Below are 113,723 nucleotides of genomic sequence, written 5' to 3'. Positions count from 1 at the left end.
TTAGCGGCGGTCAGTCCGGCATCGTCAACGGCCAAGAAACCGTGGTGGAAATCACCCACCAGACGACGGTTGGCCCTGATTTCGGCCAGATCACAACCTCCACGATTTTGACGCCCCTGGCTCCTCTTGCCAGCACCATCGATATGCTGGCCAACAGCGGCACCATCCAAGGCGTCGCCGGCATTGGTATCGCCAATGCCGCGTCGACGGCATTCATCGGCGCGCTCAACAATGAGGGCATGATCCGGGGCGGGCGCACTGGCGTGGCCAATCTCGGCACCATCGGTGCGTTGAGCAACGGCGGTACCATTGCCGGCACTTCGGCCGACTTTGGTTTCTATCCCACGGCCGTCGCCAATCGCGGAACCATCGGGAGCATCCTTAACCAGACGAGCGCGGTCATTGTCGGTACCATCGGGGCGGCTGGCACCTTCGCCCGTGGTACGGCCATCACCAACGGCGGAACAATCGGGGCAATCGTCAACCAAGCAGGCGCCACCATAGCCGGTGTCCTTGGTGGCCTTCCCGACTTCCACAGTGGCGACGCCATCTCAAATTCCGGTGCCATTGGCACCATCGCCAATGGCGGCGTCATCATCGGCGACATCTTTGTTGATGGCTATTTCTCTGACGACGGCTCCTATATCAGCGGTACAATTGGCCTTATCGACAACCACGCGGGCGGGACCATCCGCAGCGCAGGGACCCTCCTATGGATCGGTGGCAGGGTCGGGACCATCATCAATGCCGGCCTCATTATCTCTGACAACAATGCTGGTATTGGAATCGCCACCCTGGGCTCCCTCGGCTCCCTGGTTAACAGGGGTACCGGAACGATCAGCAGCGTATCCAACAACGGCACTCTCGGCACTTTGGTCAACGACGGCCAGATCTCCGGCGGCATCGGCAACGGCGGCTTCAGTACCACCACGATCCAAAGCACCATCGGTGGGCTGACCAACAACGGCCATATTTCCGGCATCGCCAGTTGGCGGCCGGCCCCTGCGGCGGGCGTACAGAACGTCAACGCCTTCATCGGCACCCTGGTGAATAACGGCACCATCGACGGCTCCGGCAGCTATGTCTTCAGTGCCGGCTTCACCGTCGGGAACCGGGGCATCGACAATATCGGCGGCACCATCGGCACCCTGGTGAACAATGGCCGGGTGTCCGGTTCCATTGGCATCAACAACGACATCATGGTGATGGACACGGCGGATGGCACGGTGACGGTGGTATCCACTATCGGCACCCTGACCAACGCCGGCACCATCGAAACCGATAACATCGGCTTGGCCACCAGCGGCGTCATTGGAACACTGTCCAACAGCGGTGGCATCTCCGGCGGCAATACGGGCCTGGCGGTGGACAGCACGATGGTGACGCGGAACTTCACGGCGGCGGGAACCTCCACCACCGCTGTGATTGTGGGCGGCCGCATCGGCGTGCTGACCAACAGTGGCTTGATCAGCGGCACCGGCTTCGGCATCGATGTCGGCATCGGCACCATCAACACCCTCATGAACCTGCCCGGCGGTTCCATCGGCGGCACCCTGGGGGCGTTGACCATCGCCAGCACCGGCGTCCTGGGCACCCTGGTGAACCAGGGCGTCATCGCCGGCAACATCATCAACAACTCCTCCCGCGACCTGCTGATCGTGGGCGGCAGCGGCGACAATTTCGGCCTGTTCACCGACTTGGCCGGCGTGGGCCAGTCCATCGTCGGCGCCACCATCGTCAACACGCTCAGCAACGTGGTGCTAGCCAGCGGTAACGTCGCGCTGGCCGCGGACGTGGCTTTAGGGAGCCACACGCTGACCAACAGCGGCAGCGCCACGCTGCGACTCGATACCATAGTCAACGTGGCGGGCAACTATGCCCAGTCCGGTTCGGGGGTGCTGCTCATCAATGTGGCGTCGACCAGTATCTATGGCGGCTTGAATGTCACTGGCAATGCGGCCATCAGCGGCGGCGCCATCATCCTGAATCCAACTTCCGGCTTCACGCTGGTGGATGGCCAGACCTACACCATCGTGATGGCCGGCGACACGACGTCGACCTATGCCGGCTATAATCTGGTGGCCCCAGGTCACATCTTGACCACCAGCACCACCGTTGTCGGCAACCAGACGGACCTTATCGTCAACATCGGCGACGCCAGCACGGGGACTGTCGGCAGCATCGGATCGGGGAGCACCACCACGATTGGTGGCGGGTCCAGCACCACGGTGGATCAAGTGACGGGCGGCACGGTGAACGTGACAGCCGGCACGCCTACGCTGAACACCATCAGCAGCGGCACGGTGAGTATCAGTGGCGGTCAATCGACACTGAACACCATCGCTGGCGGATCGGTGAACATCAGCGGCGGTAGCGCCTCGGTTGGCCAAGTGTCTTCGGGTACGGTCAGCCTTGGCGCCGGCGCCACCATCGCCGGCACCCAGACAGTGAATGTGAGCGGTGGCTCAGTGGCGGTGTTGGGCACCGTGACGGCGCCAGTGTCGGTCAGCGGCGGCGATGTGTCGGTGGGCAGTGGCGGCGTGGTGAACACGTCCGCACCCATCCAGGTCTCATCGGGCAATCTCTCCGTCACCAGCGGTGGGGTGATCGCCAGCGACAAGCCGATGCAGCTTTCCGGCGGCGCGGTCAATGTCGCTGGCGTGATCGCCGCCCCGATCGAGGTCGGCAACAGCACAGCCACGCTCTCCATCAGCAGCGGCGGCATCGTGACCCAGTCCCTCACCGCCAGCGCCGGCACCGTCAACGTCGGCGGCACCATAGCCGCCCCCGTGACCGTCTCAGGCGCCGGCGCCACGCTGTCCATCAGCAGCGGTGGCCTCGTGACCCAATCCCTCACCGCCAGCGCCGGCACCGTCAACGTCGGCGGCACCATAGCCGCCCCCGTGACCGTCTCAGGTTCCGGCGCCACGCTGTCCATCAGCAGCGGTGGCCTCGTGACCCAGGCCCTCACCGCCAGCGCCGGCACCGTCAACGTCGGCGGCACCATAGCCGCCCCCGTGACCGTCTCAGGCGCCGGCGCCACGCTCTCCATCAGCAGCGGCGGCCTCGTGACCCAGGCCCTCACCGCCAGCGCCGGCACCGTCAACGTCGGCGGCACCATAGCCGCCCCCGTGACCGTCTCAGGTTCCGGCGCCAGCGTGTCGATCAGCAGCGGCGGCCTCGTGACCCAGTCCCTCACCGCCAGCGCCGGCACCGTCAACGTCGGCGGCACCATAGCCGCACCCGTGACCGTCTCAGGCGCCGGCGCCACGCTGTCCATCAGCAGCGGCGGCCTCGTGACCCAGTCCCTCACCGCCAGCGCCGGCAACGTCAGTGTGGCGGGAACCGTGGCCGCACCCGTGACCGTCTCAGGTTCCGGCGCCACACTGTCCATCAGAAGCGGCGGCCTCGTGACCCAGTCCCTCACCGCCAGCGCCGGCACCGTCAACGTCGGCGGCACCATAGCCGCCCCCGTGACCGTCTCAGGTTCCGGCGCCAGCGTGTCGATCGACAGCGGCGGACTGGTGACCCAGTCCCTCACCGCCAGTGCTGGTAGCGTCAACGTCGGCGGCACCATAGCCGCCCCCGTGACCGTCTCAGGTTCCGGCGCCACGCTGTCCATCAGCAGCGGCGGCCTCGTGACCCAGTCCCTCACCGCCAGCGCCGGCACCGTCAACGTCGGCGGCACCATAGCCGCACCCGTGACCGTCTCAGGTTCCGGCGCCACGCTGTCCATCGGCAGCGGCGGCCTCGTGACCCAGTCCCTCACCGCCAGTGCCGGCAACGTCAGTGTGGCGGGAACCGTGGCCGCACCCGTGACCGTCTCAGGTTCCGGCGCCACACTGTCCATCACAAGCGGCGGCCTCGTGACCCAGTCCCTCACCGCCAGTGCCGGCACCGTCAACGTCGGCGGCACCATAGCCGCCCCCGTGACCGTCTCAGGTTCCGGCGCCAGCGTGTCGATCGACAGCGGCGGACTGGTGACCCAGTCCCTCACCGCCAGTGCTGGTAGCGTCAACGTCGGCGGCACCATAGCCGCCCCCGTGACCGTCTCAGGTTCCGGCGCCACGCTGTCCATCAGCAGCGGCGGCCTCGTGACCCAGGCCCTCACCGCCAGCGCCGGCACCGTCAACGTCGGCGGCACCATAGCCGCACCCGTGACCGTCTCAGGTTCCGGCGCCACGCTGTCCATCAGCAGCGGCGGCCTCGTGACCCAGTCCCTCACCGCCAGTGCTGGTAGCGTCAACGTCGGCGGCACCGTCACCGCGCCGGTGACGATCAGCGGCGGCAATGTATCGGTGGCCAGCGGCGGCACCATCGTCAGCAGCCAGGCGGTGCAGGTCACTGGTGGCAGCCTGTCGATTTCCGGCGGTGTGAATGCTCCGGTGCAGGTGTCCGGCACGACCGTGTCGGCCTCGCAGATCGCGTCGGCCACGGCGGTGATGACAGTGGACGCCAGCGGCACCATCAGCCAATCGGTGACGGTGGATGGCGGCAAGGTCGCGATGAACGGTACCATCAGCGGCGCCGTCTCCATCGGCGATGGCGGCGCGCTGCGAGGCAGCGGCGTGGTCACCGGGTCGGCCTCGGTCTCCGGCATCCTGGCGCCGGGTAACTCGCCGGGCACACTGACCTTCACCAAGGGCCTGACCCAGGGCGCCAAGTCGGTGCTGTCCATCGACATCGATGGCACGGGCACCGGGTCCGGCGCGGGCAACTATTCCCGCGTGCTTGTCACCGGCGGCAGCTACGTCATCGGCTCGGGCGCCGTGCTGACCCCCAAGCTGCGCGGCATCACCGGCAACGCCAGCAACACCTACACCCCCGGCCTGGGCACGGATTTCACCGTCGTCCAGGCGGCGGGCGGCGTCAGCGGCACCTTCGCGAGCGTCGTCCAGCCGGCCAGCGGCCTGGCCGAAGGCACGCAGTTCACGGCGCTGTACGCCACCAACGCCGTCGACCTGTTCGTCACCCCCACCTATGGCAGCCTGGCGTCCCTGGGCGCCAGCGCTAACCAGCAGGCGCTGGGCCGGGTGGTGGCGGGCCTGAATGCCTCGGCCGGCAGCGACCTGGCCACCGTGCTGAAAGCCCTCTACAGCCTGCCCAGCACGGCGGCGTCCCTGGACGCCCTGGCGCAGATCGGCGGCAGCGCCCACGCCAACATCGCCGCCTACAGCCTGACCCGGGGCCTGGCGGCCACCCAGGTGCTGGGCCAGCGCCTGGCGGCGGTGCGCGACGGCGTGTCGGGCGGCATGCAGGGCACCATGCAGGCCCAACTGGTAGGCCGCACCCTCTACACCAGCATGGCCAGCGGGGGTGAGGCGGCGCCAGCCGATGAACGCGGCATGGCCGCCGGTTCGGCGGCCGAGGACGGCTGGCACTTCTGGGCCCAAGGCCTGGGGGCGTTCTCGCGCGTCGACAGCGACGGCAACGCCCAGGGCGGGCACAGCAACACCGGCGGCGGCCTGTTCGGTGGTGACCGCACGGTGGCGCCGGGCGTGACCCTGGGCCTGGCCGGCACGCTGCTGCAAAGCACCTCCGGCGGGTCGAACGAGACCAGCAGCTATGGCCTGTCGGCCTATGGCAATGCCGACCTGGGGGACGGCCTGTTCGTCGCCGGCAACGCCGGTTACACCTACGACCGGTACGACACGGCGCGAACCATGGGCTTCGGCGGCCTCAGCCGCACCGCCTTCGGCCACACCACCGGCGACGAACTGGGCGCGGGCGTCACCGCCGGCTACCGGGTGCGGGTCTCCAACCTGACCCTGGAGCCACAGGCCGGCATCCAGTGGCTGCGGGTCGGCCGCAATGGCTTCACGGAAACAGGGGCCGGCGCCCTGAACCTGGTGCTGCAGGATCTGGACGCCACCGCCCTGCAGAGCAGCGTCGGCGCCCGGGCCAGCGGCAGCTGGAAGACGGACGGCGGCACGGTGATCACCCCCACCGTCCGGGCATCCTGGCTGCACGACTTCCGCGACCGGGCCCTGACCAGCCAGGCTGCCTTCGCCGGCACAACCTTCGCCGTGACCGGCCCCGACACCGGCGCCAACGCGCTGGGCATCGGCGGGGGCCTCACCCTGCAGGAAAGCGACAACCTCAACCTCTACGCCAACTACGACGGCACGCTCCGCCGGCACGAAACCGACCACGTCTTCACCGCCGGCCTCCGCCTCAGCTGGTAAGACCCCCCCTCGGCACAAACGACAGCGGCCCGGGAGATGATCCCGGGCCGTTCGTCTATCGGCGGCAAAGGAGGGGGCGACAAGGACGCCACCGGAGCCACGCCGGATCAGGAAAAAAGCAGCCAGGAACGGCCGTCATCATGGAATTCCGCAGGCACGGGGCGCGCCTTAGCTGGAGCCAGGGGCCGCCGCCTTGGCGGGCTTGGCCGGCTGGGTCGCCAGCGCGATGCGGCTTTGGAACTTCTCCGGCTCCCCCTCGGTCATCAGGGGGAAGTCGCTGACGATGGCGTCCAGGAAGGGCACCAGCCAGGTCTGGTCGGCCTTGGCGAAGTTGGACAGCACCCAGCCGTGCACCAGGGTCTTGTCCCCCGGGTGGCCGATGCCCAGGCGCACGCGCCAGTAGTCCTTGCCGATATGGTCGTCGATGGAGCGGATGCCGTTGTGGCCGCCGGCGCCGCCGGCCTTCTTGACGCGCAGCTTGCCGGGCGGCAGGTCCAGTTCGTCATACAGGACGATGACCTGCTCGGGCGTCATCTTGTAAAAACGCATCGCCTCCCCGACCGATTGGCCGGACAGGTTCATGAAGGTCTGCGGTTTTAACAGGTGGATTTTCTCGGGGCCGATCTGCCCCTCGGTGATCAGCCCCTGGAAGCGCTTCTTCCAGGGGCCGAACCGATGGCGACGGGCGAGTTCGTCCGCCGCCATGAAGCCGACGTTGTGGCGATGGCCTGCGTATTCCGGGCCAGGGTTGCCCAGACCGACGACCAACCGCATCGTCTGTTATCAGGCTTCGGCAGCCGCCGCGTTCTCTTCGGACTTCAGGCCCGAGGGAGCGGCGACGGTGGCGATGGTGAAGTCGCGGTCGATGACCGGACGGGCGCCTTCCGGCAGCGCCACGCCGCTGATGTGGATGGACGCGCCGACGTCAACGCCGTCCAGGTTCACCGTCAGGTGTTCCGGGATGTTGTTGGCGCGGACGTGCAGTTCCACCTCGTGGCGGACGATGTTCAGCACGGCGCCACGCTTCAGGCCGGGGCTGGCTTCGTGGCCCACGAACTCCACCGGGATCTTCACGACGATCTCGGTGGTCTCGCTGACGCGCAGGAAGTCGACGTGCAGGGGACGGTCCGTCACCGGATCGAACTGGACGTCGCGCGGCAGGGTGCGGGTGGTCACGCCATCGACGGTGACGTCGTACAGATGGGTGAAGAAGCCCGGCTTGTGCAGGACGCGGGTGAAGTGGACGGCCTCCAAGGAGATCGTCACAGGCTTTTCCTTGTTGCCGTAGATCACGGCAGGGATGCGGCCATCGCGGCGGGTCTGACGGGCGGTCCCCTTGCCTGCCCCGTTCCGCGCCTCGGCGGCGAGCGCGATAATCTGGGTCATTGGTACTCTCCTTAAGAAAATGCGCCAGCCTCCAGGGGTGCTGAGCGCGGTCGGAATGCGCGGGTGTATGCGCGCGAGGGCCCGGAGTCAAGACACAGATCCAAGAAGGCGGCCATGAGGCCGCCTTCAAGGGTACCGGGTCCTATCGGATGGAGCGTCAGTCGAAGAGACGGGCGCGACTGACCGAAGGTTCAGTCGAAGAGAGACGACACCGACTTCTCGTGGCTGATGCGCTCAATGGCTTCGGCGATCAGCGGGGCGACCGTCAGGTGGCGGACATTGCGCGAGACGCGCACGGCCTCGGTCGCCTGGATGCTGTCGGTGGTGATCAGCGCCTCCAGCGGCGACTGCGCCACGCGGGCGACGGCGCCACCGGACAGCACGCCGTGGGTGACGTAGGCGCGCACCGACAGGGCCCCCCGTTCCTTCAGGGCCACGGCGGCGTTGCACAGGGTGCCGGCGCTATCCACGATGTCGTCGACCAGGATGCAGTGGCGGCCGGTCACGTCGCCGATGACGTTCATGACCTCCGACACGCCGGCGCGCTCACGCCGCTTGTCGATGATGGCCAGATCGGCGTCCAGGCGGTTGGCGATGGCGCGGGCGCGGACTACGCCGCCCACGTCGGGCGACACGATCATTAGGTTTTCGCGGCCCATGGTGGCCTCGATGTCCTGCACGAACACCGGGGCGGCCACCAGATTGTCGGTGGGGATGTCGAAGAAGCCCTGAATCTGGCCGGCGTGCAGGTCCATGGTCAGCACGCGGTTGGCGCCGGCGGTGGTGATCAGGTTGGCGACCAGCTTGGCCGAGATCGGGGTGCGGGGGCCGGTCTTGCGGTCCTGGCGGGCATAGCCGTAATAGGGCAGCACCGCGGTGATGCGCCGGGCCGAGCCACGACGCAGCGCGTCGATGGTGACCAGCAGTTCCATCAGGTTGTCGTTGGCCGGGTAGGAGGTGGACTGGATGACGAACACGTCCTCGCCACGGACGTTCTCCAGGATCTCCACGAAGACTTCCATGTCGCTGAAGCGCCGGATGCTGGCCTTCGTCAGCGGAACCTTCAGGCAGACCGAGATGGCCTCGGCAAGCGGACGATTGCTGTTGCCGGCGATGAGCTTCATGGGTCGCTCTTTTGAGTAGGAAGTGGGCGACGCCGGGGCGTCTTCATACCTTCATAAAGGCGCGCGGACCATATCAGCCGGACCCCACCCTGTAAACCGCAGCCCCCCGCGATCACGGCACAGGGGGCATGCGCCCGTACAGGGGTAGGACGGTGCGGAGCGGCCCGCCTCAGGGCCCAGGCGACAGGGCTATCACACTGATATGACGCCCATAATCGGCTTCGCGCCGCAGCGTGGCGCGGCGATAGCTGAAAAACAGATCTTCTTGCGCAACCGTGTCGTGACCGGTGTCGGCTATTGTATCCAATCCGCATCCGGCCAGCCGGTGGCCGACATAGGCCCCGATGTCGAACAGGGGATGGCCGGCCCGCGTACCGGCCTGGAAAAAGCGGCGGTTGTCGCCATCGGCGTCCAGGAAGCGCGCCTCGAACTCCGGCCCCACTTCGTAGGAGCGGGCACCGATATGGGGGCCGACACCGGCGACAATGCGGGCGGGGTCGGCGCCCAGGGCCACCATGGCCGCCACCGTGGCCTCCAGCACACCGGTGAAGGCGCCCTTCCAACCGGCGTGCGCCGCCCCCACCACGCCGGCCTCGGCATCGGCGAACAACACGGGCACGCAATCGGCGGTCAGGATACCCAGGGCGATGCCGCGCTGGCGGGTGACCAGGGCATCGGCCTGCGGCGCCTCCTCCCTGGGCCAGGGCCGGTCGACCGTCACCACGGTGGGGCTGTGCACCTGATAGACGGTGACCAGGCTGTCAGCCCCAAGCCCCAGGTCGGCGGCGCAGCGCGCCCGATTCTCCGCCACCAGGCCGGCATCGTCGTTGGAGCCGAAACCGACATTGCGCCCGGCGTACAGTCCGCCGGACACGCCGTCGCGCCGGGTGAAGTAACCGTGGCGGACGCCCGGCAGGTCCAGGGCATCCAGGGTGATGAAGGCGCGGTCCGGGGGAATGGGGGCGGCGGTCATGGTCTTCAGCCTTCTGCTGCGTCGAAGCCTGCGGGCGGGGGGCAGCCGGGGCTGGTCAGCGCCAGGGCCTTGAACAGGCGGCCCATGTGATCGGGATGGGTCAAACGGTCCAGCGCCAGATCGATGGCGTGGGCTTGGGGGGACGTCGCGGCCCGCTTCAGAGCGTCGGCGCGCTGCCTGATGCCCAGGCGCCCCAGCAACGTGCCCTGGTCCACGACCCCATGGGCTTGGGCCCCGGCCGACACGGCGGTGGCCGCCAGGGTGCGGAAATCGACATGGGCGGTCAGGTCCGCCAGGCCGGGGGCATCCAACACCGGGGCATAAGCGTGGTTGCGCACCGCCTGCAAGGTGTCGCCGAGCGGCGGGGCGTCATAGCCGTAGTCCACGGCCAGCGCCGCCCCGGGGGCGGCCGCCAGTCGCCGGCCGATCTCTCCCGCCACGGTCAGGGCGGCGGGGCACAGCTCCACCACGCCCCCCTCCTCCGCCCCCCGCAACGCCGGCGGCACCAACAGCTCGGCCCCGCCCGTGGCGTCCAGCGCCCAGGCGAAGCGGCGCTCGGCCGGCAGCCAGGTGACGCAGCGTTCGGCCCAGCCACGCGCGGTCTTCTGCATCTGGCGGATGGGCAGCGCGTCAAAGAACTCATTGGCCAGCAACAACAGCGGTCCCTCGGGCACCGCCTCGAGACTGTCGGCCCAGGCGATGGAATGGGGCGGCAGCACGGCGGTGGGCAGGGCCGCCAGCGTCGCCCGCTGCCGGGCGCGCAGGGCGGGACTGGTCTCCACCATATGGACGCGCAGCGCGGCGGTCAGACCGGGCACCCGGCCCATGGCGCGCAGCGCGTCGGCCATCAGGGTGCCGCGCCCGGGGCCCAGTTCCACCAGATGCACCGGCGTGGGCGAGCCCAGGGTCAGCCAGGACTGGGCGCACCACAGGCCCAGCAGCTCGCCGAACATCTGGCTGATCTCGGGCGCGGTGGTGAAGTCGCCAGCCACCCCCAGGGGATCGCGGGTGGTGTAATAGCCAAGCGTGGGATGACCCAGCGCCTCCGCCATGAAAATGGACAGGCGCAACGGGCCCTCGCGGCCAATGCGGCGGATGAGGTGATCCGCCAGGGTGCCACTGGCCTCGGCGATCATCAGGCGGTCGCCGGCGCGCGGCGCCGGGCCAGCGCCACCAGCGCCACGCCGATCAGGGCCATGGGAATGGACAGGATCTGGCCCATGGTGACGCCGCCGCCCAGCAGGAAGCCCAACTGCGCGTCGGGCTCACGGAAAAACTCCGCGGTGATGCGGCAGAGGGCGTAGCCGATGAGGAAGGCGCCGGTCAGGGTGCCGGTGCGGTCACGCACCGCGGGCAGCCGCGACAGCAGGAACAGGACGCTGAACAACACGACGCCCTCCAGCCCGGCCTCGTACAGCTGGCTGGGGTGGCGGGGCAGACCGTCAGGCGCGTGGGGGAACACCATGCCCCAGGGCACATCGGTGGGCCGGCCCCACAGCTCCCCGTTCACGAAGTTGGCCAGGCGGCCCAGGAACAGGCCGATGGGGGCGGCCACGGCGGCGAGGTCGCCCAACACCAGCGGATTGAAGCCGCGCCGCCGGGCGAACAGCAGGATGGCCAACGCCACGCCGGCCATGCCGCCGTGGAAGGACATGCCGCCGTGCCAGACCTTGAGCATGTCCAGCGGGTTCTGGAGGTAGAAGTCCAGATTGTAGAACAGGATGAAGCCGATGCGGCCGCCGGCCAGCACCCCCACCACCGCCCAGACCAGGAAGTCGTCCAGCTCAGTCGGTGTCGGGCGGCCCTTCATGCGCCGCGCCATGCCCAGGGCCAGGCGGTAGCCCAGGGTCACGCCGACGATGTAGGCCAGCGCGTACCAGCGCAGGGCGAAGGGGCCGATTTCCACGATGGTGGGGCTGATGTCAGGAAAGGCGAGGGCCATGATGCTGCGGAAATCCCCATGGACGTCTTCTGGAACAGGCATGCGGCGGGCGCTGGGCTCACCGGCAGGCCTTGTCCCGGTATGGTTCCACCCCCACATGGCCGCTAACCCACGGGGCAGAGATCCCGAGGGGCGGGCCAGGCGCATGGATAAGACCGGCTGCTGGGCTTTATAGGGTTCCGGGGCCGGGGTCGCAACCGCCACCCATGGGACTGATGGCCTCAGTCGGCTCCCCCAAGGCGCTGTTGCACCTGCGAATAGGGGGGACGATAATGGCCGCTTCATTGACCGCGCGTCCATCGACCCCGTTTCGCGGGGTGCGGCGGGGCGCCGGGGGCACTTCGAGGGTTGAGGCGATGCAGGTGGATAATAAGGTGCTGGACGATTTGGCCCGCGTGGCCGGGGGCGCCATGGGCGCCGTGGCCGGGCTGAAGAATGAGGTGGAGACCCATGTGCGCCAGCGTCTGGAACGCGTGCTGAGCGGCCTTGACATGGTCAGCCGGGATGAATTCGAGGCGGTGAAGGAAATGGCCGCCCGCGCCCGCGCGCAGGAGGATGAGATCAACCGCCTGATGGCCTTGCAGCAGGCGTTGCTGGACCGGGTGACCCATCTTGAGTCGGTGGTGGCCAAGGCGGCGGCCGCCTCGGCCGATGACAAGGCGGTCTGACCGGCCACGCGTGGCCTGAAAGGGTCCCGGGGCGCCAAACCCAGGGCGCCCCGGCCTTGGGCCTTCACGCCCCCGCCGGCCGGGCGGGGCGGTGTAGCCCCTCGGGGCAGAAGACGGGGCAGAAGACGGTTGCGGGGCCGGTTATCCTCTGGCACCGTACCCCTGGTAGCTTCCACGCCCGGCAGCACCAGATTTTGAGTTTTTAGGCCGGAACGGTTTTCGGCCATGACGCCGGGGTGGAATAGGTCGTCCCTTGCCATCGCGCGCGACAGGAGGGCGTATCATGTCGGCACTTGCCGTCGAGACAAGCAGCAACACCCATAATCCCCTCGACATCGTTGAGGAGATCGTCACGGCCAACGAATGGCCGTTCGAGCGCGCCAGCGAAGACGAGATGATCGTCGAGATCAACGGCCGGTGGTGCGACTACCGGCTGTTTTTCGTTTGGCAGAATGAAGTCAGCGCCATGCAGTTCTCCTGCCAGTTCGACATGAAGGTGCCGCCGGCCCGCAAGGTGGCGGTCAACGAACTGCTGGCCGAGGTGAACGGCAAGATGTGGCTGGGCCATTTCGACGTGTGCAGCGAAGAGCACACGCCGATGTTCCGCCAGACTCTGCTGTTGCGCGGGACCCGGGCCGCCAGCGTAGAGCAGATCGAGGATCTGGTGGAAATCGCGGTGGCGGAATGCGAGCGCTATTATCCCGCGTTCCAGTTCGTCATCTGGGGGGGCAAAAGTGCCGCGGACGCTGTTTCCGCCGCCATCCTGGACACGCTCGGCGAAGCTTGATACAGCCCCCACCCCGGGACCTCTGTTTGACTGAAATGAATAAGGTGCGGGGATGACGGCAGTGGATTTGTTGCTGGTGGGCTTCGGCAAGATGGGCGGCGCCATGCTGTCCGGCTGGCGCGCGGCGGGCACCGTCCGCCGCGTGGTCATTGTCGATCCGGGTGTGTCCGCCGCTGGCTCCGGCGCCGGTGACGCGCTGGTCGTGGCCGACGCTGGCGCCATCCCGGCGGATTTCGTCCCCGCCGCCGTGGTGCTGGCGGTGAAGCCCCAGGTGATGGACCAGGCGCTGCCGGCCTACGCGCCCTATGCCGGGCGCGCCGTGTTCCTGTCCATCGCCGCCGGCAAGACGGTGGCCACCTTCCAGAAGGTGTTGGGGGACGCCGCCGCCCTGGTGCGCGCCATGCCCAACACGCCGGCGGCCGTCGGGCGGGGCATTTCCGGCGCCTTCGCCACCCCCGCCGTGTCGGATGGTCAGCGCGACCTTTGCCACCGTCTGCTGAGCGCCGTGGGCGAGGTGGTGTGGGTGGATGACGAGGGGTTGATCGACGCTGTCACCGCGGTATCGGGCAGCGGCCCCGCCTATGTCTTCCATCTGGTGGAGGCGCTGGCCGCCGCCGCCGCCGCCGCCGGCCTGCCGGCGGACCTGGCGTTACGCTTGGCACGCGCCACCGTGACCGGGGCCGGTGAACTGCTCCACCGTGAACCCGGCACCACCGCCACCCAGCTGCGCATCAATGTCACCAGTCCCAAGGGCACCACCCAGGCGGCACTGGACGTGCTGATGGACGAGGCGGCTGGGCTGACACCGCTTATGACCCGCGCCGTGGATGCCGCCGCCCGGCGGTCCCGCGAATTGGCGGGCTGACACCATGGCCGGTCCCCTCAGCCCCAGCGCGCAGAAGATCCAGAACCTGCTGAACGACCTGGGCCAGCCCATCCATGTCGTGGAATTCGCCGCGGCCACCCGCACGGCGGGGGAGGCCGCGGCCGTGATCGGGTGCGACGCAGCACAGATTGCCAAGTCAATCGTTTTTCGCACACGCGAAACGAACAACCCCGTCCTGGTGGTCGCGTCCGGCGCCACCCGTATCAACGAGGCGCTGGTGGCCCGCGCCCTGGCGGACCGTCTGAATGGCGACCGGCTGGTGCGGGCGGATCCGGAATTCGTGCGATTGACCACCGGTTACCCTATCGGCGGTGTTCCACCATTGGGTCACGCGGTGACGCCCGTCACATTGTTCGACCGGCGTTTGCTGTCTTTTCCTACGGTTTGGGCGGCAGCGGGCACCCCTAACGCCGTGTTTCCCATTGCCCCGGACGTCCTGGCCCGCCTGGCGGGCGCGCGGGTCGTGGACGTCGCCTAGGCGGACCGGCGGCGCCCAATGCACCTCCGTGACCAGTTCGACCTGTGGCGGTACCCGGCGGGGCGCACTAGCCTAAAGAGTTCATTGTGCGGTGCACAAAAACGGTTGACCGGCCGGGCCTCCCCGAGCATTATCCCCTCGGAATTGCCGCACCGCAGCGGCGCAAGCCGTATAGGGAACTGACACTATGGCGACCAACCCGTTTCTCGATTTCGACATGACGAAGTTCTTCGATCCGTCCAAGTTCGCGGAATTCACCAAGATCGATTTCAGCAAGACGCTGGCTGACTACAAGGTGCCCGGCATCGATGTCGACGCCTTCGTCTCCGCCCAGCGGAAGAACATCGAGGCCGTGACGGCCGCCAACCAGCTGGCCGTGGAAGGCATCCAGGCCGTCCTGCGCCGCCAGGCCGAAATCCTGCGCCAGAGCCTGGAGGAGACCTCCTCCGTGGTTTCCGACTTCCTGTCCGTCGGTTCGCCGGAAGACAAGGTCGCGAAGCAGGCTGAGCTGGTCAAGACCGCCTTCGAAAAGGCGCTGGCCAACATCAAGGAACTGGCCGAGCTGGTCGCCAAGTCCAACAGCGAAGCCGCCGACGTGCTGTCCAACCGCGTGAAGGAAAGCATCGAGGAAGTGAAGGCGGCGATCGCCAAGGCCCAGCTGAAGCACTGAGCCTTTCGATAGCGCGAAAGTTCAAGGCGGCGTCCCTCACGGGGCGCCGCTTTTGTTTGTCGATGAGCCGCGCCACAGTCGACCGCCACGGTCGGCCATCGGGTCACCGGCGTTAAAGCCGCCGTGGCCGACTACAAACCGTCAACCGCGCCAATCATCGCGCAGGATGGCGTACAGCACATGATCGGCCCAACGGCCATCGATGCGCAGATAGCCGCGCGCATACCCCTCTCGCACAAAGCCCACCTTCTCCAGCAGGCCCTGGCTGGGCTGGTTGGTGGGCAGGCAGGCGGCCTCCACCCGGTGCAGGCCCAGCTGGCCGAAAGCGAAGCCCAACGCCACGATGGCCGCCTCGCTGGTATAGCCGCGCCGCGCGTGGGGCTTGCCCACCCAATAGCCCATGGTGCCCATCTGGGCCACGCCGCGGCGGATGTTGGACAGGCCGATGCCGCCCACCAGCCGGTCGGATGAGCGTTCAAAGATGAGGAAGCTGTAGGCCTCATCATTGCGCCATTCCGCCGCCTGACGGCGGACCCGGCGCAGGAAGGAGGGACGGAGCAGGGCATCGGCCGGCCAGGTGGGTTCCCACGGCGCCAGGAAATCCCGGCTGCGTTCCCGCAGATCGGCCCAGTCCCGCCAATCCTTCACCTGGGCCGGGCGCAGATAGACCTGCTGCCCATCCAGGCGGATGGCCGGTGTGCTGAGGATATCGGCGTTCAACAGCCGTATCACCGCCTTGAGCCCCTCCCTGCCCCGGTTCGTCGCCGTTTCTCAGTGACCCAGGCGGGTCCGGATGCGGTCATACGATTCCAACCCGTCCAGCGGCCCCAGGGCCGTCACCACCGGCGCGCTGTCCAGCAGACGCCGAGCGCACCGCTCCACCGCCGCCACATCCACAGCGTCCACCCGCGCCAGCATCTCCGCCACCGGGATCGGGCGGCCGTGGATCAGCATCTGCTGCCCCACCTGCTCACACCGCGCCATGCTGCTTTCCAGCGCCATGACCAGGCTGGACTTCAACTGCGCGCGCGCGCGGGCCACCTCCTCCTCCCGGATGGTGCCCACCACGCCGACAACTTCGCCGCAGACGACGGGCACCAATTCCGCCACCTGCTCCGGCCCGGTGCCGGCATAGATGCCGAACAGGCCGGTCTCGGCGAAATGGCTGGCGAAGCTGTAGATGCTGTAGACCAGACCGCGCTTCTCCCGCACTTCCTGGAACAGTCGGGACGACATGCCCCCGCCCAGCAGGGTGGATAGCACCTGGGTGGCGTAGTTGTCCTCATGATGGACGCCCACGGCCTCGAACCCCAACACCAGATGGGTCTGCTCCAGGTCACGTTCGTCGCGGAAATCGCCGCCGTGATAAGTGGCCGTCTCCTGCACCCAGGACTGCGGCTTGGGCAGGTCGCCGAACATCTCGCCCGCCATCTCCACCATACGGGCGTGTTCAATGCGGCCGGAGGCGGCGACCACCATGGCGGGGCCGGAATAGTGGCCTTGGACGTAAGCCGTCAGGTCGTCCCGGCTGAGCTTTTCCACGATCTCCGGCAGGCCCAGCACCGGGCGACCCAGCGCCTGACCTGGGAAGGCTGTCGCCTGGAAATGATCGAAGATGATGTCGTCGGGCGTATCCTCGGCCTGGCCAATCTCCTGCAGGACGACCGTGCGTTCCTTCACCAGCTCCTCGGCGTCCAGGCTGGCGTGCTGCACCATGTCCGACACGATGTCCAGCGCCAGGGCCGCGTCCTCCTTGAGCACCTTGCCGTAATAGGCCGTGTGCTCGCGCGTGGTGTAGGCGTTCAGATGCCCGCCCACATCCTCGATCTGGCTGCTGATCTGGTAGGCGTCGCGCTTGGGCGTGCCCTTGAACAGCATATGCTCCACCAGATGGGCGACGCCATTGACCTCCGGCGTCTCATCCCGGGTGCCGACACCGACCCATACGCCCAGTGACACCGTCTCCACGCCCACCATGCTGTCGGTGACGACGCGCAGGCCATTGTCCAGGGTGGTGACCTGGATACCCGTCCCGGCGCTCATGCCGCCACCACGCGGGACTTGGCGCGCACGAAGGCCTTGACCGCCTCCACATCGTTGGGCAGCACGGTCACGCGCTCCTCCCGCTCATAAAGGTCGGCCAAATGGCGGGGTAGCGGCGGGTGCACGCCGGTGGCGGCCTTGACCGCGTCGGGGAACTTGGCCGGGTGGGCGCACGCCAGGGAAATCAGCGGGACATCGGCCGGGACGGCGCCGGATGCCCGCGCCTGGGCGGCGGCATGCACGCCCACCGCCGTGTGCGGGTCGAGCAGATAGCCTGTCGTCGCGAACACCCGGCGCATGGTCTCGGCCGTCGCGGCCTCATCGGCGCGGAAGCCGTCGAACAAGCCGCGCGCCTGGGCCAGCTGCCGCTCATCCACCGTGAAGCGGCCGGACGCGGCGAAGCCGTCCATCACCGCCGTCACGGCGGCGCCGTCGCGGCCCAGCAGGTCGAACAGCAGGCGTTCGAAGTTGCTGGACACCTGGATGTCCATGCTGGGGCTGATGGTGGGCACGACGCCGTTGGTGGCCATGGTGCCGGACTGGAAGAAGCGGGTCAGGATGTCGTTGCTGTTGGTGCCCACCACCAGCCTCCGGATGGGCAGGCCCAGATTTCGCGCGCCGTAGGCGGCATAGACATTGCCGAAGTTGCCGGTGGGCACGGCGAAGGCGACCTCCCGGTCCGGCGCGCCCAGAGCCACGCCCGCCGCCACGTAATAGACCACCTGGGCCAGGATGCGGGCCCAGTTGATGGAATTGACGGCGGAGATGTTCAGCTCATCCCGATAGGCCTGGTCATTGAACAGGGCCTTCACGATGGCCTGGCAGTCATCGAACGTGCCTTCCAGCGCCACGTTGTGCACGTTGGGCGACAGCACGGTGGTCATCTGCCGGCGCTGCACCTCAGACGTGCGGCCTTTGGGGTGCAGGATGACGATGTCCACCAGCTCACGGTCGCGGCAGGCTTCGATGGCGGCGGAACCGGTATCGCCGGAGGTGGCGCCCACCACGGTGATGCGGCGTCCGCGCTTGGCCAGCACGTGGTCGAACAGGCGGCCCAGCAGCTGCAACGCCACATCCTTGAAGGCCAGCGTGGGGCCGTGGAACAGCTCCAGCACCCAATCCTCCTGCCCCAGCTGGGTCAGGGGGGTGATGGCGGCATGCGCGAAACTGCCATACGCGTCATGGACCAGGGCTCGCAACTCATCGTCGGCAATGGCACCGGCCATGAAGGGGGACATTACCCGTGTCGCAAGCTCACCATAGCTGAGGCCACGCAAGGCGCGCAAAGCGGCGGCGTCGAAGGACGGCCACGCCGCCGGCACATACAGGCCACCGTCCCGGGCCAGCCCCGCCAGAAGCGCGTCCTCAAAGCCTAAGACCGGCGCCCGGCCCCGCGTGCTGATGTAATCCACCCTAGGCATCCCTCGACTGTACCCGAACCCCTACAGTAGCCAGTGCCCGCAAGGTCCCGCAAGTGGCCCAACCCCCGGGGGGCATGGGTGATTCGCATGGGGGATGCGCGGCCCGGCGGATGGGCGCCGGTCAAGGGGCCTCCCCACTCCCAAACGACATCTAAAATGCATGGAAATGACACTTGGAAAGTCGCGCCGGTTGCGGTGCAATAGGAACGACGGTTGGGCGGGGCCCCGCCGTTCAATAGCAGCATCCCCCGTTGAGGCAGCCTGGACCGACACATCGGTTCCGGGGCGCGTGGGGATCATCAGATGGGGCGTTCCGCGGAAACATGGGGCTTCTGCACGCGATCATGCTGGCCGGCATCCTGGCGGTGGTGGCGGGCCTGATCACCCTTATTGTCGGTAGGCTGGGCGAGGCGGCGGTGGAACGCCAGCCGGAGGTGCGCCATGCCGCCAGCCGCCTGCCCCTGGGCGCCCAGATCGAAAACAGGCTGGAGTCGCGCGAATCCGATCTGCGCCAGGAACTGGCCGGTCTGCAGACCGCCCTGGGCGAGGCGCGCCGCCGTCGCTACGCGCTGGACAAGGAATTGGAGGACGCGCGCCGCAGCGCGCTGGCCCCGGTGCGGGTGGTCGGGCGCGAGGATGCCGGCCTGAACCGCTTCGTCGCCTGGATGGTCAACCGATTGGTCCAGCAGGCCCAAACCGACACCAGGAACCCCGTGGCCCTGGACCCGGAGTGGGCGAGCCCGCAGATGATCGAGGTGTGGTCGGAGAACCTGGCCGACGCCCGGCGCGACCTGCAACGCTATTTCCCCGCCCCGCTCGGCTATGTGCTGTTGAGCATCCAGCTGGCCAACAGCGGGGCGGCGAAGGCCGGCGACGAAACCAAGGGCGGATAGGGGGACGTGTCATGATGGCCTTGTTGCTGAGCCTGTTGGCCGTGGCGGTGACCGTGGGCATCATGGGCGAACGCGCCTGGAGCCGCGTCCGGCAGGCCAAGGTCCGCCGTCGTCAGGCCGTGACCCGCCGACGGGACCAGAACGAGCGCATCCGGCGCCTGGCCCGCGCCACCTACGCCATGAAGCAGCAGCGCCGCCACATCCTGCTGACGCTGGAAACACTTCAGGACGAAAGCGCGCGGCTGGAACAGGAGGCCAAGCGCTTGTCCCGGCCGGAAAACCGCATTTTCGTGCTGGAGGAACGGCGCAATCCGACCGACTCCGCCTGGATCGCCACGGTGGAGGTGGGCGGCACCGTCGCCGACAACGCCCTGCCCGCCGCCGTGCCGTGGCAGCGCCGGCGTTTCCTGCTGTGGGCGGCGGACGATACGGGCGCCCGCGGTCGGCTGGAACGGCGCTTCCCCCACGGCAGCGGCTTCCGCATCACCCATCTGGCCCTGCGGCCCGTCACCATGCCCGCCGCCAGCCGGGCCACCTTGGAAACCCGGGCGGCCAAGGCGGCACGGGTGGGGGCTCCTTGAGTTTTCCCACAAACGCCGGGCGGGCACATCCACACCCTCGCGCTTGTCCTCCTTTTTCAGGCCGCAGACACCCCCAGGCCCTCGTTCACGCTTCCTCCATCTCCACGCGGCTGAAGCGCAGATAGGCGATGACGGCCAGGGCGACGGCCAGGCAGTACCAGGTGAGGGCGTATTGCAGATGGTCGTTGGGGACGGTGACCCGGGTCTGGCCACCCACGGGGAAGCCGCCGGGGTTGGGGGTGCCACCGGCCTCCACCACCACCGGCGCCGGCACATCCGTTCCCGCCTTGGCCGCCATGGCCGGCAGGTCGTACCACAGCCAGAAATTATCATTCACCAGGTTGTCAGGCTGCATCCAGCCCCGGGCCGGGGGCACCCGGGCCACGCCTTCCACAGTCACCTCCCCCTCCAGCTGGCCTTCCGGCCGGCGGGCGGGGTCCTTGCCCTGGGTGGGGACCCAGCCGCGATCCACCAGCACCACACCCGCGCCATCGGCCCGTACGAAGGGGGTGACGACGTCATAGCCCGGCGCGCCCTTCAGCGAGCGGGCGCCCAGATACAGCTCACGATCATTCAGGAAGTGGCCGGTGATCCGCACCCGGCGATAGTCCCAGGCCTTAGGCTCGTCGATATGCGCCGGTAGATCGGTGGGGCTTGCGGCCATCTGTTGCTGGATGTGGTCCAGGATGCCCTGCTTCCAGAACAGCCGCTGCACCTGCCAAGTGCCCAGGCCCGCCATGAAAAGGATGGCGCCGCCGGCCACCAGGCCGCCCCAGAAGGTGGGACGGAACCGCCGGCGCCCCTTCGCGGGACGGCCCGGGGTACCGGTGCCCGACGGGGTCGCGGCGCCCGAAGCGGTGGAAGAGGAGGTCATGCGCCAGGGTTCCTATCGCTATCGGAATCGGTGTGGTCGGGATCGTCGAATTCGGCGCGGCGGTACCGGTACTGCAGGGCGAACACCACGCCCTTGGCCGGACGCAACAGCCCCAGCGTGCCCCCCAGTATGACCACGCCCCAGACCAGGCCGGTCAGCCACAGGGGCCAGTCCACGCGCATGGACACCATCAGCGCCACCGGCACGATGACGAAGCCCAGGATGAAGATGAGAAAGACGGCCGGGCCGTCACCGCTGTCGCCCCGGGCAAGCTCCAGGCCGCAGACGGCGCAGCGCTCGGCCACCGTGAGGTAGCCCACGAACAGATCGCCCCGACCGCAGCGGGGGCACTTGCAGCGCAAGCCCGCCAGGATCGGGGCGACAGGGGAGGCATCAGCGTCCAAGGCGATTTTCCGTTTTGAAACGGGGGGCCGTCAGCAACGGAATGGCCGGCCGGGCATCAGTGCGGGATCACGCCGCGCGGCGTGGAACCCCACCAGTAGATGCTGATGAACAGGAACAGCCAGACCACGTCGACGAAATGCCAGTACCAGGCCGCCGCCTCGAAGCCGAAGTGGCTCTTGGGCGTGAAGTGGCCGGCGCGGGTGCGGAAGAAGCACACGATCAGGAAGATGGTGCCGACGATGACGTGGAAGCCGTGGAAACCGGTCGCCATGAAGAAGGCCGAGGTGTAGGCGTTCTGGGCGAAACCGAACTCGGCATGGATGTATTCGTAGGCCTGGAAGCAGCTGAACAGCAGGCCCAGCAGGATGGTGAAGCCCAGGGCCTTGGCCGCTTCCTTGTTGCGGCCCTCCACCAGGGCATGGTGCGCCCAGGTGACGGTGGTGCCCGACAGCAGCAGGATGACGGTCATCAGGATGGGCATGTCGAAGGGGTTGACCGGCTCGATCCCCTTGGGCGGCCACATGCCGCCGTTGGCGGCCGTGCGGGCGACCTGCCCCGCCTCGTTGAAATAGATGCTGGTATCGAAGAAGGCCCAGAAGAAGGCCACGAAGAACATGACCTCGGACGCGATGAACAGCGACATGCCGTAGCGCAGGCCAATCTTCACCACCGGGGTGTGCAGCTTGCGCACCACCGATTCGCCGATGACATCGCGCCACCAGGCGAACATGACGCCCAGCACGCCCAGACCGCCGATGATGGCCAGGATCCAGCCATGGCCATGCATGCCCAGCACGGTGCCGCTGGTCAACAGGCCAGCCGCGATGGCGGCGACCAAGGGCCATGGGCTGGGGTCCACCAGATGGTAGGGCTGCTTTATGCCCTCAGAGTTTCCGGGAGCGGAGTGAGCCTGGACTTCAGCCATGTTTTTGTTTCCCTCGGATCAAAACAACGCGTGGTCGTCAGATGATGGCGGACATTGCCGCCCCGGTCCTTATGGTGCCCTCCCTGATCCCCGCCACGCCGGGCGGGGACTGGACACTCCCTTGGTAAACTTTCCTGCCGTCCCCGTCCAGAGGTTGTGCGGCCCAGAGATCGTGTGACGACGAAGCCATTGCCTGGGGACGCTTTAGCCCCCAGGACGGCCCTCGGGAGCGCGGGGAGCCTGCGGGCCGTCCTGCGCGGCCGCCGCCGTCTGGTCGGCCGCCAGGAAGAAGGTATAGGACAGGGTGATGGTGGCGACGTCCTTCATGTGCGGATCGTCCGCCAGCGACGGGTCGACGAAAAAGGTGACGGGCATGTCGAGTTCCTGCCCCGGTTCCAGCCGCTGGCGGGTGAAGCAGAAGCATTGGATCTTGTTGAAATAGATGCCGGCCTTGTCGGGTGTGACGTTGAAGGTGGCGGTGCCCACCAGCGCTTTGTCCGACAGGTTTTTGGCGTGGTACCGGATTTCCCGCACCTCACCCAGCTTGACCTGGACGGCGTTCTGCACGGGGCGGAATTGCCAGGGCAACTCACGATTGACCTCGGCATCGAAACGGACGGTGACGGCGCGGTCCACAATCCGGTCCGCCCCCTTGGTCGCCACCTGGGTGGTGCCGCCGAAGCCCGTGGCCTTGCAGAAAACCTGATAGAGCGGCACGGCGGCGAAGCTGAGGCCCACCATGCCGGCGACGACGGCCAGGGCCCCCACCAGCATGCGGCGGTTGCGCCGGGCGAGCGCCGCGCCCGCCTGCGGACCGTGCGGGGACTCGGGACCTGGGGTGTCAGCCAACCTGTCGCCTCCCTGGGCATTGTCGACGGCGGCTTCGCCCGCCTGGGGTTCTTCTTTAAAAAGGCGGCCTAGTGGCCCGGCGCGTTCAGCCCCATGCGCACGATGGCCACGACATAGATCAATGCGACGAAGCCCAGCAGCGAGAAGAATAGGGCCAAGTTCTTGCCGCGCTGGCGCCGGGCCCGCTCCGCCGCGTCGAGGACGGGATCCGGGGCCGGGGAAGGTGCGCTGGAGGGAACGGTGGTATTGGCCATGCGGACGGGGTTCCTATGCGGAGGAGCCCTCTTTCGAGGGGTCGGATCATGCCACCAGCTTCTCACCGATCAGGATGGCGAGCAGCAGGAAAAGGTAGAGGATGGAGTAAGCGAACATCTGCTTGGCGGCGCGGTGGGTCTTGTCCAGCATGACCCGCACGGCGCAAACAATGAACAGCAGGCTCAGGCCCGTGGCGCCCACCAGGTAGGCGATGCCGCCCACACCGAACCAGTGCGGGGCGATGGCGATGGGCAGCAGCAGCAAGGTATAGGCTAGCATCTGGCGCTTGGTGGCGGCCTCGCCCGCCACCACCGGCAGCATGGGCACGCCGGCGCGGCTGTAGTCGCCGCTGCGGAACAGGGCCAGGGCCCAGAAGTGCGGCGGCGTCCAGAAGAAGATCAGACAGAACAGCAGCAGCGGACCGATGGTGACGTCGCCCGTCACCGCCGCCCAGCCGATCATGGGGGGGAAGGCGCCAGCGGCACCGCCGATGACGATGTTCTGCGGCGTGCGGCGCTTCAGCCACATGGTGTAGACGAAGACGTAGAAGGCGTTGGCGAAGCCCAGGATGGCGGCCGCCACCCAGTTGACCGCCAGCCCCATCAGCAGGACGGAGGCCACGGACAGGACCACGCCGAAGGCCAGCGCCTCATCCGGGTTGACCCGCCCCTGCGGAATCGGCCGGCCACGGGTGCGTTCCATGATCGCGTCGATGTCGCGGTCGTACCACATGTTGATGGCGCCGGCGGCACCGGCCCCCACGGCGATGCACAGCAGCGCCACCACCGCCAGCACCGGGTGCAGGGCGCCGGGCGCCACCACCAGGCCGGCCAGGCCGCTGAACACCACCAGCGACATGACGCGGGGCTTCAGCAGGGCGATATAGTCGGCGACGCCCCCCGGCAGGCTGTCGGCTTGGACGGAAACGGGCTGGCCCTCGAAGGCGGTATCGGTCATCGGTCTTCGCATCTCATCTGACGCTGCATCCCACAGGGGGCCGGTCCATGCGGGGACCGGCAGCGCCTTTAATCAGGCAAAACCGCGCGGGAAGCCACCCCTCCCGCGCGGTCGTCGCCCATGCAGATGGTGCCACCCTCGGAACATCAACTCACTTGATGCGGGGCAGAACCTCGAACTGGTGGAACGGCGGCGGGCTGGACAGCGTCCATTCCAGCGTCGTCTCGCCCGTGTTCCAGTAGTCGGCGCCGACGCGCCGGCCGAACATCAGGGTATAAAGGGCCATCACCACGAAGAACAAGGTGGAGCCGAAGGAAATGTAGGCACCGATCGAGGAGATCTGGTTCCACATGTGGAAGGCGTCCGGATAGTCCGGAATGCGGCGCGGCATGCCCTGCAAGCCCAGGAAGTGCTGCGGGAAGAAGATCAGGTTCACGCCGACGAAGGTGGTCCAGAAGTGCAGGTGGGCCGCCCATTCCGGATGCTCGCGACCCGACATCTTGCCGATCCAGTAGTAGTAGCCGGCGAAGATGGCGAACACCGCCCCCAGGCTCAGCACGTAATGGAAGTGGGCGATGACGTAGTAGGTGTCGTGCAGCATCACGTCGAGGCCGCCGTTGGCCAGCACCACGCCGGTGACGCCGCCCACGGTGAACAGGAAGATGAAACCGATGGCCCAGACCATGGGCGGCTTGAACTCGATGGAGCCGCCCCACATGGTGGCGATCCAGGAGAAAATCTTAACGCCCGTGGGCACGGCGATGATCATGGTCGCCGCGGTGAAATAGGCGCGGGTGTCGACGTCCAGGCCGACGGTGAACATGTGGTGGGCCCAGACGATGAAGCCGACCACGCCGATGGCCACCATGGCGTAGGCCATGCCCAGGTAGCCGAACACCGGCTTGTGCGAGAAGGTGGAGATGATCTGGCTGATGATGCCGAAGGCCGGCAGGATCATGATGTACACTTCGGGGTGACCGAAGAACCAGAACAGGTGCTGGAACAGCAGCGGATCGCCACCGCCGGCGGGGTCGAAGAAGTGGGTGCCGAAGTTGCGGTCGGCCAGCAGCATGGTGATGGCGCCGCCCAGCACGGGCACGGCCAGCAGCAGCAGGAAGGCCGTCACCAGCATCGACCACACGAACAGCGGCATCTTGTGCAGGGTCATGCCCGGCGCCCGCATGTTGAAGATGGTGGTGATGAAGTTCGCGGCACCCAGGATGGAGGAAGCACCCGCCAGGTGCAGGGCGAAGATGCCCATGTCGACCGACGGCCCGCTATGCCCCACGGTGGAGGACAAGGGCGGGTAGATGGTCCAGCCGGTGCCAGCACCCGGCCCGATCAGCGAGGATGAGACCAGCAGCAGGAAGGCCGGGACCAGCAGCCAGAAGCTGATGTTGTTCAGGCGGGGGAAGGCCATGTCCGGCGCGCCGATCATCAGCGGCACGAACCAGTTGCCGAAGCCGCCGATGACGGCGGGCATGACCACGAAGAACACCATGATCAGGCCATGGGCGGTGATCAGCACGTTCCACTGCTGGCCGATGTCGGCCGACAGGTGGTTCAGGATCTGGATGCCCGGCTCCTGCAGCTCCATGCGCATGATCACCGAGATGGCGCCGCCGATCAGGCCGGCGATCACGGAGAAGATGAGGTAGAGCGTGCCGATATCCTTGTGGTTGGTCGAGAACAACCACCGCTTCACGAACCCGGGCTTATGGTCGTGATGCGCGTCGTGAGCCGTATCGTGGGCTGCGTGCGCCATAATTCCAGTTCCCCTCGTTAAATCTCAGGCGGGGTTAAATTTCAGGCTTGGGGGGACTCAGCGCGCAGCGCCGGCATCCGCCGCCAGGACCGGCTTGGTGACCTTGGAGGCTTCCAGCGCCGCGAGGAACTCACGGCCCGCGTCGATGCCGGCGGTCTTGGTCTTCTCGGCCCAGGCCTTGTAGTCCTCCTTGCTGACGGCATGGACGACGATGGGCATGAAGCCGTGGTTGGTGCCGCAGATCAGGGTGCACTGGCCGTAGAAGGTGCCTTCCGTGCTGGCCTGCAGCCACGTCTCGTTGATGCGGCCGGGTACGGCGTGCAGCTGCACGCCCAGCGACGGCACGAACCAGGAATGGATGACGTCGGCGCCCGTCAGCAGCAGGCGGACCGGCGTGCCCACCGGCACCACCATCTCATTGTCCACCGTCAGCAGCCGGGGCTGGCCGGGCTTCAGGTCACCATCGGAGACGATGTTGCTGTCGAAGGCGATGTCGTTGTTGTCCGGATATTCGTAGGACCAGTACCACTGGTGCCCGGTGATCTTCACCGTCAGCTCAGGGTTGGGCGTGCGGTCGCCATAGTAGAGGACGCGGAAGGACGGCACGGCCACGATCACCAGGATCAGCACCGGCAGCACCGTCCAGGCAACCTCCAGCAGCGTGTGGTGGCTGGTCTTGGACGGGACTGGGTTGGCGCGCTTGTTGAAGCGCACCATCACGACCAGCAGCAGCAGCGACACGAAGGCCACGATGCCGATGATGATGTACAGCAGGAGGGTGTGGAAGTCCTCCAGTTGCACCGCGACCGGCGAATAGGCGTGCTGCATTCCCAGCTTGCCCGCTTCGGGCTGGCTTACCACCGGATCGGCCAGCGCCACGGAAGCGCGCCCCGCCAGGGCCGTAAAAAGGGCCGCTAAGGCGGCGGCGTTCTTGCGTACGGACATCCCTTACCACTCTCGTCGTTGCCGGGGACGCGTGACGCGTCCCACCCGAAGATTGTCCTAGTGACCCCGCCGTTTGGCCGCCCCCTGTTCAGGCGTCCGTCTTGGGCGCGGGATGCCGCCCCATCCTCCCGTTTATTATGGGGCCCCGCTTATCCGTCACCCTGGCCCCCTCCCCTACCTCCCGTTGCGGCGGGACGAAGCGGCGATGGCTTGGGCTATCGAGGCACCTGCCCGGGAGTTCAGACCCAGCATCACAGGCGACCCCAATGGTTAAGGATCGCCTGTATCATGGCAGACCATAACGTTCCCGATCCTTGACGTAAAGCGGACAACGCGTCCCAGGACATACCGACGGGCGTAATGCCGCGCGGGCGGAACCCGCAACGGTGGCGTCGCGCGCACGCGTCGCTACAGCCTTGGCGTGTTTGGCACAATTGGCGCGGACCGCGCGCGGCACGGCCTTTCCGCCCTATCATGAACAGGTTATGAGCGAGATGCGATCACAGGTGATCGCATCTCGCTCTGGCGGCGGCGGCACCGACGCGCCATGTTATGGAATTGTACGCCCATCCGCGGAGCCGCGGACCGGGGCCCGTCTTTTTGGAGTTTCGCGTCCATGAGCTTGCTCGCCCAGACCGACGATTTGTTTTTCACCCGGGCCGGGTTGGACCGCGCGCGCACCGAATCGATCGTCGCCGACGCGCTTCGGGGCGGCGACGATGGCGAACTGTTCCTGGAATACGCCCAGTCGGAGGGCGTGTTCTGGGATGACGGCAAGCTGAAGAACGCCTCGTTCGACACCACCCAGGGCTTCGGCCTGCGCTCCGTCGCCGGCGAGACCACGGGCTACGCCCACGCCTCCACCCTGTCGGAGGAGGCGCTGAAGCGCGCCGCGGCCACCGTGCGCACGGTGCAGGCCGGCCACGGCGGCACCTATGCCGAGCCACCGGTGGGCACCAACCGCGCCCTCTACGCCTCCGACAACCCGCTGGCGCTGGTGCCGTTCGAGGCCAAGGTGAAGCTGCTGGCCGAGATCGACGCCTACGCCCGGGGCCGCGACCCCCGGGTGCGCCAAGTCAGCGCCAGCCTGACGGGCGAGTGGCAGGCGGTGCAGATCATCCGTGCCGACGGCCACCGCGTGGCCGATATCCGCCCCCTGGTGCGCCTGAACGTCTCCGTCGTCGTCGGCGAAGGCGACCGCATGGAGGCCGGCAGCCATGGCGCCGGCGGCCGCGTCGCCTATGAGCGCTACATGCGGCCGGAAACCTGGCGCCACCATGTGGACGAGGCCCTGCGCCAGGCCCTGGTCAATTTGGCCGCCGTCCCGGCGCCCGCCGGTGAGATGCCGGTGGTGCTGGGGCCTGGCTGGTGCGGCGTGCTGCTGCACGAGGCCATCGGCCATGGGCTGGAGGGGGATTTCAACCGCAAGGCCACCTCCGCCTTCTCCTCCCTCATCGGGCAGCGGGTGGCCGCCCCCGGCGTCACCGTGGTGGATGACGGCACGCTGGAAGGCCGCCGCGGCTCCATCTCCGTGGATGACGAGGGCACGCCCAGCCAGTGCAACACCCTGATCGAGGACGGCATCCTGGTGGGCTACATGCAGGACCGCATGAACGCCCGCCTGATGGGGGTGAAGCCCACCGGCAACGGCCGCCGCCAGGGCTTCAGCAGCGTGCCCATGCCGCGCATGACCAACACCATGATGCGGTCCGGCAACCAGACGCCGGAGGAGATCCTGTCCTCGGTGAAGCGCGGCCTCTACGCCGCGAACTTCGGCGGCGGCCAGGTGGACATCGTCTCGGGCAAGTTCGTCTTCTCCGCCTCCGAGGCCTACCTGATCGAGAACGGCAAGGTCGGCCCGTCGGTGAAGGGCGCCACCCTGATCGGCAACGGCCCGGACGCCCTGACCAAGGTCACCATGATCGGCAACGACAGCTGCCTGGATGAGGGCGTCGGCGTCTGCGGCAAGCAGGGACAGAGTGTGCCGGTGGGCGTGGGCCAGCCGACCCTGCGCATCGACGGCCTGACCGTCGGCGGCACCGCCGCCTGACGGGACGGAGCGCTCCGCCCATGGGCAAGAGCCCCGACGACATGATGGCCGCCATCCTGCGCAACCTGCCGGCCAAGACCGGCCGGCAGGTGGACGCCTGGGTGGCGCTGATCAGGGCGGAGGGGCCGGCCGAGCCCAAGGCCTGCGCCCGCTGGCTGAAGGCGGCGCACGGCCTGGGCGGCGCCACGGCCCAGGTGCTGGCGGCAAAGGCGCTGGGCGGCATCCACGCGCTGACACCGGCGGAGCGGCTGGACAAGCTGTATGCCGGGCGCGAAGGCCTGCGCCCCATCGGTGACCGCCTGACGGAACTGGCCCACGGCTTGGGGCCCGAGGTCACCAGCGCCGTCCTGTCGACCATGATCTCCTTCAGCGCCGGCCTCAAGTTCGCCGAGGCCAAGCCGGTGGGGAAAGGGCGAATCGACTTGGGCTTGGCGCTGGGCCACGGCCCCCTGCCCCTGACCCTGGTCAAGACGGCCGATGCCAGCGACCGCATCACCTACCGCATCCCACTGGCGTCGGTGGAAGACGTCACCGACGAGGTGACCGCCTGGCTGGCCCGCGCCCACGCCCACGCCGCGCGGGGCTGAGCTTTTTTCTGATCTGTGAGCGACAGGCCCGCCGCACAGCCCCGTGTGTGGTGGATCCACTGGCATGCAAGGGGCACCGTCACATGGGCACGCGGGCGATTCGATCGATTCTCTACGCAACGTCGCTGGGGGTGCTGCTGGCGGGTGGCGCCTTCGCCCAGACAACGCCATCGGCGGACGGCCAGGCCAGCGCCCCAGAAACACCGGCGGCCGCGACCGATACGGCGGCACCGGGCCCGGCCACGGAAACAACGGCGCCCGACGCCAATAGCCCAGCCCCGGCCAAGCCAGCGAAGAAAAAGTGCCCCACTACCGGCAGCAGGCTGGGCAGCACCTGCCAAGCGGGCCACCAGGCGGACCCGCGGGAGGTGCTGGAGAATCGCACCAACCCATCCGGCATGCCGCCGCGTTAGGCGTTTCCGCACATTTTTAGGCACTTATGTGCAGTGCAATGCAGGGCGCGCGGAGCTGGACGGAAACCGGTATCAATTGCGCAACCCTGTGGTTCAGAACCCGGTTGCGGCACCAACGATAGTGCGCATTAATCCTACGGTTGCTTTTATGCAAACGCATGGGGTTTGAATGAAAAACTATCTGTTATTGGCGGCAACCACTTGTGCCGTCCTGGCTGCCGCGGGCTGCCAAACCACGCCCGACGCCAGCCAGACAGCCAACGCCGCCGCCAAGCCCGCCGGCCAGGCCGCGCCACGCAACTGCGTGAACACCGGCAGCCGTCTTAGCGGCACCTGCTATGCCGGCGGACAGGCCGATCCGAAGGATCTGCTGAATCGTCCGCTGGGAACCAAGGTTCCCGGGTCATAAACCCACCCGCGCCCGCCGCCACCACGGGGAACTCAGGATCAGGGACGCCGCCAGGCTCCGGGGGGAAGCCGGGCGGCGTCGATGCCTTCACCGCCTTCCGTCACCCGTGGGACCGGAAAGGCTGCGGCGTCCAGGCCATGAAGCTTAATAGGCGTACTCGGCATAGACGCGGTCGATATCGCCATCCCACTCGCCGTTGAACTTGTTCAGCAGTTCGGTGGCCGGGGAGATGCCGCTGTCCACGATCTCCTGCAGCGTGTCCAGGAAGTGACTTTCGTTATCGCCCATGCCCGCCATGCGGGCGCGATTATCGAGGCCGGCGCGGGAGATGGCGACCGTCCGGCGTGCCAGATCCAGCACCGTGCCGCCGCGGAAGGGCGTGTCCAGGCCCAGGCGCGGCACGTTGTTGCGCAAGCTGGCCCGCTCCTCCTCCGACCAGTCCTTGATCAGGTCCCAGGCGGCATCCAGCGCCGTGGTGTCGTAGAGCAGGCCCACCCACAGGGCCGGCAGGGCGCACAGCCGGGCCCACGGGCCGCCGTCGGCGCCCCGCATCTCCAGGAAGCGCTTCAGCCGCACCTCGGGGAACAGGGTGGTCAGGTGGTCCACCCAGTCGGTGATCAGCGGCCGCTCGCCCGGCAGGGCCGGCAGCTTGCCGGCCAGGAAGTCCTTGAAGCTCTGGCCCGAGGCATCGACATAGACGCCGTCGCGATAGGCGAAATACATCGGCACGTTCAGGGCATGATCGGCGTAACGCTCGAAACCGAAGCCATCCTCGAACACGAAGGGCAGGTCGCCGCAGCGGTCGGGATCCGTGTCGGTCCACACATGGCTGCGCAGGCTCTGGAAGCCGTTGGGCTTGCCCTCCTTGAAGGGGCTGTTGGCGAACAGCGCCGTGGCGATGGGCTGCAGCGCCAGGCTAACCCGGAACTTCTTCACCATGTCGGCTTCGGAACTGAAGTCCAGGTTGACCTGCACGGTGGATGTGCGGGTCATCATGTCCAGGCCCATGGTGCCTTTCTTGGGCATGTAGTCGCGCATGATGCGATAGCGGCCCTTGGGCATCCACGGGATGTCCTCGCGCTTCCACTTGGGGTTGAAGCCCAGACCGATCATGCCGATCCCCAGCTCGGCGCCGATGGCGCGCACCTGGGCCAGGTGTTCCGACACCTCGCCACAGGTCTGGTGGATGGTGTTGAGCGGCGCGCCCGACAGTTCGAATTGGCCGCCCGGCTCCAGCGTGATGCTGGCCTGGCCCTTGGTGAGGGCGATGACGTTCTCGCCCTCCGTCACCGGGGTCCAGTCGTAACGGCTGGCCATCTCGTTCAGGATGCGGCCGATGCCCTGCTCGCCCTCATAGGGCAGCGGGCTATTGTCGCCCAGGCGAAAGGCGAACTTCTCGTGTTCCGTGCCGATGCGCCAGGCATCCGCCGGCTTGCTGCCCTGTTCCAGGTACTCCACCAGGTCGCGGCGGTCGGTGATGGGGGCACCCGGGTTCTTCGGCGGCGCAGACATCAGGGGCGGTCCTTCTTCACAAGGCTTGGGGCACGTAAGCGCGGGTGGGGCTGGCGGAAACGGAACGGAACGGCACTCAGCGGAACGGCGGGCGCGCGTCCTCTCCCGGGGCGGCGGTCCAGTCGCCCGTCAGCGCCTGCCACACGGCAAGCACGGCGAAAGCGGCCGTGTCCGCCCGCAAGATGCGGGGACCCAGTCCCACCGGGACAACAAAGGGTGTTTTGGCAAGCCGGTCAAGCTCGTCCGGATGGAAGCCCCCCTCCGGTCCCACAAGGAACGCGGCTTTGCCGCCGGATGCAGTAGCCGCCGTCACAGCGGCCGCCAGGGGCCGGGCCGCCCCCGTTTCCGCCGCCACGAACAGGGGGCGGTCTTGCGTCAACGGATCGGCGGGCCAGCGGGCCAGCACGGCCGCCAGGTCGGCCAGAGGCTCCACCACCGGCACGGACAGCCGCTCGCACTGCTCGGCCGCCTCCACCGCGTTGGCGCGCAGCCGGTCCAGGTTGACGCGGGGCACGTCCCCCCGGCGGGTCAGCACGGGGCACAGGCGGGCGGCACCCAGCTCCGTCGCCTTCTCCACCACATATTCGGTGCGGCCACCCTTCAGCGGCGCGAACAGCAGCCAGATGTCCGGCCCGGCCGCCGCCGGCGCCCGCACCTGTTCCAGCAGGGTCACGGTGCCGGCTGATTTGGCAAGAGTGGCGATGTCCGCCAGCCACTCGCCCCCGGCCTCGTTGAAGGCCAGCAACCGGTCACCCGGCGTCTGGCGCAGCACGCCCCGCAGATAGTGCGCCTGGTCGCCGGACAAGGCGGCGGACTGGCCGGCCGCGAACGGCGCGTCGATGTGCAGGCGGGTGCGGGGGCGGTCGGCCATTGGGTCGTCTGTCGCGGGTGGCGGGGAAACGGGACGGAACAGGAGAGGTCTAGATGCGGAACATTAATCCTTTTGTCCATTCTACCATTTAACACTTCAGCATTTTTAAAGGGTCAGCCCAGCCCGCTGACGCGTGACCGGCCCGCCGCTTCCGGCTAAGGTCCCCGGCAAGAGCAATCGCCCGACCGCCCCCGAAAGGCCCCCCATGCCCAGCGACACCCTAAATGGCACCTCCCGGGGCAACGGCACCTCCCAGGGCAACGGGACCTCAAGGGGCGGCGGCCATACCGACATTCGCCCCGGCGATTGGATCGACCGCCACCTGCCGCCCGCCGCCCGGCCTTATGCCCGCCTGGCGCGATTGGATCGGCCCATCGGCACCTGGCTGCTGCTGCTGCCGGGCTGGTGGTCCATCGCGCTGGCGGCCCAGCCGGGTCATCTGCCCGATCTCTGGCTGATGACGCTGTTCGGCATCGGCGCCGTGGTCATGCGCGGCGCCGGCTGCACCCTGAACGACATCATCGACCGCAAGTTCGACGCCCTGGTGGAACGCACCCGCGTACGCCCCATCCCCAGCGGCGCCGTCAGCGTGCCCCAGGCCATCGCCTTCCTGATCGCCCAGTGCCTGGTGGGGCTGGCCGTGCTGGTGTGGATGAATGGCGCCACCATCGCCCTGGGCGCCGCCTCGCTGGCCCTGGTCGGCGCCTACCCGCTGATGAAGCGCATCACCTGGTGGCCCCAGGCCTTCCTGGGCTTGACCTTCAACTGGGGGGCCTTGCTGGGTTGGGTCGCGGTCAAGGGCTCCCTGGGCTGGACCCCGGTGCTGCTCTACGCCGGCGGCATTCTGTGGACCCTGGGCTATGACACCATCTACGCCCACCAGGATCGAGAGGACGATGTGAAGGTTGGCGTGAAATCCACCGCCCTGCGGCTGGGGGCCGCGTCCAAGCGCTGGATCCTGGGCTTCTACGCCGGCACCACGCTGCTGTGGGCGGCCGCCCTGCCCCCCACCGGCATCCATCCCCTGGCCTATCTGGGCGTGGCGGTCACCGGCCTGATGCTGCTGCGCCAGGCCTGGCAGTGGCGGCCGGAGGACCCGGCGGACAGCCTGGCCGCGTTCCGCGCCGCCCGCGTCGCCGGCTGGGTGCTGCTGGCGACCTTCATCCTGGGCATGGCGGTGGCCCGGTGACCGCCGGGCCGCAGGACCGCGCCGCCTTCATCCGCGCCAACACCGCCCCCGAAGCCCCGGCCCTGGTGCCGGAAGTGACCCTGCTGACCGCCACCGAGATCACGCCCCTGTGGCAGGCGACGGAGGATACGCTGGCGGCCAAGGACCTGCCGCCGCCGTTCTGGGCCTTCCCCTGGGCGGGGGGCCAGGCGGTCGCGCGGCATGTGCTGGACCATCCGGAGCTGGTGCGGGGCCGCCGCGTGCTGGACTTCGCCGCCGGCGGCGGCCTGATCGCCATCGCCGCCGCCAAGGCCGGGGCGGCGGCCGTGACGGCGGTGGAGATCGACGCCTATGCCATCGCCGCCACCGCGCTGAACGCCGATCTCAACAGCGTGGCGGTGACGGCCGTGGAGATCGACGTGGTGGGCCAGCCCCTGCCGGACATCGACGTGGTGCTGGTGGGCGATGTCTGTTACGAGCGGCCCATGGCCTTGCGGGTCATGGCCTGGCTGCGCGGCCTGGCCGGCACGGGCGTCCTGGTGCTGATGGGCGACCCCGGACGCACCTACCTGCCCAAGGACGGGCTGACGGCGCTGGCGACATACCGCGTGCCCACCACGCTGGAACTGGAGGACCGCACCCACCGCGACAGCGTCGTCTGGCGGGTGGAACCTTGACCGGAAGGCGCCACATACGCTCCTTTAACGCCTGATCCTCGTAACGCCCGATCCTTGCGCCTGTTTGGACATCCCCCATGCCCTACGCCTCCCTGCGTGACTTCATCGACCGCCTGGAACAGACCGGCCGCCTGGTGCGGGTCAAGACGCCCGTCTCCACCGTGCTGGAGATGACGGAGATCCAGACCCGGCTGCTGGCCGAGGGCGGCCCCGCCGTGATCTTCGAGAACGTGACCAAGGCGGACGGCACGCCCTCGGAGATGCCGGTGCTGGTCAACCTGTTCGGCACGGTGGAGCGGGTGGCCTGGGGCATGGACCGGGAGCCGCACCAGTTGCGCGAGGTGGGCGAGACGCTGGCCTTCCTGAAGCAGCCGGAGCCGCCGCGGGGCCTGCGCGACGCCTGGGAGATGCTGCCCCTGATCAAGACGGTCATGGCCATGCGGCCGCGCACCGTCGGCACCGCGCCCTGCCAGGAGGTGGTGCTGACCGGCGACCAGATCGACCTGGGCCGCCTGCCCATCCAGAGCTGCTGGCCGGGGGAGCCCGCGCCACTGATCACCTGGCCGCTGGTGGTGACGCAAGGCCCCACCGCCAATGACAAGGGCGGCCAGGCGGAGGACCGTTTCAACCTGGGCATCTACCGCATGCAGGTGCTGGGCCGCGACCGCACCATCATGCGCTGGCTGAAGCACCGGGGCGGGGCGCAGCACCACCACCGCTGGAAGGCGGCCGGCAAGCGGGAGCCCCTGCCCGCCGCCGTGGTGCTGGGCGCCGACCCGGGCACCATCCTGGCTGCGGTAACCCCCGTGCCGGACACGTTGTCGGAATACCAGTTCGCCGGGCTGCTGCGCGGCAAGAAGGTGGATCTGGTCGACTGCAAGACCGTGCCGCTGAAGGTGCCGGCCCAGGCCGAGATCGTCCTGGAAGGCCATGTCTCGCTGGACGAATACGCCGACGAGGGCCCCTATGGCGACCACACCGGCTATTACAATTCGGTCGAGAAATTCCCCGTCTTCCAGGTCACGGCCATCACCATGCGCCGCGACCCCATCTACCTGTCGACCTTCACCGGCCGGCCGCCGGACGAACCCTCGGTCCTGGGCGAGGCCTTGAACGAGGTCTTCATCCCCCTGCTGCGGCAGCAGTTCCCGGAGATCATCGATTTCTGGCTGCCGCCCGAAGGCTGTTCCTACCGCATCGCCGTCGTCTCGATGCGCAAGGCCTATCCCGGCCACGCCAAGCGGGTGATGATGGGCGTGTGGTCCTTCCTGCGGCAGTTCATGTACACCAAGTGGGTGATCGTCGTGGACGACGACATCAACGCGCGCGACTGGAAGGACGTGATGTGGGCCCTGTCCACCCGCATGGACCCGGCGCGCGACATCACCGTCATCGAAGGCACGCCCATCGACTATCTGGACTTCGCCAGTCCCGACTCGGGCTTGGGCGGCAAGGTGGGCCTGGACGCCACCAACAAACTGCCGCCCGAGACCCACCGCGAATGGGGCGAGAAGATCGCCATGGATGAGGGCGTGGTGGACGAGGTCAGCCGCAAATGGGCCAGCTACGGCCTGCCGGGCAGTGGCAAGCCCATTTGGCGGGGGTGAAACGCGGCCGCATCAGCCACCGCCGGGACCGTTGTCCCCTTCCGGCTGGCGACTGATGCGCAACGTGGCGCCATGGGGCCGCGCGATCTCGACAATGGTCTCCAGCCGGGTCAGGCGGCGCTCATGATCGGCCAGCGCCCTGGTCGTCTCGCGGCGCAAGTCGCCCACGGTGCTGTCCAGGCGCCGCACCCGTTCCTCGATCAGCACGACGGTGCGCAAGCCGGCCAGGATCTTTTTCACGCGGACCGGCGCTCCCGCACCTCATCGATCGCCGCCTCGGCTTCGGCGATGGACCGGTCCAGGCTGGCCATGATGCGCTGAGCGGCATCCGCCAAGGTGGCCAACAGGGCCTCGATCTCTTCGCGGCTCTCCACCAGATCGTCTTCGGCAACCCGTCGGCGCACAAATTCAGAGGTGGAGACGCCCAGGCGCTTGGCTTGTGCGGTAAGGCGCCGCTTTTCCGTCGGCGTCATCTGAACCACCAGTCGGGCCGTCGCGGCCGTCGCCGTCTCCCTCATGTCCATGGACATCCCGTGGACATGATCGCATCAAGAACCGCTGGCGCCAAGGCGGCCTCAGTAGATATCCCGGATCGCCGCCGCCAGCCACATGACCGTGGCGGCGTCGGTCTCCCGGGCACCAGGCTGGACGAAGCCGAAGTGCAGCAGGTGGGGGTCCACCACCGCCGGCGCCATGCCGCAGGAGGCGTGGACCTCGCTCACGCCGGTCTGGCGGATGAGGTCTACGGCGTTGTCACCGTTGACGCCGCTGCCAGCCATGATGCTGATCCGGCCCCGGGCATGGTCGACCAGTTCGGCGATGGTCTCCGCCCCCTCCACCGCCGTGCGGGCACCGCCGGAGGTGAGCACCCGCTCGAACCCCAGCTCGATGGCGATGTCCAGGGCCTCGATGGGGTCGGGCGTCAGGTCGATGGCGCGGTGCAGGGTCAGGCCCAGGCCATCGGCGCGATCCACCAGGATGGCGAGCGCCGCCGCGTCCAGTTCGCCGCTGGGCAGGCTGGCGCCCAGCACCACGCCGGGCAGGCCCAGGGCGCGGGCGGTATCGATGTCATCACCCATCACGTCCAGGTCGGCGGGTCCGTAGACGAAGTCGCCCGGCCGGGGGCGGATCATGGCGTAGGCGGGCCGGCCGCTGGCCGCCGCCAGGGCCATCAGGCCGCGCGACGGCGTCAGGCCCCCCACCACCAGGGCGGCGCAGAGTTCCAGCCGGTCGGCCCCGCCCCTGATGGCGGCGGCCACGCCCGCCGGGCTGTCCACGCACACCTCAAGCCGCACGCGTTCAAGAACTTCCGTCCGGGTCATGCCCCCATCCCCCTCGATACCCTATTCCGTTCCAGCCATTCCGCACCCAGGATGGCCGCCCCCACCAGGCCGGCCGCGCCGCCCAGCACCGTGGGCACCAGCAGCGGCCCCGCCGTGCGTCGCAGGATACGGGCCCGGACGGCCCGGTCCAGCGCGGAAACCAACGCGGCGTCGGACGACAGGCCGCCGCCCACCGGCACCAGGCCGGGACCGATGGCGTTAACCACCACCGCCAGCGGGTCCGCCACCAGGTCGACATAGATATCCAGGGTGCGGGTCGCGGCGGGGTCGCCCGCCGCCCAGGCGGCCGTCAGCGCCTGGCTGTCGAGGGTCACGCCATGCACCGCCCGGTGCAGACGTTCCAGTCCCCGGGCGCCGCCCACGGTGTCGACGCAGCCCCTATGACCGCAACCGCAGGCCAGGCGCAGCAGGGTGAGCGGCGGGTCGCCCGCCACCTGCTTGACCACCGGCCCGTGCCCCCACTCGCCGGCGATGCCGCCGGCGCCACGGACCAGGTGGCCGTCCACCACCAGGCCGCCGCCCACGCCCGTGCCCAGGATGATGCCAAAGACGACGCCATGACCACGCGCGGCACCCACCGTCGCCTCCGCCAGCACGAAGCACGCGGCGTCATTGGCCACCACCACCGGCCGTCGCAGGGCCGCCGCCAGGTCGGCCACCAGCGGGCGGCCCGTCAGGCAAGGAATGTTGGCGCACGAGGCCAGGCCCGTGTCAGGATCGATACCACCGGCCAAGGCCAAGGCCGCCGGCGCGTCGGCGGGGCCCGGCGCCTGGGCGATCAGATCGGCCAGCGCCTGGACGAAGGCGGCCGGGTCATGGGTAGGCGTCGGCACACGACCGACACGGGTGACACCGCCCGTCACCATTACATCTGTACTGGCTGTCCCCAGGGAAATGTATGACCCACCGATGTCGAAACAGTATATCAAGATTGAAATCTTCTTTCGTGGAAAGGTCCCATTTTAACGAAAATGGACCGCAAATCATCGACAGAGTGGAATATGGGGGAAGGATCGATGCCAGGGATGGACGGGCATGGGATGGATCGGCACCACGCCCCCCTTCCCGCCAACCCCACCATCAGCGACGTGGCCGAACGGGCCGGCGTCTCGCGGGCGGTGGCGTCCCGGGCGCTTTCGGACGAGCAGCGCCCCGTGTCGGCGGAAAAAAAGGCGCGCGTGCTGCAAGCGGCGCAAGAGCTGGGCTTCCGTCCCAACCTGCTGGCCCGCAGCCTGACCACGAAAAGCGTCAACTTGGTGGCCGTCGTCGTCAACCACATCCATGACCTGAGCGACCTGGACCTGTTCGACCCCCTGCTGGCCGCGGTCCAAGCGACGGGCAAGCAGGTGATCCTCATCCGCGTGGGCTCCAGCGACCGGGTGGAATCCTTCCTGCGCACCGGCGTGGCCTATCACGTCGATGCAGCCATCGTCTTTTCCGACTTCGCCGACGCCGCCACCGCCCGCACCCTGTTCCGCAGCGACCAGGTGCTGATGCTGAACGGCCGGCACGATCACGCGTCGCCGGCCGTCATTCCCGATGAACGGGTGGGCATCGTCGAGGCGGTGGCCCATGCCGCCGCCCAGGGGGTGAAGACGGCGGCCGTGGTGACGGGGCGCCCCACCTCCGTCCTGGAACAGGCGCGCATCCGCTTGTACCAGGCGGCGTTGGCGGCCGAAGGCATCCGCCTGACCGCCACCCTGCAGGGCGACTATTCCTACGCCAGCGGCCACCGGGCCGGCGAGGAACTGGCCAAGGCGGCCCGGCCGGACGCCATCTTCTGCACCTCCGACGCCATGGCCATGGGCGTGCTGGACCGACTGCGGCCGGACTTTCCCGGCGGCCGCCCCACGACCACGCGGCTGTACGGCTACGACAACCTGTCGCTGACGGATTTCGACGCCTATCCCATCTCGTCCATCGGCTATGACCGCCGCGCCTATGTCGACGCCATCATCGGCGTGCTGACCGGCACCGCCACCGGCCCCTGGCCCCTGACCCTGCCCACCCGTTTCCATGCCCGACTGACCGGCTGACGGTTCGATCAGCCTGCGGGGTTGGTCCCGGCGGTCAGGACCGGCACCGCCGCGTCCTTGCCCCACCATTTGCGGTAATTGGCCTCATAGGCGCCGGAGCTTATGTAGTCCGCGACAAAGCCGTTCAGCCAGCGCAGGAAGTCGCCGTCCCCCTGGGCCAGGCCGATGGCGATGGGGGCGTTGGAATACAGGTCCGGCAGGGTCTTCAGCGCCGGGTTGGTGTTGGCCAGGTAGTCCATCATGGACGAATCCTCGATACCGGCATCCACCCGCCGCTGCACCAGCAGCAGCACGCCATCAGGCGCGAAGGTGTCGGTATAGACCAGCTTGGCGCCCGGCACCGCCTGGCGCAGGAAGGCCTCACCGGTCGTGCCCCGGCCGACCACGACCTTCTTGCCCGCCAGGTCCGACAGCTGGTTGACCCCGGCGCTCTTCTGCACGATGACGCGTAAGCCCACCCGGTTGTAGGGGATGGTGAAGGCGATGGTCCGCGCCCGTTCCGGCGTCGCCGTCAGATTGGCCACCGCCACGTCGATCTGTCCCGACACCAGCATGCTGACCCGGGCGTCGCCGGAGACGTCGGTGTATTCCACCCCCACCCCCAGCTTGTCCGCCAGACGCTTGGCGACATCGACATCATAGCCGGCCGGCGCGTTGCGGTCGTCGCGGAAGCCGATGGGTTCCCCGCCCAGGGACACCCCCACCCGCAGCACGCCACGCTGGCGGATGTCCTCCAGCTTGCCGGCCCAGGCGGGCCCGGCCAAACCGGCGACGGCCAGGAAAAGAACGGCGAGCGCCGGCAGCAATTTGCGCATGGGGTACTCCTCAAACGGTGCGGGCGACGCGCTCTTCCGGGGCCGTCAGCGACGGATCCCAATACCAATAGCGGATGGCGGGGCCGCAACGGAAGCTGACGACCTCATGGTTGCCCTGGGCGTCCAAGGCGTGGATGACCACGCCCGCCAGGAAGCCCAGATCCAGCGTGGCCAGATCGGCCACGGCCAGATCGACCGCCTCCCGCAGGGTCCGGCCCAGCTGCAGGGCCAGCACGATGGACCGGGCGGTGCCGCAGCGCACCGTCATCTCCCCGGTATGGGTGCAGGCGGCGGCGCCGAAACGGCTGTCGGCGTAAAAGCCGGCGCCGGCGATGGGCGAATCGCCCAGGCGGCCGGGGTACTTCCACGCCCAGCCGGACGTGCTGGTGGCGGCATGCAGGCCGCCACCCGAATCCTGGCCCAGGAACACGGTGGTGTCGCGCACCCGCTCGGGATCGGTGATGGCCCGGCTCAGGGGGGCGAGGGGAATGTCGGGAAAGGCGGCAAGGTCGGCCGGCGGCAGTTCCTTCTCCAGCCGTTCCCACCATACGCGGCGGGAGTCCTCCAGCAGGGTCGGCTCCGCCGCGAACCCGCATTCCAGGGCGAAGCGCCGGGCGCCGTCGCCCGTCAGCAGGACGTGCGGCAGGCGGCGCATGACCTGGAGCGCCACGGCGCTGGCCGGAACCACGTCGCGCAGGGCGCCCACGGCCCCCACCTGCCGGGTGGTGCCATCCATGACGCCGGCGTCGAACTCCATCTCCCCCAGCATGTTGGGCCAGCCGCCGTAGCCGACGCTGCGCACCGTCACCTCCCGCTCCACGCATGAGATGCCGGCCACCAGGGGATCGGGGCCCCGCTCCCCCGCCCTCAACCGGTCGACGGTGGTCTGGAAGCCGGGCCAGGCCTCGGAATTGGCGATCAGGATCACGGGCGCTCCCCAACAGGCGTCATTTTGGACAGGAACTGGTTGATACGCGGATGGGCCAGGCCCCGCGCCGGGTCGAAGAAATCCGCCGTCGGCAGATCGACGATCAGCCGGCCCTGGTCCAGGAAAACGATGCGGGTGGAGATGCGGCGGGCGAATTCCACCTCATGCGTGACGAACAGCATGGTCGTGCCCTGGCTCGCCAGCCGGCCGAGGATGGCCAGTACCTCCGCCGTCATCTCCGGATCCAGGGCGCTGGTCACCTCATCCAGCAGCAGATAGCGCGGGTTCATGGCCAGCGCCCGGCAAATGCCCACCCGCTGGCGCTGGCCGCCCGACAGCTGGGCCGGGTAGGCGTCGGCCTTGTCCGCCAGGCCCACGCTGGCCAGCAGGGCGCGCGCCTCCGCCGCCACCTCGGGCTCCGGGCGCTTCAGCACCACCTCCGGCGCCAGGGTGACGTTCCTCAGCACGGTCATGTGGGGGTAGAGGTTGAACAGTTGGAACACGGTGGCGGACAAGCGTCGCGCCTGGGCCAGCTGGCGCGGGTTGGCCACGTCCAGCCCGTCCACGGTGATGCGGCCGCCGTCCAGCCGTTCCAGCCCGTTGATGCAGCGGATCAGCGTGCTTTTGCCCGACCCGCTGGACCCCAGGATGGTCACGACCTCACCGGGCGCCACCGTCAGGCTGACGCCGTCCAGGACCGTCTGCGTCCCGAAGCGTTTGACCACGCCCTCCACCGCTATCATCCGCGCATTCCTCGCAAGTCCCGCCCTAAAATCCGAGCGGCGGGGCATGCGCCCGCAGCCGCCGTTCCCAATGATGGCCCAGCAGCGTCAACCCCTTGGCCGCCGCGAAATACAGCGCGCCCACCATGGTCCACACGGCGAAGGGGCGCAGCGTGCGCAGGTTCAGGATGTCACCCGCCTTGGTCAGGTCCATCACGCCGATGACCGAGACCAGGGAGGTCACCTGCAGCTGGTTGACCGCCAGACCCACCAACGGACCCAGGGCGAAGGCCGCCGCCTGCGGCGCCAGGATGTGGCGCACCAGCTGGGCGCGGCTGAACCCATAGACCCGCGCCGCCTCGACCTGGTCCCGCCCCACGGCGTCCAGGCCGGCCACGGCGATGAAATAGACGAAGGCGGCGGTGTTGGCCGACAGCGTCACGCCCGCCGCGACAACCGGGGTCAGCGGCTGGTGGATCAAGGCCGGGATGCCGAAGAACACCAGGAACAGCTGCACCAGCACCGGTGAGTTGCGCAGCAGTTCCAACCCGGCGTGCAGCGCCGCCCCCAGGGCCGGCACGCGGAAGTGGCGAACGACGGCGGCGGCCGAGCCCAGCACCAGGCCCAGGGCGAAGGTGCCGGCGAACAGGCCCAGGCTGACCCCCAGCCCCTGGGCCAGCAGCAGGCCGTCATGGACGGTGAAACCCGTGTGCCGCATCAGGCCCGCCCCCCCGCCACCAGGTGCCGGTTCAGCCGCCGGTGCAAGGCCCCGACGCCCAGGGACACGGCGTAGGTCAGGCCGGCATAGGCCACGAGCAGGAAGGCGTAGACCTCGAACGGGCGGTAGGTTTCGGCGGCGACCCCTCGGGCGGCCCCCGTCACCTCATCCAGCGTGATCATGGAGAGGATGGAGGAGCTGAGCACCAGGTTCACGAAGACGGAGCCCAGGGGCTGCAGCGCGGTGCGCAGGGCGATGGGCAGGACGATGCGGCGGAAGATGGACAGGCGGCTGAGGCCGCTGACCCGTGCGGCCTCGACCACCCCGGGCTCGATCGCGAGGATGCCGCTGCGCACCACGTCACTGGCATAGGCGCCGCCCACCAGGGTGAGGGCCATGACCCCGGTCCAGAAGGCGTCGATATACACCCCCACCTCCGGCAGGCCGTAATACAGGAAGAACACCTGCACCACGAACGGGACGTTGCGGAAAACATCGACATAAAAACGGGCCAGGCGGCCGGGCCAGCCATGGGTTGTCGCCGCCAGGCCCAGCCCCGTGCCCAGGGCGAAGGCGCCGACAATGCCCAGCGCACAAACCTCGGCCGTCAGCAAGACGCCCGCCAGCAGCGCATCCAGATGGGGCAGCAGCACCGTGAGATCGAAGCGCAAGGGGCGTCCCTGTAAGTGAAATCGGTTTCAGTTTGCCGCACAGGCCATGAATGTCAATGCCTTCCGGCGCCTGTTCCTTTCATAACCGATAGGAAAGGGCGCCGCGTCGATGCCGGAAAAAGAAAAAGGGCCGCGAGGTTGGCGCCCGCGGCCCTGGAAGGTAGATGGACATACTTCCGGGAACAAGAAACCCGAAAGGTGACCGAACGAACCGGGGCGGCAGATCCCCGTAGTGGCCCGTCCGGACCGGCCCCGTGCGTCAGGCGGGGCAGCCCGCATGCACTGGCCAGGTGACCCTAGCCGCAGCCGGTAACCAACGGATGTCAGATGTTGATAGGCTAAGAAACATATCGTTGCAATTATGCTTTCAGTTACCGTTCTGAAACAGTCCGGGAAGACGCGCCCCTCGGCCCCGTCTCCTCCCTGGCCCCCTCCCCTGCCCCCGCCCCGCAAGGTGAGGCTTCCCCCCCGGCCCCGCGAACTGGCAAGGTGGTCCAGCCCCATCCCCTCTCGCCCTTTGAGCCGGAGCCCAGCGCCCATGCCTCCCCTGCCCCCCGACGCCACCGCCGCCGGCATCCTGGACGACCTGTTGACCCTGGCGCGCAAGGCCGGCGCGGACGCCGCCGATGCCCTGCTGGTGGACAGCGCCGCCATGTCCATGAGCCAGCGCCTGGGCAAGCCGGAGGAGGTGCAGCGCGCCGAATCGGGCGATTTGGGCTTGCGGGTCTTCGTGGGCAAACGCCAGGCCATCGTATCGTCCTCCGACCGCAGCTCGGCCCTGCTGAAGGAATTGGCGGAACGGGCGGTGGCTATGGCCCGCCTGGTGCCGGAGGACGGCTATTGCGGCCTGGCCGATCCGGAGTCGCTGGCCCGCGACTGGCCCGACCTGGATTTGTGCGACAGCGCCGAACCGGTGGCCGAGGACCTGCTGGCCCAGATCGCGGAGTTGGAGGAAACGGCCCTGGCCGTGCCCGGTGTCAGCAATTCCGAGGGCGCGGACGCCGGCTGGTCGCGATCCACCGTCACGCTCGCCGCCAGCAACGGCTTTTCCGGCGGCTACAGCGTCAGCCGCCGCAGCCTGTCCGTCTCGGTCCTGGCCGGCAGCGGCACGGGTATGGAGCGGGACTACGACTATCATTCCACCGTCTACGCCGCCGACCTGGAGTCGCCCGTCACCATCGGCCGGCGGGCCGGGGAACGGGTGGTCGCCCGCCTGAACCCGCGCAAGGTGGCGACCCAGGCGGTGCCCGTGGTGTTCGATCCCCGCGTGGCCGGCGGCCTGCTGGGTCACCTGACGGGCGCCATCTCCGGCGCCGCCATCGCCCGGGGGACCAGCTTCCTGAAGGACAAGATGGGCCAGGCGATCTTCGCCCCCGGCATCACCATCGTTGACGATCCGCACATCCGCCGCGGCCTGCGTTCCAAGCCCTTCGATGCCGAGGGGCAGCCGGGCCAGCGCCGCAACCTGATCGACGGCGGCGTGCTGACGACCTGGCTGATGGACCTGCGGTCCGCCCGGCAATTGGGCCTGGCCTCCACCGGCCATGCCTCGCGCGGGACCGGCGGCCCGCCCGGCCCGGGCGCCACCAACGTCTATCTGACGCCGGGGACCGAAACGCCGGAGCAGCTGATCGCCGACATCGGCCAGGGCTTCTACGTCACCTCCCTGATGGGCAGCGGCGTCAACGGCATCACCGGTGACTACAGCCGTGGCGCGTCGGGCTTCTGGATCGAGGACGGCAAGATCGCCTTCCCGGTGGCGGAGATCACCATCGCCGGCAATCTGAAGGACATGTTCCTCAGCCTCCGGCCAGCCAACGACCTGGAATTCCGCCATGGCGTGGACAGCCCCACCGTGCGGGTGGAAGGCATGACGGTGGCAGGCACCTGACGGGGGCCAGTCACCGCGATATCAAGCACGAAGCGCCCAGAGGGAGGCAGCCCGATGACCTTCACCCTTGACCGCCGGCGCCTGGCCCTGGCCGCGCTGGGCGGTGCCGCCTTGGGGAATTTGGCCCTGACGCGCCCCGCCCAGGCCGATGGCGGATCCGCCGCCGATCTGGTGCGTCAGTCGCGCCAGCGCCGCGACCCGGACATGCTCGCGCCCCTGTGGCCCGGCACCCCACCGGGGGGCGAGGGCCTGACGATCAAGGACGTGGTCACCGACCACGGCCCCGTGGGCGGCCCGCCCGACCGGGTAGCGGAGAGCGTGGCCACGCCCACCCTGGCCTTCTTCCGCAGCGCCAACCCGGGCCCGCGCGCCACCATCCTGGTCATTCCGGGCGGCGGTTACACCAATGTCTGGTTCGACAAGGAGGGGTATGAGATCGCCCGTTGGCTGAACGCCACCGGTGTGCATGCCGCCGTCCTGACCTATCGCCTGCCGGCCGAGGGATGGAAGAACGGGCCGGACGTGCCGTTGCAGGACGCCCAGCGCGCCATGCGCCTGCTGCGCCACCAGGGCAAGGGGTGGGGCGTGGATGGCGGCCGCATCGGCGTCCTGGGATTTTCCGCCGGCGGCCATCTGGCGGCCAGCCTGATCACCCGGCACGATGCCGCCGTTTACACGGCGGTGGATGAGGCCGACACGCTGCCGGCCGGGCCCCAGCTGGGCGGCCTCGCCTATCCCGTCATTTCCATGGAGGAGTCGCTGACCCACCTGGGATCGCGACAGCACCTGCTGGGGCCCAGCCCCAGCGCCGCCCAGGTGGCTGCCTATTCACCGGACCAGGGTGCGCGCCCCGGCACCTGCCCCACCTTCCTGTTCCACGCCGCCGACGATAGCGCCGTGCCGGTGGGCAACAGCCTGGTGATGTTCCAGGCCTTGCGCCGCCAGAACGTGGCGGCGGAGATGCACGTCTTCGAATCCGGCGGCCATGGCTTCGCCCTGCGCGAAATCCCCGGCCGCTCGGCCGAGCCCTGGCCCGACCTTTACCACCGCTGGCTCACCCGGCATGGGTTCGTGTGAGCCCGCCGACGCCTGAAGGCGGGCCTTCATCGCCACCGATGAAGGCCCAGCCACCTCAGTTCACGATCTTCCACTGCCCATCAGGCTGGCGGCAGGCGGTGCCGGTCACGGTCTGCTTGCGGCCGCCCACCACGGCCACGCTCTGGTATTCGCGGCAATAATTGTCGGGCGATTCCTGCCAGGTCTTGACCGGCGTCATCTGGTATTGGGCGCCGTTGTCCGGGTTGTTCCAAACGATCTGCTGGCCGTCCGGCGCCTTTTCCATGGCCTGGGCGAAGCAGCCCTGGTCGCTGCTGTCCATGCGGTTGAAAGCGACGTTGCCGGCCAGCGCCCCCAACAGGACGCCGGCGCCGGTCATGGCCGCCTTGCCGCCGCCATGGCCGAACTGCGAGCCGGCCAGGCCGCCCAGCAGGGCGCCCACCACCGTGCCCACGTTCAAGCCCACCGCGCCACGGTCGCAGCGCCCGTCCTCGATCCCCACGTCGGCGCCATAGAACTCTCGATAGTGGGGGGAGCGGCGGTCGACATAGTGCCCCGGCGGCGGGCCCCGGCGATCGTCCCGGTGATCATCACGCCAATGATCGTCCCCCCGGCGATCGTCTCCCCGGCGGTCGTCGCCACGGTGATCATCCCCCCGTTGGTCATCCCGGCGATCATCGCCACGGCGATCATCCCGTCCATCCCGGTCCCGATAGTGATAGCCGGAGGCGTCGGCCCACGGCGGCGGGTCAGCCCAAGCCGGCAGGGCGGCAGCCAGCGCCACGACGGCGGTCGCGGCGGCGGCGATAAGACGGGACGAGCGCTTCATGATGGCCCTCATTTCTTCCGATGCTTGGGGGACGCGATGTCCGGCGCGCCCCCGGGGGTGTCGTATCAGCGACAGTATGACGCTGATCGTGGCGACCATGGGGCAGTGTTTCCCACACCGTCATCGTGGCTTTCCGGCTTAGTCAGAAAAGCCAGGATCTTTCCGCCCGCGCCTGGGGCGCGCTAGACTGTTCGGCGGAGGCGCCATGATCCGATTCGGTCCTTGGAGTACCATGCTGGGCATGGCGGCCGGCTTTGGCGCGCTGGTGGCCCTGCTGCTTCTGGCGGCACCGGGCAATCGCGTCGCCAACCGCCTGCTGGCGGCCCTGCTGGGCGTGGCGGTGCTGCGGCTGATGCCCTATGTCCTGGGCTTCGCCGGCTTTTATGACGCCTATCCCTGGCTGTCCTTCGCGCCCTTCGATCTGGGCCTGGCCACCGGCCCGTTGCTCTACCTCTATATCCGCCGCCTGGCGACACCGCGATTGCCCCCCGGATGGGCCTGGCACTTGGCACCCGCCGCCCTGGACCTTGCTTACACCGTCTGGGCCTTCACCCTGCCGCTGGCGGCGAAGATGCGGTGGAACGACACGGTCCATGAGCCCTGGATCGCCCCGGCGCAGACTTGGGCCGCCACGCTGTCGCTGGCCTTTTACCTGGCGGCCGCGGCCCGGTTCCGCCACCGCTACCAGCACTGGCTTGCCGGCACGGTGAGCAGCCCCGCCGACCTGCGCCAACCCTGGCAGCGCACGCTGCTGGCGGCCTTGGCGCTATGGCTGGTGGTGGCGGTGGCCTTCGACCTGATCGATGGCCTGCTGGCCCCCCTCAGCTACTATGACCGCTTTCCCCAGTATCTCGCCTTCGCCGCCATCGTCGTGGGCCTGGGCCTTGAGGGCTGGCGCCATGCGGCGCGCGCCTATCCACTGATGGCCGCCCAACAACGCCCGCCCGCGCCGGCACGCGAACGCGACTGGACGGCCCAAGCCGACCAGTGGCGCGGCACCATCCGGCGCGAGGGCTGGTGGCGGGAGCCTAGCCTGACCCTGGCCCAGGTGGCGCAGCGGCTCGGCACCAACGAAACCTACCTGTCCCGCGCCATCAACCAGGGCCTGGGCTGCACCTTCAGCGCCCTGATCAACGGCTTGCGCGTGGAAGCGATCCAGGAACGCCTGGGACGGGCGGAACCGGGGGAGCTGCTGGCCCTGGCGCTGGACTGCGGCTTCGCCTCCAAGGCCAGCTTCAACCGCGTGTTCCGGGAGCGCACGGGCCTGAGCCCCAGCGCCTGGCGCGCGTCTCAAAAGCCGGAAAACAGCAGATTTACGGGGGATGAGGCGACGGCGGGGGGCGATGCCGCCTAACTGGGCGTGACGTGCCGGGCGGAACCGGCCGACTACCCAGAGGCCCACCCCATGCGTTTGCCGCCCTTCCTTGGCCCCCTCACCCTGGCCTGCATCCTGACCCTGGCCCCGCCGGCCGTGGCCGCACCGGACGCTGGCCCCGCCTATGCCCCGCTGTCCCTCAGCCCGGCGCAGGCGCGGGCCGACGTCGCCCTGCTGCGGCGCGCGCTGGAAACCATCCATCCCGGCCTCTACCGCTATGGTACCCGCGCGGAGGTCGACCAAGCCTTCGCCCGGCTGGAGGGCGCGGCTGCCCAGCCCATGACCGACCTGGAGCTTTGGCGGGCCATCGCCACCCTGGTGGCGGCCATCCACTGCGACCACACCAAGCCCGAGCCCTCGGCCGCGATCGAAGATTGGCGGACCAGGCACCCGACCCATCTGCCGCTCCGGTTCACCCTCGTCGAAGGGCGCATGATCGTGGTGTCGAACGATGGCCAGCCGGGCGCCCCACCGCCGGGCGCGGAAATCACCGCCATCAACGGCCGCCCAGTGCCGACGGTGCTGGCCACCCTGGGCCAGGCGGTCGCCTATGATGGCGACACCACCCAGGCCATAGCCGTCAAACTGGCCGTCGACAGCGACCTGATGGGCGACGATTTGGACGAATATTGGCCGGCCTTCTACGGCTTCCCCGACCACTGGACGCTGGAGTGGAAGCGGCCGGGCGACAGCCGGCTTTCCCAGGCCACGCTGGCGCCCATCCCCTTCCGCCAATGGATGGCGCTGGCCTGGCCCGAAACGTCCTACCGGGATGAGTTCTACAAGGCCGTGACGTGGCGGCTGGCGGGGAAGACCGCCTACCTCCGCATCGACACCCTGGTGAACTACCGCAACCCGGTGGACCCGACGGCCTTCCTGGCGGGCTTTTTCCGGATCCTGAAGCAGCGCGGCGTCGAGCGTCTGATCCTGGATCTGCGCAACAACGGCGGCGGATCGGAGGACGTGTCGGTGGCGCTGGGGCGCTATCTGCTGCCGCACCCCTTCACCTGGTCGAAGCCGCCCCTGCTGAAGGCCGTGCGCTATGGCGACCTGCCGGCGCACATGGAGACCTGGGGCGACCCCAAGGCGCTGTTCGAGCCCGCGATGGAGGGCTTCAGCCGCACCGCCGCCCTGGGATGGGCCGATGGGTGGTGGCAGCGGCTGCCCCGGGACGGCAACCCGGATGACGAGGGGCTGTGGCCGCAGGAGCCGTCACCGGACCATTTCACCGGCGCCCTGGTGGTGCTGACCGGCCCGCGCAACGGCTCGGGCGCCACGCGGATCATCGCCCAGCTGCGCGACAAGACCGGCGCCCGGCTGGTGGGCGAGGACACCAGCGGCAGCGCCGAGGGGCCGACGGCCGGCCACATCTTCCTGCTGACCCTGCCCAACAGCGGCATACGGGTACGCATCCCCAATGCCTGGAACCGCACCAACCTGGACAATCCCGCCCCCACGGGTGGTGTCGCGGTCGACGACCGGGTCACGCCCACCATGGCCGACCAGTTGGCGGGTCTGGACCGGGCGCTGGCGGTGGCGAAAGCGTCGGCCTCCACCCCGGACCCGGCCCCCGGGCTGGCCGGGGCGCTGGCCGGCGATTGGACCGGGACCCTGGATTACCGGGACTATGGCAGCGACCGCCGTGTCATCCTGCCGACCCGGCTGTCGGTGACCACGGACGGCGGGACGGCGCGGCTGTCGTTCACCTACGACGACGGTCCGGGCAAGACGGTCCGGTCGCAGGAAACCTGGTCCCTGGAAGGGGACGGGCAGGCCCTGGTGATGGATGATGGTGAGCGGCACCAGCGCTATGACGTCCTGGAACGGCGCGGGGGACCCGGCCCGGGCGACCTGACCCTGGTGGCCCAGGGTACGGGGGTGGAGAACGGCCATCCCGTCGGTCTGCGGGTGATCCTGGCCCGGCGGGGCGGCACGGTGTCGGTCACGACCTTGAGCGCCGGGCCCGGCCAACCCTACCTGATGCGCCACGCCTATTGGCTGAGCCACCCCTGACGGGCGGCGGCGCTACATGAAACTGGCTACATGAAACTGTAGGGGTCCACGTCCACCTGCACCCGCACGGTTCCGGGTATGGGGATGGACGCCAGCCAGGATTGCAGCAGCGGCTGCACCGCGACACCCCGCGCCGTCTTCAGCAACAGACGGCGGCGGTGGCGGCCGCGCAGCAAGGCCAGGGGGGCGGGCGCCGGGCCAAGGACCAGGACGTCGTCGCCCTGCGGCGCCACGCGGGCCAGGTCGCGCGCCAGCTTGTCCACCTGGCGCTCATCCTCCCCCGAGACGATGAGCGCCGCCAGCCGGCCATAGGGCGGCAGGTCCATGGCGCGGCGCTGGTCGGCCTCCGCCGCCAGGAAGGCGTCGCGGTCGTGGGCGGCCAGCGCCTGCATCACCGGGTGTTCCGGCATGTGGGTCTGCAGGAAGACGCGCCCCGGCCGGCTCTCACGCCCGGCCCGGCCCGCCACCTGGTGCAGCATCTGGAAGGTGCGCTCCGCCGCCCGCAGGTCGCCACCGCCCAGGCCCAGATCGCCGTCCACCACGCCGACCAGGGTCAGCATGGGGAAGTGGTGGCCCTTGGCCATCACCTGGGTGCCGATCAGCAGGTCGACCTTGTGGGCCCGCACCTCCTCGATCACCGTCTGGATGGCCTGCGGCCCCACCAGGGTGTCGCTGGTCATCAGCGCCACGCGGGCATCGGGGAACAGTTGCGCCACCTCCTCCGCCACCCGCTCCACGCCGGGACCGCAGGCGACGAAGGAATGCTCCGCCTCGCAGGATGGACAGGTCTCGGGCAGCCGGTCGGTGTAGCCACAATGGTGGCATTGCAGCCGGCGGCTGAGGCGGTGTTCCACCAGCCAGGCGGTGCAGTTGGGGCATTGCAGGCGGAAGCCGCAGCTGCGGCACAGGGTCAGCGGCGCATAGCCCCGGCGGTTCAGGAACAGCATGCCCTGCTCGCCCGCCGCCAGCGTCTCCTTCATCGCGTCCACCAGGATGGGCGACAGCCAATGGCGGGCGGGCGGGCGGCTGTCGGGGCGGCGCAGATCGATCAGGGTCACATCCGGCAGGCTGGCGCCGCCGTGGCGGGCCGGCAGGTCGATTCGGCCATAACGACCCGTTTCGGCGTTGGTCAGCGTTTCCAGGGAGGGCGTGGCCGAGACCAGGGCCACGGGGATGCCCCCCAGGAAGCCGCGTGCCACCGCCATGTCGCGGGCATGGTAGATGACGCCATCCTCCTGCTTGAAGGCGGCCTCATGCTCCTCATCCACCACGATCAGGCCCAGGTCGGGATAGGGCAGGAACAGGGCGGACCGGGCGCCCACCACCACCGGCGCCTCGCCATTGACGATGGCGCGCCAGGCGGCGCGACGGTGGGCGCCGGCCAGATCGGAATGCCATTCCACCGGCCGCACGCCGAACCGCCGGGCGAAGCGGTCCAGCCATTGGCTGGACAAGGCGATTTCCGGCAGCAGCACCAGGGCCTGGCGCCCCTGGCGCAGGCAGGCGGCGATGGCCTCGAAATAGACCTCCGTCTTGCCTGAGCCGGTGACCCCGTCCACCAGCGTGGCGGAATAGCCCCGCGCATCCACGGCCGCGCGCAGGGCATCGGCCGCCGCCGCCTGGTCGGGCGACAGGGTGGGCCCCGGCCGGTGGGCATCGGGAATCGGTGGGCGCGGCTGGGCGCGCAGGGCCACAGGCGTCAGCAGCCCCGACTCCGCCAGGCCGCGGATGACGCCGATGCCGCAGGCGGCCTCCCGCGCCAGGTCGGCCGGCGTGCGGGGCGGCCCCTCCTCCTCCATCAACGCCAGCACGCGTCTGCGCGCGTCCGTCATCTTGAAGCCCGGCGGTGGTGAGTCGCCCGACGGCAGATAGGCCAGCAGCGCCTTTGGGTCCTCCAGCGCCGCCGAGACGCTGACCGCCATGCGCAGCACCGACCCCGGCGACGACAGGGTGTAGGCCGCCACCCAGTCGATGAAGCGGCGCGACACCTCGGGCATGGGCGGCAGGTCGAACCGGCGAAGGACGCTTTTCAGGCGATTGGCCGGCACCCCGGCCTCATCACCATCCACGGCCCACACGACCCCGAAGACCTGGCGGGGGCCCAGTGGCACCTCGACATAGGCGCCGGCCTCCAGATCCATGTCGTCGGGCACGCGGTAGTCGTAGGCGCTGGCCAACGGCAGGGGCAGCAGAACGCGCACCCGCCGTACCGGTGGGGGCCCCGCCTCTATCCCGCTTGCCGTCAACAGATCCATGGCCCTGCTGTTACCACCGACCGGGGGCCAGGCGCCATTGTCTCAAGCATCGCGGGCGACGCCCGGGGCACCCCCCGGGCTGCCGCATGCCCCCCATCCCGACCCGGGCCATATCAGCCCGTGCACGCGGGGGCCGCCTCGGCTAGAGTGCCGGCCAACCCGGGGGCGGGCCCCGGTCCTGATCCAGATCCTGAGGGCATTCCCCCATGAAGTTCTTCGTCGATACCGCGGACATCAACGACATCCGCGAGCTGGCCTCCACCGGCCTGCTGGACGGCGTCACCACCAATCCGTCCCTGGTCGCCAAGTCCGGCCACAGCAGCTTCATCGACCTGATCGCCGAGATCTGCGACGTGGTGAAGGGTCCCGTGAGCGCCGAAGTGGCCTCCACCGACTTTGAGACCATGCTGAAGGAAGGCAAGCACCTGGCCAAGATCGCCCCCAACGTGGCGGTGAAGGTGCCCCTGACCCAGGCCGGCCTCAAGGTCTGCCACCACCTGTCGCAGGAAGGCACCATGGTCAACGTGACCCTGTGCTTCTCCGCCGCCCAGGCCATCCTGGCGGCCAAGGCCGGCGCCACCTTCGTCTCGCCCTTCGTCGGCCGCCTGGACGACATGGGCCAGGACGGCCTGGCGCTGATCGAAGAGATCGTCACCATCTATGACCAGTACCCGGCCTTCGAGACCGAGGTTCTGGTCGCCTCCATCCGCAACCCCATCCACGTCACCCAGTCGGCCAAGATGGGCGCCCACGTGGCCACCATGCCGCCGGCCATCATCCGTCAGCTGTTCAACCATGTGCTGACCGACAAGGGCCTGGCGCAGTTCGTTGCGGACTGGGCCAAGACCGGGCAGACTATCCTGGATCAGCCGCTGCCGACCCGCTGATACCCCGTCGCGTTCCAGCGGATGCCTTGTCCGGCCCGCCCAGCGATGGGCGGGCCGGTTCGCGTTCAGGGGCCATGCGTGCCGGGAAACCGGCCTTTCACGGGAAGGTCTGGATATGGGCGGCAAAACACCGCACAGCGCCTTGGGCGACGCCCTGACAGCGGAGGATGTCGCCACATACCTGCGCGAGACCCCGGATTTCCTGCAGCAGCATCCCGAGATCGTCCACCACCTGATTCCGCCGGCGGAGAATCGGGGCAACGGCGTGGCCGACCTGCAGCACTTCATGCTGCTGAAGCTGCGGCGCGAGGTGGCCGACCTGACGGCCCGGCACGACGACCTGATCGCCACCGCCCGCGCCAACATCAACAACCAGAGCCGGGTGCACGCCGCCGTCCTGTTCCTGATGGACGCGCAGAACTTCGAACATCTGATCCAGACCATCACCACCGACCTGGCGGTGCTGCTGGACCTGGACCTCGCCTGCCTGGTGGTGGAACAGCCCGAGGACAGCCCCCTGGCCCTGCACAGCGACCGCACGGGCCTGCAGCTGGCGGAGACCGGCGCCATCGGCCGGTGGATGAACAAGCGCGAGGTGACCTTGCGCGGCAACATCCAGGGCCTGGCGGAAATCTATGGCCCCGCCGCCCCCATCGTGCGGTCCGAAGCCTTGGTGCGGCTGCAGATCGGCCCCGAAGGCCCCGTCGGCCTTCTCGCCTTCGGCTCCCGCGACGCCGACCTGTTCCATCCGGGCCAGGGCACGGAACTGCTGTGCTTCCTGGCGAGGGTGGTGGAGCGGTGTATCAGGGGCTGGTTAAGTTTGTAGACCGGATGCGACGGACATTGTCGCGGTTGGAGGGGTTCTGGCGTGGATTTCGGCTTCAAGATGCGGCGCGGCGGTCGGCGAATATTGCTGGCATCCACAGTGGGGCTATCGGTATGCGGGGGGCTTATGAGCGCTGGAACGGCGGCGGAGGCGGTGAGGAGCTGGCACACTGATCGGGTTAAGCTGCTGGACAGTCCGGAAATGATGGCGTCCACGGCGCGCGTCCTGAACGGTACGCTTCCAGGGACCAACAAGCCCTACGACGCCCAGAAGGTTGCCGACGATCTGGTCCAGATCATATTCGCCGAACTCCAGGACCAGTCCGGCGTCCATGCTGAAACCGCCCTGACGGCCCTGGGCGCACTGGCCGGATTCTCCGTCCAGATGGGTTTGCGCGAAACCCTGGTAAAGCCGGGGAAGGCGCCCGAAGACAAGGTCTTCGTCATCGCCAAGACCAAAGACGGCGAAACCTTCTATCTCGGTGACCTCGCCAATGAAGGGCTGTTCGGCGGAAAGCCGGGTGTTTACTCGGTGTACGCCCTGGTCGGCGGCGGCGCCCAGAAGGCCGGGGCGAAGGAATTACCCGATGTCCGCGAGATTGCCGGGTATGTCGCCAGCACCCTTGGATCGGACAAGTTCGGTATTCCACGTATCGCGGCTGACCATATGCCGCATGCCCGTCCCATCGAGTTACTGGACAAGTTCTGGAACCCGGTACGCAATTACATGGTTCTGAACGTCCAGGCCCCGTTACAGTGGCCGCTCGTCCTCGCCCTCGCCTCCCAAAAGGTCATCGTGATGGGCAAGGACACGCTGGACCCGGCGCTTGGAGCCAAGCTGGTCATGGAGACGGCGACCGCCATGGCGAAGATCGACCCCACGCGTATCCACAACGCCTACTTTCAATGAGAAGACGACCTCACGGATCGCCCCGATGACCAAGCCCCCTGCCCTGGGATATTCCTGCGCGCCGGACGTGGCGGCGGCGCTGGAGGAGTGGCGGCGCTGGCTGGTGTCGGAGAAGACGGCTTCGCCCCATACATTGAGGGCCTATCAGGGCGACGTCGCCGCCTTCCTCGCTTTCCTGACGGAGCATCAGGGCCGGGCGCCCGGCCTGAACGATCTGGCCGCGGCACGGTTGGGCGATTTCCGCGCCTGGCTGGCCGCCCGGGCGGGTGAGGGCGCCATTGCCGCCAGCCGGGCGCGTTCCGTCTCGGGCGTGCGCAACCTGTTCCGCTGGTTGGACCGCTCGGGCCGCATGCACAACCCCGCCATCGGCCTCTTGAACGCGCCCAAGGTGAAGCGCCCCATCCCCCGCCCCCTGACGGTGGAGGATGCCGGCGTGCTGCTGGAGGAGTCCTCCGACATTCCCGCGGCCCCGTGGGTGGGCCTGCGCGATCGCGCCCTGTTCACCCTGCTGTACGGCTGCGGCCTGCGCATGGACGAGGCCCTGCGCCTGTCCCGGGCCGAAGCGCCGCTGGCCAGCGACACCCTGCGCGTGACCGGCAAGGGATCAAAGCAGCGCGACGTGCCGGTGCTGCCGGTCGTACGCCAGGCGCTGAGCGCTTACCTGGAGGCCTGTCCCCACCCGCTGCCCGCCGCCGGGCCGCTGTTCGTGGGCGTGCGCGGCGACCGGCTGAACGACCGGGTGGCGCGCCTGGCCATGCAGACCCTGCGACAGCTGCTGGGCCTGCCGGACACCGCCACGCCCCATGCGCTACGCCACAGCTTCGCCACCCACCTGCTGGGCGGTGGCGCCGACCTGCGCGCCATCCAGGACCTGCTGGGCCATGCCAGCCTGTCCACCACCCAGCGCTATACCGACGTGGATGCCGAACAGCTGCTGTCGGTCTATGAGACCGCCCACCCCCGCGCGCGGCGCGGTGGATGAGCCCCCCTTGCCTACCCGAGGCGCCGCCCATGTCTGCCAACGCGAATCGTTTCCTGGGGCCACTGAGATACGCGGCGGTGTTGCTGTGCCTGGTGCTGCTGTGCCTGGCACGCCCGGCGGCGGCCACGGACGCAACGCCCCTGTCGCTGGCCGATAGGACCGTCACCCTGACGCCGTCCCCCGCCTTTCAGTATGTGAGCGGCGGTGAGGTCCAGACCTTCGTGACCAGGCATTGGCGGGGACGCCCCCTGGCCGGCGGCGCCGGGCTGGGCCTGCTGGTGCCCGCCGATACCGACCCCGCTTGGCTGGTGGCCCTGAGCTATGACGGCAGCGGCCATGTCGGGGACCTGGACGCCGACCGGCTGGACCCCGACAGCCTGCTGGCGGCGCTGAAGTCCGGCGACGCTGGCGGCCCCCTGCCCTTGACCGGCTGGGCCCGGCCGCCGACCTATGACGGCACCACCCACACCTTGGTCTGGGCCACACGCCGCCAGGCGGACGGGGGTGCCGTGGACAGCCTGGATTATCACGTCCGCCTGCTGGGTCGCCGGGGCGTTCTGGGCCTGGACATCGCCGCCCGCATGAACGATCTGGCCGATATCGAGGGGCGGACGCCCACGCTGCTGTCCATGCTGCGCTTCACGCCCGGCAACGGCTATCGCGACTACGTCCCCCTGGCCGACCGGTCCGTCACCCTGGGCCTGGGCGGCCTGATCGCCGGCGACGCCCTGGTGAAGGGCGGCCTGATGGACCACCTGCTGACCGGCATCACCAGCCAGAACTTCATCCTGCTGCTGGCGGTGCTGGTGGTGATGATCGTGCCGCGCTACATCCGCCGCCGCCTGGGCCCCAAGCCGCCGCCGGCGCCCCAGCCGGACGGACAGCCGCCGCAGCCCCCGCCCCCCCCGCCCAAACGCGATCCCCCAGGCCCGCCGGGCCCCTGGTCGCTCCCGGCCCCACCGGCGGTGGGGGATGGGGACGGTGAAGACGGGGACCGGACCTGAAGCCCGCCCGAAAGGCCGTGCCCAGACGCGGACACCCATGCTAGCCTACGGGCAATGGGCGCATGGGTGGGCGACCGCCTGGAAGATTGGGGACCGACGACATGAACGACGCTTCCGCCAAGGACCCGCAGACAACCGCCGCCGCTGACGCGGAAACGCCTGAGGCCCTGCGCCGGCGCGAAGCCCTGCGTAAAATGGCGCAGCTGGCCGGCGTGGGCGGAACCACGGCCGCCGTGCTGCTGACCTCGCGCCGTTCCCGCGCCGGCAGCTGACCCCAAAATCGGGCGCCCTGACGACGACGCCCCGTTCGGGGCGTCCTTTTGCATAAGCACGCATATACGGGTGATTGGAAGTGGGCTCCCGTGACCCAATCCCTCTGGTGTCCCCTCCGGTGCCCCCGGTCGTTCCCCTGCGCGGGGGCCGCATCCTGCTGCTGTCCCGGGGCCAGGGCATGGTGATCCTGTGTGATGACGAGGGGCGGGACGACACCCTCGATGGGCTATGCGCCGCCGACCTGCCGGCTCCCGTCGCCCCCAGCTGCCCCCCCTCCTGGCCCCCCTCCTGGCAGGTCGCCGCCGCTCAATCCGTGCTCTGGACCCTGGTCCTGGACTGCCCCCGGGGCAAAGTCCTGGTGCGCGGCCGCGTTCCCAGCCCAGGCGACCTGCCGCTAAGGCTGGGCCCGCTGGTGACAGCCACCGATGGCGCCGCCCCGGCCTGGACGATAGACCTGACCGCCGATGGCGACGATCTCGCCCTTTGGGTGGATGGCGAATACCGCGCCAGCGCCGACGGGGCCAATCTGGCCGTCTGCGAGCTGCTGGGCCTGTTGGCTGAATTGAACACCGCGCCTGGCCCCGTCGTGCTGTTGACCCACGCCGCCGGGCTGGTGGTGAAGGGCCACCCCCTGCTGCTGGCCGCGCCGTCCTCGGGCGGCAAGACCACGCTGGCGACCGCGCTGCTGGGACGTGGCGCGACGCTGCTGAGCGATGACACCATCGCCGTGGCGGCAGACCACAGCCTGGCCGGCGTCGCCACCGCGCTACGCATCCGCGCCGGCGGGGCCGATCTTCTGGCACCGTGGCTGGGACCCGCGCCGCGATCCGCCCCAGCCGGTGAACCCCGTTTCGTCGCCCCCCGGACCGTGGGCCGGACAGCGGCGGCGGCCGGGCCCGCGGCGGCCGTGATCCTGCTCGACCACGCGCCCGGCCTGCGCCCCACCCTGACGCCCCTGACGACGGCCGAGGGCCTCATGGCCCTGGTGGGCGCCGGCGCCTCGCTTGTCGGGGGCCCCAACTTGCCGCGCGCCCGAGCCCTGGCCCGATGGGCTGACGCAACCCCGTTCTTGTGGATGAGCTATGACACCCTGCACCAGGGAGCGGAAATCCTTGAAGCTGTCGCGGCCGCGTTGGCGGGGGGCCTTCCGGTCGCTGACGCGGCTGCTGTCGCCGGCCAATCCCAGCCGGCGGGGGCATCCGCCACCTGACGCCCTCGCCGGCTGGGATTGGCCGGCCATCCTGCGGGTCGCCAGCGACCTGCGGCTGGCCAGCACCCTGCATTGGCGCCTGGCGGATCACGGCTGGCTTCCCCTGATGCCGGACGCCGTGCGCGACTGGACGGAAGGCGCGGCGGAGCTGGGCCGGATGCGGGCGGAGGCGCAGCGGGAGGAGGCCCTGGTGCTGACGCGCCTGATGGCCGCCGCCGGCATCAAGACCGTGCTGTTGAAGGGCACGGCCGCCCTGTTCGACGGTCTCTACCCCGATCCCGGCGCCCGCTACAGCGGCGATATCGACGTGCTGGTGCCGGCCGACCGCCTGGACGCGGCGCAGGCGCTGCTGCGGGCCCAGGGCTTCGCGCCCATCCAGGCGCCCTACGCCATGACGGCGCGGGCCAAGCACCTGCCCCGGCTGGCCCATCCGGACCGCCGCTTCGGCATCGAGCTGCACCAGAACGTGGTGGAGCCCGCGTTCCAGCTGGCCCTGCCCCCGACCGCCATGCTGGAACGGGCGATCCCGGCCCAGGACAGCGCCGCCGTCTGGCTGCCGTCCCCCGAGGACAGGCTGGCGCATTGCCTGGCGCACCTGATGGACGATCGCCGGCAAAGTCCCGTGCCGTTGCTGCGCCAAATGCTGGAACTGCGCCTGCTGGCCGAGAGGACACCGCCGGATTGGGCCACCATCACCGCCCGCTTCGCGGCGGCAGGTGTACGCGGGGAGTTGATGGACACCCTGGCGACGGCGGAAGCCCTGGTCGGCCTCGCCTGGCCGCCCGCCCTGCGGCGCCCCCGGTACGGCCTGGCTTGGCGCTGGCGGCTGTGGCAGCAGCTTCATGTTCCAGGGCTGGCGCGGGCCACCCGCTTGGCCACGCTGGCCGCCCCCCTGCTGCGCCCCCGCCGTTTGGGCGGCCTGCTCCGCCGCGCCGCCACCTCCGGCGATATACGCGCCTTCATCGGCCCCCGGCTGCGCGATTTGCGTGACCGCACCGACCCCCGGGCCTGACGCCCGAAAACGAAAACGGCGCCAAGTTTCCCTGGCGCCGTTCCCCAATTCCCCGATGGGGGAAGCTCACATATGGATGGTCCGTCCCAGCACGCCCAGGGCCGCTTCCTTGATGGCCTCGGTCAGGGTGGGGTGGGCGTGGCTGGTGCGGGCGATGTCTTCGGACGAGGCGCCGAATTCCAGGGCCAGGGCCAGTTCCTCGATCATCTCACCGGCCGACGCGCCGATGATATGCGCGCCCAGCAGCTTGTCGGAGTGGGCGTCGGCCAGCAGCTTCACGAAGCCTTCGGTCGCCTGCATGGAGCGGGCGCGGCCGTTGGCGGTGAAGGGGAACTTGCCGACCTTGTAGCTCACGCCGGCGGCCTTCAACTGCTCCTCCGTCTTGCCGACCGAGGCGATTTCCGGCCAGGTGTAGACCACGCCCGGAATGTAGTCGTAGTTGATGTGACCGGACTGGCCCGCCATCACCTCGGCGCAGACCACGCCCTCTTCCTCGGCCTTGTGGGCCAGCATGGCGCCGGCGACGACGTCGCCGATGGCCCAGATGCCAGGCACGTTGGTGCGGAAGTGGTGGTCGGTCTTCACGCGGCGGCGCTCATCCAGTTCCACGCCCACCGCGTCCAGGCCCAGGCCCTCGGTGTAGGGGCGGCGGCCGATGGCCACCAGCACCACGTCGGCTTCCAGCGTCTCGGCGGTGCCGCCGGCGGCGGGTTCCACCGTCAGGGTGACGCCGGTGTCGCTGGCGACGGCCGAGGTGACCTTGGTCGACAGCTTGAAGGACAGGCCCTGCTTGGCCAGGATGCGCTGCGACTGCTTGGAAACCTCGCCGTCCATGCCCGGCAGGATGCGGTCCAGGAACTCCACCACCGTGACCTGGGCGCCCAGGCGCTGCCAGACGGAGCCCAGTTCCAGGCCGATGACGCCGCCGCCGATGACCACCAGGCGCTTCGGCACGCCGGCCAGCTCCAGGGCGCCGGTGGAGGAGACGATGCGCTTCTCGTCGATGGTCACGCCCGGCAGCGGCATGACGTCGGAGCCGGTGGCGATCAGGATGTTCTTGGCGGTGACGGTCTCGGTGGAGCCGTCCTCCTTGGTCACCGTCACCTGGCCCGGGGCGGCGATGCTGCCCTTGCCGGTGTAGCGGGTGATCTTGTTCTTCTTGAACAGGAACTCCACGCCGCTGGTGTTGGACTTAACCACGTCGTCCTTGTGCTTCATCATCGTGGGCAAGTCGAGCTCGACGCCCGAGACCTTGACGCCGAAGTTGCCCAGGGAGTGGCTGGCTTCCTCGAACTTCTCGCTGGCGACCAGCAGGGCCTTGGACGGGATGCAGCCCACGTTCAGGCAGGTGCCGCCCAGCGTCTTGCGCATCTCGACGCAGGCGACCTTCATGCCCAGCTGGGCGGCGCGGATGGCCGCGACATAGCCGCCGGGGCCGCTGCCGATGACGACGAGGTCGAATTGGGTTTCGGTGGTCATGTTTTCTGTTCCCTCAAACGCCGGGAGCGGCCTCCGGCCGCTTGGCTTCCTCGCTTACGGGTCCACTTCGTTCCCCCGACGCTGCGGCGCCCTCAACGGGCATAGTCGCTGCGCTCCAGAGTGATGATCCTGAGGCGGACCTGGGACCGGCGCTTGGATAGTTGGACTGGGTATTGGGAAGGCGTGCTTCAGGCAGTCAGCAAACGGGGGGCCGTGGGGCCCCCCGTCCGTCGGATTAGACATCCAGCAGGATGCGTTCCGGGTTCTCGATGCATTCCTTGACCCGCACCAGGAAGGTCACGGCCTCGCGGCCGTCGATGATGCGGTGGTCGTAGGACAGGGCCAGGTACATCATGGGACGCACGACGATCTGGCCGCCCACCACCATCGGACGCTCCTGGATCTTGTGCATGCCCAGGATGCCCGACTGCGGGGCGTTCAGGATGGGCGAGCTCATCAGCGAGCCATAGACACCACCGTTGGAGATGGTGAAGGTGCCGCCGGTCATGTCCGCGATGGACAGCTTGCCGTCGCGGGCCTTCTTGCCCAGCTCGTTGATGCTCTGCTCGATCTTGGCGAAGCCCATCTGGTCGGCGTCGCGCACCACCGGAACCACCAGACCGGTCGGCGTGCCCACGGCGACACCGATGTCGTAGTAGTTCTTGTAGATGATGTCGGTGCCCTCGATCTCCGCGTTGACCGCCGGCAGTTCCTTCAGGGCGACCAGGCAGGCCTTCACGAAGAAGGACATGAAGCCCAGCTTCACGCCGTGCTTCTTCTCGAACTGGTCCTTCAACTCGGCGCGCAGCTTCATCACGTTGGTCATGTCCACCTCGTTATAGGTGGTCAGCATGGCCGCGGTGTTCTGGGCGTCCTTCAGGCGGGCGGCGACGGTCTGGCGCAGGCGGGTCATGCGCACCCGCTCCTCACGGTCGGCGCGCGCGCGCGGACCGGCCGGGGCCTTCGCGACCGGGTTCGGGGCGGCGACCGGCGCCGGGGCGGCCTTCGGCGCGGCCAGGTGGTCGATCACGTCACCCTTGGTGACGCGGCCGTCCTTGCCGGTGCCGGCGATGCCGGCCGGGTTCACGCCGGCGTCGGCGGCGATCTTGGCCGCGGCGGGCATGACACCGGCCGAGGCGGGTGCGGCCGGAGCGGCGGCGGGGGCCGGGGCGGCGACCTTGGCCGGGGCCGGGGCGGCGGCGGCCGGAGCGGCGGCCGCGGCGGCGCCACCCTCGGTGATCACGCCCAGGACGGCGTTGACGCCCACGTTGGCGCCCTCAGCGGCGCGGATTTCGCCCAGCGTGCCGGCGGCCGGGGCGTTGACTTCCAAGGTGACCTTGTCGGTCTCCAGCTCCACCAGCGTTTCATCCGCCTTGACGCTGTCGCCAACCTTCTTCAGCCACCGCGCGACCGTCGCTTCCGACACGGACTCGCCGAGGGTGGGCACCAGGATTTCCGTCGCCATGTTTTTGGGACCTTGGTTCGTTTCTAACAGGGGTTCGTTTTTAAGGGACTAGAACTGGACGAAAATCATTCCGGGGCCGCAGCGGGCCCCGGAATGCTCAACATTTGGGTCAAGAGACCGTCAGCGCCTCGTCCAGGAACTTGGCCAGTTCCTGGTTGTGGCGCTTCAGCTGCCCGGCGGCCGGCGAGGCGGACTCGGGGCGGCCGGCATAGGACGGACGCCCCGCCTTGTGCCCGAGATCCTTCAGCACGCCCTCGATGCGGCGGTCGACGAAGGACCAGGCGCCCATGTTGGCCGGCTCTTCCTGACACCACACCACGTCGGCGTTGGGGTACTTGGCCAGCTCGATCTTCAGGGCCTCATGCGGGAACGGGTACAGCTGCTCCAAGCGCAGGATGGCGATGTCCTTCAGGCCCCGGGTCTCCCGCTCCTGGAACAGGTCGTAATAGACCTTGCCCGAGCAGATGACGACGCGGCGGATCTTGGCCGGCTCGACCAGGTCCACGCCATCCTCGTAGAGGACGCGGTGGAAGCTTTCGTTGCCGGTGAACATCGCCAGGTCGCTGACGCACAGCTTGTGACGCAGCAGCGACTTGGGGCTGAAGACCACCAGCGGCTTACGGAACTCACGACGCACCTGGCGGCGCAGCACGTGATAGTAGTTGGCCGGCGTGGTGCAGTTCACGATCTGCCAATTGTCCTCGCCGGACAGCTGCAGGAAGCGTTCCAGACGGGCGGAGCTGTGCTCCGGCCCCTGCCCCTCATAGCCATGCGGCAGCAGCATCGTCAGGCCGGACATGCGCAGCCACTTGCTTTCGCCCGAGCTGATGAACTGGTCGATGATGACCTGGGCGCCGTTGACGAAGTCACCGAACTGGGCTTCCCACAGCACCAGGGCATGCGGCTCGGCCAGGGTGAAGCCGTATTCGAAGCCCAGGACGGCGGCTTCCGACAGGGGGCTGTCGTGAACCTCGAACCGGGCCTGGCCCTCTTTGTGTTCCGGGGGACGGATGTGGTCCAGCGGCACGTACTTGGCCTCGGTGGTCTGGTCGACCAGCACGCAGTGGCGGTGCGAGAAGGTGCCACGACCCACGTCCTGGCCGGACAAGCGCACGGGCACGCCCTCGACCAGCAGGGTCCCGAAGGCCAGCGCCTCGGCCGTGGCCCAGTCGATGCCCTTGCCGGTGGCGAACATCTCCTGCTTGGCCTTCAGCTGACGAACCACCTTGGGGTTCACGTCCACGCCTTCCGGCACGGCGGAGATGGCCTTGCCCACTTCCTGCAGCAGGTCCATGGACGCGGCGGTCTTGCCCTTGCGGTCATCGTCGGTGGCAGCACTCAGCCCCTGCCACTTGCCTTCCAGCCAGTCGGCCTTGTTGGGCTTGTAGGTGGTGGACGCCTCGAACTCCGCGTCCAGCGCCTTGTGGAAGTCGGTGACGACAGCCTCGGCCTCCTCGGCCGTCACCACGCCTTCAGCGATCAGCTGCTTGGCGTACAGTTCCCGGGTGGTGGGCTGGTTGCGGATGGCCTTGTACATCAGCGGCTGGGTGAACGCCGGCTCATCACCTTCGTTGTGACCCTGGCGGCGGTAGCAGACGATGTCCACCACCACGTCCTTCAGGAACTTCTGACGGAACTCCACGGCGATGCGCGCGACATGCACCACCGCCTCGGGATCGTCACCGTTGACGTGGAAGATCGGCGCCTGGATGGCCTTGGCCACTTCCGTCGGGTACGGGCCGGAACGGCCGTACTGCGGAGAGGTGGTGAAGCCGATCTGGTTGTTGGTGATGATGTGGATGATACCGCCGGTGCGGTACCCCTTCAGCTCGGACAGCAGCAGCGTCTCCGGCACCAGACCCTGGCCGGCGAAGGCGGCGTCGCCGTGCAGCAGCAGGCCGATGACCTCGGCGCGCGCCGCGTCCGTCGGCGGCATGGTGGAGCGCTGGACCTGCTTGGCGCGGACCTTGCCGCTCACCACCGGGTTCACCGCTTCCAGATGCGACGGGTTGGCCGTCAGCGACAGATGGATGGTGTTGCCGTCGAAGTCGCGGTCGGCGGAGGTGCCCAGATGGTACTTCACGTCACCCGAGCCCTGCACGTCCTCGGGGTTGGCGGCGTTGCCCTGGAATTCGGAGAAGATGGCCTTGAACGGCTTGTTCATCACGTTGGCCAGGACGTTCAGCCGGCCGCGATGGGCCATGCCGACCACCAGTTCCTTCAGGCCCAGCTGACCGCCGCGCTTCAGGATCTGCTCGATGGCCGGGATGGTGACCTCGCCCCCTTCCAGACCGAAGCGCTTGGTGCCGGTGTACTTCAGCTGCAGGAAGCGCTCGAACCCTTCGGCCGCCGCCAGGCGCTGCAGGATGGCCTTCTTGCCCAGGACCGTGAAGTCGGTCTGGTTGCGGATGCCTTCGATGCGCTCCTGGATCCAGGCCTTCTGCTCGGGGTCCTGGATGTGCATGAACTCCACGCCGATATGGCCGCAATAGGTGCGCTGCACCGCGTCCACGATCTGGCGCAGGGTGGCGGTCTCCATCCCCAGCACGTTGTTGATGAAGATCGGACGGTCCAGGTCGGCGTCGGTGAAGCCGTAGCTCTTGGGATCCAGTTCCGGATGCTCGCTGCGCTTTTCGAGGCCCAGCGGATCCAGCTTGGCCATCAGGTGGCCGCGGACGCGGTAGGCGCGGATCAGCATCAGGGCGCGGATGCTGTCCAGCTGCGCCTGGCGCAGCTGCTCGGGCGTAATACCGCTGGCGACCGGGGCGGCGGCGCCGTTCGCACCCTTGGCGCCCTTCGCCGGGGCGGCCGGCTTGGCGTCCGGATCGGGCACGCCAATGACGGCCGCCTTGTTGGGCGCCCAGCTCGCCCCCTGGATCTCGCCCAGCACAACCCGGGCGTCATCGTCGAGCCCGGCGAAGAAGCTGCTCCATGAAGGATCGACGGAGGCCGGATCCTGCAGGTAGCGGGCGTAGAGCTCGGCGACGAAGGTCGCGTTGCCGGCGAAAAACAGGGAGCTTTGATCGGTTACCATGGCGCTCTGCGCTTGATCTGGGAGGGATAGGGCGCCCGCGTCTACGTGGCAGGGCGTCCCGATGGACCGAAATTCGCGTTCTTTTACGCCATGATACCAGCGCCTTCAATATGCGACGGCGCGGGGGCCGTTGCCACGAAAACGCCTACCACGCATAAGAAACGCCCGTATTCCGCAACAAGGCCATCAGTACCGGCAAATGCCCGAACCTTTTGTTGCGTGGCGTTTGATAGGCGGGTCACCATGAACGTGCAGCGCGCAGGTCAAAAAAGTTGACGCGCCCGCCAACAGTGAGGTGGCACCAGCATCCCACGGGGTCAAGCGACGAAGCGGGGGCAATGCCTCATGCCAGCCATGGAAAAACGGCGGCCCCAGGTGCCAGACATGCGCTGGACCCAGGTGCCGCCGTATCATCCCGGCCGGCCCGGGAAAGCCCCGGGCCGGCCGTCATTTTCCCGAAAGGCCGGAAATCAGCCCTTCAGCGCCTTCAGCATGGTGGAGCCCAGGCTGGCGGGGCTGTCGGCGACATGGATGCCGGCGGCGCGCAGGGCTTCGACCTTGAAGTCGGCCGTGTCGTTGCCACCGGAAATCACGGCACCGGCGTGCCCCATGCGACGGCCCGGGGGGGCCGTGCGACCGGCGATGAAGCCCACGACCGGCTTCGTCGTCTTGGAGTCGCGGATGAACTCGGCGCCATCGACTTCCGCCGAACCGCCGATCTCGCCGATCATGATGATGCCCTCGGTCTCCGGATCGTCGAGGAACAGCTGCAGGCTGTCCACGAAGTTGGTGCCGTTGACCGGGTCGCCACCGATGCCAATGCAGGTGGTCTGGCCCAGGCCGGCCGCGGTGGTCTGCGCCACGGCCTCATAGGTCAGGGTGCCGGAGCGGCTGACGATGCCGATCTTGCCACGCTTGTGGATGTGGCCCGGCATGATGCCGATCTTGCACTCGTCCGGCGTGATCACGCCGGGGCAGTTCGGGCCGATCAGGCGGGTCTTGGACCCAGCCAGGGCGCGCTTCACCGTCACCATGTCCAGCACCGGGATGCCTTCGGTGATGCAGACCACCAGCGGGATCTGGGCATCGATGGCTTCCAGGATGGCGTCGGCCGCGAAGGGCGGCGGCACGTAGATCACCGAGGCGTTGGCGCCGGTGGTGTGCACGGCCTCGGCCACGGTGTCGAACACCGGCAGGTCGAGGTGGGTGGTGCCGCCCTTGCCGGGGGTCACGCCGCCGACCATCTTGGTGCCGTAGGCGATGGCCTGCTCGGAATGGAAGGTGCCCTGCGCGCCGGTGAAGCCCTGGCAGATCACCTTGGTGTTCTTGTCAACCAACACGGCCATGATTACGCGGCCTCCTTCACGGCCTTGACGATCTTTTCAGCGGCGTCGGCCAGGTTGTCGGCGGACAGGATGGGCAGGCCGGACTCGGCCAGGATCTTCTTGCCCAGCTCGACGTTGGTGCCTTCCAGGCGGACGACCAGGGGAACGTGCAGGCTGACCTCACGGGCCGCCGCCACCACGCCCTCGGCGATGACGTCGCAACGCATGATGCCGCCGAAGATGTTGACCAGGATGCCTTCGACATTCGGGTCGGACAGGATGAGCTTGAACGCGGTGGTCACGCGCTCACGGGTGGCGCCGCCGCCCACGTCCAGGAAGTTGGCCGGCTCGCCGCCGTACAACTTGATGATGTCCATGGTGGCCATGGCCAGGCCGGCACCGTTGACCATGCAGCCGATGTTGCCATCCAGCTTCACATAGTTCAGGCCGTGCTTCGTGGCCTCGGTCTCCGACGCCTCTTCCTCGCTCTCGTCCCGCAGCTCTTCAATGTCCTTGTGACGATAGAGCGCGTTGTCGTCGAAGTTCATCTTGGCGTCGAGGGCGATGATGTCACCGGCGCCGGTCACGACCAGCGGGTTGATCTCGACCTGCGAGGCGTCCAGCTCCACGAACGCCTTGTACATGGCGCTCAGGAACTTCACCGCGGCGCCGACCTGCTTGCCTTCCAGCTTCAGGCCGAAGGCGATCTGGCGGGCATGGAAGCCCTGCAGGCCGGTGACCGGGTCGATCGCGATCTTGACGATCTTTTCGGGGTGGCTGTGGGCCACCTCCTCGATCTCCATGCCGCCCTCGGTCGAGGCGATCACGGTGACGCGCGAGGTGGCGCGGTCCAGCAGCAGGGACAGGTAGAGTTCCCGCTTGATGTCGCAGCCTTCCTCGACATAGAGGCGCTTGACCTCCTTGCCTTCCGGACCGGTCTGCTTGGTCACCAGAACGTGACCCAGCATTTCCTTGGCGTTGGAAGCGACATCCTCGACGGACTTCACGACGCGGACGCCGCCCTTGCCCTCGGGATTGTCCTGGAAGCGCCCGGCGCCACGGCCACCGGCATGGATCTGGGACTTCACGACCCACACGGGGCCGCCCAGCTCGCCGGCCACCTTCGCGGCCTCCTCGGGGGTGTAGGCAACGCCGCCGCGGGGTACCGCGACGCCGTATTTCTTCAGCAGGCCCTTGGCCTGGTATTCATGAATATTCATTCGGGGATCGCCCGCTTCCGGTTGGGAAACGGCCTCGGAAAGATCGCGGCCGATCGCGGGGCCAACCCCGCGCCGGGGGGCACTGTAGTGAGCAATGCCGCACCGATCAACCGCGTAAAGTGACGGGACGGGTGGCTCGTTCGTTATTCCGGTATCTCTTTGCCAGATGGCCCCGCACCGCGAGCGCGGGCGAGGCCATCCAGAACGTCATACCGGAACCCGAACGATCAGCCGGCGACCTTGGCGGTCACCTCGACCAGCTGCTGCACGGCGGCGACCGACTTTTCGAAGTTGGCCTTTTCCTCGGCGTTCAGCTCGATCTCGATGATCTTTTCGACGCCACCGGCGCCGATGATCACCGGCACGCCGATGTACAGGCCGTCCACGCCGTACTGGCCGGTCAGCTTGGCGGCGCAGGGCAGCACGCGCTTCTTGTCCTTCAGGTAGCTTTCGGCCATGGCGATGGCCGACGCCGCCGGGGCGTAGAAGGCGGAACCGGTCTTCAGCAGGGCGACGATCTCCGCACCGCCGTCACGGGTGCGCTGCACGATCTGGTCCAGCTTCTCCTGCGTGGTCCAGCCCATCTTCACCAGGTCGGGCAGCGGAATGCCGGCGACGGTGGAGTACCGGACGGACGGGACCATGGTGTCGCCGTGGCCGCCCAGCACGAAGGCGGTGACGTCCTCGACCGAGACCTTGAATTCATCGGCCAGGAAGTGGCGGAAGCGGGCGCTGTCCAGCACGCCGGCCATGCCCACCACCTTGGCGGGATCGAAGCCGGTGACCTGCTGCATCAGGCCGACCATGGCGTCCAGCGGGTTGGTGATGACGATGACGAAGGCGTCGGGGGCGTGGGCCTTCAAGCCAGCGCCAACGGCCTTGATCACCTTGGCGTTGATGCCGACCAGGTCGTCACGGCTCATGCCCGGCTTGCGCGGCACGCCGGCGGTGACGATCACCACGTCGGCGCCGGCGATGTCGGCGTAGTCGGACGCGCCGGTCAGGCTGGCGTCGAACCCTTCCACGGGGGCGGCTTCAGCGATGTCCAGCGCCTTGCCCTTGGCGACACCCTCGAAATCGGGAATGTCGAACAGGACAATGTCGCCAAGCTCCTTCAGGCCGGCCAACAGGGCCAGGGTGCCGCCGATCTGGCCGGCGCCGACCAGCGCGATCTTCTTGCGTGCCATGGTTGGGTTCCTCGAACTTTGGGTTGAATGAAAAGGCGCTCACGAAACAGTGGGCCCTGGCCGCCCGAGGCTCGAAGCCATCGAACGGGAGTCCCGGAAATTCGCCATGCGGGGTCCCAGGCGCCAGGGCGCCCGGCCTTCGGGGCCCGAGGAACGAGGGAGCCCGCGGCGGGCTGATTAGCCTGAATCCGGCCATCGGGCAAGGCACCCCGTAAATGGACAGGCGCGCGCGCCTGCCATGGCAGGCCCTCTGGAAAAGGTGTGGCCCGGAACCAAGGGCCGGGCGCACGATCTTCAGTCCCAGGCGGAGCGTGCGACACCCTCCCGCCCGGACCCGCCCGGCGCCCCTATTTCGGCGGGATGTCGAACAACTCCAGATGCCAGTGCATCTCGACCTCGGTCATGGGGTAGTCGGTGCCCAGCCGGGCGTTCAGCAGCTTGCGCGGCGCGATGCCGGCCCCCCGGGCCTGCAGGGCGCGGGCGCCGCGCATGGAGAAGCCGGCACGCCAGGCCAGCGCCGTCACCGCCTTGGGGCTTTGCGTCGCCAGGATGCGGCGCACCGCATCCGCCGGCACCCGCGCCAGCAGGGCCAGCGCCGCCTGGGCGAAGCCACGATCGCCCCAGCTGAGCGCGTCGCACACCACCTCCTCGTTCAGGCCACCGGCGGCCGCCAGGCGCGCCGCCTTTTCCGTGGCGCCCTCCCCGCTGCCATAGCCGGCAGCCCAATCCAGGCGGCGGGCGGCGGCGGTCACCACCGCCTCGACCCCCGCCCGATCCAGCCCCTGCCCCGCCAGGCCGTCACGGATGGCGTCCTCCACGGCGCTGGCCAGCCGCTGCGACACGGCCGTGGGGCCGGCGGGCGGGGCCGCAGGGCCAGGGGCGTTGGAATCAGGTACCTCTTCGGGCGGCAGGCCGCCGATGGGCATATGGCCCTTTTCCGCCAGCAGGCGGCGGGCCTTGGGCGACAGGTCGGCGCCGGGGTTGCCGGCCAGCGTGGCCCAGGACTCATGGTCGCCCACGGCCACCACGGCGTCGCCCACCGGCCGGGAAACGGTGCGCCGGCCGGCCACCGCCTCGACCACCCAGGGCTCCGGCCGGCGGGACAGGATTTCCAGCAACTCCTCGTCCGACAGGGCCATGCACCAGCGCAGCACCGGCCCGGCCACGTCGCGGGCCACGTCGCGCGCCAGGGTCACCGCCAGCTTGGGCGGGGCGCATTCCACGTCGGCCAGCGCGCTGGACAGGGCGGAGCGCACGCGGATGACCTGATCGGCGGCCAGCAGTTCCAGGGCGGCGAAGGCGACATCGCGCATGGCCCCCACCTCGGGCCGCGACAGGTCGGGCAGCAAGCGCGTCAGCTTTTCCGCCAGCAGGGTCCGCACCCGGTCGCTGGGGTCGCGCGCCAGGCGGCCGAAGGCCCGCACCGGCGTCATGGCGTTGGTCACGACCGCGCCGCGCACCCGTTCATCATCGTCATCCGCCAGATAGTACAGCAGTTCCGGCCGGGTATGGGGGCTGTTCGCCAATTCCACCCGTGCCGCCACGTCACCCCGGGCGGCCACCGTCTTGGCGGTCTCATAGTCGATGGACGGCTTGGACGACAACGACAACGGCTCCCTCGGGCTGGGTCACGGGCGCTTGTCCTTACCTTAACACATGCGCCCGCTGAACCGTCAGATCCAGTGCCTGACCTTAAGTGAGATGCCCCGCCGCCAGATAGTCCTCCGCCTGCATTTCCATAAGGCGGCTGACGGTGCGCTGGAATTCGAAGGCGTGCTGGCCCTCGGGGTAGAGCCGGGCCGCCGGGGCCTCGGCCGCCATGATCAGGTGCACCTTGTGCTCATAGAGGGCGTCGATGAGGGTCATCAGGCGCTTGGCCTCGTTGCGCAGGGACGGGTCCAGCATGGGCACGCCATCCAGCAGCACGGTGTGATAGTGGGTGGCGATGGCCAGGTAGTCGCCGGACCCCAGCGGCTGGCGGCACAGCTCGTCAAAGGTGAACCAGGCGACACCCTTGGCCTGGCGCGGCACCGGCAGCGTGCGACCCTGCACCATCAGGCTGGTGGCCGTGGGCTGGGCGTCCGTCAGTTCGGTGAAGGTCCGCCCCAGGGCGGCGGTGGCGGCCGGGCCCAGCGGATCGAAATAGACCTGCCGCCCCTTGATGCGGGCCAGACGGTAGTCACGGGCACCTTCCAGGTGCAGCACGTCCAGCCTTTCCTTCAGCAAGGCGATGAAGGGCAGGAACAGGTCGCGCTGCAGGCCATCCTTGTAGAGGTCCCCGGGCGCCCAGTTGCTGGTCGCCACCACCACCACGCCCAGGTCGAACAGGTGGGTGAACAGCCGGCCCAGGATCATGGCGTCGGCGATGTCCGTGACATGGAATTCGTCGAAGCACAGCAACCAAGCCTGGTCGGCGATGGTGCGCGCCAATTCCGGCAACGACTCGTCCGCCCCCTCGCGGCGCAGGTCCGGCCGTTGCCGCAACGCGTGCAGGGACTTGTGCACCTCCAGCATGAAGGCGTGGAAATGGACCCGGCGGCGGCGCAGCACCGGTGCGGTCTCATAGAACAGGTCCATCAGCATGGACTTGCCCCGGCCGACATCGCCATAGATGTACAGGCCCTGGGGGGCCGGATCGGGCCGCCGCGCCAGGCCGAAGCGGGCGCGCCAGCCGCCCTGGCCCTGGGCCGGGCGGTAGTCCCGCAAGGCGTGCCACAGGCTCTGCAGCTTCTCCGCCGCCAGTTCCTGGGCCGGATCGTCCTTCAGCGTGCCGGTGCCGCGCCGGGCGCGGTAGACGGACAAGGGGCCTTCAGTCATGGGGCGACCACCGGAAGCTCAGGAGGGAAAAGGGCGGTTCCTCATATCGAAACGGGCCGTGGCCATCAACCGACGGCGGCATCAACGCACCCTTGCGCCCGTCCCCCGCCCGGCGGAAGGCCGGTACCCGCAACGGCGTCGGCGTAATATAAGTTCACGGAAGACCCCGCCGCCGATACTTCCCTTGCGTTTCGGTGGGGGCTGGCGCGCGTTGACGTATCATCGCGGATGGTTGTTGGCCTCGTCCCGCTTGTGGCAGAAAGGGGCGGCATCACCCCTGTAGTGTAGTCACCGGACGAGAGCCCATGGACAAGTTCACCATCCTGACCGGCGTCGCCGCCCCCCTGCCGATCCAGAACATCGACACGGACATGATCATTCCGGCGCGGTACCTGAAGACCATCAAGCGCACGGGTCTGGGCAGCGGGCTTTTCTCCTCCCTCCGCTTCAACGAGGACGGCAGCGACCGGGCGGACTTCATCCTGAACCAGCCGGCCTACCGCCAGGCCAGCATCCTGGTGGCGGGCGACAATTTCGGCTGCGGCTCGTCCCGTGAGCATGCGCCCTGGGCCCTGCTGGACTACGGCATCCGGTGCGTCATCGCCCCCAGCTTCGCCGACATCTTCTTCAACAACTGCTTCAAGAACGGCATCCTGCCCATCGCCCTGCCGCAGGACGTGGTGGACCGCCTGATGGATGAGGCGTCCAAGGGCGCCAACGCGACCTTCACCGTCGACCTGGAAAAGCAGCTGATCATCACCCCGGACGGGGAAAGCGTGGGCTTTGAGGTGGAGGCGTTCCGCCGGCACTGCCTGCTGAACGGCCTGGATGACATTGGGCTGACCCTGCAGCAGAACAGCGCCATCGACGCGTTCGAAGCGCAGCAGCAGACGGGCCAGCCCTGGCGCTGGGCGCGCTGATCCGCCCCCGCCCCCTTGTGATTTTCCTGTGACGGGCGACGGACCGGCGGATCGCCGCAGGTCCTGACCGAAACGAGGGGTTGGCAGGATGCCGGCCCGCCCGATACCTTCCCTCATCAGACCTACGGGCCGCACGCGGGAGCGGCCGCCGGTCCCGCGCCTGTGGCATGGGATTATCCGGCAGCCGCGGCGGTGCCGCCCCAACCGACAAAAGGGTTGATCCATGGCCGCTTACTCACTCCTCATGTTGCCGGGCGACGGTATCGGGCCGGAAGTCATGCGCCAGGTGCGCCGCGTCATCGACTGGATGAGCCGGCGCCGCGACCTGGAATTCACCGTGTCCGAAGGCCTGGTCGGCGGCTGCGCCATCGACGCCCACGGCGTGCCCCTGTCCGAGGCGACCATGGAACAGGCGCTGGCGGCCGACGCCGTGCTGCTGGGTGCCGTGGGCGGCCCGAAGTGGGACACCGTCAGCTACGACAAGCGCCCCGAGGCCGGCCTGCTGCGCCTGCGCAAGGAGTTGGAGCTGTTCGCCAACCTGCGCCCGGCCGTGGTGTTCGACGCCCTGGTCGACGCCTCGACCCTGAAGCCCGAGGTGGTGCGCGGCCTGGACATCATGATCGTCCGCGAACTGACGGGCGGCATTTACTTCGGTGAGCCGCGCGGCATCGAGGATCTGGGCAACGGCATCCGTCGCGGCATCAACACCCAGGTCTACACCACCCCGGAAATCCAGCGCGTCGCCCGCGTCGCCTTTGAGCTGGCGCGCAAGCGCGGCAACAAGGTCTGCTCCTGCGAGAAGCGCAACGTCATGGAGTCCGGCCTGCTGTGGAACCAGGACGTCACGGCCCTGCACGCGGCGGAATACAAGGACGTCGAGCTGAGCCACATGCTGGCCGACGCGGCCGCCATGCAGCTGGTGCGCAACCCCAAGCAGTTCGACGTGATCGTCACCGACAACCTGTTCGGCGACATCCTGTCGGACGAGGCCGCCATGCTGACCGGTTCCATCGGCATGCTGCCGTCGGCCTCGCTGGGTGCGGCCGACGCCAGTGGCCGCCGCAAGGCCCTGTATGAGCCGGTGCACGGCTCCGCCCCCGACATCGCCGGCCGCGACGTCGCCAACCCCATCGCCTCGCTGCTGAGCTTCGGCATGGCGCTGCGCTACTCCTTCGACCGGGCCGAGGAAGCGGATCTGCTGGACCGGGCGGTGCAGAACGTCCTGAAGGGCGGCATGCGCACGGCCGACATCATGTCCCCCGGCATGGCCCGCTGCTCCACCTCCGTGATGGGCGACAGCATCCTGCGGGAGCTGGACAAGCTGGTTGCCTGATTAGAGTGCGATCCACGGCTCAGATGGAAACATCTGAGCCGTGGATCGCACGACGGCACAAAAGCTAGAGTTGTTCCTCACGCGCCCGCGCGGGCATTCGCCCGCCTAGCCATCCTTGGCGCTTCGTTCCGAGGGCGACAAAGGGCAGCGTATTGGCATCCCCCCATCCTTGCGCGTACGGGATGGCAGCCCCAGGCAACTCCGGCGGTCGGAACGGTCTTCCGCACGGATCACGGGCTGGAGCATGCCCCAGTCCGTGATAGCGCAATTCCCAACAGAATTGGAAAACCCAAGCGGCCGGGCGGCGGCGCCCGGCGCCTGAGCAATCAATCAAGTCCGCGGCGCATGCTTGTTCAGGATGCGCTGCAGGGTGCGGCGATGCATCTTCAGGCGACGGGCGGTTTCCGAAACGTTGCGGTCGCACTGCTCGAACACCCGCTGGATGTGTTCCCAGCGCACGCGGTCGGCGGACATGGGGTGTTCCGGCGGCGGCGGCAGGGGACCGTCGGTCAGCAGGGCCGCCTCCACCGCGTCGGCGTCGGCCGGCTTGGGCAGGTAGTCGACGGCGCCAGCCTTCACCGCGGCCACGGCGGTGGCGATGTTGCCATAGCCGGTCAGCATGACGATGCGCGCCTCGGGCCGGGCGTCCCGCAAAGCCTTGACCACGTCCAGGCCGCTGCCGTCCGCCAGCCGCAGATCAACCACGGCGTAGCGGGGGGCGGCCTCCTGCGCCACCTCCACGCCCACCGCGACGCTGTCCACCGCCACCACGTCAAAGCCGCGCTTTTCCAGCGCGCGGGCGAGGCGGATGCGGAAGGGGGCGTCGTCATCGACCACCAACAGGCTGCGCGAGGCGTCCCCGGTGAAGCCGAGGCGCATGGGATCGATCACGTCACCGGTCTCAATAGTCATCTTCGAAAACCCCTTATTTCCCGGCCGTGGACTGAAGAACGGTTGCAAACTTGGGAACCATGGTACCACGCCCCTGTATCCCCAATCCCGGTGGTGGCGACACGCGGCAAAAGGACGCCCCTCCATCCACAACAACGCACGGTCACATGGATACGCCGGCCCGCCGCTCCAAGGGCGGCAATACGCCGCTGCCCAAAATACGCCGGAGGACGGACGGGATATTCCCCTGATGTCGCGGCGAAGCCTCAGGGGGCGGGCAGCGCGCCGCTCCAGCTGACCATGACGCGGGCGCCGGCGCCCAGGGGCGTGCTGCCCGGCGGGCCGTTGGCGTAGGCCACGGTGGCGCCGGTGCGTTCCAGCAGGATTTGGGCGATGAACAGGCCCAACCCCATGGTGCCGGGCCCGCCGGCCCGCACCGGCACCTCCTCCAGCCGCTCGTCCCGGTCGGAGACATAGGGCTCCCCCAACCGTTCCAGCAGGCTGACGGGAAAGCCCGGGCCGTCATCGGCCACGGTCAGCATCAGGGCTGCGGCGTCGCAGTGCAGGGTCACGTCCACCCGGCTGTGGGCGAACTGCATGGCGTTCTGAAGGATGTTGCCCAGGCCGTGCTGCAACTCCGGCGTCAGCGGCAGGGGCGAGGGCGCCCCCTCCTCCGCCCCGGTCACGGTGATCTCCAGCGCCACCTCCGGCCGGCGGTGGGGGGCGGCCACCGCCTCCACCACCTGCACGGGCCCCAGGGGGGCATAGGGCTCCATCTCGCCCTCCGCGTCGGGGCGGCGGGCCAGGTCGGCCAGGATGTCGCGGCAGCGGGCGGACTGGCTTTGCAGCAGCTGGATATCCTCCGCCCAGGGGCTGTCGGGCGGCAGGTCGCGGGCCAGTTCCTTGGCCACCACGGCGATGGTGCCCAGCGGGCTGCCCAGTTCGTGGGCCGCCGCCGCGGCCAGCGCGCCCAGGGCGGAGGCCTTCTGCGCGCGGGCCAGCGACACCTGGCTGGCGATCAGCGCCTGTGACAGGTCACGGCCGGACTGCGCCACCTTGTAGACGTAGGTGGCGATGAAGATGGCGGACAGGGTCAGCGCCGCCCAGATGCCGTCCAGATAGACGGGCGGCAGGGTGACGCCATAGCTGGCCGGCCAGGATAGTGGCATGGCCAGCACCCACACCAGGGTGAGGCAGGCGGCGGTCAGGGCCGTCAGCCCCGTCACCAACCGGCGACCCAGCATGCTGGCCCCCACCATCAGTGGCGCCAGCACCAGCACGGCGAAGGGGTTCTCCAGCCCGCCGGTCAGCATCAGCAGCACGGTCAGTTGCACCGTGTCATAGCCCAGGAAGACCGCCGCCCCCCGTTCCGTCAGAAAGGGGCTGCGCCGGCGGCGGGAGATGGCATAGAGGTTGATCAGCAGCGACACGGCCGTCACCGCCAGGGCCGGCAGTAACGGGATGTCGATGCCGACCAGATCCTCCACCGTCAGCAGGGTGATGGCCTGGCCGGCGATGGCGATCCAGCGGATGGTGTTGAGGGTGCGCAGGCTGACCCGAGCCCCGGCCCAGCGGTCGCCGCCGAGCCGCGCGCCATTGGGCCGGGCGCCATCGGGCCGGCCCCCGGGGCCATCCCTGTCTCCGCCCCAGGGGCTGGGTTCCGCGTCCGCCGCCCTCGTCCACGCCTGCCGCGCCATCGCCCTGACAACCCCATCTTGGATGGCCCGATAAGATCAGCGGAACCGTCCCGGCTTCAAGCTATAGCGCACGGGGCACGGCGTCGCACCTGTCCGCTGGATGGACGCGCGCCAGCCCCTTGCCCCCGGACGCGCGGCGCTGATAATTACCCTTGCCCTATGCGGTTGGGCCCTACGCGGGTGGAGAACGATCCTTGGAAAGCCAGCGCAAATTCGCGGTGCAGAAGCCCCAGGGCAAGAAGTGGGAGACGCTGGCCCTGGTCGACAACCTGCCGGCCGGCAAGCGTGAGTTCAGCGAGGCGGTGCGCGCCCACGGCCGGGGCTATGTCCGGCTGATCCAGGTGGATTTCGAAAGCGAGGAGGCGCTGTCCAACTACGACTGGCGCCTGGTGGAACTGCACGACCCCTACAAGGGCACGGGCCGGCCCAAGCCCACCGTGGTGGCGGGGTCGGAGCGCCCGATGAAGCCCAAGAAGGGCAAGGGCCCGGGCGAGAAGGTGCCCGTGCCGCTGAAGACCTGGATGCTGGCCTGCCTGATCGCCGTGGTCGTGGGCATCGCCTGGGCGCTGACGTACCACCGGCCGTGAAGCGTCAATCTCAATACTTCAAAAACGCCTTCATGATGGTTCGCGCGGCCATAAATACCAATGGCACCGGGATCACGACCATCAGGATGGCTGAGAACAAATTGTCCCCAAACACGGCGGGAAACCCGGCCATCAGCAAGCAGGCAGTCACGAAGATTGCAATCCCCCTGGGGATGTGGCGCCACTTTATGTGGCTGTCCCAGCAACCGGACTTTTCGTCGATCACAATGCCTCGCTGGATTGCCGTCCTGTCCACCGCTTCCATTTGCAACGGTCTGGGTACCGGGTTCCGATTGTAACCGGAACCCGGCGACCGTCGAGATCAATGCGTCGCCCGGCCCTCGCCGCCGCGCGTGGACACACCAGCCTCGGCGAAGGTGGCCATGCCGGTGTGACAGGCGACGGCGGCTTGCAGGATGGGCAGGGCCAGGGCGGCGCCGGAGCCCTCGCCCAGGCGCATGCCGAAGCTCAGCAGCGGTTCCTGGCCGATGACATCCAGCAGGCGGCGATGGGCCGGCTCGGCCGACAAATGGCCGACGATGCAATGGTCCAGGGCGCGCGGGTCGGCCTTGAACAGCACGGCGGCGGCGGCGGTGCAAGCGTAGCCGTCCAGCACCACGGGCGTGCGGGCCATGCGGGCCGCCATGATGGCGCCGACGATGGCCGCCAGCTCATACCCGCCCACGGCGCGCAACACATGGAAGGGATCGGACAGCAGGTCGGCGTTGGCGGCCACGCCGGCGGCGACCACCGCCGCCTTGCGCGCCATGCCCTCGGCGTCCAGGCCGGTGCCGGGGCCCACCCAATCCTCAGGCTTGCCGCCGAACAGCGCCAGGCACAGGGCGGCGGCGGACGTCGAATTGCCGATGCCCATCTCGCCCAGGCACAGCACGTCGATGCCGGTTTCCACCGCCATCATGCCGTAGGCCATGGCGTGGGCGCAGGCCTGCTCGCTCATGGCGGGACCATGGGTGAAGTCGGCCGTGGGGTTGTCCAGGTCCAGCTCATAGACACGCAGATCGGCGTCGGCCTGGCCGCACAGCTGGTTCACCGCCGCCCCGCCCTGGGTGAAGTTGTGCACCATCTGCGCCGTCACCGCCGATGGATAGGCGGACACGCCGAGTGCGGCCACGCCGTGGTTGCCGGCGAATACCGCCACGCGCGGATGCTGCACGCGGGGTGGCGTGCGGCCCTGCCAGGTCGCCAGCCACTCCGTCAGGCTTTCCAGCCGCCCCAGCGCGCCGCGCGGCTTGGTCAGCTGCACCTCACGCTGCATGACGGTGGTCGCGGCCTCCAGGTCGGGGCCGGGCAGATCGGCCAGGACGCGGCGGATTTCGTCGAAGGAGGGGATGTCGCTCATGATGCTCCGGCCCGGTGATGGGACCCGCGACAAGGACGCCGGAGTGGCGCTGGCGGGCGGACGGGACTTCCCGTATACCGGAACCATGACTGATGCAACGGGGCCGCGCCTGGGCGGTGTCTTCGCCGAATTCATAGCCGCCGTGATCTTTTTGACGCGGCTGCCCATCCATTGGCGCGGGGCCTGGCCGCAGGACCTGGATTCCCGGGCCCTGACCTGGTTTCCCATCGTCGGCACGCTGATCGGCGCGGTCGGCGGCCTGGTCTATTGGGGGCTCTCGGCCGTCAACGTGCCGCCCCTGCTGGCCGCCTTGCTAACCGTGGGCGCGCTGATGGGCCTGACCGGCGCCCTGCATGAGGACGGCTTGGCCGACGTGGCCGACGGCTTCGGCGGTGGCCGCGACCGCGAGGCCAAGCTGACCATCATGAAGGACAGCCGGGTGGGCACCTATGGCGCCGTGGCCCTGGTGCTGAGCGTCGCCGCCCGCGCCCTGGCCCTGGCCGCGATATCCAGCCCGCACCACGTGGCCGTGGCCCTGATGGGCGCGCACGCCTATGCCCGCTGCCTACTGCCGGGCATGAAGCTGCTGTTGCCCGAGGCACGGCTGGTGGGCCACAGCGCCGGCGTGGGAAAGCCCAACAGCGCCCGCGCGCTGGCGGCCCTGCTGGCCGGATTCGTCCTGGCGGCCACCACCCTGACCAAGCTGCCCCTGGACGGTGGCATGACCCGCCTGGCCATCCTGCTGGTGTCCGGTGGCGGCATGATCGCCCTGGCCCTGCTGGCCCGCCGCCAGGTGGGCGGCGTCACCGGCGACGTCCTGGGGGCCGCCGAGCAGGTGGGGGAAATCCTGTTCCTGGTGGCCGTGACCGGCGCCCTGGGCGGCGGCGCCTCCGCGCCATGATCGCCGGCGCCGTTCGCTGGTGGTGGGTGCGCCACGCGCCCCTGGCCGAGCCGCACCGCATCGCCGGCCAGTCGGACGCGGCCCTGGCCCCCTGGCCAGAGGCGGACGCCCATCTGACGGCCGCCCGCCTGCCCCCGGGCGCACTGTGGCTGGCCAGCCCGCTGACCCGCACCCGGCAGACGGTGGAGCGCCTGGCGGCCCTGGTGACCGGGCGGCCGCCGCTGCCCGAGACCGACCCCCGCCTGATGGAACAGCATTTCGGCACATGGCAAGGCCACAGCTATGCCGCGTTGGAGGATGCCGGGGACCCGCACCTGGCCGCCTTCTGGGCCGACCCGGCGGGCACCGCGCCGCCGGGCGGCGAGAGCTTCGCCGACCTGTGCCACCGCGTGGCCGCGGCGGTGGAGGATTGGAGCGGACGACAGACGGGCGGCCAGCGGACGGGTGACCGTGACATCGTCTGCGTCTGCCATGCCGGGCCGGTGCGGGCCGCCGTGGCCCTGGCCCTGGATCTGTCGCCGGCCAAGGCTTTGGCCCTGGACGTCTCGCCCCTGTCCATCACCCGGCTGGACCGCATCGCCACCGACGCTGGCCCCGTCTGGGCGGTGAGGGGCGTCAACCGCGCCCCCTGACCCGCCCGGGCGGGACTTTGCCGCACGGCCGCCTTACTTCGCCTTTAGGGTCGCCCCGAAGGTGCCGGTCGCCGACTGTCCAACGGGGCCACATCTCTCTGGGGCATGGGCGACCGTACCCAGATATGGTAGGAATTCTGTCAACAGCGTCAACGGATGGTTCGGGCGGCCGCCAGCGGCCCCGAATGACGAAAGAAGGAACGAAACGATGATCGATCGGCGGCAGGTGTTGGCGGGTGCGGCGGCGGGCGCGGCCCTGGCGCTGGGCACGGCCGTGCCGGCGCGGGCGGAGGTGACGGAGGCGCAACTGATGGTGGAGCGCGCGCGCCTGACCGCCATGTCCCTGCTAGGCGACCCGCAATACGCCCCCCTGAAGAACCTGCTGGGCCGGGCCAAGGGCGTGCTGATCCTGCCCAACGTCATCCAGGCGGGCTTCTTCCTGGGCGGCGGTGGCGGCACCGGCGTGCTGGTGGCCAAGGGCAGCGACGGATCGTGGAGCGGCCCGGCCTTCTACACCATGGCCGAGGCCAGTTTCGGCCTGCAGTTCGGCGGCCAGCAGGCGCAGATGATGCTGGTGATCATGACCGACAAGGGCCTGAACGCCGTGATGGACCGCAGCGTGAAGCTGGGCGCGGACGCCAAGGTGGCGGTGGGCGAGCTGGGCACCCAGGTCGGTGCCGGCTATGGCGTGGGCATGGACGCCGACATGTATGTCTATGCCAAGACCAGCGGCCTGTTCGGCGGCCTGGCCGTCGACGGCTCGGTCATCACCCCGCGCAAGGAATGGAACGACATCTTCTACGGCCAGCAGACGACGCCCGAGCAAATCCTGCTGGACCGCGCCTTCTTCCGACCGGAAGCCCAGGCCCTGGCGGCCGTTCTCAGCCAGTAATCCCTATAGCCGGCTGCGTTTAATCGGAACCACAGCCGGCCATAGCTCAGTCTGTCCGCGAGCGGCTTCACGCCCAAAGGCGATCCCGCCTTCGGGCGATCCGCTCTAGCGACTACGGACTTGAGCGGTCGTGGCGCCGTCCAGGATGACACCCTCCAATTGGGCGTCGCGCAGGTCGGCGCCGGTAAGGTCGGCCTCGCGCAGGATCGCGCCCCGCAGGTTGGCACCGCGCAGGTTGGCCCCCCGCAAGCGGGCGCGGGTCAGCCGCACCGGCCATTTGCGGTCGGGCTGTTCCGCGCTTTCCAGCAAGCCCAGATTGGCGTTCTGCAGATCGGCGCCGTTCAGGTGGGCCCGTTCGAAGTTGGCGCCCCGGGCATCCACGCCCACCAGCACGGCGTCCTGCATGTCCACGCATTCCAGGTCGGCCATGACCAGTGACGCCCCCGTCAGCACCAGGCGGCGGGCCACGGCGAAGGCCATCTTGGCGGCGGTGAGATTGCGGCCCGAGAGATTGAGGCCGGTAAGGTCGCGGCCCGACAGGTCGGCGCGCACACCCGAGCGGCCAGCGGCGCCCACCCAGACGGCATGCTCCTCCACCATTTCGGCCACGGGACGGGCCGAGTCCCCACCCTCGCCCGGCAGGGTGGCGCCCTTGCCGCGCAAACGGCTGATCAGGGTGGATTCCATGATGGCGCCACGGAAGTTGGCGTCCTCCAGGATGGCGTCGTTGAAGATCGTGTCGGTGAGCAGGGCGCCGGCGAAAGACGTACCATGCAGCCTGCTTTCCGAAAGGTTGGCGCCCTGCATGTTGGCCCCCTTGAAGACCGCGCCGCGCAGATCGGCGCCCCGTAAATCCACGCCGGCCAGGTTGGCGTCGGTGAAATCCGCGTTCAAGGTCCAGGATCCGTTCATGCGGCTGTCGGACATGTCCGCGCCGATGGCGATGGCGGAGGTCAGGTCCGGGATACGGCCATCGAAGGTTTCCGGCAGGGGCTTGCCACCGCGATAGACGGCCAGAACGGCCTCGCGCACGTCCGCCTCACGCATGCGGGCCTTGGTCAGGTCCGCCCCGCGCATGCTGACGCCACGCAGGTCGGACTTGGACAGATCGGCCTGGCGCAGGCAGGCCAGGCGGAAGTCACACGCGAAGAGGGAGGCGCTGCGCAGCCGGGTGCCCACCAGTTGGGCCTGGTCCAGGCGGCTGCCCGTCAGGTCGGCGTCGGTCAGGTTCAAGGTGGACAGGACGGCGCCACGCAGATCATGCAGGACAAAGGAGAAACGGGCGCCGCCAATGCGGCCCTCGATCAAGCGTTCATGCTTGCGCGCCGCGTCCATGACCTCGGCCGGGGTCGCCCGGCGCCACTCAAAGCCGTCCTGGTACTGGCGTTCAGGATGCATGCAATCTAGCCATCCGGGTTACCGACATCGCCCCTGGATCAGGGTCGGTAACTATATTGTTGCACCCCCGCCCGGCTTTTTAGAAGCGGATTCGCCTGATGTTTATGGAAAGAAATCGTCGTTTCTACGACACAAACTTGCGGCAATTCTCCACCATTGTGCCGTAGAGGGCACGAATCAACTCTGACGGGCGCAGGCGGCCAAAGGGGATATTCTCCACCGCGTATTCCACCAGTACTTCCGGGGGTTTGACCGGCACGACCTCGAAGCCGGCCTTGCGCAGGCCATCCACGACAGCCTGGGCCTGCTTCGTGTAATTCTCGTTGAAGAAGGTCTTGTCCGCACGCTTGATCGCCTGGGCGATGGTTTCAACGATCGTGGGCAAGGCGGCATATCCTTTGAAGGCGGGCCAAAGCGGAAGGCGGATGCTGGAACGGATGGACGTCAGCCATCGATGCCATACCGACGCAGTTCAGGCCCCAGGCGCCCGATCACGTACAGGAAGAACATGCGGAAGTCGCTGACCAGCGACCATAGCGGATAGGTGAAGGTGGCGGGTCGGTTGTGTTCCACGAAGAAGTGACTGATCCAGGCGAAAAGATAGCCGCAGACCGGCGCGATGGCGAAGAGGCGCCAATCACCCGTCCAGATGCCGGCGGCCAGCGCCGCCAGCACCAGGCCGGTGCCCACGAAGTGCCAGGCCCGCGTGGCCGCGCGGGCGTGCTCCCCCAGATAGAAGGGCCAAAAGGCGCCGTACGTGGCGATGCGCGGTCCGTCTGCCGTCACCCTCATTCCCTCCCTGTAGTCGCATGCGGGTCGTTCGCGGGGCGGCACTGACGCCTGCGCGCTTGCAAACCCCGCCTGCCCGCCTTAAGTCTCCGCCGGATTAGACCAGAGCGGCCCCCGCCCCCGCAAGCGGCCCGCCCCTCCGGTCCCCGCCAGAGATATGAGGAGCATGACCATGGGCTATAAAGTCGCCGTCGTGGGCGCCACGGGCAATGTCGGGCGCGAGATGCTGCAGATCCTGGCGGAACGGAATTTCCCGGTGAGTCAGGCGGTGGCCCTGGCCTCGGAACGCTCCATCGGATCGGAAATCAGCTTCGGCGATGAGGACCTGCGTGTCCAGGACCTGGCCAAGTTCGATTTCGCGGGCACGGACATCGTGCTGTCCTCCGCCGGCGCCAAGATCTCCGCCCAGTTCGCGCCCAAGGCCGCCGCCGCCGGCGCCGTGGTCATCGACAACACCAGCCACTTCCGCATGGACCCGGACGTGCCGCTGGTGGTGCCGGAGGTGAACCCCGAGGCCATCGCCGGCTACAAGAAGAAGGGCATCATCGCCAACCCCAACTGCTCCACCATCCAGATGGTGGTGGCGCTGAAGCCCCTGCACGACCTGGCCCGCATCCGCCGCGTGGTGGTGTCCACCTATCAGTCGGTGTCCGGCGCCGGCAAGGAGGCGATGGACGAGCTGTTCACCCAGACCCGCGCCATCTACGTGAACGACCCGATCGAGAAGCGGCAGTTCACCAAGCAGATCGCCTTCAACGTCATCCCCCACATCGACGTCTTCATGGACGACGGCACCACCAAGGAAGAGTGGAAGATGATGGTGGAGACCAAGAAGATCCTGGGCCCGTCCATCAAGGTGACCGCCACCTGCGTGCGCGTGCCCGTGTTCATCGGCCACGCCGAAGCGGTCAACGTGGAATTCGAGAACCCGATCAGCGCCGACGAGGCCCGCGCCGTCCTGCGCAAGGCCAAGGGCGTGTCGCTGATCGACCACCGCGCCGACGAGGGTTATGTGACGCCGGTGGAGTCCGCGGGCGATGACCTGGTGTTCATCAGCCGCCTGCGGGAGGACATCACGGTGGAGAACGGCCTGAACCTATGGGTCGTGGCGGACAACCTGCGCAAGGGTGCGGCCCTCAACGCCGTGCAGATCGCCGAGCGCCTGGTGAAGGACCATCTGAGCAAGTAGGCCCCGGGGCAACGTTCCAAAAACAATGGGCGCCGCCTCGACGAGGCCGGCGCCCATTGTTTTTTCAGGACCGGTTCAGAGCCGGGACGGCGATGCCGGCGCGGCCCATCGCGTCAGGAAAGCCGCCACCTTGTCCACGTTGTAGCCCTTGTCCTGCTCCAGCAGGCCCGTGTCCTGGGATTGCAGCAGCCTGCCGTCGGCATCCAGCACGAACAGGTGGGGGTAGCCCGCGACCTTGGGCCATTGGCCCAGCAGCGCCTCGTTCTTGTTCTCCTTGCTCCAGTTCACCTTCACCGTGACGAAGCCTTGCTCCCGCAGGGCATGCAATCGGGCGTCATCGGTGAACAGGGCGTCGAGGCGGTGGCACCAGACGCACCACTCGCCCCCCACATCCACCAGCACCCGCTTGCCACCCGCCTTGGCCTGGGCCACCGCCTCGGCCACGTCCCGAGCGGCGTCGCGGGCGGGGTCGAAACGATCCCCCGGTACCGATACGACCGTGTCGGCGGCCCAAGCCGGCGTTTGCGCCAGGGCGGGTGCCGCCAGCAGGGACAGGATGAGCAGCAGGCGGCGCATGGGGTCTCCTTAGGACTGACGGGCAACCACTTCCAGTTCACAAATGGGAGAGGACATGCCGCGGGCCGACAGGCGCACATGCATGCCCTGGGCGTCGCGCACCTTCAGCGTGGTGGCGGCGCCGGGCGCCAGGTCCATGGTCCGGCCGGCGGTGGCCATCGTGCTGTCGGTCAGGATGTATTCCAGGGTGCAGCGGCGGTTGCCGGTGTTGTGGAAAAGCGCGTCGCCGGGGCCACTGATCTTGAAACCGAAGCTGCGGCCGTCGTTGAAATCCATGCGGCCGGCGCAGGGGCTGCCCACGCCCACCACGCATTCCACGTCGCGCGGCGGCGCCTTGGCATTGCCCACCAGACGGGGATCGCGCAGCAAGGGCTGGTTGGCGGTCACCGATTCGCCCGGCGTCCCCGTTGGGGAGGGGCCTTCCTGACCGGGCGGCGGAGCCGCCTGGGCCCACGCGCCACCGGCGGCCAGGCAGAGCACGGACGCCAGCACGGCGCTGCGCGCCGTGGGGAGGAAGGGATGGCGGGGACGCGACGACATGGGGGCAATGCTCCTCGTGGCAACAGTCCTAGGGGTAGCCCCAAGGACCGCCACTGGGCAAGCCGCATGACGAGGGGCATAGGGACGCAAGGCTATTATCACGGAACAACGGACATCAGCCGTCGCCGCCATCACAGCGGATCAGTATGCTGCCCGGCGACCGAGCCCTCTCCCCCTGGGAACCGCCCATGACCGCCCGCCCCCGCCGCTCCGCCCTGTACATGCCCGGCTCCAACGCCCGCGCCCTGGAAAAGGCGACGGCCCTGCCCGCCGACATGCTGATCCTGGATCTGGAAGACGCGGTGGCGCCGGACGCCAAGGACCTGGCGCGGGAACAGGTCCTGTCGGCGGTGGCCGGGGGCGGGTTCGGCCGGCGGGAGCTGCTGATCCGCACCAACGGCCTGGACACACCCTGGGGCCTGGCCGACCTGACCGCCGCCGCCACGTCAGGCGCCCACGGCGTGCTGATCCCCAAGGTGGAATCGGCCGAAGCCGTGCGCCAGGCCGACCGCCTATTGACCGCCGCCGGCGCGCCGCCGGACCTGGCGCTGTGGGTCATGATGGAAACGGCGCTGGGCATGCTGAACGCCAAGGAGATCGCCTCCGCCTCCCCGCGCCTGGCCGGCATGGTGCTGGGCACCTCGGACCTCGCCAAGGAATTGCATGCCCATCACACGGCCCTGCGCCTGCCCATGATCACGGCGCTGGGCCTTTGCCTGCTGGCGGCCCGCGCCCATGGCCTGGCCATCCTGGACGGCGTGCACCTGGATCTGGAAGACGAGGCCGGGCTGGAAGCCGCCTGCCGCCAGGGGGTGGAATTGGGCTTTGACGGCAAGACCCTGATCCATCCCAAGCAGTTGGACGCCGCCAACCGCGCCTTCGCCCCTGACGCGGCGGCGTTGGAGCACGCCCGTCGCCTCATCGCCGCCCATGCCGAGGCCATGGCCGAGGGCAAGGCCGTGGTGCTGGTGGACGGCCGGCTGGTGGAGGCCCTGCACGTGGCGGAGGCGCGCCGTCTGGTGGCCCTGGCGGCGGCTATCGGCGGCTGAGCCGGCCATCCCCCCAAGCCGGCCCGCTCAGGTTTCCCCCTTCAGGGCGTGCCGCTCCACGGTCACCGGCCGGACGGCGTGACCGCCGAACGCCGTCAGCGCCGCCTGCATCATCGACCAGGCCCAATCCCCGGGCTTGCCGTCGTTCAGGCGGAAGAACCCGATATAATTCCTGGAATAGCCCGGCCCGCGGAACCCCATCTTTTCCAGCTTGCGACCCACCGCCGCCGTCACGACACGGCGCAGGGCTGGATTGGCATCCGCGGACTCGATCTCGCACAGGATCACGGGCTCGTCCGCCTTCGTGCATTGGATATGAAAGTCGCCCCAATTGAAGATGGCGACCCGGCGGCCCGGCCCGGTCGCCCCCGTCAGCCAAGTGAAGGCGTCACCGACGTCCTTGAGGTTTTGCTCGACCTGGGCGTTGGCATCGTCGGGCTCCATGGGAATGGACTTCAACGGCTTGGCCAGCTGCGACTCATCCTCGGTGTCCCTGCCCTCCACTTCGCAGCCCTCATCCAGGTCCTTCGGGGAGCGGTCGTTGAACGCGATCTCCCCGCCGAAGTCGCGGCCGGTGGGATAGCGCGGCGGGCAGGCTACCGCAGGGTACGATCCGGTCTCCGTCTCGATATCCTCTAACCTCACATCATAACCACCGACCAGCGTAGCAACCATGTAATCCGCCAGCTTGCTGTCCGACCACGTCGATGGATCCAGACGGGCGACGAAGTTGCCGGTCTTCCGGTCGGAGGCATAGCCCAAGTCCTTCAGATTTTCCCGCCGCTTCTTGGTCAAGGGATGCCGCATCCAGGGTTGTCCCCGCGGTCCCGCCGCCTCGCAGGTTATGAGTGTCTCATGAGGCGCCCGCCGGCATTGCACGAACTGATCGCCATCGTGCGCCTCCACGGCGGCCCCACGCCCATCCATCTGGTCGGCGTGGGCCAGGGCGGCGACCGCCTTGGTCAACGCCTGTTGCGGCGTCTCCTTGGCATATGCCTCGGAAGTGGCCCCCAAGGCCATCAACAGGCCGGCAGCGGTGATCGTCATGCCCCTCATGGTGCTCTCCATCATCTGGCGGGTTTGGAGGTGTGGCGCTCCACCTCCAGCGGGAGGAAGACGTAGTCGCCGAAGCCTTGCTGCGCCGCCTGCGCCAGCGTGTCCGCGATGGCCTTGGTGGCGTCACCCGCCTTCAGGGGAAAGACTTGGGCGTAGTTCAGGGAGTAGCCGGGCTCCAGGAAGCCCAGTTTCTTGAGCTTCCGTCCGACGGCCGGCGTCAGCACGGGCTTGAGCCGGGGATTGATGTCGGCCGACACCACCTCGCATTGCATCGAGGGCTCCTCCGCCTTCAGGCACTGGATATAAAGCTCGCCCCACGAGAAGATGGCGATATGGTGTTCCGGACCGGTGCCGAGGGCCACCCAGTCCACCGCCTCCGCGATGCTTTTATATTGCTGGGACATGAGACCCGGCGCGTCGTCCGGCGTGGGCGGAGAGGGCGGCAAGGGATCATCGTCCTCCACCTCCCGCCCTTCGAGGCGGCAGCCCTCCGCCACGTTCTTGACCTTGAGACCGGAGAGCACGACGGCCCCGCCATAAGGATGCCCCGACGCGACCCGCGCGGGGCAGTCGGCGGCGGGAAACCAGCCATATCGCAGCTCGTTCTCCTGGCCGGTGCTGCCATAGCCGACATCCAGGGCATGCACCATGAAGGCCATCAGCAGCTTGGGCTCCGGCGGCGGATCCCATCGCCGGATGAAATTCCCCGTCCGCCGGTCGGCGGCGAAGCCCATTTCCTTCAGGGCGGCCCGGCGCTCCTTGGTCAGGACGTGGCGCATCCAGGGTTGGCCCCGCGTTCCCGCCGCCTCGCACGTGATGACGGTCTGGTGCGGCAGGTGCCGGCATTGAACGAACTTGTAGCCCTCGTGAACTTCCACCAGCCCGCCACGGCCCTCCGGATCATCCACAAAAAGCTGCGCCTGAACGATCTTGGTGATCGACTCCAGCGTCGGCTCTTCCGCACGCGCCATGACAGGGCCCAACAGGAGCCAAAGCAATCCCGCGACGACGCCCCTCATCACCCCCATGCCCCACACCCCATAGGTTGCCGCATGGGCAATCTACTTGTGGGCGTTGGCGGCATCAACCATGCAACTAAGGCGCCTGGCGATATTGATAGCGATAGACCGTCCCGAACCCCGCGCGGGCGTACGTCGCCAGCGCCGCCTGGTTGGCGCCGCCCACCTGCAGATAGGCGTGCCCGGCGCCCGCCTCCGCCCCGGCCGCCAGCAGCCGGGCAAGCAGGCGGCGTGACAGGCCCCGGCCACGCTGGTCCGGAGCCACCAGCACCTTGTAGATGCCCAGCCAGCCGCGATCGACCACGCCCAGCGCGCTGGCGGCATAGCGGTCGCCGTCCCAGGCGCTGACATAAAGGGTGGGCGGCGCGATCGCGGCCAGTAGCTGGCGCATCGGCTCCCGCTCCACCGGCGGCACGGGCGACGCCGCCTCGTATCCCGCCAGCAGATCAGCGGCGGGTGCTGCGTCCACCCGCCAGCGCAGGCCGTCCGCCTCCACCGCCAGATCGGCGGGAACAACCGCCGCCTGCACCAGGTTCTCCTCCTGCCGGCGATAGCCGCGGCGGTCCAGTTCCGCCGTCAGGGTGGCGGGGGCCAGGGGGGTGATGCGGAAACGCGGGGGCAGGCCTTCACGGATGTAGGCCCGTTCCGCCCGGTCCACCTTGTCCGCCACCGCCAGATCCCCAGCCCAGAGGCAGCTGACGGCGTTGGCACGGCCGGTGTGGCCCCGGGCGAACCGCAATAGCCAACCATCATCATGGATGGTCTTCAGCGCCGGCCAGGCGGTGAGGCACAGATCTTCCAGCAGGCGGCACAAGCGCTTGTCCGAAAGGCCCCAAGGGTCGATTTGAGAATGGATTTGATCGGTCGCCGTCATACGCCGACTGTAGCCAGCCGCCGGGCCACCGGCAACCTGACACACCCCTGGACTCCTGTCCGAAATGGGGCCGCCCGGGGATCCTTCCGCAGCCATGCCGAAAAACTCATCCACCCATGCGCCACCACCCCTCGCATTCGCAAAAGTCGGCCCCCGACAGGGCGTTGACGGACCGGGGGCAGGGGCGTAATTGACTTCACATCCTATCCGCCCCCGGCGGTGCAACAATTCGGCCGGCGCCCCGACCCGCATGTCGTGGGCGCCACTTGGCCGGTGCGGCACCGGCACCTGATAATCCAAAAGGACGAGGACGCGCGAATCATGAGCGAGACCAGCGTGGCCAAAAAGGCACGGCCGCTGTCGCCCCACCTCCAGGTCTATCGCCTACCCCTGGCCGCCGTGTCGTCGATCACGCACCGCTTCACCGGCATCGCCCTGACCGTGGGCACCCTGGTGCTGACCTGGTGGCTGGTCGCGGCCGCCAGCGGGCCCGACGATTTCGACACGGCGCAGCATGTGCTGGGCAGCCCCATCGGTCTGCTGGCGCTGCTGGGTTGGACCTGGGCCTTCGGCTACCACCTGCTGAAGGGCATCCAGCACCTGATCTGGGATGCCGGCAAAGGCGTAAACACCGCAAGCGCCCAGCGCAACTCCGTGCTGGTGTTCGGCGGTTCCTTCGTTCTGACGGCGATCGTCTGGATCGCCGCTTTCGCCCTCTGACGGGAGCGCGCATTCCATGGCTTCTACGTCCGATAACGGCTTCCGCACGCGCCTCGGTCGCGTGCGCGGCCTCGGTTCCGCCAAGAGCGGCGGCGCCCAGTGGCTGGCCTACCGCATGGTCGCCGCCCTGCTGGTTCCACTGACCATCTGGTTCCTGATCGCCATCGTCCGCCTGGCTAAGGCGGAGCATGCCGACGCCATCGTCTGGCTGCACCAGCCGGTGAACGCGGTCCTGCTGCTGATCACCCTGGTCGCCACCTTCCACCATGCCGCCTACGGCCTGCGGGAGGTCTACGAAGATTACATCCACGGCAAGTTGGCGCGCCTGGCCGCCATCGGCCTGACCAACGGCGCCGCCATCGTGCTGGCCGCCGCCAGCGTCTTCGCCGTGCTCAAGATCGCCTTCGGGGCGTGAGGAAGGACTGTCATGGCTAACGCCTACCCCATCATCGACCATCAGTACGACGTCGTCGTCGTGGGCGCCGGCGGCGCCGGCCTGCGCGCGACCTTCGGTATGGCCGAAAAGGGCCTGAAGACGGCCTGCATCACCAAGGTGTTCCCCACCCGCAGCCACACCGTGGCGGCCCAGGGCGGCATCTCCGCCGCCCTCGGCAACATGGGCGAGGACGACTGGCGTTACCACATGTACGACACCGTGAAGGGGTCGGACTGGCTGGGCGACCAGGACGCCATTGAATACATGGTGCGCGAGGCCATCCCGGCCATCATCGAGCTGGAACATTACGGCGTGCCGTTCTCGCGCACCCCGGAAGGCAAGATCTACCAGCGCGCCTTCGGCGGCATGACCACCCGCTTCGGCGAGGGCCAGGCCCGGCGCACCTGCGCCGCCGCCGACCGCACCGGCCACGCCATCCTGCACACCCTGTATCAGCAGAGCCTGAAGCACGAGGCCGAGTTCTTCGTGGAATACTTCGCGCTCGACCTGCTGATGGAAGACGGCGAGTGCAAGGGCGTCCTGGCCTGGAACCTGGACGACGGCACCATCCACCGCTTCCGCGCCCACCAGACGGTGCTGGCCACGGGCGGCTACGGTCGCGCCTATTTCAGCTGCACCTCGGCCCACACCTCCACCGGCGACGGCGGCGGCATGGTGCTGCGCGCAGGCCTGCCCCTGCAGGACATGGAGTTCGTGCAGTTCCACCCCACCGGCGTCTACGGCAGCGGCTGCCTGATCACCGAGGGTGTGCGCGGCGAGGGCGGCTACCTGACCAACAGCGAGGGTGAACGCTTCATGGAGCGTTACGCCCCGTCGGCCAAGGACCTGGCCAGCCGTGACGTGGTCAGCCGTTCCATGACCATCGAAATCCGCGAAGGCCGCGGCGTGGGCGCCCACAAGGACCACATCCACCTGCACGTGGAGCATCTGGACCCGGCCGTCATCCACGAACGCCTGCCCGGCATCGCCGAGACCGCCAAGGTCTTCGCCAATGTCGACGTGACGCGGGAGCCCATCCCGGTGCTTCCGACCGTGCACTACAACATGGGCGGCATCCCGACAAACTATCATGGCGAAGTGATCAACCCGACGGCCGAGGATCCGGACCGTGTGGTCCCGGGCCTGATGGCCATCGGCGAGGCGGCCTGTGTGTCGGTGCACGGCGCCAACCGCCTGGGCTCCAACTCGTTGCTGGACCTGGTGGTGTTCGGCCGCGCCGCCGCCAACCGCGCCGCCGAGACGGTGAAGAAGGGTGCCGCCCACAAGACCCTGTCCCAGGACGTGACGGACAAGGCGCTGGCCCACCTGGACCATCACCGCAACGCCAAGGGCGGCACCCGCGTCGCCCACCTGCGCCTGGAAATGCAGAAGATCATGCAGAACAACTGCGCCGTCTTCCGCACCGGTGAGGTGCTGGACGAAGGCGTGGAGCTGATGAAGGGCGTGTGGGAGAAGCGCGGCGACATCGCCGTCAGCGACCGCTCGCTGATCTGGAACTCCGACCTGGTGGAATCGCTGGAACTGGACAATCTGATGCGCCAGGCCGCCGTCACCATCAACTCCGCCGCCAATCGCAAGGAAAGCCGGGGGGCGCACGCCCGCGAGGACTTCCCCGACCGCGACGACGTGAACTGGATGAAGCACACCACGTCCTGGGTGGATGAGAAGGGCGCCGTCACCCTGGGCGATCGTCCGGTCCACATGTACACCCTGACCGGTGACATCGACGTCATCCCGCCCAAGAAGCGCGTCTACTGACCGGAACGCCCCAAACCGCGATCTCCAGTCATCAACGCCTTAGCAGAACGGACCCGATGCCATGGCCGAGTTCTCCCTTCCCGCCAATTCCAAGGTGCACACCGGCAAGACCACGTCGGTGAAGACGTCCGCCACCAAGCGGGCCAAGACCTTCCGCATTTACCGCTACGACCCGGACAAGGGCACCAACCCCACCGAGGACCGCTACGAGATCGACCTCGACAAGTGCGGCCCCATGGTGCTGGACGCCCTGATCCACATTAAGAACGACGTCGACAGCACGCTGACCTTCCGCCGGTCGTGCCGCGAGGGCATCTGCGGCTCTTGCGCCATGAACATCGACGGGCGCAACGCGCTGGCCTGCCTGAAGCCCATCGAGGATGTGAAGGGCGACGTCAAGATCTACCCGCTGCCGCACATGCCGGTGGTGAAGGATCTGGTACCGGACCTGAACACGATCTACGCCCAGTACGCGTCCATCAAGCCGTGGCTGCAGAGCCAGAGCCCGGCGCCGTCGCGCGAGCGGCTGCAAAGCCCGGAGGAACGCGAGCAGCTGGATGGCCTGTACGAGTGCATCCTGTGCTTCTGCTGCTCCACCAGCTGCCCCAGCTATTGGTGGAATGGCGACAAGTATCTGGGCCCGGCCATCCTGCTGCAGGCGTATCGCTGGATCGCCGACAGCCGCGATGAGATGACGGGTGAGCGCCTGGACAACCTGGAAGACCCCTTCCGGCTGTACCGCTGCCACACCATCATGAATTGCACCCAGACCTGCCCCAAGGGCCTGAACCCGGCGAAGGCCATCGCCGAGATCAAGAAGCTGATGGTGGCCCGCGCCGGCTGATCCCTGGCGCCCCTGACCTGCCGGAAAAGCCGCGACGGTTCGCCATCGCGGCTTTTTCCTTGCCGGGCCTCCGGCCTCCCCTGCGCACGGTGGACGCCCCGCACAAACGATGCGATTGGCGTACAAAACCGCAAGCATTTATGCGATAGCAGTTACAGCCTCGCGCAAATGTGCACACTGGGCGCTAACAGTCCGTAGGCCGGGCGAACGGCACCGGTCCCCATTGCATTTTCTGGATATGCCATGATGCTGAATACTGCTGCCGCCCATAGCATCTCACAAGAGTATTCGGCATCGCCCCCATCCCATTTCAAAAGACCCCCGACTGAAGCTGCGCTGCGCGCCTACAAATGGGCGATAATCCTGGTTCTATTAGCACCACTGCTAGTGAAGCTTCCGCTTATCCTCGGCCTGCTACTCGCCGATCCGCGCATCCTTTATTCCGGCCTTGCCGCCGATGTCGTGGCGCCCAGGGGACTGTCCACGTTGGACCCCAACATCGCTTTCACCAGCGACGCATTGGGACACCGGGCCGCTCTTGACCTGTTGTCCGGCCACATCCCCTGGTGGAACCCCTACGAAGGCGTGGGTGGTCCGATGGCGGGCGAAATGCAGTCCGCGGCGCTGTTCCCCCTGAACCTGTTGCTCGCCCTGCCCAATGGCCAGCTGTATATGCACCTGTCCCTGCAACTGTTGTCGGGCCTGTTCACCGTCCTGCTGATGCGTCGCCTGGGAACGTCGGCCCTGGCGGCAAGCGCCGCCGGTCTCTTGTTCGAATTCAACGGAACCTTCGCCTGGCTGGCCAACGCGGTCGTGAACCCGATCCCCTTCCTGCCCATGGTGCTATTGGGCGTCGAGGAGGTGCGGCATCGGGTGCTGACAGGCTTGCGGGGCGGGTGGGCGTGGATCGGGATTGGCCTGGCGCTCTCCCTTTATTCCGGCTTTCCCGAGGTCGCCTACCTTAACGGCTTGCTGATAGGCGCCTGGACCTTGGCGCGGCTGCCCCTGGCTGCCAAGCGGCCGGCGGTGGCCTATCTGCTCCGGGTGGGACTGGGCGCCGCCGGCGGGCTGGCACTAGCCGCACCGATCTTGATCGCCTTCCTGGGGTACCTGCCGGACGCGTTCGTCGGCGGCCATGAAGGCAACGGCTTCCGCGATGCGCATGTCGAAGCCCAGCATCTCGTCAATCTGACCATCCCCTACCTTTTTGGCCGCCTGGCGGAGCTGCCGGGCACCGAGGGCGGCATGTTCTGGGGCGGTGTCGGCGGTTATGTGCCATTCGGTGGCATGGCGCTGGCGATCGCGGGTTGCTTCGGGCGCACCTTGCGCGGCCTGCGCTGGACTTTGGCGGCATGGAGCGCGGTGGCCCTCGCCGCCATCTACGGAACGCCTGTCCTCACCCAGTTGGTGACCAGCATTCCGGCCGTCGGTACCGCCGCGTTCTTCCGCTATCTCCCCCCATCGGTGGAATTCGCCATGGCCGTTCTGGCGGGTTTCGCCTGCCAAGACCTCATCGCGGCAGGCCTGGCAACGCCCCATCGGCGTCTGAGCCCAGCATTGCTGATGGGCTTGGTGCTGGCGTCCACGGTGACCGCGCTCGGGATGTTCATCGCCGTTCGCTACTACCCCCAACTCCCCCGCCCATCGATCTGGTTCCCTGTTTCACTGGGCCTGGTCGCACTGGCCGCCACTCTGATCTTCCTCTTGAACGTGGCGCGTTTATCCAGTGAGCAACGCGCCCTGGCGGCCAGCGGCATCGTCGCAGTGGAAGCCGTGCTGATGTTTGCGTTTCCCATGGCCGTCACCCCACGGAAGGGCACGCTGGTTGAAGGCGGGGTTCAGTTCCTGCAGTCCAACCTGCACCTTCAGCGCTTCTATACGCTGGGCCCCATAGCGCCCAATTACGGGGCCTACTATGGCATCGCCAGTATCAACCATAACGACCTGCCATTGCCCCGGGCCTGGGTGCGGTACGTACCCGAGCATCTTGACAGCAACATCATCGACATCTTGTTCACCGGCAATCAGCGGGCTGTCGCCAACGGTCCATCCGCCGCCGATGAACTGCGTCGCAACCTTGAGGAATATCAACGCGTCGGCGTGCGCTATTTAGTGATGTCCGCAGGTGAAAATCCGTTCCGCCGGCTGCCACGGGAATTCGCGGTGGAACGCCCGAACAACCAAGCCATTTCCCTTTCCGACGGCGGTAAAGCCGTTCTCCGCTGGAGCCATCCGGACATCGATCAGCCGGTGGCCGCCGTCAGCATCATGATTGGCACCTATAACAATAAGAGCGATGGCCTATTGGCAGCGACGATCTGCGCCGACGATATTTGCGCCGACACGACACGTGACCTGACCAAGGCCGGTGACAATCAGTTCTTAACCCTAGACTTGGCGCAGCCGCTGCCGCCGCCCAAAGAACATCTGACGATCAGCCTGCGCAAAGTGGGGGGCGGTACGCCGGTGGCGCTTTGGGCCTGGCCCTCCCAGCCGGACAGCCGAATGAGCCTCGCCGTGGACGGCTTCAGCGGTCCGGCCCATGAAGTGAAAATTGCCGTGGACCTTTCGGACAGAGCCGAGAAGCCCAAGCAAGTCTACGCCGACCGTGTCATGACGATTTTCGAGCTGCCCAACCCGGCACCGTATTTCGCGGCCGAAGGGTGCGAATTGCAGCCGCAGTCCCGAGAATGGGTGGTGGCCGACTGCGCGGCGGCGGCATCGCTGACACGACAGGAACTGTTCCTGCCCGGCTGGAGCGCCCAGGTTGGCGCCGACCAGCAGGAGGTCCGGCCGGACGGACCGATCTTTCAAAAGATCGACCTGCCGGCCGGCCGGTCGGAGGTGCGTTTCCGCTATCGCCCGCCTTACATGCCGGCCGGATACGCCCTTTTCCTGGTGGGCATCGCCCTGGCGCTATGGGCCTTGCGCTCCGGCGCCCAGGCCGATCGCAAACAGGCATGAGGTGGACGAGACGGGGGGAGGAAGGATCACCCTCCCCCCTTTGCTTCACAGCGGCGGTGTCGGTCACCGATCCTCGTTGACCGATATCAGCGCCGTGTCCTTCACCACGCAGCGCATGACGTGGCGGCCGGCGGCGCTGGTGATGTCGCGACGGGGCATGAGGGTGAACGGCTGAGTCACCACCTGGCGGCCATCGGCCTCCGTCACCAGGGATGGCAGGTCGAAGGCGATCTTGTAGTAGTCGTCATAGACATGATCGACCTCACGCCGACAGACGGTCGTGGCCGTCCGCGGCGGATCGTAATGGTGCCCGCTGTCATCGGCATTGATGACACAGCCCCCCAAACCCAGGCAGCCGATGGCGGCGCCGGCGATCACGAAGTTACGCATTGCCCTATTCTCCCCTCATATGGCGGTCGAGGAGGCGCGCAGACGCTTCCCACCCGCCTTCTCTACAAGGGAAGTCCGGGCGGACAAGGGGCGGAAACCAGGGGGTTACCGGAATTTACCAGGCGGTAACGCGCGCGCCCTCCCGGTAACGGGCCAGCCAAGGAGGCGGGGCAAGGGGGCGGGGACGGGCTCAGCAGGCGAAGTCGCTGATCTTGCCGTCGTCCCCGACATGCACCACGCATAGCCAGACGCCGGCGGCGTAGCGGGCCTCATAAACGTCGTGGCTGACGCGGGCGTCGGGCGCGTCCTTCTTGTTCAGGGCCCGGTCTATGCTGCCGACATAACGCAGGTCCTGCAGCGCCCCCCGCCCGGCGGCACGGCCGGGGCGGGCCAACAGCTTAGTAAGACGGGGCAAGAGGTTGGGCGTGTACAGGCCCGCCGTCAGCTGGCCACTGTCCCAGTCCTGCAAGGCCTGCCGCAGGGCGGCCAAGCTGGGGGGGGCCGCCTCCGTGGGGGGTTGGAAGCGGGCGCCGCGCGCCGGCACCTCGGCCGTGACCGGCAGGAAACCCACCAGGCGCCCGGCGGCCTTGCCGGTGAAGGACAGCGGCCCGCCGACATCCCCCTCCACCTCCGCGTCCACATGGAAGGCGACGCCCCCCGCCAGACTCCACGACAGGCTGAGATGGCGGCCGTCCAACTCCCCCTCCCCCACCGAGTCCAGCAAGGGGCAGTAGGCCAGCAGGCGCGTGCGCCGCTGCTCGAACCGGCAGATATGGGTGTCGTTCTCATATCGCTTGTAGAAGGCGGAATCGCCCAGGCCGAAGGTCGAGCGCGCGGTGATCTTCCAGTAGCCGCTGACATCCAGGGGGGTGACCAGCACTTCCTGGATGGCCGGCTCCGGTGGCGGCGCAAACGGACCGGCGGCGGTGGCCGGCGCCGGGTGGGCGGGCGGGGCGGTGGCCAGGCGATGGCCGGCGGGCGGCGTCCCACCACCCGGTGCCGCCGGGCTTGACGCGGTACCTGGCGCCGTCGCCGGCGGGTCGTCGGTGGAACCGGCGGCGGGGTTGGCGGCGGGGAGCGTCGCCCCCCCTCCTTCCAGCGGCAGCATCACCCCGTCGGCGGGACCACCCAAATGGTGCAGGGCCGTGCCCCGTTCCTGGCCGCCACCGCCGGCGCAGGCGGCCAGGAGGCACAGCGCGGCCAGCGCCAGCCCCGGACGGACCATATGGCCCGGCATCGTCACGCCCCGCCGTCCGGGGTTCCGGAACCCTCGGCCTCGGGCGTCTGGTGCTTCAGGATCAGGGGCACCTGGGCCATGCTGAAGACGACGAACAGGGGAATGACGACGAAGGACTTGTAGGCCACCCACTGGTCGGTGGTCAGGAAGCGCCACGCCACCTCATTGGCGGCGGCCAGCAGCAAGAAGAAACCGGTCCAGCGCACGGTCAGACGGCGCCAACCGTCCTGATCCATGTCCACGCCCACCAGCACGTGGGCCAGCAGATTGCGGCGCAGGGCGATCCCCACGGCCAACGCCACGGCGAACATCAGGTAAATGATGGTGGCCTTGACCTTGATGAAGGTTTCATCGTTCAACCACAGGGTCAGGCCGCCGAACACCAGGACGAAGCCGCAGGTGACCAGCGGCATCACCGGCCATTTGCCATCCAGCTTGCGATAGATGGGCAAGGCCACCACCGCCGCCACCATGAAGGCGGCGGTGGCGACCATGATTCCGCCCTTGGCGTTGGCCACGAAGAAGACGACCAGCGGGCCCCATTCCAGCAACAGGCGAAGCAACTGGGCCATCACTGGAACGCCGCTTCCACGAAGCTGCGCAGCTTGCGGCTGTGCAACCGTTCCAGCCCGTTCTCCCGCATCAGTTCCATGGCCAGCATGCCAATGGCCAGATGCTGGTCCACCCGGGCACGGTAGAAGTGATTGGCCATGCCCGGCAGCTTCAGCTCACCATGCAGCGGCTTGTCCGACACGCAGAGCAAGGTGCCGTAGGGGACGCGGAAGCGGAAGCCGTTGGCGGCGATGGTCGCCGATTCCATGTCCAGCGCGATTGCCCGGCTTTGGCTGAAGCGCAGCACCGGTTCCCGATAGTCACGCAGTTCCCAGTTGCGGTTGTCGATGGTGGCCACCGTGCCGGTGCGCATGAGGCTCTTCAGCTCCCAGCCCTCCAGCCCGGTGACATGGCCCACCGCCTTTTCCAGGGCCACCTGCACCTCGGCCAGGGGCGGTACGGGGATCCAGGTGGGCAGGTCGGCGTCCAACACCTTATCCTCGCGCACATAGCCGTGGGCCAGGACGTAGTCGCCCAGGCGCTGGGTCTCGCGCAGGCCGGCACAGTGGCCCAGCATGAGCCAGACATGGGGCCGCAACACGGCGATATGATCGGTGATGGTCTTGGCGTTGCTGGGCCCCACGCCGATGTTGACGATGGTGATGCCGTTGCCGTCCGCCCGTTTCAAATGGTAGGCGGGCATCTGCGGCAGACGCTTCACCCGCTCACCCGACGGCGCCCGGCCTGGCTCCAGCGCCTGATTATAGGTGACATGGTCGCCTGGTTCGACGAAGGACACGTACTGCGACCGGTAGGCCTGCACCTCGGCATCGTCCGACGGCTCCATGGTCTCCAGCCCGCGCCGCACGAACTCATCGATGTAGAACTGGTAGTTGGTGAACAGGACGTAGTTCTGGAAGTGGTCCGGCGCCGTGGCGGAATAGTGCTTCAGCCGGTGCAGGCTGTAGTCCACGCGGGGGCCGGTGAACAGCGCCAACGGCTCCGGCGCGCCCGCCGGACAGACGTAGGTGCCGTTGACGATGCTGTCGTCCATCACCGCCAGGTCGGGCAGGTCGAATACCTCGCGCAGCTTGTAGAGGTTTTCCGGCGACAGGTCGCCTTCCACATGCATGCCCTCGGGGAACGCGAACTGGATGGGAATGGGCATGTCGCTCACCCCCACCTCGATGCTGGTGGTGTGGTTGCGCAACAGCTGCTGGAACTGGTGCCGGTAGTAATAGGCGTAGAGGTCGGGCCGGGTCAGCGTGGTGCGGTAGGTGCCCGGTCCGGAGACGAAGCCATAGGCCAGGCGGCTGTCCACCCGGGGCTCATGATCCACCGTCACCTGCACGAAGGGGTAAAAGTGCCGCACCCGACCCGTGAATTCCGCGCCCTTGGCGTAGTCCTGGAAGCGGGCCCGCAAATGGCCGACCGCATCATCGTACAGCGCCTGCACGTGGGCGAAAGCGGCATCCGCGTCGGTGAAGGTGACGACCTTGTCGGCTTGCAGGGAAACCGGTGCGTTCAATCGGCGAACTCCTTTTTATTCTTGGGGTGCCTCATCCTCCCGCGGCCGGATTGCCGCCGGTGGGCGCCCCATGTCACCAACGTCTTTTAAAAATAGAAAAGCCGCAGCGGAGTACGTCCCCGCATGCGGCTTGTGCTTGATAGTCCGCCAATCGCCCTGGGGTGTCAAGCGCACCCTGATGACGGTTTGGTCACACCGGCGACACCCAGGCGCTACGCCCCCGGCCGCTATGCCTCCTGTCGCGCGCACCAGTCCCGCCACAGCTGACGATACGCCACCTCGACCGCCCGTGTGTAAGCGGCGGTGTCGAAGACGGGCGTTCGCGCCAGACGGTCACGCATGCCCGGACGAATGGACCGCACCGCCACCGGGTCGTCCGCCAGCGCCGCCATGCGGGCGGCGAATGCCTCCGGCGAATCCACCACCCAGTCCGCCATGCCGGCGCTCGTCATGATCGCCGCGGAACTGCGCGCGCCCGAGGTCAATCCCGTGGACAGCGCCAACACCGGCACGCCCATCCACAGCCCCTCGCACGTCGTGACGCCACCGGAGTACGGCACCGGATCAAGCGCCACGTCGATGCGGCCGTAGGCCGCCAGATGCTCGGCGCGCGGCGTGCGGCCCGCCATCTCCACCCGGTGGGACGCAACGCCACGGCGCTCCAGCCGGGCCAGCAAATCGGCGCGCAGGGCCTCGCCCTCCAGGGAGGGGTCCTTGAGGAACAGACGTGACTGGGGCCGGGCCCGCAAGCCCATGGCCCAGAGATCCAGACTGGCGTCGGACACCTTGGAGAGACGGTTGAGACAACCGAACGTGAGGGGCGCCCCGCTGGCCGGACCGGGTGGCGGCGGTGGGCAATCCGGCGGTGGCTCGAAACAAAGGAAACAGGGCAAATCCACCACCCGCTCCGCGAAATGAACGCGTTCGGGGGGCGGAATGACGATGGGATCGGCAAAGAGCGCATCGATGGCGGGGATGCCCGTACCCGTAACATGGCCCCATGCTGACACCTGCACGGGCGCAGGCTTGGCGACGAATAGGGATAGCCGGTTGCCATTGGTGTGGCCGGACAGGTCGACGAGAATGTCGACCCCGTCCTCGGCGATCATCCGGCTGACCCTCGCATCCGGCAAACCCTCGATCATCCGCCAGCCGTCCGCCGCCTGGTGGAAGCGGGCTGTGGTCGCGTCCCCTCCAGCGCTGTTGAAATAGCAGAGGACGCGGAACATCGTCCGGTCATGGCCACACACCACCGGCCCAAAACAGGCGGCGGCAGAATGCGTCCGGAAATCGGCGGAGACATAACCGACAGTCAAGGGGCGGTCTGGGTCACGGCTGTTGGACCAGGGCCCCAGGGGCTCCCCGGCGGGAACACCGTACCGCTCATTCCAACGCCGCCGTTCATCCTGGGCCGACGCGACATCAATGGTCGCATCATGATCCAGGGCGAAGATGAAATTGCTGTGCACGTCGGCGGCGGGCGACGCCGCCAGGGCGCGCTTGAAATAGTGGATGGCCTCCAACCCACGGCCCGCCACCTGCAAATGCGTGCCCATGTTGTTCAGGAAACCAGCTTCGTCCGGATGCATTTCCAGGGCGCGCTCGTGAAACGGGCCTGCCGCGTCGGCATTGCTCTGCTTGTCGAACAGAACGCCCATCAGGCTGAGCGCCGGTCCAAAATTGATATCGAGATCAAGGGCCCGCGCCAGATTCTCGTAGGCCCTGGTACCGTCCCCCTTGGCCAGGAACAGCCCGCCGAGGTTGCTGTGAAGGTCCACGTTCCCAGGGTCGGCCGCGACCGCCGCGTTCAGCGTCCGGATGATTTCCGGTGTCAGCGTCGGGCATTTCAGCGCCGCCGCCAACAGGCCGCGCACGCCCTCGGCATGGGTGGGGCTTTCGTCCAACAGGCGCCCATACTGCGCCGCCGCGGCAGGCGCCTCGCCGTCTTCCAGCAGTGTATTGGCGAGGTTCAGTCGGGCATCGGCCAAGGCCGGGTCGAGGCCCAGCGCCCTGTCATACGCCGCCGCCGCGGCGGACCAGCGCCGCATGCCCTGCAGCGCCAAACCCAGATTGTAGTGATAAAGCGCCACGCTCCCATCAAGCGCCACCGCCGCCGAGAGATCAGCCACGGCCTCGCGGTTCAACCCCGCGCGGGTTCTCAGCACGCCGCGGGCCGCCAGAAGGTCGGCGCGGGCCGGCAGCAGCGCGATGGCGCGGGCGTAAGCGGCGTCCGCCTCCTCAAATGTCCCGATTGCTTCCAGGCTGCGGGCCAGGCCTGTCCAGGCATCTCCATGATCCGGCGCCACCGCGACGACCCGCCGGAACCAGGGCAAAGCTTCTTCCGTCCGCCCCGCCTGCCAGAAGATCGTGGCGAGGGCCCATGCCGGCGCCAGCGCGCGGGGACGCTTGGCCGCCAGCCCCTGAAGAAAGGCCAACGCCTCCTCCTCACGGCCCAGGGCCTGGTAGGCGACGCGCAAATTGTTGAGCGCCTCCCCATGGTCGGGGTTTGACGCCAACACGGCGCGCAACGGTTCCAGGGCGAGGTCGGCGCGCCCCGCCTGCAGGAACAAGGCGCCCAGCAGTCGGCAGGCGTCCGGCTGCCCTGGCACGGCGGCCAGGACCTTCTGGTAGAGGGGGACAGCCTCCGCCAAGCGTCCGGCCTGATGCAGGGCCATGGCCTGCTGTAGGGTGTTGGCGAGCGTCGTCACGGGGGGGCAGTCCTGCCATGTGCCGGGCCCCAACAGCCCGCATCGGCTAAGGACTATACGGGATGGGGGGCCCGGAAACCGAGCGCCATCTGCGGATGGCGCGGGCGGGATCAGCGCCCCTCGTCCAACCCCACCAGCGACGCGGCGAAAGACTGGGCGTCGAAGGGGCGCAGGTCGTCGATCCCCTCGCCCACACCGATGGCGTGGACCGGCAGGCCGAATTTCTGCGCCAGCGACACCAGCACCCCACCTCGCGCGGACCCGTCCAGCTTGGTCAGGATCAGGCCATTGACCGACACCATCTCCTTGAACACTTCCACCTGCGAATGGGCGTTCTGGCCGGTGGTGGCGTCCAGGGTCAACAGGGTGGTGTGGGGGGCGGTGGGGTCCACCTTCTTGATGACGCGCACGATCTTGCGCAGCTCTTCCATCAGGCCCTGCTTGTTCTGCAGGCGGCCGGCGGTGTCGATCAGCAGCACGTCGGCGCCGGCCGCGCGCGCCTTTTCCAGCGCCTCATAGGCCAGGCCGGCGGCGTCGGCCCCGGTCTCCTTGGCCACCACCGGCGCGCCGGTGCGCTCGCCCCAGATCTGCAGCTGGCTGACGGCGGCGGCGCGGAAGGTGTCGCCGGCGGCCAGCCATACGACCTTGCCGGCATCGCGCAGCTCCCTGGCGTACTTGCCGATGGTGGTGGTCTTGCCCGTGCCGTTCACGCCCACCACCAGCACCACGTGCGGCTTGTGGCTTCCATCCAGCACCAGGGGGCGGGCCACCGGTGCCAGCACCTTGGCGATCTCATCCGCCAGGAAGCGCTTAACCTCATCCGGCGAGATTTCCTTGCCGAAGCGGCTCTTGGCGAGATCGCCCGTGACCCGGGCGGCCATGGCCGGCCCCAGGTCCGCCTGGATCAGCAGTTCCTCCAGCTCCTCCAGCGTCTCGTCATCCAGCTTGCGCTTGGTGAAGATGCCGCCGATGCCGTCGGTCAGCCGGTTGGTGGACTTGGACAGGCCACGGCGCAGGCGCGACAGCCAGCTACCCGCAGGCGCCTCTTCCACCGCCGCCACCGGGGCGGCATCGAGGATGAGGGCGGGTTTGGGAGTGGCCGGCCCGGGGGGGGCCACCGCCTCAGCCGCGAACGGAACCTGTTCCGGCAGCGAAACAGTCTCGGTGGGAGCTTCCACAGGCGTCGGCGCCACAGGGGCGGCCGGGGTATCGGCGGGCTTCTTACGCTTGATCCAATCGAACATCAGCAGCAACCCATCAGCATGTCCCCATCCAGCCCGGTGATGCGGGCCTCCACCAGCGTGCCCGGTGCCAAGTCGCGATCCAGCCGCACCTCGGCGAACTGTTCGGTGCGCCCCACCCGGCCTTTTTCCACCAGCACCATGACGGTGCGCCCCTGCTGGCTGGCCAGATGGCGGCGCACCGCCGCCTCGCCCGCCGCGCGCAGCCGGGCCGCCCGTTCCTTGCGCACCGCCTTGTCCACCTGCGGCATGCGGGCCGCCGGCGTGCCGGGGCGCGGGCTGTAGGGGAAGACGTGCAGCCAGGTCAGGTCGCAGTCGGCCACCGCGTCCAGGGTGTTCTGGAACATCTCATCGGTTTCCGTGGGGAAGCCGGCGATCAGGTCGGCACCAAACACCATGTCGGGCCGCAAGTCGCGGGCACGCTGGCAGAAAGCCACGGCGTCCGCCCGGCTGTGCCGGCGCTTCATGCGCTTCAGCACCATGTCGTCGCCCGCCTGCAGGCTGACGTGCAGGTGGGGCATCAGGCGCGGCTCCTCGGCGATCAGGCGCCAGAGGTCGTCATCGATCTCCACCGGGTCCAGCGAGGACAGGCGCAGGCGCGGCAGGTCCGGCACCAAGGCCAACAGGCGGCGGATCATCTGGCCCAGGGTGGGCGCGCCCGGCAGGTCGGGGCCGTAGCTGGTGACGTCCACGCCGGTCAGCACCACCTCGCGGTAGCCCTGTTCCACGAGGGTGCGCACCTGGGTCACCACCTCGCCCATGGGGACGGAGCGGGAATTGCCCCGGCCGTACGGGATGATGCAGAAGGTGCAGCGATGGTCGCAGCCGTTCTGCACCTGGATGAAGGCGCGGGCGCGACCTTCCATGCCCTGGATCAGGTGGCTGGCGGTCTCGCGCACCGACATGATGTCGTTGACGATCACCCGCTCCGCCTGGCCGGCGCCGAAGCTGGTCCAGCTGTCAGCCTTCAGCTTCAGATCATTGCCCAGCACCTGGTCCACCTCGGGCATGGCGGCGAAGGTGCCGGGGTTCACCTGGGCGGCGCAGCCGGTCACGACGATGCGGGTGGCGGGGTTCTCGCGCCGGGCCTTGCGAATGGCCTGACGGGCCTGGCGCTCGGCCTCGGAGGTCACGGCGCAGGTGTTGAAGATCAACACCGGGCCCAAGCCGGCGGCGCGCGCATGGTCGCGCATCACCTCGGACTCATAGGCGTTCAGGCGGCACCCGAACGTCACCACCTGGGGCCCGCCCGCCTCACCGGAAATCTCAGGACCCGACCCTTCCTGGCGGTGGTCGTGGCCTTCTTCTGTATGGTCGACGCTCATGGGCAGGGGCCCGACAAAAGGCTCTCGTCCAGTTCCCCGCTGAAGGCGGTGGCCACGGGCCCGGTCATCAGCACGTGGCCGTCGCTCTCGCGCCATTCGATGGTCAGCACCCCGCCATCCATGACGATCTCGGCCCTGCGGCCGGTCAGGCCGCGGCGAACCGCCGCCACCAGCGTGGCGCAAGCGCCGGAGCCGCAGGCCAGCGTGATGCCCGCGCCCCGTTCCCACACCCGCATGCGCACCCGGCCGGGGGCGACGACGGTCGCCACCTCGATATTGGCGCGCTGGGGAAAAGCCGTGTGGTGTTCCAGCCGTGGGCCCCAGCTGGCCAAGTCCACCGCCTCGGCGTCATCCACAAAGAAAACGGCGTGGGGATTGCCCATGTTGACGGCGCAAGGGGCGGACAGCGGACCGGCGCCCACATCCAGCGACAGGGTGTCCGCCGGCTCCGCCAAGGGTATCTGCCGCCAATCCAGGCGGGCCGGGCCCATGTCCACCGTCACCAAGCCGTCGGCATGGCGAACGGCGGGCAACAGGCCGCTGATGGTTTCCACCGTCAGCCGGTCGCGCCCCATCCCTTCAGCCGCGACCAGGGAGGCGACGCAGCGCGTGGCGTTGCCGCAGGCGCCGGATTCACTGCCGTCCGGATTCAGGATGCGCATGAAGACGTCGGCGCCGGCGGATTGCGGCGGCTCCAGAATGATGATCTGGTCACAGCCGACGCCAAAGCGACGGTCCGCCAGGACGCGCGCCTGGGCGCCCGTCAGCGACAGGGGGGTATCGCGGGCGTCCAGAACGACGAAGTCGTTGCCCAGCCCGTGCATCTTCAGAAAGCGGCGCGCCATGATGCCCGGTTATATGGCCAGGATCGACCCGCTGTCCATGGGCGTGCCCGGCAGGGCCGGCCTGCCCCCACCGCAGATTGGGGCGACCGCGCCCCAAGCACCGGCTGGGCGGCAAAGGCCCCCGGCGCTATTTGCGCCCGAAGACCAGCATCTTGGACAGGACGAAGTTGAAACCCATGCCGGCCAAGGCACCGGCCCCCTTCGCGCCATAGGGCCAAAGCGCGGGCAGCCAGGGCAGGATGGCCACGGCGAAGGCTGGAGCGTCCAGCCAGACGATCACATTGTAAGTCGTCAGGTTGACGACGCCGCCAACCGAATTGGCCACCAGGAACTTGGCCCATTGCTTCAGGGCGCCACGCCGGCTGACGCCCTTGAAGGTGAACTGGCGATTCATCACCCAGGTGAAGGTGGCCGCCACGAAATAGGAAAAAAAGCCGGCGCTGTGCTTGTCCAGCCCCAAGGGGTGCATCGCCACCCACAGCGCCCCCATGTCGACGAACAGGCCGCCCACGCCGATGAGGGCGAAGGACACCACCTCCGCCCGCACGTGCGCGGACTGGCCCTGAGGGGGCGTGCCCGCCGGCGTCGCCGCCGCCTCAGGAAGGCTCGCCAACGCTCAGCCCTGCCGCAGCGGAGGGAAGTTCGGCGCCGGGATTTCCAGATAGCGCAGGCGCTTCATCTCCCGCCGGCCACGCGTCACCGTGTCCAGGATCAGGCCACAGGTCAACGCCAGGAAGGCCAGGGTCATCAGGCTGGTGGCCAGCACCGCCGTGGGCAGGCGCGGCACCAGTCCCGTCTCGACAAAGGTCACGAAGATGGGAATGCCCAGGATCACCGACAGCAGCGCCAGCAGCAGGGCGGCCCCGCCGAAGAACAGCATGGGCCGCTCCTCCTTCACCAGCTTGGTGATCATCCACAGGATGCGGAAACCGTCCTTGTAGGTGGACAGCTTGCTGACCGACCCTGGCGGCCGATCCTTGTAGGGGGTCTCGACCTCGGCGATGGGCATGCGCAATTCCAGCGCATGCACCGTCAGTTCCGTCTCCGTCTCGAAACCGCCGGCCAAGGCCGGGAAGGACTTCACGAACCGGCGCGAGAAGACGCGGTAGCCCGACAGCATGTCGTTGGTGCGCTTGCCGAACACCATGGTCACCAGGCTGGTCAGCAGCACGTTGCCGAAACGATGGCCGGGGCGGTAGGCGGCCTCGATCTCCGTGACGCGCGCGCCGTTCACCATGTCCAGCTGCTCGACGACCAGCCGGTCGACCAAGGCCGGCGCGCTGGCGGCATGATAGGTGTCGTCGCCGTCCACCATCACATACACGTCCGCCTCGATATCGGCGAACATGCGGCGCACCACATTGCCCTTGCCCTGGAGCGGCTCACTGCGGACGACGGCGCCGGCGGCGCGCGCCACCTCCACCGTGCGGTCCTTGGAATTGTTGTCGTAGACATAGACGGTCGCGTCCGGCAGGGCCGCCTTGAAGTCGGCCACCACCTTGGCGATGGCCGCCTCCTCATTATAGCAAGGCACCAACACGGCCACGACGGGCTTGGAACTGGTGGAATCGACCATCAAGAAAAGTCCTTAAAAACAATAAATGTCAGTTCACCGGGTTCATATCACGGCCCGCCGCCGGTTGCAGCGGTATGATGCGGCATAACAGCATGGGCTCATCCAGGGTCGACGTGACAGGCTGGCACGGCTCCCCGGCGCCCGTAAGGCCATAACGTGGCAAAATCTGGTCTATGGTCCACGTCTCCCAATGCGCGACCAGCAGGTAGAAATCATCGCCATCGGCGATGCCCTGGTCGATACGCTGGCGCATCCGCCGGTTCAGCAGGATGTCGCCCTGGTCGGGATGGATGAAATAGCTCTGCAGCCGCAGGAAGGGGATTTGCGCGGGGAATCCGGGAATGAGGAAGCTGGTGGGGGCGTAGCCCGTCATCAGCATAACGGTGTGGTCCGGCCGGGGCAGCGGTGGCGCCTGCACCTCCGACACCTTGGCGTCCCACGGCCGGTCGCCCCAGGGCACACGGGCCCATGTACCGGACTGGCCGGTGGCGGCCAACAGCAGCAGCAGCACGGCGGTGACGCCGCCCCGCACCCGGGCGGAGGCCGGCCACAGGGCCACCGCCGCCAGAATCAGGACGGGCGCCAGCATCTCCAGCGGGATGAGATAGCGGTAGATCGCGAACAGCTTGAGCCACACCAGATAGCTTAGCGCGCCCGCCAGCAACAGGTAGCGCCGGGCACGGGCCGGGCCGCCGATGTCGATCACCCCCGCCCCACCCGCGAGCCGCGCCCGCAGCCATCCGGCCAGCACAACGGCCCCCGTCAGCAGCAGCACGACGTAAGCCGTCAGCACACGGTAGTCGCGAAAGATGATCTCGCCCACCAGCTTGGGATCCAAAGCCCAAGCCAGCGGGAACAGGGCGGCCGCCACCGGACCCTTGGGAATGAATTTGTCGTCCCGGTAGGGATCGGGGGTCCCCCAGGGGGAATGGAAAACGTTGTTGAAGTAAGGGAACAGCGGGTTCTGGAAATGGCTCCACAGGAACCACATCCAGTGACCGGAGAAGAGGGCCATGCCGGCCAGCACCCCCAGGCCGAAGAAGAAGGCCAGGAACAGGCGCCGCCAGGCGGTACCCCCGGCCAGGAGGAAGGCGGCGCAGGTGCCGACGGCGAAGACGATGGTGGGTTGCTTCAGCCCCACGCCGCCGCCCACCAGCAAGCCCGCCAGCGCGACACGGCGGAAGGCCGGGCCGTTGGGACCGTTCCAGGCCACGCCGTCCCCGCCGATGGCGACCAGCAGGCCGCCCAGGACGAACAGGCTGATGACGTTGTCGTAAAAGGTGGTGCCCAGCAAACCCACCTGTCCGCCGCCCACCATGCCGCAAACCGCAACGGCCAGCGCCACCAGGGCGCGCCGCCGTTCCGGCGTCTGCGTCCCTTGAATCGTCCACGCCAAACCGTAGAGCAGCACCAGGTTGGCGCCCTGGATGCTGCCCAACAGGAATTCGACCAATCGAGCTGGCAGCACCTGCGCCGCCAGGAAGAACGGCAAATCCAAGGTTGGATTGTAGAAGCTGGCCACCTGGGCCGGCGCGACATCCATCCCCCAGCGCCCGGTCAGGAAGGCGTAGGCGTTGTACCAATGATAGTTGCGCAGGTCCCAGTTGCCGTCCTGGCCCAGCAGCACGGCCCAGAGACCGAACAGGAATGGGCCGGCCAGCAGCAGGCTGAGCACCAGGCGGCGGGCGGAACGGTCTTGTGTGGGCAGCGGCATGGACGTCCGGCGGGGAGGCGAAGAGGCGGGGTCGGGGGGCGACAGCCTTGTAAGGAAACCTTGGCGGGGAACTAGGGCAAAACTAGGTCAGTGGACCATGCCGACCACATCCGCCATGTCGGCGCCATCCAGGTCGGTGTCGTTCAGGTCGACATCGCGCAGATCGGCACCAGCCATCTTGGCGTCCGACAACTCCGCATCCTTCAGCACCGCCCCCACCAGCGAGGATTGGGACAGCACCGCCCGCTTCAGCATGGCGCCGGACAGGTTGGCGCCGTCCAGCCGCGCGCGGTGCAGGTTGGCGCTCCACAGGCGGCCGGTGGAGCTTTGGATCAGCACCGGCCCCAGGTCTGCCCGCACCAGTTGGGCGCCGTTCAGCGTGGCGCGTTCCAGCGACGCGCCGCGCAGGTCGGCCCGGCTGAGGTTGGCGTCGCGCAGGTCGGCCAGGGACAGGTCGGCCATGGGTAGGGAGGTGCCCACCAAATTGGCCTGACGCAGGCAGGCGCAGTGCAGCAGGGCGGCCGACAGGTTCGCGCCGGCCAAATCCACGCCGCTCAGATCCAGACTGGACAGATCGGCCCGGGCGCCCTCGCGCCCACCCGTCTCCACCCATTCCGTATGCAGCACCAGCATGGCGGAGAGATCCAGGCCCGCATCCTCCGGCGTGGGGGCATGGATACCTTCCAGCACCTCTTCCGCGCGCCGGGCGTTGTCATCCAGGATGGTGCCCATCATCAGGGCCCCTGCGAATCGCGCAAGGCCCAGCTCCGCCCCTGTTAGATCGGCGCCGTGCAGCTTGGCGCCTGTCAGGTTCGCGCCCGTCAGGTCGGCGCCCTTGAGGTCGCAGCCCGTCAGGTTGGTGTTCGTCAGGTTGGCCCGTGCCATCTTGGCGCCGCGCATGATGCAGTCCGTCAGGTCCGACTGCACCAGAAAGGTATTGGACAGCTTGGCCCGGCTGAGGTCGGCGCCCACGACGGTGGCGCACGACAGTTCCGTCTGCACGGGCACGGCGTCGAATTCATGCGGGGTGATGCTGCCGTCTTTACGAACGTGCATGATGGTGCCTTCCCGCAGGTCGGCCTCGGCCATGGAGGCCTGGTTCAGCACCGCGCCGCGCAGGCAGGCGCCCCGCAAATCGGCCCGCCGCAGGTCGGAGCGTTCCAGGTTGGCCAGGCGCAGATCGGCGGCATACAGCGATGCGCCGGTCAGGATGCAGTCCACCATGCGGGCGCCAAACAGCTTGGCGCCCGAGAAGTCTGCCTCGGCCAGGTTAAGGCCCGACAGATCCATGTGGGACAGGTCACGCAGCTTGAAGCTGGCCCGCACGCCCCCCGGCTGTTTTGTCAAAAAGGCCCGATGCTTGCCAACGATCGCCAGAAGCTCCGTCTGGCTCATCCTCGACCGCTCGGGTTCGGCATTTCTGCCGGACGACATCGACATACCAGCCTCCGCGGGGCCGCCCCCCCGCAATTCATACCCGCCACGGGACGGCATTAACAAGACTACCCCGATAACCTGTTCATACCTTATCTTAATTGCGCCCTGGAAGAGGGGCCGCGCAGTCCAAAGCAGGCTTTAGGCGAAATAGCGGGATACTCGCTCCGTCTATTACAGGTGTACAGGCCGCTGACAACCGCGTGTTTTGACTAAGCCGCCCTATCCCCGCGCAGGCCCCCATTGTCGGGGCCCCGACTTCGCGGACCCCGACCGCTTCGCGCGCTTGACAGCGGCAAGGCTGGGTGGCGTCGCCGGTCGCAGGGTAAGGATTGACAGACGCCCGCCACAGGTCTAGATACCCCAGCCTCAGCCCGGGGTCCTCGCGACCCGGGGGTGATCCGCATGCCGCGCCTAGGCGCGCCGCCAGTCCACGAGTTTCGTGCACTGGCGCTTTTCGTTTGGGCAAATGGGCCTGATCGAGGGGCTAGCCAAGGGGCGGTGGCGGATATCTGAACGGCAATGGCCAGGACGGGTTTATGTTTGACGGCTTGACAGGACGGCTCGGCGACATCTTCGACCGGCTGCGTCGGCGCGGCGCCCTCAGCGAAGAGGATGTCGGCGCGGCGCTGCGCGAAGTGCGCGTGGCCCTGCTGGAGGCCGACGTCGCCCTGCCCGTGGTCAAATCCTTCATCAATGGCGTGAAGGAAAAGGCCGTCGGCCAGGAGGTGCTGCGTTCCATCACCCCCGGCCAGATGGTCATCAAGATCGTCCACGACCATCTGGTCGAGATGCTGGGCGCCGAGAGCGAGGGCATCAACCTCAACGCCGAAGCGCCGGTACCGGTGCTGATGCTGGGCCTGCAAGGCTCGGGCAAGACCACCAGCACCGCCAAGATCGCCCGCCTGCTGAAGACGCGCGAAAAGAAAAAGGTGCTGATGGCGTCGCTGGACACGCGACGCCCGGCCGCCCAGGAACAGCTTCGCATATTGGGCGAGCAGGTGGACGTGGCCACCCTGCCCATCGTCGCCGGCGAAGACCCGGTGACCATCGCCCAACGCGCCATGCGCGTGGGGCGGCTGGAAGGCTATGACGTCGTCCTGCTGGACACAGCCGGCCGGCTGGCCATCGACGAAGAGTTGATGGACGAGGTGGTGCGCATCCGCGACGTCACCCACCCGGTTGAAAGCCTGCTGGTGGTGGATGCGATGACCGGCCAGGATGCCGTCACCGTCGCCACCAACTTCAACGACAAGGTCGGCGTCACCGGCATCGTCATGACCCGCATCGATGGCGACGCCCGCGGTGGTGCCGCCCTGTCGATGCGCCAGATCACCGGCCGCCCCATCAAGCTGCTGGGCACCGGCGAAAAGATCGACGCGCTGGAAGCCTTCCACCCCGACCGCATCGCCGGCCGCATCCTGGGCATGGGCGACGTGCTCAGCCTGGTGGAAAAGGCCGCCGAAACCATCGACCGCGAGGAAGCCGAAAAGCTTGCCGCCAAGATGGAAAAGGGCAACTTCGACCTGGACGACATGCTGTCCCAGCTGCGCCAGATCCGGAAGATGGGCGGCATGAGCGGCATGCTGTCCATGTTGCCCGGCGTCGGCAAGATCAAGGACCAGCTGTCCAAGGCCAACGTCGACGAGCGCATGCTGAAGCGTCAGGAGGCGATCATCACCTCCATGACCCAAAAAGAGCGCCGCGACATCAAGATACTGAACGCATCGCGCCGGCGCCGCATCGCGCTGGGGTCCGGGACCACGGTGGCCGACGTCAACCGGCTGCTGAAGCAGTACCAGGACATGGCCGACATGATGCGCAAGTTCAAGAAACTGGGGAAGAAGGGGCTGATGCGCCAGGGCCTGTCGGCCCTGATGCCCAAAGGCCGCTGATCCCCAGCCTGTTTAGTTCGCGTTTCACCATTCAGTTCAATCAACATCAGAGTCAGGAAGTAAAGAAATGTCCCTCAAGATTCGTCTCGCCCGCGGTGGCGCCAAGAAGCGTCCGTTCTACAGCATCGTCGTGTCCGACAGCCGTTCGCCCCGCGACGGCAACTTCATCGAGAAGATCGGCACCTACAACCCGATGCTGCCGCGCGAGCATGCCGAGCGCATCACCCTGAAGGAAGACCGCGCC

The 113,723-nt window shown here is 68.3% G+C and carries 105 protein-coding genes (2 of these 105 running past the window's edge); 43 read left to right on the top strand and 62 right to left on the bottom strand.

What is annotated here, in order from left to right; translation table 11 throughout:
• Positions 1–6,185, top strand: the 3' portion of a protein-coding gene (locus tag FHS74_RS01230; RefSeq protein WP_184796692.1) for a hypothetical protein. Its footprint begins 4,510 nt before the window's first position; the window shows 6,185 of its 10,695 coding nt (coding positions 4,511–10,695); the start codon falls outside the window, past its left edge; it ends in the stop codon at positions 6,183–6,185.
• A gap of 168 nt (positions 6,186–6,353) precedes the next feature.
• On the opposite strand, the gene pth is transcribed toward FHS74_RS01230, so the two are convergent.
• The 6 genes from pth to lgt form a co-directional block, all read right to left on the bottom strand.
• The gene (pth, locus tag FHS74_RS01225; protein WP_184796690.1) at positions 6,354–6,959 is read right to left on the bottom strand and encodes an aminoacyl-tRNA hydrolase; all 606 of its coding nucleotides are present in this window, start codon (positions 6,957–6,959) and stop codon (positions 6,354–6,356) included.
• Positions 6,960–6,968: 9 nt separating this feature from the next.
• Positions 6,969–7,571, bottom strand: a complete 603-nt coding sequence (locus FHS74_RS01220) for a 50S ribosomal protein L25/general stress protein Ctc (protein ID WP_184796688.1) — start codon at positions 7,569–7,571, stop codon at positions 6,969–6,971.
• A 191-nt stretch (positions 7,572–7,762) separates the two neighbouring features.
• Entirely contained in the window at positions 7,763–8,695 is a 933-nt protein-coding gene (locus FHS74_RS01215) for a ribose-phosphate pyrophosphokinase (protein WP_184796686.1), read from the bottom strand.
• 169 nt (positions 8,696–8,864) lie between these two features.
• On the bottom strand, positions 8,865–9,668 hold the full coding sequence (pgeF, locus tag FHS74_RS01210) for a peptidoglycan editing factor PgeF (protein ID WP_184796684.1): 804 nt from the start codon (positions 9,666–9,668) through the stop codon (positions 8,865–8,867).
• Positions 9,669–9,673: 5 nt separating this feature from the next.
• Entirely contained in the window at positions 9,674–10,804 is a 1,131-nt protein-coding gene (locus FHS74_RS01205; RefSeq protein ID WP_184796682.1) for a class I SAM-dependent methyltransferase, read from the bottom strand.
• A complete protein-coding gene (gene lgt / locus FHS74_RS01200; protein WP_246462844.1) occupies positions 10,804–11,610 on the bottom strand; it encodes a prolipoprotein diacylglyceryl transferase in 807 nt (268 codons plus the stop codon). Before lgt ends, FHS74_RS01205 begins: the two co-directional genes overlap by 1 nt.
• A gap of 356 nt (positions 11,611–11,966) precedes the next feature.
• Here lgt and FHS74_RS01195 point away from each other — a divergent pair, with 356 nt between their 5' ends.
• The 5 genes from FHS74_RS01195 (at position 11,967) to FHS74_RS01175 (ending at position 15,099) form a co-directional block, all read left to right on the top strand.
• On the top strand, positions 11,967–12,278 hold the full coding sequence (locus tag FHS74_RS01195) for an accessory factor UbiK family protein (RefSeq protein WP_184796680.1): 312 nt from the start codon (positions 11,967–11,969) through the stop codon (positions 12,276–12,278).
• A 283-nt stretch (positions 12,279–12,561) separates the two neighbouring features.
• The gene (locus tag FHS74_RS01190; protein ID WP_184796678.1) at positions 12,562–13,065 is read left to right on the top strand and encodes a type III secretion system chaperone family protein; all 504 of its coding nucleotides are present in this window, start codon (positions 12,562–12,564) and stop codon (positions 13,063–13,065) included.
• 52 nt (positions 13,066–13,117) lie between these two features.
• Entirely contained in the window at positions 13,118–13,930 is an 813-nt protein-coding gene (proC, locus tag FHS74_RS01185) for a pyrroline-5-carboxylate reductase (RefSeq protein WP_184796676.1), read from the top strand.
• Positions 13,931–13,934: 4 nt separating this feature from the next.
• Positions 13,935–14,429 (top strand): YbaK/EbsC family protein, encoded by a 495-nt coding sequence (locus FHS74_RS01180; protein WP_184796674.1) that lies wholly within the window; start codon positions 13,935–13,937, stop codon positions 14,427–14,429.
• Between the two features lie 187 nt (positions 14,430–14,616).
• Positions 14,617–15,099, top strand: a complete 483-nt coding sequence (locus tag FHS74_RS01175) for a phasin family protein (RefSeq protein WP_184796672.1) — start codon at positions 14,617–14,619, stop codon at positions 15,097–15,099.
• A 141-nt stretch (positions 15,100–15,240) separates the two neighbouring features.
• Here the strand turns inward: FHS74_RS01175 and FHS74_RS01170 are convergent, their stop codons facing one another.
• From FHS74_RS01170 to thrC, 3 genes are read right to left on the bottom strand one after another with little or no spacing between them, the layout of a single operon-like run.
• The gene (locus FHS74_RS01170; RefSeq protein ID WP_184796670.1) at positions 15,241–15,831 is read right to left on the bottom strand and encodes a GNAT family N-acetyltransferase; all 591 of its coding nucleotides are present in this window, start codon (positions 15,829–15,831) and stop codon (positions 15,241–15,243) included.
• 39 nt (positions 15,832–15,870) lie between these two features.
• A complete protein-coding gene (locus FHS74_RS01165; protein ID WP_184796668.1) occupies positions 15,871–17,142 on the bottom strand; it encodes a M16 family metallopeptidase in 1,272 nt (423 codons plus the stop codon).
• On the bottom strand, positions 17,139–18,554 hold the full coding sequence (gene thrC / locus FHS74_RS01160; protein WP_184796666.1) for a threonine synthase: 1,416 nt from the start codon (positions 18,552–18,554) through the stop codon (positions 17,139–17,141). Before thrC ends, FHS74_RS01165 begins: the two co-directional genes overlap by 4 nt.
• A gap of 332 nt (positions 18,555–18,886) precedes the next feature.
• Here thrC and FHS74_RS01155 point away from each other — a divergent pair, with 332 nt between their 5' ends.
• Both FHS74_RS01155 and FHS74_RS01150 read left to right on the top strand, forming a co-directional pair.
• Positions 18,887–19,456, top strand: coding sequence for a hypothetical protein (locus FHS74_RS01155; protein ID WP_184796664.1), 570 nt, complete (start codon positions 18,887–18,889; stop codon positions 19,454–19,456).
• Positions 19,457–19,467: 11 nt separating this feature from the next.
• Complete coding sequence (locus FHS74_RS01150) at positions 19,468–20,037, top strand: hypothetical protein (protein ID WP_184796662.1); 570 nt, start codon at positions 19,468–19,470, stop codon at positions 20,035–20,037.
• A gap of 85 nt (positions 20,038–20,122) precedes the next feature.
• Here FHS74_RS01150 and FHS74_RS01145 read toward each other — a convergent pair whose 3' ends face one another.
• From FHS74_RS01145 to coxB, 8 genes are all read right to left on the bottom strand, one after another.
• On the bottom strand, positions 20,123–20,911 hold the full coding sequence (locus FHS74_RS01145; RefSeq protein WP_184796660.1) for an SURF1 family protein: 789 nt from the start codon (positions 20,909–20,911) through the stop codon (positions 20,123–20,125).
• Positions 20,908–21,315 carry a DUF983 domain-containing protein gene (locus FHS74_RS01140; protein WP_246462843.1) on the bottom strand — a complete coding sequence of 136 codons (408 nt, stop codon included), beginning with the start codon at positions 21,313–21,315 and terminating at the stop codon, positions 20,908–20,910. The genes FHS74_RS01145 and FHS74_RS01140 overlap by 4 nt, the downstream gene beginning before the upstream one ends.
• Positions 21,316–21,371: 56 nt before the next feature.
• Complete coding sequence (locus FHS74_RS01135) at positions 21,372–22,241, bottom strand: cytochrome c oxidase subunit 3 (protein ID WP_184796658.1); 870 nt, start codon at positions 22,239–22,241, stop codon at positions 21,372–21,374.
• Positions 22,242–22,445: 204 nt separating this feature from the next.
• A complete protein-coding gene (locus FHS74_RS01130; protein ID WP_281384593.1) occupies positions 22,446–23,090 on the bottom strand; it encodes a cytochrome c oxidase assembly protein in 645 nt (214 codons plus the stop codon).
• Positions 23,091–23,158: 68 nt separating this feature from the next.
• Positions 23,159–23,344, bottom strand: coding sequence for a hypothetical protein (locus FHS74_RS01125; RefSeq protein ID WP_184796656.1), 186 nt, complete (start codon positions 23,342–23,344; stop codon positions 23,159–23,161).
• Between the two features lie 46 nt (positions 23,345–23,390).
• Complete coding sequence (gene cyoE / locus FHS74_RS01120) at positions 23,391–24,302, bottom strand: heme o synthase (RefSeq protein ID WP_184796654.1); 912 nt, start codon at positions 24,300–24,302, stop codon at positions 23,391–23,393.
• A gap of 151 nt (positions 24,303–24,453) precedes the next feature.
• Positions 24,454–26,067 (bottom strand): cytochrome c oxidase subunit I, encoded by a 1,614-nt coding sequence (ctaD, locus tag FHS74_RS01115; RefSeq protein WP_184796652.1) that lies wholly within the window; start codon positions 26,065–26,067, stop codon positions 24,454–24,456.
• Between the two features lie 57 nt (positions 26,068–26,124).
• Positions 26,125–27,012, bottom strand: a complete 888-nt coding sequence (coxB, locus tag FHS74_RS01110) for a cytochrome c oxidase subunit II (protein ID WP_184796650.1) — start codon at positions 27,010–27,012, stop codon at positions 26,125–26,127.
• Between the two features lie 616 nt (positions 27,013–27,628).
• On the opposite strand from coxB, the gene tldD reads away from it, so the two are divergent.
• The 4 genes from tldD to FHS74_RS01090 all read left to right on the top strand — a co-directional run bounded on the left by tldD (position 27,629) and on the right by FHS74_RS01090 (position 30,471).
• On the top strand, positions 27,629–29,062 hold the full coding sequence (tldD, locus tag FHS74_RS01105; protein WP_184796648.1) for a metalloprotease TldD: 1,434 nt from the start codon (positions 27,629–27,631) through the stop codon (positions 29,060–29,062).
• Positions 29,063–29,082: 20 nt separating this feature from the next.
• Positions 29,083–29,649: a DUF5655 domain-containing protein gene (locus tag FHS74_RS01100; RefSeq protein ID WP_184796646.1), complete on the top strand. Its 567-nt coding sequence runs from the start codon at positions 29,083–29,085 to the stop codon at positions 29,647–29,649.
• An 83-nt stretch (positions 29,650–29,732) separates the two neighbouring features.
• Entirely contained in the window at positions 29,733–30,062 is a 330-nt protein-coding gene (locus FHS74_RS01095) for a hypothetical protein (protein WP_184796644.1), read from the top strand.
• Between the two features lie 169 nt (positions 30,063–30,231).
• Positions 30,232–30,471 (top strand): hypothetical protein, encoded by a 240-nt coding sequence (locus tag FHS74_RS01090; protein ID WP_184796643.1) that lies wholly within the window; start codon positions 30,232–30,234, stop codon positions 30,469–30,471.
• A gap of 144 nt (positions 30,472–30,615) precedes the next feature.
• Here the strand turns inward: FHS74_RS01090 and FHS74_RS01085 are convergent, their stop codons facing one another.
• Positions 30,616–31,983, bottom strand: coding sequence for a glutamate--cysteine ligase (locus FHS74_RS01085; protein WP_184796641.1), 1,368 nt, complete (start codon positions 31,981–31,983; stop codon positions 30,616–30,618).
• Between the two features lie 76 nt (positions 31,984–32,059).
• The gene (locus tag FHS74_RS01080) at positions 32,060–32,854 is read right to left on the bottom strand and encodes a 16S rRNA (uracil(1498)-N(3))-methyltransferase (protein ID WP_184796639.1); all 795 of its coding nucleotides are present in this window, start codon (positions 32,852–32,854) and stop codon (positions 32,060–32,062) included.
• A 205-nt stretch (positions 32,855–33,059) separates the two neighbouring features.
• Here FHS74_RS01080 and ubiA point away from each other — a divergent pair, with 205 nt between their 5' ends.
• From ubiA to FHS74_RS01065, 3 genes are all read left to right on the top strand, one after another.
• A complete protein-coding gene (ubiA, locus tag FHS74_RS01075; protein WP_184796637.1) occupies positions 33,060–34,043 on the top strand; it encodes a 4-hydroxybenzoate octaprenyltransferase in 984 nt (327 codons plus the stop codon).
• Positions 34,040–34,699 carry a 50S ribosomal protein L11 methyltransferase gene (locus FHS74_RS01070; protein ID WP_184796635.1) on the top strand — a complete coding sequence of 220 codons (660 nt, stop codon included), beginning with the start codon at positions 34,040–34,042 and terminating at the stop codon, positions 34,697–34,699. Before ubiA ends, FHS74_RS01070 begins: the two co-directional genes overlap by 4 nt.
• A 77-nt stretch (positions 34,700–34,776) precedes the next feature.
• Entirely contained in the window at positions 34,777–36,306 is a 1,530-nt protein-coding gene (locus FHS74_RS01065) for a UbiD family decarboxylase (protein WP_184796633.1), read from the top strand.
• Between the two features lie 12 nt (positions 36,307–36,318).
• Here FHS74_RS01065 and FHS74_RS01060 read toward each other — a convergent pair whose 3' ends face one another.
• Genes FHS74_RS01060 through FHS74_RS01045 form a run of 4 tightly spaced genes read right to left on the bottom strand, consistent with a single transcriptional unit; the run spans position 36,319 to position 38,578 of the window.
• Positions 36,319–36,546, bottom strand: coding sequence for a hypothetical protein (locus FHS74_RS01060; RefSeq protein ID WP_184796631.1), 228 nt, complete (start codon positions 36,544–36,546; stop codon positions 36,319–36,321).
• A complete protein-coding gene (locus FHS74_RS01055; protein WP_184796629.1) occupies positions 36,543–36,824 on the bottom strand; it encodes a plasmid mobilization protein in 282 nt (93 codons plus the stop codon). The genes FHS74_RS01060 and FHS74_RS01055 overlap by 4 nt, the downstream gene beginning before the upstream one ends.
• A gap of 57 nt (positions 36,825–36,881) precedes the next feature.
• Positions 36,882–37,628, bottom strand: a complete 747-nt coding sequence (locus FHS74_RS01050) for a copper homeostasis protein CutC (protein ID WP_184796627.1) — start codon at positions 37,626–37,628, stop codon at positions 36,882–36,884.
• Positions 37,625–38,578, bottom strand: coding sequence for an ROK family protein (locus tag FHS74_RS01045; RefSeq protein WP_184796625.1), 954 nt, complete (start codon positions 38,576–38,578; stop codon positions 37,625–37,627). The genes FHS74_RS01050 and FHS74_RS01045 overlap by 4 nt, the downstream gene beginning before the upstream one ends.
• Positions 38,579–38,689: 111 nt before the next feature.
• On the opposite strand from FHS74_RS01045, the gene FHS74_RS01040 reads away from it, so the two are divergent.
• Positions 38,690–39,685, top strand: a complete 996-nt coding sequence (locus FHS74_RS01040; RefSeq protein WP_184796623.1) for a LacI family DNA-binding transcriptional regulator — start codon at positions 38,690–38,692, stop codon at positions 39,683–39,685.
• A gap of 8 nt (positions 39,686–39,693) precedes the next feature.
• On the opposite strand, the gene FHS74_RS01035 is transcribed toward FHS74_RS01040, so the two are convergent.
• The 5 genes from FHS74_RS01035 to FHS74_RS01015 are packed head-to-tail and all read right to left on the bottom strand — an operon-like array spanning position 39,694 to position 43,539.
• Positions 39,694–40,500: a transporter substrate-binding domain-containing protein gene (locus FHS74_RS01035; RefSeq protein ID WP_184796621.1), complete on the bottom strand. Its 807-nt coding sequence runs from the start codon at positions 40,498–40,500 to the stop codon at positions 39,694–39,696.
• A 10-nt stretch (positions 40,501–40,510) separates the two neighbouring features.
• Positions 40,511–41,428: an isoaspartyl peptidase/L-asparaginase gene (locus FHS74_RS01030; RefSeq protein ID WP_184796619.1), complete on the bottom strand. Its 918-nt coding sequence runs from the start codon at positions 41,426–41,428 to the stop codon at positions 40,511–40,513.
• Entirely contained in the window at positions 41,425–42,171 is a 747-nt protein-coding gene (locus FHS74_RS01025; RefSeq protein WP_184796617.1) for an amino acid ABC transporter ATP-binding protein, read from the bottom strand. The genes FHS74_RS01030 and FHS74_RS01025 overlap by 4 nt, the downstream gene beginning before the upstream one ends.
• A 25-nt stretch (positions 42,172–42,196) precedes the next feature.
• Positions 42,197–42,868, bottom strand: coding sequence for an amino acid ABC transporter permease (locus FHS74_RS01020; protein ID WP_184796615.1), 672 nt, complete (start codon positions 42,866–42,868; stop codon positions 42,197–42,199).
• The gene (locus FHS74_RS01015; protein WP_184796613.1) at positions 42,868–43,539 is read right to left on the bottom strand and encodes an amino acid ABC transporter permease; all 672 of its coding nucleotides are present in this window, start codon (positions 43,537–43,539) and stop codon (positions 42,868–42,870) included. Before FHS74_RS01015 ends, FHS74_RS01020 begins: the two co-directional genes overlap by 1 nt.
• A 538-nt stretch (positions 43,540–44,077) precedes the next feature.
• Between FHS74_RS01015 and FHS74_RS01010 the strand changes: the two genes are divergently transcribed.
• Complete coding sequence (locus FHS74_RS01010) at positions 44,078–45,430, top strand: TldD/PmbA family protein (protein WP_184796611.1); 1,353 nt, start codon at positions 44,078–44,080, stop codon at positions 45,428–45,430.
• A 54-nt stretch (positions 45,431–45,484) separates the two neighbouring features.
• Positions 45,485–46,507 (top strand): alpha/beta hydrolase, encoded by a 1,023-nt coding sequence (locus tag FHS74_RS01005; protein ID WP_184796609.1) that lies wholly within the window; start codon positions 45,485–45,487, stop codon positions 46,505–46,507.
• Positions 46,508–46,562: 55 nt separating this feature from the next.
• Here the strand turns inward: FHS74_RS01005 and FHS74_RS01000 are convergent, their stop codons facing one another.
• Positions 46,563–47,315, bottom strand: a complete 753-nt coding sequence (locus tag FHS74_RS01000) for an RT0821/Lpp0805 family surface protein (protein WP_184796607.1) — start codon at positions 47,313–47,315, stop codon at positions 46,563–46,565.
• A gap of 205 nt (positions 47,316–47,520) precedes the next feature.
• On the opposite strand from FHS74_RS01000, the gene FHS74_RS00995 reads away from it, so the two are divergent.
• Complete coding sequence (locus FHS74_RS00995; protein ID WP_184796605.1) at positions 47,521–48,669, top strand: helix-turn-helix domain-containing protein; 1,149 nt, start codon at positions 47,521–47,523, stop codon at positions 48,667–48,669.
• A 51-nt stretch (positions 48,670–48,720) separates the two neighbouring features.
• The gene (locus tag FHS74_RS00990; protein ID WP_184796604.1) at positions 48,721–50,703 is read left to right on the top strand and encodes a S41 family peptidase; all 1,983 of its coding nucleotides are present in this window, start codon (positions 48,721–48,723) and stop codon (positions 50,701–50,703) included.
• Positions 50,704–50,729: 26 nt separating this feature from the next.
• Here FHS74_RS00990 and FHS74_RS00985 read toward each other — a convergent pair whose 3' ends face one another.
• Positions 50,730–52,958 carry a primosomal protein N' gene (locus tag FHS74_RS00985; RefSeq protein ID WP_184796602.1) on the bottom strand — a complete coding sequence of 743 codons (2,229 nt, stop codon included), beginning with the start codon at positions 52,956–52,958 and terminating at the stop codon, positions 50,730–50,732.
• 206 nt (positions 52,959–53,164) lie between these two features.
• On the opposite strand from FHS74_RS00985, the gene fsa reads away from it, so the two are divergent.
• The 8 genes from fsa (at position 53,165) to FHS74_RS00950 (ending at position 60,061) form a co-directional block, all read left to right on the top strand.
• A complete protein-coding gene (gene fsa, locus FHS74_RS00980; RefSeq protein ID WP_184796600.1) occupies positions 53,165–53,845 on the top strand; it encodes a fructose-6-phosphate aldolase in 681 nt (226 codons plus the stop codon).
• 115 nt (positions 53,846–53,960) lie between these two features.
• Positions 53,961–54,671: a DUF484 family protein gene (locus FHS74_RS00975; protein WP_184796598.1), complete on the top strand. Its 711-nt coding sequence runs from the start codon at positions 53,961–53,963 to the stop codon at positions 54,669–54,671.
• A 42-nt stretch (positions 54,672–54,713) separates the two neighbouring features.
• Entirely contained in the window at positions 54,714–55,580 is an 867-nt protein-coding gene (locus tag FHS74_RS00970) for a hypothetical protein (RefSeq protein ID WP_184796596.1), read from the top strand.
• Between the two features lie 25 nt (positions 55,581–55,605).
• A complete protein-coding gene (locus tag FHS74_RS00965; protein WP_184796594.1) occupies positions 55,606–56,562 on the top strand; it encodes a tyrosine recombinase XerC in 957 nt (318 codons plus the stop codon).
• A 29-nt stretch (positions 56,563–56,591) separates the two neighbouring features.
• Positions 56,592–57,566, top strand: a complete 975-nt coding sequence (locus FHS74_RS00960) for a DUF2167 domain-containing protein (protein ID WP_184796592.1) — start codon at positions 56,592–56,594, stop codon at positions 57,564–57,566.
• A 101-nt stretch (positions 57,567–57,667) separates the two neighbouring features.
• Complete coding sequence (locus tag FHS74_RS00955; protein ID WP_184796590.1) at positions 57,668–57,838, top strand: hypothetical protein; 171 nt, start codon at positions 57,668–57,670, stop codon at positions 57,836–57,838.
• A 119-nt stretch (positions 57,839–57,957) separates the two neighbouring features.
• Positions 57,958–59,049, top strand: a complete 1,092-nt coding sequence (locus tag FHS74_RS31095; RefSeq protein ID WP_343066822.1) for a hypothetical protein — start codon at positions 57,958–57,960, stop codon at positions 59,047–59,049.
• A complete protein-coding gene (locus FHS74_RS00950; protein WP_343066842.1) occupies positions 58,952–60,061 on the top strand; it encodes a nucleotidyltransferase family protein in 1,110 nt (369 codons plus the stop codon). Before FHS74_RS31095 ends, FHS74_RS00950 begins: the two co-directional genes overlap by 98 nt.
• Positions 60,062–60,127: 66 nt before the next feature.
• Here FHS74_RS00950 and lpdA read toward each other — a convergent pair whose 3' ends face one another.
• The 8 genes from lpdA to zapE all read right to left on the bottom strand — a co-directional run bounded on the left by lpdA (position 60,128) and on the right by zapE (position 72,588).
• The gene (gene lpdA, locus FHS74_RS00945) at positions 60,128–61,540 is read right to left on the bottom strand and encodes a dihydrolipoyl dehydrogenase (RefSeq protein WP_184796586.1); all 1,413 of its coding nucleotides are present in this window, start codon (positions 61,538–61,540) and stop codon (positions 60,128–60,130) included.
• Between the two features lie 235 nt (positions 61,541–61,775).
• A complete protein-coding gene (gene odhB, locus FHS74_RS00940) occupies positions 61,776–63,005 on the bottom strand; it encodes a 2-oxoglutarate dehydrogenase complex dihydrolipoyllysine-residue succinyltransferase (protein WP_184796584.1) in 1,230 nt (409 codons plus the stop codon).
• Positions 63,006–63,114: 109 nt separating this feature from the next.
• Complete coding sequence (locus tag FHS74_RS00935; RefSeq protein ID WP_184796582.1) at positions 63,115–66,039, bottom strand: 2-oxoglutarate dehydrogenase E1 component; 2,925 nt, start codon at positions 66,037–66,039, stop codon at positions 63,115–63,117.
• A 470-nt stretch (positions 66,040–66,509) separates the two neighbouring features.
• A complete protein-coding gene (gene sucD, locus FHS74_RS00930; protein ID WP_184796580.1) occupies positions 66,510–67,385 on the bottom strand; it encodes a succinate--CoA ligase subunit alpha in 876 nt (291 codons plus the stop codon).
• 2 nt (positions 67,386–67,387) lie between these two features.
• The gene (gene sucC / locus FHS74_RS00925; RefSeq protein WP_184796578.1) at positions 67,388–68,584 is read right to left on the bottom strand and encodes an ADP-forming succinate--CoA ligase subunit beta; all 1,197 of its coding nucleotides are present in this window, start codon (positions 68,582–68,584) and stop codon (positions 67,388–67,390) included.
• Between the two features lie 227 nt (positions 68,585–68,811).
• Positions 68,812–69,771, bottom strand: a complete 960-nt coding sequence (mdh, locus tag FHS74_RS00920; RefSeq protein WP_184796577.1) for a malate dehydrogenase — start codon at positions 69,769–69,771, stop codon at positions 68,812–68,814.
• Positions 69,772–70,118: 347 nt separating this feature from the next.
• On the bottom strand, positions 70,119–71,375 hold the full coding sequence (locus FHS74_RS00915; protein WP_184796575.1) for a DUF2336 domain-containing protein: 1,257 nt from the start codon (positions 71,373–71,375) through the stop codon (positions 70,119–70,121).
• An 88-nt stretch (positions 71,376–71,463) separates the two neighbouring features.
• Positions 71,464–72,588: a cell division protein ZapE gene (gene zapE, locus FHS74_RS00910; RefSeq protein ID WP_184796572.1), complete on the bottom strand. Its 1,125-nt coding sequence runs from the start codon at positions 72,586–72,588 to the stop codon at positions 71,464–71,466.
• A gap of 305 nt (positions 72,589–72,893) precedes the next feature.
• Here zapE and leuD point away from each other — a divergent pair, with 305 nt between their 5' ends.
• Entirely contained in the window at positions 72,894–73,508 is a 615-nt protein-coding gene (gene leuD, locus FHS74_RS00905; protein WP_184796570.1) for a 3-isopropylmalate dehydratase small subunit, read from the top strand.
• A gap of 223 nt (positions 73,509–73,731) precedes the next feature.
• Positions 73,732–74,841, top strand: coding sequence for a 3-isopropylmalate dehydrogenase (gene leuB, locus FHS74_RS00900; protein ID WP_184796568.1), 1,110 nt, complete (start codon positions 73,732–73,734; stop codon positions 74,839–74,841).
• A 330-nt stretch (positions 74,842–75,171) separates the two neighbouring features.
• Here leuB and FHS74_RS00895 read toward each other — a convergent pair whose 3' ends face one another.
• Both FHS74_RS00895 and FHS74_RS00890 read right to left on the bottom strand, forming a co-directional pair.
• Complete coding sequence (locus tag FHS74_RS00895) at positions 75,172–75,753, bottom strand: ActR/PrrA/RegA family redox response regulator transcription factor (protein WP_425491243.1); 582 nt, start codon at positions 75,751–75,753, stop codon at positions 75,172–75,174.
• Between the two features lie 245 nt (positions 75,754–75,998).
• Positions 75,999–77,429 carry an ActS/PrrB/RegB family redox-sensitive histidine kinase gene (locus FHS74_RS00890; RefSeq protein ID WP_184796566.1) on the bottom strand — a complete coding sequence of 477 codons (1,431 nt, stop codon included), beginning with the start codon at positions 77,427–77,429 and terminating at the stop codon, positions 75,999–76,001.
• 194 nt (positions 77,430–77,623) lie between these two features.
• On the opposite strand from FHS74_RS00890, the gene FHS74_RS00885 reads away from it, so the two are divergent.
• On the top strand, positions 77,624–78,016 hold the full coding sequence (locus tag FHS74_RS00885) for a hypothetical protein (RefSeq protein WP_184796563.1): 393 nt from the start codon (positions 77,624–77,626) through the stop codon (positions 78,014–78,016).
• Positions 78,017–78,026: 10 nt separating this feature from the next.
• Here FHS74_RS00885 and FHS74_RS00880 read toward each other — a convergent pair whose 3' ends face one another.
• Positions 78,027–78,281, bottom strand: a complete 255-nt coding sequence (locus tag FHS74_RS00880) for a hypothetical protein (protein ID WP_184796561.1) — start codon at positions 78,279–78,281, stop codon at positions 78,027–78,029.
• A gap of 57 nt (positions 78,282–78,338) precedes the next feature.
• Positions 78,339–79,376: a nicotinate-nucleotide--dimethylbenzimidazole phosphoribosyltransferase gene (gene cobT, locus FHS74_RS00875; protein ID WP_184796559.1), complete on the bottom strand. Its 1,038-nt coding sequence runs from the start codon at positions 79,374–79,376 to the stop codon at positions 78,339–78,341.
• Between cobT and cobS the strand changes: the two genes are divergently transcribed.
• The 3 genes from cobS (at position 79,375) to FHS74_RS00860 (ending at position 81,801) form a co-directional block, all read left to right on the top strand.
• A complete protein-coding gene (cobS, locus tag FHS74_RS00870) occupies positions 79,375–80,277 on the top strand; it encodes an adenosylcobinamide-GDP ribazoletransferase (protein ID WP_211106023.1) in 903 nt (300 codons plus the stop codon). The two genes, cobT and cobS, sit on opposite strands and share 2 nt — an antisense overlap.
• The gene (locus FHS74_RS00865; protein ID WP_184796558.1) at positions 80,274–80,909 is read left to right on the top strand and encodes a histidine phosphatase family protein; all 636 of its coding nucleotides are present in this window, start codon (positions 80,274–80,276) and stop codon (positions 80,907–80,909) included. Before cobS ends, FHS74_RS00865 begins: the two co-directional genes overlap by 4 nt.
• Positions 80,910–81,117: 208 nt before the next feature.
• Positions 81,118–81,801, top strand: coding sequence for a lipid-binding SYLF domain-containing protein (locus tag FHS74_RS00860; RefSeq protein WP_184796556.1), 684 nt, complete (start codon positions 81,118–81,120; stop codon positions 81,799–81,801).
• 105 nt (positions 81,802–81,906) lie between these two features.
• Here FHS74_RS00860 and FHS74_RS00855 read toward each other — a convergent pair whose 3' ends face one another.
• The 3 genes from FHS74_RS00855 to FHS74_RS00845 all read right to left on the bottom strand — a co-directional run bounded on the left by FHS74_RS00855 (position 81,907) and on the right by FHS74_RS00845 (position 83,991).
• On the bottom strand, positions 81,907–83,199 hold the full coding sequence (locus tag FHS74_RS00855; protein ID WP_184796554.1) for a pentapeptide repeat-containing protein: 1,293 nt from the start codon (positions 83,197–83,199) through the stop codon (positions 81,907–81,909).
• Between the two features lie 124 nt (positions 83,200–83,323).
• Positions 83,324–83,584 carry a hypothetical protein gene (locus tag FHS74_RS00850; protein ID WP_184796552.1) on the bottom strand — a complete coding sequence of 87 codons (261 nt, stop codon included), beginning with the start codon at positions 83,582–83,584 and terminating at the stop codon, positions 83,324–83,326.
• Positions 83,585–83,643: 59 nt separating this feature from the next.
• The gene (locus FHS74_RS00845) at positions 83,644–83,991 is read right to left on the bottom strand and encodes an Mpo1-like protein (protein ID WP_184796550.1); all 348 of its coding nucleotides are present in this window, start codon (positions 83,989–83,991) and stop codon (positions 83,644–83,646) included.
• A gap of 169 nt (positions 83,992–84,160) precedes the next feature.
• Here FHS74_RS00845 and FHS74_RS00840 point away from each other — a divergent pair, with 169 nt between their 5' ends.
• Positions 84,161–85,177, top strand: a complete 1,017-nt coding sequence (locus FHS74_RS00840; protein WP_184796548.1) for an aspartate-semialdehyde dehydrogenase — start codon at positions 84,161–84,163, stop codon at positions 85,175–85,177.
• A gap of 75 nt (positions 85,178–85,252) precedes the next feature.
• Here the strand turns inward: FHS74_RS00840 and FHS74_RS00835 are convergent, their stop codons facing one another.
• On the bottom strand, positions 85,253–85,753 hold the full coding sequence (locus FHS74_RS00835; protein WP_184796546.1) for a thioredoxin family protein: 501 nt from the start codon (positions 85,751–85,753) through the stop codon (positions 85,253–85,255).
• A gap of 9 nt (positions 85,754–85,762) precedes the next feature.
• Entirely contained in the window at positions 85,763–86,293 is a 531-nt protein-coding gene (locus FHS74_RS00830) for a hypothetical protein (protein WP_184796544.1), read from the bottom strand.
• 188 nt (positions 86,294–86,481) lie between these two features.
• Here FHS74_RS00830 and FHS74_RS00825 point away from each other — a divergent pair, with 188 nt between their 5' ends.
• On the top strand, positions 86,482–87,342 hold the full coding sequence (locus FHS74_RS00825; protein WP_184796542.1) for an HpcH/HpaI aldolase/citrate lyase family protein: 861 nt from the start codon (positions 86,482–86,484) through the stop codon (positions 87,340–87,342).
• Positions 87,343–87,369: 27 nt separating this feature from the next.
• Here FHS74_RS00825 and FHS74_RS00820 read toward each other — a convergent pair whose 3' ends face one another.
• The 3 genes from FHS74_RS00820 to FHS74_RS00810 form a co-directional block, all read right to left on the bottom strand.
• Positions 87,370–88,398 (bottom strand): hypothetical protein, encoded by a 1,029-nt coding sequence (locus FHS74_RS00820; protein WP_184796540.1) that lies wholly within the window; start codon positions 88,396–88,398, stop codon positions 87,370–87,372.
• An 11-nt stretch (positions 88,399–88,409) separates the two neighbouring features.
• Positions 88,410–89,369, bottom strand: coding sequence for a hypothetical protein (locus FHS74_RS00815; RefSeq protein WP_184796539.1), 960 nt, complete (start codon positions 89,367–89,369; stop codon positions 88,410–88,412).
• Between the two features lie 124 nt (positions 89,370–89,493).
• Positions 89,494–90,291, bottom strand: a complete 798-nt coding sequence (locus FHS74_RS00810) for a GNAT family N-acetyltransferase (RefSeq protein WP_184796537.1) — start codon at positions 90,289–90,291, stop codon at positions 89,494–89,496.
• Positions 90,292–90,612: 321 nt separating this feature from the next.
• Here FHS74_RS00810 and sdhC point away from each other — a divergent pair, with 321 nt between their 5' ends.
• The 5 genes from sdhC to FHS74_RS00785 all read left to right on the top strand — a co-directional run bounded on the left by sdhC (position 90,613) and on the right by FHS74_RS00785 (position 97,034).
• On the top strand, positions 90,613–91,011 hold the full coding sequence (gene sdhC, locus FHS74_RS00805) for a succinate dehydrogenase, cytochrome b556 subunit (protein ID WP_184796535.1): 399 nt from the start codon (positions 90,613–90,615) through the stop codon (positions 91,009–91,011).
• A gap of 16 nt (positions 91,012–91,027) precedes the next feature.
• A complete protein-coding gene (gene sdhD, locus FHS74_RS00800; protein WP_184796533.1) occupies positions 91,028–91,426 on the top strand; it encodes a succinate dehydrogenase, hydrophobic membrane anchor protein in 399 nt (132 codons plus the stop codon).
• 12 nt (positions 91,427–91,438) lie between these two features.
• The gene (gene sdhA / locus FHS74_RS00795) at positions 91,439–93,226 is read left to right on the top strand and encodes a succinate dehydrogenase flavoprotein subunit (protein WP_184796531.1); all 1,788 of its coding nucleotides are present in this window, start codon (positions 91,439–91,441) and stop codon (positions 93,224–93,226) included.
• Between the two features lie 61 nt (positions 93,227–93,287).
• Positions 93,288–94,070 (top strand): succinate dehydrogenase iron-sulfur subunit, encoded by a 783-nt coding sequence (locus FHS74_RS00790; protein ID WP_184796529.1) that lies wholly within the window; start codon positions 93,288–93,290, stop codon positions 94,068–94,070.
• Positions 94,071–94,313: 243 nt separating this feature from the next.
• Entirely contained in the window at positions 94,314–97,034 is a 2,721-nt protein-coding gene (locus tag FHS74_RS00785; RefSeq protein ID WP_184796527.1) for a hypothetical protein, read from the top strand.
• A gap of 63 nt (positions 97,035–97,097) precedes the next feature.
• Here FHS74_RS00785 and FHS74_RS00780 read toward each other — a convergent pair whose 3' ends face one another.
• From FHS74_RS00780 to FHS74_RS00725, 12 genes are all read right to left on the bottom strand, one after another.
• Positions 97,098–97,424, bottom strand: coding sequence for a hypothetical protein (locus FHS74_RS00780; RefSeq protein ID WP_184796526.1), 327 nt, complete (start codon positions 97,422–97,424; stop codon positions 97,098–97,100).
• A 190-nt stretch (positions 97,425–97,614) separates the two neighbouring features.
• Positions 97,615–98,661 (bottom strand): hypothetical protein, encoded by a 1,047-nt coding sequence (locus FHS74_RS00775; protein ID WP_184796524.1) that lies wholly within the window; start codon positions 98,659–98,661, stop codon positions 97,615–97,617.
• Positions 98,662–98,663: 2 nt separating this feature from the next.
• Positions 98,664–99,233 carry a septation protein A gene (locus FHS74_RS00770; RefSeq protein ID WP_184796522.1) on the bottom strand — a complete coding sequence of 190 codons (570 nt, stop codon included), beginning with the start codon at positions 99,231–99,233 and terminating at the stop codon, positions 98,664–98,666.
• A complete protein-coding gene (locus FHS74_RS00765) occupies positions 99,233–100,741 on the bottom strand; it encodes an AMP nucleosidase (protein ID WP_184796520.1) in 1,509 nt (502 codons plus the stop codon). The genes FHS74_RS00770 and FHS74_RS00765 overlap by 1 nt, the downstream gene beginning before the upstream one ends.
• Positions 100,742–100,968: 227 nt before the next feature.
• A complete protein-coding gene (locus FHS74_RS00760; RefSeq protein WP_484549470.1) occupies positions 100,969–103,482 on the bottom strand; it encodes a tetratricopeptide repeat protein in 2,514 nt (837 codons plus the stop codon).
• 77 nt (positions 103,483–103,559) lie between these two features.
• Entirely contained in the window at positions 103,560–104,693 is a 1,134-nt protein-coding gene (gene ftsY / locus FHS74_RS00755; protein WP_184796516.1) for a signal recognition particle-docking protein FtsY, read from the bottom strand.
• Positions 104,693–106,015: a tRNA (N(6)-L-threonylcarbamoyladenosine(37)-C(2))-methylthiotransferase MtaB gene (gene mtaB / locus FHS74_RS00750; RefSeq protein WP_211106022.1), complete on the bottom strand. Its 1,323-nt coding sequence runs from the start codon at positions 106,013–106,015 to the stop codon at positions 104,693–104,695. The genes ftsY and mtaB overlap by 1 nt, the downstream gene beginning before the upstream one ends.
• Positions 106,012–106,860, bottom strand: a complete 849-nt coding sequence (gene dapF, locus FHS74_RS00745) for a diaminopimelate epimerase (RefSeq protein WP_184796514.1) — start codon at positions 106,858–106,860, stop codon at positions 106,012–106,014. The genes mtaB and dapF overlap by 4 nt, the downstream gene beginning before the upstream one ends.
• A 127-nt stretch (positions 106,861–106,987) precedes the next feature.
• The gene (locus FHS74_RS00740; protein ID WP_184796512.1) at positions 106,988–107,473 is read right to left on the bottom strand and encodes a GtrA family protein; all 486 of its coding nucleotides are present in this window, start codon (positions 107,471–107,473) and stop codon (positions 106,988–106,990) included.
• Positions 107,474–107,476: 3 nt separating this feature from the next.
• Positions 107,477–108,436: a glycosyltransferase family 2 protein gene (locus tag FHS74_RS00735; protein WP_184796510.1), complete on the bottom strand. Its 960-nt coding sequence runs from the start codon at positions 108,434–108,436 to the stop codon at positions 107,477–107,479.
• Between the two features lie 28 nt (positions 108,437–108,464).
• Positions 108,465–110,150 (bottom strand): hypothetical protein, encoded by a 1,686-nt coding sequence (locus FHS74_RS00730; RefSeq protein ID WP_184796508.1) that lies wholly within the window; start codon positions 110,148–110,150, stop codon positions 108,465–108,467.
• Positions 110,151–110,237: 87 nt separating this feature from the next.
• Positions 110,238–111,545, bottom strand: coding sequence for a pentapeptide repeat-containing protein (locus tag FHS74_RS00725; protein WP_246462841.1), 1,308 nt, complete (start codon positions 111,543–111,545; stop codon positions 110,238–110,240).
• A gap of 578 nt (positions 111,546–112,123) precedes the next feature.
• Here FHS74_RS00725 and ffh point away from each other — a divergent pair.
• Positions 112,124–113,479 carry a signal recognition particle protein gene (gene ffh / locus FHS74_RS00720; RefSeq protein ID WP_184796504.1) on the top strand — a complete coding sequence of 452 codons (1,356 nt, stop codon included), beginning with the start codon at positions 112,124–112,126 and terminating at the stop codon, positions 113,477–113,479.
• A 67-nt stretch (positions 113,480–113,546) separates the two neighbouring features.
• Positions 113,547–113,723, top strand: partial view of a 30S ribosomal protein S16 gene (gene rpsP, locus FHS74_RS00715; protein ID WP_184796502.1) — the beginning only. Its footprint extends 177 nt past the window's final position; the window shows 177 of its 354 coding nt (coding positions 1–177); its start codon is at positions 113,547–113,549; its stop codon lies off the right edge, out of view.

It is taken from the genome of Nitrospirillum iridis, assembly GCF_014205765.1.
Lineage (GTDB): Bacteria > Pseudomonadota > Alphaproteobacteria > Azospirillales > Azospirillaceae > Nitrospirillum > Nitrospirillum iridis.
Note: the sequence above shows the minus strand (reverse complement) of the source record. Positions and strands in the feature narration are given on the sequence as shown.

What these genes read in the sequence shown, in the direction of transcription:
- tldD (WP_184796648.1), top strand. Translation starts at nt 27,629, where the DNA reads ATGAGCTTGCTCGCCCAGACCGACGATTTGTTTTTCACCCGGGCCGGG.
- ubiA (WP_184796637.1), top strand. Translation starts at nt 33,060, where the DNA reads ATGCCCAGCGACACCCTAAATGGCACCTCCCGGGGCAACGGCACCTCC.
- FHS74_RS01025 (WP_184796617.1), bottom strand. Translation starts at nt 42,171, where the DNA reads ATGATAGCGGTGGAGGGCGTGGTCAAACGCTTCGGGACGCAGACGGTC.
- FHS74_RS00895 (WP_425491243.1), bottom strand. Translation starts at nt 75,753, where the DNA reads ATGACTATTGAGACCGGTGACGTGATCGATCCCATGCGCCTCGGCTTC.
- FHS74_RS00935 (WP_184796582.1), bottom strand. Translation starts at nt 66,039, where the DNA reads ATGGTAACCGATCAAAGCTCCCTGTTTTTCGCCGGCAACGCGACCTTC.
- leuD (WP_184796570.1), top strand. Translation starts at nt 72,894, where the DNA reads ATGGACAAGTTCACCATCCTGACCGGCGTCGCCGCCCCCCTGCCGATC.
- sdhA (WP_184796531.1), top strand. Translation starts at nt 91,439, where the DNA reads ATGGCTAACGCCTACCCCATCATCGACCATCAGTACGACGTCGTCGTC.
- FHS74_RS01190 (WP_184796678.1), top strand. Translation starts at nt 12,562, where the DNA reads ATGTCGGCACTTGCCGTCGAGACAAGCAGCAACACCCATAATCCCCTC.
- FHS74_RS00995 (WP_184796605.1), top strand. Translation starts at nt 47,521, where the DNA reads ATGATCCGATTCGGTCCTTGGAGTACCATGCTGGGCATGGCGGCCGGC.
- FHS74_RS00845 (WP_184796550.1), bottom strand. Translation starts at nt 83,991, where the DNA reads ATGAGGGTGACGGCAGACGGACCGCGCATCGCCACGTACGGCGCCTTT.
- FHS74_RS00825 (WP_184796542.1), top strand. Translation starts at nt 86,482, where the DNA reads ATGACCGCCCGCCCCCGCCGCTCCGCCCTGTACATGCCCGGCTCCAAC.
- cobS (WP_211106023.1), top strand. Translation starts at nt 79,375, where the DNA reads ATGATGCTCCGGCCCGGTGATGGGACCCGCGACAAGGACGCCGGAGTG.
- FHS74_RS01020 (WP_184796615.1), bottom strand. Translation starts at nt 42,868, where the DNA reads ATGCGGCACACGGGTTTCACCGTCCATGACGGCCTGCTGCTGGCCCAG.
- FHS74_RS00735 (WP_184796510.1), bottom strand. Translation starts at nt 108,436, where the DNA reads ATGGTCGATTCCACCAGTTCCAAGCCCGTCGTGGCCGTGTTGGTGCCT.
- FHS74_RS00810 (WP_184796537.1), bottom strand. Translation starts at nt 90,291, where the DNA reads ATGACGGCGACCGATCAAATCCATTCTCAAATCGACCCTTGGGGCCTT.
- FHS74_RS01000 (WP_184796607.1), bottom strand. Translation starts at nt 47,315, where the DNA reads ATGAAGCGCTCGTCCCGTCTTATCGCCGCCGCCGCGACCGCCGTCGTG.
- FHS74_RS01215 (WP_184796686.1), bottom strand. Translation starts at nt 8,695, where the DNA reads ATGAAGCTCATCGCCGGCAACAGCAATCGTCCGCTTGCCGAGGCCATC.
- FHS74_RS00965 (WP_184796594.1), top strand. Translation starts at nt 55,606, where the DNA reads ATGACCAAGCCCCCTGCCCTGGGATATTCCTGCGCGCCGGACGTGGCG.
- FHS74_RS00840 (WP_184796548.1), top strand. Translation starts at nt 84,161, where the DNA reads ATGGGCTATAAAGTCGCCGTCGTGGGCGCCACGGGCAATGTCGGGCGC.
- FHS74_RS00815 (WP_184796539.1), bottom strand. Translation starts at nt 89,369, where the DNA reads ATGGCGCGTGCGGAAGAGCCGACGCTGGAGTCGATCACCAAGATCGTT.
- FHS74_RS00855 (WP_184796554.1), bottom strand. Translation starts at nt 83,199, where the DNA reads ATGCATCCTGAACGCCAGTACCAGGACGGCTTTGAGTGGCGCCGGGCG.
- FHS74_RS01175 (WP_184796672.1), top strand. Translation starts at nt 14,617, where the DNA reads ATGGCGACCAACCCGTTTCTCGATTTCGACATGACGAAGTTCTTCGAT.
- FHS74_RS01220 (WP_184796688.1), bottom strand. Translation starts at nt 7,571, where the DNA reads ATGACCCAGATTATCGCGCTCGCCGCCGAGGCGCGGAACGGGGCAGGC.
- FHS74_RS01005 (WP_184796609.1), top strand. Translation starts at nt 45,485, where the DNA reads ATGACCTTCACCCTTGACCGCCGGCGCCTGGCCCTGGCCGCGCTGGGC.
- FHS74_RS00860 (WP_184796556.1), top strand. Translation starts at nt 81,118, where the DNA reads ATGATCGATCGGCGGCAGGTGTTGGCGGGTGCGGCGGCGGGCGCGGCC.
- fsa (WP_184796600.1), top strand. Translation starts at nt 53,165, where the DNA reads ATGAAGTTCTTCGTCGATACCGCGGACATCAACGACATCCGCGAGCTG.
- leuB (WP_184796568.1), top strand. Translation starts at nt 73,732, where the DNA reads ATGGCCGCTTACTCACTCCTCATGTTGCCGGGCGACGGTATCGGGCCG.
- FHS74_RS01145 (WP_184796660.1), bottom strand. Translation starts at nt 20,911, where the DNA reads ATGACCTCCTCTTCCACCGCTTCGGGCGCCGCGACCCCGTCGGGCACC.
- zapE (WP_184796572.1), bottom strand. Translation starts at nt 72,588, where the DNA reads ATGACTGAAGGCCCCTTGTCCGTCTACCGCGCCCGGCGCGGCACCGGC.
- mtaB (WP_211106022.1), bottom strand. Translation starts at nt 106,015, where the DNA reads ATGAGCGTCGACCATACAGAAGAAGGCCACGACCACCGCCAGGAAGGG.
- ftsY (WP_184796516.1), bottom strand. Translation starts at nt 104,693, where the DNA reads ATGTTCGATTGGATCAAGCGTAAGAAGCCCGCCGATACCCCGGCCGCC.
- FHS74_RS01125 (WP_184796656.1), bottom strand. Translation starts at nt 23,344, where the DNA reads ATGGCCAATACCACCGTTCCCTCCAGCGCACCTTCCCCGGCCCCGGAT.
- ctaD (WP_184796652.1), bottom strand. Translation starts at nt 26,067, where the DNA reads ATGGCGCACGCAGCCCACGATACGGCTCACGACGCGCATCACGACCAT.
- FHS74_RS01080 (WP_184796639.1), bottom strand. Translation starts at nt 32,854, where the DNA reads ATGGCCGACCGCCCCCGCACCCGCCTGCACATCGACGCGCCGTTCGCG.
- proC (WP_184796676.1), top strand. Translation starts at nt 13,118, where the DNA reads ATGACGGCAGTGGATTTGTTGCTGGTGGGCTTCGGCAAGATGGGCGGC.
- FHS74_RS00830 (WP_184796544.1), bottom strand. Translation starts at nt 86,293, where the DNA reads ATGTCGTCGCGTCCCCGCCATCCCTTCCTCCCCACGGCGCGCAGCGCC.
- cyoE (WP_184796654.1), bottom strand. Translation starts at nt 24,302, where the DNA reads ATGACCGATACCGCCTTCGAGGGCCAGCCCGTTTCCGTCCAAGCCGAC.
- FHS74_RS01100 (WP_184796646.1), top strand. Translation starts at nt 29,083, where the DNA reads ATGGGCAAGAGCCCCGACGACATGATGGCCGCCATCCTGCGCAACCTG.
- FHS74_RS01090 (WP_184796643.1), top strand. Translation starts at nt 30,232, where the DNA reads ATGAAAAACTATCTGTTATTGGCGGCAACCACTTGTGCCGTCCTGGCT.
- FHS74_RS00990 (WP_184796604.1), top strand. Translation starts at nt 48,721, where the DNA reads ATGCGTTTGCCGCCCTTCCTTGGCCCCCTCACCCTGGCCTGCATCCTG.
- FHS74_RS00975 (WP_184796598.1), top strand. Translation starts at nt 53,961, where the DNA reads ATGGGCGGCAAAACACCGCACAGCGCCTTGGGCGACGCCCTGACAGCG.
- sdhD (WP_184796533.1), top strand. Translation starts at nt 91,028, where the DNA reads ATGGCTTCTACGTCCGATAACGGCTTCCGCACGCGCCTCGGTCGCGTG.
- FHS74_RS01050 (WP_184796627.1), bottom strand. Translation starts at nt 37,628, where the DNA reads ATGACCCGGACGGAAGTTCTTGAACGCGTGCGGCTTGAGGTGTGCGTG.
- FHS74_RS00730 (WP_184796508.1), bottom strand. Translation starts at nt 110,150, where the DNA reads ATGCCGCTGCCCACACAAGACCGTTCCGCCCGCCGCCTGGTGCTCAGC.
- FHS74_RS01040 (WP_184796623.1), top strand. Translation starts at nt 38,690, where the DNA reads ATGGATCGGCACCACGCCCCCCTTCCCGCCAACCCCACCATCAGCGAC.
- ffh (WP_184796504.1), top strand. Translation starts at nt 112,124, where the DNA reads ATGTTTGACGGCTTGACAGGACGGCTCGGCGACATCTTCGACCGGCTG.
- sdhC (WP_184796535.1), top strand. Translation starts at nt 90,613, where the DNA reads ATGAGCGAGACCAGCGTGGCCAAAAAGGCACGGCCGCTGTCGCCCCAC.
- FHS74_RS01085 (WP_184796641.1), bottom strand. Translation starts at nt 31,983, where the DNA reads ATGTCTGCGCCGCCGAAGAACCCGGGTGCCCCCATCACCGACCGCCGC.
- FHS74_RS00780 (WP_184796526.1), bottom strand. Translation starts at nt 97,424, where the DNA reads ATGCGTAACTTCGTGATCGCCGGCGCCGCCATCGGCTGCCTGGGTTTG.
- FHS74_RS00890 (WP_184796566.1), bottom strand. Translation starts at nt 77,429, where the DNA reads ATGGCGCGGCAGGCGTGGACGAGGGCGGCGGACGCGGAACCCAGCCCC.
- FHS74_RS00985 (WP_184796602.1), bottom strand. Translation starts at nt 52,958, where the DNA reads ATGGATCTGTTGACGGCAAGCGGGATAGAGGCGGGGCCCCCACCGGTA.
- FHS74_RS00865 (WP_184796558.1), top strand. Translation starts at nt 80,274, where the DNA reads ATGATCGCCGGCGCCGTTCGCTGGTGGTGGGTGCGCCACGCGCCCCTG.
- dapF (WP_184796514.1), bottom strand. Translation starts at nt 106,860, where the DNA reads ATGGCGCGCCGCTTTCTGAAGATGCACGGGCTGGGCAACGACTTCGTC.
- pgeF (WP_184796684.1), bottom strand. Translation starts at nt 9,668, where the DNA reads ATGACCGCCGCCCCCATTCCCCCGGACCGCGCCTTCATCACCCTGGAT.
- FHS74_RS00955 (WP_184796590.1), top strand. Translation starts at nt 57,668, where the DNA reads ATGAACGACGCTTCCGCCAAGGACCCGCAGACAACCGCCGCCGCTGAC.
- FHS74_RS01195 (WP_184796680.1), top strand. Translation starts at nt 11,967, where the DNA reads ATGCAGGTGGATAATAAGGTGCTGGACGATTTGGCCCGCGTGGCCGGG.
- FHS74_RS01065 (WP_184796633.1), top strand. Translation starts at nt 34,777, where the DNA reads ATGCCCTACGCCTCCCTGCGTGACTTCATCGACCGCCTGGAACAGACC.
- FHS74_RS00770 (WP_184796522.1), bottom strand. Translation starts at nt 99,233, where the DNA reads ATGGCCCAGTTGCTTCGCCTGTTGCTGGAATGGGGCCCGCTGGTCGTC.
- FHS74_RS00880 (WP_184796561.1), bottom strand. Translation starts at nt 78,281, where the DNA reads ATGGAAGCGGTGGACAGGACGGCAATCCAGCGAGGCATTGTGATCGAC.
- FHS74_RS01095 (WP_184796644.1), top strand. Translation starts at nt 29,733, where the DNA reads ATGGGCACGCGGGCGATTCGATCGATTCTCTACGCAACGTCGCTGGGG.
- FHS74_RS00775 (WP_184796524.1), bottom strand. Translation starts at nt 98,661, where the DNA reads ATGCCGGGCCATATGGTCCGTCCGGGGCTGGCGCTGGCCGCGCTGTGC.
- FHS74_RS01055 (WP_184796629.1), bottom strand. Translation starts at nt 36,824, where the DNA reads ATGAGGGAGACGGCGACGGCCGCGACGGCCCGACTGGTGGTTCAGATG.
- lpdA (WP_184796586.1), bottom strand. Translation starts at nt 61,540, where the DNA reads ATGACCACCGAAACCCAATTCGACCTCGTCGTCATCGGCAGCGGCCCC.
- FHS74_RS01155 (WP_184796664.1), top strand. Translation starts at nt 18,887, where the DNA reads ATGGGGCTTCTGCACGCGATCATGCTGGCCGGCATCCTGGCGGTGGTG.
- FHS74_RS00820 (WP_184796540.1), bottom strand. Translation starts at nt 88,398, where the DNA reads ATGAGGGGCATGACGATCACCGCTGCCGGCCTGTTGATGGCCTTGGGG.
- FHS74_RS00790 (WP_184796529.1), top strand. Translation starts at nt 93,288, where the DNA reads ATGGCCGAGTTCTCCCTTCCCGCCAATTCCAAGGTGCACACCGGCAAG.
- FHS74_RS01205 (WP_184796682.1), bottom strand. Translation starts at nt 10,804, where the DNA reads ATGATCGCCGAGGCCAGTGGCACCCTGGCGGATCACCTCATCCGCCGC.
- mdh (WP_184796577.1), bottom strand. Translation starts at nt 69,771, where the DNA reads ATGGCACGCAAGAAGATCGCGCTGGTCGGCGCCGGCCAGATCGGCGGC.
- coxB (WP_184796650.1), bottom strand. Translation starts at nt 27,012, where the DNA reads ATGTCCGTACGCAAGAACGCCGCCGCCTTAGCGGCCCTTTTTACGGCC.
- sucC (WP_184796578.1), bottom strand. Translation starts at nt 68,584, where the DNA reads ATGAATATTCATGAATACCAGGCCAAGGGCCTGCTGAAGAAATACGGC.
- lgt (WP_246462844.1), bottom strand. Translation starts at nt 11,610, where the DNA reads ATGGCCCTCGCCTTTCCTGACATCAGCCCCACCATCGTGGAAATCGGC.
- FHS74_RS01180 (WP_184796674.1), top strand. Translation starts at nt 13,935, where the DNA reads ATGGCCGGTCCCCTCAGCCCCAGCGCGCAGAAGATCCAGAACCTGCTG.
- FHS74_RS01165 (WP_184796668.1), bottom strand. Translation starts at nt 17,142, where the DNA reads ATGAGCGCCGGGACGGGTATCCAGGTCACCACCCTGGACAATGGCCTG.
- pth (WP_184796690.1), bottom strand. Translation starts at nt 6,959, where the DNA reads ATGCGGTTGGTCGTCGGTCTGGGCAACCCTGGCCCGGAATACGCAGGC.
- FHS74_RS00835 (WP_184796546.1), bottom strand. Translation starts at nt 85,753, where the DNA reads ATGCGCCGCCTGCTGCTCATCCTGTCCCTGCTGGCGGCACCCGCCCTG.
- FHS74_RS00725 (WP_246462841.1), bottom strand. Translation starts at nt 111,545, where the DNA reads ATGAGCCAGACGGAGCTTCTGGCGATCGTTGGCAAGCATCGGGCCTTT.
- FHS74_RS01150 (WP_184796662.1), top strand. Translation starts at nt 19,468, where the DNA reads ATGATGGCCTTGTTGCTGAGCCTGTTGGCCGTGGCGGTGACCGTGGGC.
- cobT (WP_184796559.1), bottom strand. Translation starts at nt 79,376, where the DNA reads ATGAGCGACATCCCCTCCTTCGACGAAATCCGCCGCGTCCTGGCCGAT.
- FHS74_RS00785 (WP_184796527.1), top strand. Translation starts at nt 94,314, where the DNA reads ATGATGCTGAATACTGCTGCCGCCCATAGCATCTCACAAGAGTATTCG.
- odhB (WP_184796584.1), bottom strand. Translation starts at nt 63,005, where the DNA reads ATGGCGACGGAAATCCTGGTGCCCACCCTCGGCGAGTCCGTGTCGGAA.
- FHS74_RS00960 (WP_184796592.1), top strand. Translation starts at nt 56,592, where the DNA reads ATGTCTGCCAACGCGAATCGTTTCCTGGGGCCACTGAGATACGCGGCG.
- sucD (WP_184796580.1), bottom strand. Translation starts at nt 67,385, where the DNA reads ATGGCCGTGTTGGTTGACAAGAACACCAAGGTGATCTGCCAGGGCTTC.
- FHS74_RS01010 (WP_184796611.1), top strand. Translation starts at nt 44,078, where the DNA reads ATGCCTCCCCTGCCCCCCGACGCCACCGCCGCCGGCATCCTGGACGAC.
- FHS74_RS01135 (WP_184796658.1), bottom strand. Translation starts at nt 22,241, where the DNA reads ATGGCTGAAGTCCAGGCTCACTCCGCTCCCGGAAACTCTGAGGGCATA.
- FHS74_RS01035 (WP_184796621.1), bottom strand. Translation starts at nt 40,500, where the DNA reads ATGCGCAAATTGCTGCCGGCGCTCGCCGTTCTTTTCCTGGCCGTCGCC.